The sequence below is a fragment of the Corynebacterium callunae genome (genome assembly GCF_046592015.1).
Classification (GTDB): domain Bacteria; phylum Actinomycetota; class Actinomycetes; order Mycobacteriales; family Mycobacteriaceae; genus Corynebacterium; species Corynebacterium callunae_A.
In genome coordinates this window covers 1-98,963 of the sequence record NZ_JAWVOB010000012.1, presented here as the reverse complement: position 1 = coordinate 98,963, position 98,963 = coordinate 1, and the positions used below count along the sequence as shown (strand labels likewise).

The 98,963-nt window shown below is 53.8% G+C and carries 90 protein-coding genes, 1 tRNA gene and 1 riboswitch; of the genes, 54 read left to right on the top strand and 37 right to left on the bottom strand.

Annotated elements, in window-relative coordinates:
• The first annotated feature begins 53 nt into the window (after positions 1-53).
• On the top strand, positions 54-1,217 hold the full coding sequence (locus SFC07_RS12475; RefSeq protein WP_411208635.1) for a pyridoxal phosphate-dependent aminotransferase: 1,164 nt from the start codon (positions 54-56) through the stop codon (positions 1,215-1,217).
• On the opposite strand, the gene SFC07_RS12470 is transcribed toward SFC07_RS12475, so the two are convergent.
• The 3 genes from SFC07_RS12470 to SFC07_RS12460 are packed head-to-tail and all read right to left on the bottom strand — an operon-like array spanning position 1,214 to position 5,887.
• The gene (locus SFC07_RS12470; RefSeq protein WP_411208634.1) at positions 1,214-1,855 is read right to left on the bottom strand and encodes a DUF3239 domain-containing protein; all 642 of its coding nucleotides are present in this window, start codon (positions 1,853-1,855) and stop codon (positions 1,214-1,216) included. The two genes, SFC07_RS12475 and SFC07_RS12470, sit on opposite strands and share 4 nt — an antisense overlap.
• Positions 1,856-3,634, bottom strand: coding sequence for a DNA repair helicase XPB (locus SFC07_RS12465; protein ID WP_411208633.1), 1,779 nt, complete (start codon positions 3,632-3,634; stop codon positions 1,856-1,858).
• A gap of 51 nt (positions 3,635-3,685) precedes the next feature.
• Positions 3,686-5,887, bottom strand: coding sequence for a helicase-associated domain-containing protein (locus SFC07_RS12460; RefSeq protein ID WP_411208632.1), 2,202 nt, complete (start codon positions 5,885-5,887; stop codon positions 3,686-3,688).
• Positions 5,888-5,951: 64 nt separating this feature from the next.
• Here SFC07_RS12460 and SFC07_RS12455 point away from each other — a divergent pair, with 64 nt between their 5' ends.
• Complete coding sequence (locus SFC07_RS12455) at positions 5,952-6,140, top strand: hypothetical protein (protein ID WP_411208631.1); 189 nt, start codon at positions 5,952-5,954, stop codon at positions 6,138-6,140.
• A 102-nt stretch (positions 6,141-6,242) separates the two neighbouring features.
• On the opposite strand, the gene SFC07_RS12450 is transcribed toward SFC07_RS12455, so the two are convergent.
• Positions 6,243-6,818, bottom strand: coding sequence for a resuscitation-promoting factor Rpf1 domain-containing protein (locus SFC07_RS12450; RefSeq protein WP_411208630.1), 576 nt, complete (start codon positions 6,816-6,818; stop codon positions 6,243-6,245).
• A 5-nt stretch (positions 6,819-6,823) separates the two neighbouring features.
• A riboswitch (cyclic di-AMP (ydaO/yuaA leader) is annotated at positions 6,824-6,971 on the bottom strand.
• Between the two features lie 392 nt (positions 6,972-7,363).
• Here SFC07_RS12450 and SFC07_RS12445 point away from each other — a divergent pair.
• On the top strand, positions 7,364-7,747 hold the full coding sequence (locus SFC07_RS12445; protein ID WP_411208629.1) for a cold-shock protein: 384 nt from the start codon (positions 7,364-7,366) through the stop codon (positions 7,745-7,747).
• A gap of 59 nt (positions 7,748-7,806) precedes the next feature.
• On the opposite strand, the gene SFC07_RS12440 is transcribed toward SFC07_RS12445, so the two are convergent.
• From SFC07_RS12440 to SFC07_RS12430, 3 genes are read right to left on the bottom strand one after another with little or no spacing between them, the layout of a single operon-like run.
• Positions 7,807-8,346 (bottom strand): DUF2771 domain-containing protein, encoded by a 540-nt coding sequence (locus SFC07_RS12440; RefSeq protein WP_411208628.1) that lies wholly within the window; start codon positions 8,344-8,346, stop codon positions 7,807-7,809.
• An 11-nt stretch (positions 8,347-8,357) separates the two neighbouring features.
• Positions 8,358-9,134, bottom strand: coding sequence for a glutaminyl-peptide cyclotransferase (locus SFC07_RS12435; RefSeq protein ID WP_411208627.1), 777 nt, complete (start codon positions 9,132-9,134; stop codon positions 8,358-8,360).
• 10 nt (positions 9,135-9,144) lie between these two features.
• Positions 9,145-9,846 (bottom strand): aminotransferase class IV, encoded by a 702-nt coding sequence (locus SFC07_RS12430; RefSeq protein WP_411208626.1) that lies wholly within the window; start codon positions 9,844-9,846, stop codon positions 9,145-9,147.
• Between the two features lie 317 nt (positions 9,847-10,163).
• Here SFC07_RS12430 and SFC07_RS12425 point away from each other — a divergent pair, with 317 nt between their 5' ends.
• Together SFC07_RS12425 and SFC07_RS12420 are read left to right on the top strand one after the other, a co-directional pair.
• Complete coding sequence (locus tag SFC07_RS12425; RefSeq protein ID WP_411208625.1) at positions 10,164-11,624, top strand: NCS2 family permease; 1,461 nt, start codon at positions 10,164-10,166, stop codon at positions 11,622-11,624.
• Complete coding sequence (locus SFC07_RS12420; RefSeq protein ID WP_411208624.1) at positions 11,624-12,466, top strand: TrmH family RNA methyltransferase; 843 nt, start codon at positions 11,624-11,626, stop codon at positions 12,464-12,466. Before SFC07_RS12425 ends, SFC07_RS12420 begins: the two co-directional genes overlap by 1 nt.
• On the opposite strand, the gene SFC07_RS12415 is transcribed toward SFC07_RS12420, so the two are convergent.
• From SFC07_RS12415 to serC, 3 genes are all read right to left on the bottom strand, one after another.
• Positions 12,463-13,335 (bottom strand): DUF6928 family protein, encoded by an 873-nt coding sequence (locus SFC07_RS12415; RefSeq protein ID WP_411208623.1) that lies wholly within the window; start codon positions 13,333-13,335, stop codon positions 12,463-12,465. The genes SFC07_RS12420 and SFC07_RS12415 overlap by 4 nt on opposite strands.
• Positions 13,336-13,344: 9 nt before the next feature.
• On the bottom strand, positions 13,345-14,235 hold the full coding sequence (gene sepH, locus SFC07_RS12410; RefSeq protein ID WP_411208622.1) for a septation protein SepH: 891 nt from the start codon (positions 14,233-14,235) through the stop codon (positions 13,345-13,347).
• 106 nt (positions 14,236-14,341) lie between these two features.
• Positions 14,342-15,472 (bottom strand): phosphoserine transaminase, encoded by a 1,131-nt coding sequence (serC, locus tag SFC07_RS12405; RefSeq protein ID WP_411208621.1) that lies wholly within the window; start codon positions 15,470-15,472, stop codon positions 14,342-14,344.
• A gap of 685 nt (positions 15,473-16,157) precedes the next feature.
• On the opposite strand from serC, the gene SFC07_RS12400 reads away from it, so the two are divergent.
• The 6 genes from SFC07_RS12400 to SFC07_RS12375 all read left to right on the top strand — a co-directional run bounded on the left by SFC07_RS12400 (position 16,158) and on the right by SFC07_RS12375 (position 22,212).
• The gene (locus tag SFC07_RS12400; RefSeq protein ID WP_411208620.1) at positions 16,158-17,474 is read left to right on the top strand and encodes a citrate synthase; all 1,317 of its coding nucleotides are present in this window, start codon (positions 16,158-16,160) and stop codon (positions 17,472-17,474) included.
• A gap of 134 nt (positions 17,475-17,608) precedes the next feature.
• Entirely contained in the window at positions 17,609-17,965 is a 357-nt protein-coding gene (fkpA, locus tag SFC07_RS12395) for an FKBP-type peptidyl-prolyl cis-trans isomerase FkpA (protein ID WP_015650683.1), read from the top strand.
• A gap of 91 nt (positions 17,966-18,056) precedes the next feature.
• The gene (locus SFC07_RS12390) at positions 18,057-18,932 is read left to right on the top strand and encodes an aldo/keto reductase (protein WP_411208619.1); all 876 of its coding nucleotides are present in this window, start codon (positions 18,057-18,059) and stop codon (positions 18,930-18,932) included.
• A 380-nt stretch (positions 18,933-19,312) separates the two neighbouring features.
• Positions 19,313-19,654, top strand: a complete 342-nt coding sequence (locus SFC07_RS12385) for a DUF485 domain-containing protein (protein ID WP_411208618.1) — start codon at positions 19,313-19,315, stop codon at positions 19,652-19,654.
• A gap of 6 nt (positions 19,655-19,660) precedes the next feature.
• Complete coding sequence (locus SFC07_RS12380; RefSeq protein WP_411208617.1) at positions 19,661-21,310, top strand: cation acetate symporter; 1,650 nt, start codon at positions 19,661-19,663, stop codon at positions 21,308-21,310.
• Positions 21,311-21,426: 116 nt separating this feature from the next.
• Entirely contained in the window at positions 21,427-22,212 is a 786-nt protein-coding gene (locus SFC07_RS12375) for a hypothetical protein (RefSeq protein WP_411208638.1), read from the top strand.
• Positions 22,213-22,214: 2 nt separating this feature from the next.
• Here SFC07_RS12375 and SFC07_RS12370 read toward each other — a convergent pair whose 3' ends face one another.
• Positions 22,215-23,039, bottom strand: coding sequence for a glycoside hydrolase domain-containing protein (locus SFC07_RS12370; protein WP_411208616.1), 825 nt, complete (start codon positions 23,037-23,039; stop codon positions 22,215-22,217).
• Positions 23,040-23,311: 272 nt separating this feature from the next.
• Here SFC07_RS12370 and SFC07_RS12365 point away from each other — a divergent pair, with 272 nt between their 5' ends.
• Entirely contained in the window at positions 23,312-32,209 is an 8,898-nt protein-coding gene (locus SFC07_RS12365) for a fatty acid synthase subunit beta domain-containing protein (protein ID WP_411208615.1), read from the top strand.
• Between the two features lie 86 nt (positions 32,210-32,295).
• On the opposite strand, the gene SFC07_RS12360 is transcribed toward SFC07_RS12365, so the two are convergent.
• Positions 32,296-32,368, bottom strand: a tRNA-Arg gene (locus SFC07_RS12360).
• Positions 32,369-32,490: 122 nt separating this feature from the next.
• Here SFC07_RS12360 and SFC07_RS12355 point away from each other — a divergent pair.
• The gene (locus tag SFC07_RS12355; protein WP_411208614.1) at positions 32,491-32,754 is read left to right on the top strand and encodes a hypothetical protein; all 264 of its coding nucleotides are present in this window, start codon (positions 32,491-32,493) and stop codon (positions 32,752-32,754) included.
• Here SFC07_RS12355 and SFC07_RS12350 read toward each other — a convergent pair.
• From SFC07_RS12350 to SFC07_RS12335, 4 genes are read right to left on the bottom strand one after another with little or no spacing between them, the layout of a single operon-like run.
• Positions 32,751-32,990: a mycoredoxin gene (locus SFC07_RS12350; RefSeq protein WP_411208613.1), complete on the bottom strand. Its 240-nt coding sequence runs from the start codon at positions 32,988-32,990 to the stop codon at positions 32,751-32,753. The two genes, SFC07_RS12355 and SFC07_RS12350, sit on opposite strands and share 4 nt — an antisense overlap.
• Before the next feature lie 3 nt (positions 32,991-32,993).
• Complete coding sequence (locus SFC07_RS12345; protein WP_411208612.1) at positions 32,994-33,452, bottom strand: dihydrofolate reductase; 459 nt, start codon at positions 33,450-33,452, stop codon at positions 32,994-32,996.
• Positions 33,449-34,246, bottom strand: a complete 798-nt coding sequence (locus SFC07_RS12340) for a thymidylate synthase (RefSeq protein ID WP_411208611.1) — start codon at positions 34,244-34,246, stop codon at positions 33,449-33,451. Before SFC07_RS12340 ends, SFC07_RS12345 begins: the two co-directional genes overlap by 4 nt.
• 42 nt (positions 34,247-34,288) lie before the next feature.
• Positions 34,289-35,047: a 3'(2'),5'-bisphosphate nucleotidase CysQ gene (locus tag SFC07_RS12335; protein ID WP_411208610.1), complete on the bottom strand. Its 759-nt coding sequence runs from the start codon at positions 35,045-35,047 to the stop codon at positions 34,289-34,291.
• A 34-nt stretch (positions 35,048-35,081) separates the two neighbouring features.
• On the opposite strand from SFC07_RS12335, the gene SFC07_RS12330 reads away from it, so the two are divergent.
• The 3 genes from SFC07_RS12330 to SFC07_RS12320 are packed head-to-tail and all read left to right on the top strand — an operon-like array spanning position 35,082 to position 40,783.
• A complete protein-coding gene (locus tag SFC07_RS12330; protein WP_411208609.1) occupies positions 35,082-39,623 on the top strand; it encodes an ATP-dependent helicase in 4,542 nt (1,513 codons plus the stop codon).
• A 9-nt stretch (positions 39,624-39,632) separates the two neighbouring features.
• Positions 39,633-40,406 carry a DNA-formamidopyrimidine glycosylase family protein gene (locus SFC07_RS12325; protein WP_411208608.1) on the top strand — a complete coding sequence of 258 codons (774 nt, stop codon included), beginning with the start codon at positions 39,633-39,635 and terminating at the stop codon, positions 40,404-40,406.
• Entirely contained in the window at positions 40,403-40,783 is a 381-nt protein-coding gene (locus SFC07_RS12320; protein WP_411208607.1) for a YccF domain-containing protein, read from the top strand. The genes SFC07_RS12325 and SFC07_RS12320 overlap by 4 nt, the downstream gene beginning before the upstream one ends.
• Here SFC07_RS12320 and SFC07_RS12315 read toward each other — a convergent pair.
• From SFC07_RS12315 to SFC07_RS12300, 4 genes are all read right to left on the bottom strand, one after another.
• Positions 40,761-41,378 (bottom strand): DedA family protein, encoded by a 618-nt coding sequence (locus tag SFC07_RS12315; RefSeq protein ID WP_411208606.1) that lies wholly within the window; start codon positions 41,376-41,378, stop codon positions 40,761-40,763. The genes SFC07_RS12320 and SFC07_RS12315 overlap by 23 nt on opposite strands.
• A gap of 270 nt (positions 41,379-41,648) precedes the next feature.
• On the bottom strand, positions 41,649-43,271 hold the full coding sequence (pgi, locus tag SFC07_RS12310; RefSeq protein ID WP_411208605.1) for a glucose-6-phosphate isomerase: 1,623 nt from the start codon (positions 43,269-43,271) through the stop codon (positions 41,649-41,651).
• A 133-nt stretch (positions 43,272-43,404) separates the two neighbouring features.
• A complete protein-coding gene (locus tag SFC07_RS12305; RefSeq protein WP_411208604.1) occupies positions 43,405-44,562 on the bottom strand; it encodes an HNH endonuclease signature motif containing protein in 1,158 nt (385 codons plus the stop codon).
• Between the two features lie 153 nt (positions 44,563-44,715).
• Positions 44,716-45,015 carry a chorismate mutase gene (locus SFC07_RS12300; RefSeq protein ID WP_411208603.1) on the bottom strand — a complete coding sequence of 100 codons (300 nt, stop codon included), beginning with the start codon at positions 45,013-45,015 and terminating at the stop codon, positions 44,716-44,718.
• A gap of 68 nt (positions 45,016-45,083) precedes the next feature.
• Here SFC07_RS12300 and pcrA point away from each other — a divergent pair, with 68 nt between their 5' ends.
• On the top strand, positions 45,084-47,306 hold the full coding sequence (gene pcrA, locus SFC07_RS12295) for a DNA helicase PcrA (RefSeq protein ID WP_411208602.1): 2,223 nt from the start codon (positions 45,084-45,086) through the stop codon (positions 47,304-47,306).
• 36 nt (positions 47,307-47,342) lie between these two features.
• Here the strand turns inward: pcrA and SFC07_RS12290 are convergent, their stop codons facing one another.
• Positions 47,343-48,035, bottom strand: a complete 693-nt coding sequence (locus SFC07_RS12290) for a M23 family metallopeptidase (protein WP_411208601.1) — start codon at positions 48,033-48,035, stop codon at positions 47,343-47,345.
• Positions 48,036-48,409: 374 nt separating this feature from the next.
• Here SFC07_RS12290 and SFC07_RS12285 point away from each other — a divergent pair, with 374 nt between their 5' ends.
• From SFC07_RS12285 to SFC07_RS12270, 4 genes are read left to right on the top strand one after another with little or no spacing between them, the layout of a single operon-like run.
• Complete coding sequence (locus SFC07_RS12285) at positions 48,410-49,489, top strand: DUF6350 family protein (RefSeq protein ID WP_411208600.1); 1,080 nt, start codon at positions 48,410-48,412, stop codon at positions 49,487-49,489.
• Between the two features lies 1 nt (position 49,490).
• Positions 49,491-50,084: a phosphoribosylglycinamide formyltransferase gene (gene purN / locus SFC07_RS12280; RefSeq protein ID WP_411208599.1), complete on the top strand. Its 594-nt coding sequence runs from the start codon at positions 49,491-49,493 to the stop codon at positions 50,082-50,084.
• Positions 50,081-51,643 (top strand): bifunctional phosphoribosylaminoimidazolecarboxamide formyltransferase/IMP cyclohydrolase, encoded by a 1,563-nt coding sequence (gene purH, locus SFC07_RS12275; protein WP_411208598.1) that lies wholly within the window; start codon positions 50,081-50,083, stop codon positions 51,641-51,643. The genes purN and purH overlap by 4 nt, the downstream gene beginning before the upstream one ends.
• A gap of 32 nt (positions 51,644-51,675) precedes the next feature.
• Positions 51,676-52,485 carry an HpcH/HpaI aldolase/citrate lyase family protein gene (locus SFC07_RS12270; protein WP_411208597.1) on the top strand — a complete coding sequence of 270 codons (810 nt, stop codon included), beginning with the start codon at positions 51,676-51,678 and terminating at the stop codon, positions 52,483-52,485.
• Here the strand turns inward: SFC07_RS12270 and SFC07_RS12265 are convergent.
• The 6 genes from SFC07_RS12265 to rpmB form a co-directional block, all read right to left on the bottom strand.
• Complete coding sequence (locus SFC07_RS12265; RefSeq protein WP_411208596.1) at positions 52,463-53,128, bottom strand: TetR/AcrR family transcriptional regulator; 666 nt, start codon at positions 53,126-53,128, stop codon at positions 52,463-52,465. The genes SFC07_RS12270 and SFC07_RS12265 overlap by 23 nt on opposite strands.
• Before the next feature lie 91 nt (positions 53,129-53,219).
• Positions 53,220-54,068, bottom strand: coding sequence for a hypothetical protein (locus tag SFC07_RS12260; protein ID WP_411208595.1), 849 nt, complete (start codon positions 54,066-54,068; stop codon positions 53,220-53,222).
• Positions 54,069-54,203: 135 nt separating this feature from the next.
• Complete coding sequence (rpsR, locus tag SFC07_RS12255; RefSeq protein WP_003858407.1) at positions 54,204-54,455, bottom strand: 30S ribosomal protein S18; 252 nt, start codon at positions 54,453-54,455, stop codon at positions 54,204-54,206.
• Positions 54,456-54,467: 12 nt separating this feature from the next.
• Positions 54,468-54,773 carry a 30S ribosomal protein S14 gene (gene rpsN / locus SFC07_RS12250; protein ID WP_411208594.1) on the bottom strand — a complete coding sequence of 102 codons (306 nt, stop codon included), beginning with the start codon at positions 54,771-54,773 and terminating at the stop codon, positions 54,468-54,470.
• Between the two features lie 3 nt (positions 54,774-54,776).
• Complete coding sequence (gene rpmG / locus SFC07_RS12245) at positions 54,777-54,941, bottom strand: 50S ribosomal protein L33 (RefSeq protein WP_006063179.1); 165 nt, start codon at positions 54,939-54,941, stop codon at positions 54,777-54,779.
• Positions 54,941-55,177: a 50S ribosomal protein L28 gene (gene rpmB, locus SFC07_RS12240; RefSeq protein WP_015650713.1), complete on the bottom strand. Its 237-nt coding sequence runs from the start codon at positions 55,175-55,177 to the stop codon at positions 54,941-54,943. Before rpmB ends, rpmG begins: the two co-directional genes overlap by 1 nt.
• A 373-nt stretch (positions 55,178-55,550) precedes the next feature.
• Between rpmB and SFC07_RS12235 the strand changes: the two genes are divergently transcribed.
• From SFC07_RS12235 to SFC07_RS12205, 7 genes are all read left to right on the top strand, one after another.
• Positions 55,551-55,817, top strand: a complete 267-nt coding sequence (locus SFC07_RS12235) for a type B 50S ribosomal protein L31 (RefSeq protein WP_015650714.1) — start codon at positions 55,551-55,553, stop codon at positions 55,815-55,817.
• An 11-nt stretch (positions 55,818-55,828) separates the two neighbouring features.
• Entirely contained in the window at positions 55,829-56,002 is a 174-nt protein-coding gene (gene rpmF / locus SFC07_RS12230; RefSeq protein ID WP_411208593.1) for a 50S ribosomal protein L32, read from the top strand.
• Between the two features lie 204 nt (positions 56,003-56,206).
• Positions 56,207-56,902 (top strand): response regulator transcription factor, encoded by a 696-nt coding sequence (locus SFC07_RS12225; RefSeq protein WP_411208637.1) that lies wholly within the window; start codon positions 56,207-56,209, stop codon positions 56,900-56,902.
• Positions 56,899-58,335, top strand: a complete 1,437-nt coding sequence (locus SFC07_RS12220; RefSeq protein WP_411208592.1) for an ATP-binding protein — start codon at positions 56,899-56,901, stop codon at positions 58,333-58,335. Before SFC07_RS12225 ends, SFC07_RS12220 begins: the two co-directional genes overlap by 4 nt.
• An 84-nt stretch (positions 58,336-58,419) precedes the next feature.
• On the top strand, positions 58,420-59,658 hold the full coding sequence (locus SFC07_RS12215; protein WP_411208591.1) for a S1C family serine protease: 1,239 nt from the start codon (positions 58,420-58,422) through the stop codon (positions 59,656-59,658).
• Positions 59,659-59,711: 53 nt separating this feature from the next.
• Positions 59,712-60,299 (top strand): molybdenum cofactor biosynthesis protein B, encoded by a 588-nt coding sequence (locus tag SFC07_RS12210; protein WP_411208590.1) that lies wholly within the window; start codon positions 59,712-59,714, stop codon positions 60,297-60,299.
• Between the two features lie 18 nt (positions 60,300-60,317).
• Positions 60,318-60,497, top strand: a complete 180-nt coding sequence (locus SFC07_RS12205; protein ID WP_411208589.1) for a hypothetical protein — start codon at positions 60,318-60,320, stop codon at positions 60,495-60,497.
• Between the two features lie 69 nt (positions 60,498-60,566).
• Here the strand turns inward: SFC07_RS12205 and mscL are convergent, their stop codons facing one another.
• From mscL to SFC07_RS12190, 3 genes are all read right to left on the bottom strand, one after another.
• Complete coding sequence (mscL, locus tag SFC07_RS12200) at positions 60,567-60,980, bottom strand: large conductance mechanosensitive channel protein MscL (RefSeq protein WP_411208588.1); 414 nt, start codon at positions 60,978-60,980, stop codon at positions 60,567-60,569.
• An 83-nt stretch (positions 60,981-61,063) separates the two neighbouring features.
• Positions 61,064-61,699 carry an SAF domain-containing protein gene (locus SFC07_RS12195; RefSeq protein ID WP_411208587.1) on the bottom strand — a complete coding sequence of 212 codons (636 nt, stop codon included), beginning with the start codon at positions 61,697-61,699 and terminating at the stop codon, positions 61,064-61,066.
• 15 nt (positions 61,700-61,714) lie between these two features.
• The gene (locus SFC07_RS12190; protein ID WP_411208586.1) at positions 61,715-62,290 is read right to left on the bottom strand and encodes a 5-formyltetrahydrofolate cyclo-ligase; all 576 of its coding nucleotides are present in this window, start codon (positions 62,288-62,290) and stop codon (positions 61,715-61,717) included.
• Between the two features lie 72 nt (positions 62,291-62,362).
• On the opposite strand from SFC07_RS12190, the gene SFC07_RS12185 reads away from it, so the two are divergent.
• The 7 genes from SFC07_RS12185 (at position 62,363) to SFC07_RS12155 (ending at position 68,594) form a co-directional block, all read left to right on the top strand.
• A complete protein-coding gene (locus SFC07_RS12185) occupies positions 62,363-63,298 on the top strand; it encodes a UTP--glucose-1-phosphate uridylyltransferase (RefSeq protein WP_411208585.1) in 936 nt (311 codons plus the stop codon).
• Between the two features lie 27 nt (positions 63,299-63,325).
• The gene (gene glp / locus SFC07_RS12180; protein ID WP_411208584.1) at positions 63,326-64,585 is read left to right on the top strand and encodes a gephyrin-like molybdotransferase Glp; all 1,260 of its coding nucleotides are present in this window, start codon (positions 63,326-63,328) and stop codon (positions 64,583-64,585) included.
• Between the two features lie 2 nt (positions 64,586-64,587).
• Positions 64,588-65,256, top strand: coding sequence for a GNAT family N-acetyltransferase (locus SFC07_RS12175; RefSeq protein ID WP_411208583.1), 669 nt, complete (start codon positions 64,588-64,590; stop codon positions 65,254-65,256).
• A gap of 90 nt (positions 65,257-65,346) precedes the next feature.
• A complete protein-coding gene (gene glpR, locus SFC07_RS12170) occupies positions 65,347-66,297 on the top strand; it encodes a gephyrin-like molybdotransferase receptor GlpR (RefSeq protein ID WP_411208582.1) in 951 nt (316 codons plus the stop codon).
• A 49-nt stretch (positions 66,298-66,346) separates the two neighbouring features.
• Positions 66,347-66,754 (top strand): DoxX family protein, encoded by a 408-nt coding sequence (locus tag SFC07_RS12165; RefSeq protein ID WP_411208581.1) that lies wholly within the window; start codon positions 66,347-66,349, stop codon positions 66,752-66,754.
• Positions 66,747-67,409 carry a zf-HC2 domain-containing protein gene (locus SFC07_RS12160; RefSeq protein WP_411208580.1) on the top strand — a complete coding sequence of 221 codons (663 nt, stop codon included), beginning with the start codon at positions 66,747-66,749 and terminating at the stop codon, positions 67,407-67,409. Before SFC07_RS12165 ends, SFC07_RS12160 begins: the two co-directional genes overlap by 8 nt.
• Positions 67,410-67,430: 21 nt before the next feature.
• A complete protein-coding gene (locus SFC07_RS12155) occupies positions 67,431-68,594 on the top strand; it encodes an alpha-amylase family protein (protein ID WP_411208579.1) in 1,164 nt (387 codons plus the stop codon).
• On the opposite strand, the gene SFC07_RS12150 is transcribed toward SFC07_RS12155, so the two are convergent.
• A complete protein-coding gene (locus SFC07_RS12150; RefSeq protein ID WP_411208578.1) occupies positions 68,581-70,140 on the bottom strand; it encodes a dolichyl-phosphate-mannose--protein mannosyltransferase in 1,560 nt (519 codons plus the stop codon). The two genes, SFC07_RS12155 and SFC07_RS12150, sit on opposite strands and share 14 nt — an antisense overlap.
• A gap of 47 nt (positions 70,141-70,187) precedes the next feature.
• Here SFC07_RS12150 and rsmI point away from each other — a divergent pair, with 47 nt between their 5' ends.
• The 4 genes from rsmI (at position 70,188) to SFC07_RS12130 (ending at position 77,016) form a co-directional block, all read left to right on the top strand.
• Positions 70,188-71,045 (top strand): 16S rRNA (cytidine(1402)-2'-O)-methyltransferase, encoded by an 858-nt coding sequence (gene rsmI / locus SFC07_RS12145; RefSeq protein ID WP_411208577.1) that lies wholly within the window; start codon positions 70,188-70,190, stop codon positions 71,043-71,045.
• Between the two features lie 139 nt (positions 71,046-71,184).
• Positions 71,185-72,972 carry a glycine betaine transporter BetP gene (betP, locus tag SFC07_RS12140; RefSeq protein ID WP_411208576.1) on the top strand — a complete coding sequence of 596 codons (1,788 nt, stop codon included), beginning with the start codon at positions 71,185-71,187 and terminating at the stop codon, positions 72,970-72,972.
• Positions 72,973-73,022: 50 nt separating this feature from the next.
• Positions 73,023-74,861 carry a methionine--tRNA ligase gene (metG, locus tag SFC07_RS12135; RefSeq protein ID WP_411208575.1) on the top strand — a complete coding sequence of 613 codons (1,839 nt, stop codon included), beginning with the start codon at positions 73,023-73,025 and terminating at the stop codon, positions 74,859-74,861.
• Between the two features lie 103 nt (positions 74,862-74,964).
• On the top strand, positions 74,965-77,016 hold the full coding sequence (locus SFC07_RS12130) for a RecQ family ATP-dependent DNA helicase (protein ID WP_411208574.1): 2,052 nt from the start codon (positions 74,965-74,967) through the stop codon (positions 77,014-77,016).
• Here SFC07_RS12130 and SFC07_RS12125 read toward each other — a convergent pair.
• A complete protein-coding gene (locus tag SFC07_RS12125; protein WP_411208573.1) occupies positions 77,003-77,620 on the bottom strand; it encodes a cyclase family protein in 618 nt (205 codons plus the stop codon). The two genes, SFC07_RS12130 and SFC07_RS12125, sit on opposite strands and share 14 nt — an antisense overlap.
• A gap of 21 nt (positions 77,621-77,641) precedes the next feature.
• On the opposite strand from SFC07_RS12125, the gene SFC07_RS12120 reads away from it, so the two are divergent.
• The 10 genes from SFC07_RS12120 to ppk2 all read left to right on the top strand — a co-directional run bounded on the left by SFC07_RS12120 (position 77,642) and on the right by ppk2 (position 88,301).
• Positions 77,642-78,472 carry a TatD family hydrolase gene (locus tag SFC07_RS12120; RefSeq protein WP_411208572.1) on the top strand — a complete coding sequence of 277 codons (831 nt, stop codon included), beginning with the start codon at positions 77,642-77,644 and terminating at the stop codon, positions 78,470-78,472.
• A gap of 174 nt (positions 78,473-78,646) precedes the next feature.
• Positions 78,647-79,795, top strand: a complete 1,149-nt coding sequence (locus SFC07_RS12115) for a transglycosylase family protein (RefSeq protein ID WP_411208571.1) — start codon at positions 78,647-78,649, stop codon at positions 79,793-79,795.
• Between the two features lie 36 nt (positions 79,796-79,831).
• Positions 79,832-80,701: a 16S rRNA (adenine(1518)-N(6)/adenine(1519)-N(6))-dimethyltransferase RsmA gene (rsmA, locus tag SFC07_RS12110; protein WP_411208570.1), complete on the top strand. Its 870-nt coding sequence runs from the start codon at positions 79,832-79,834 to the stop codon at positions 80,699-80,701.
• Positions 80,702-81,640, top strand: a complete 939-nt coding sequence (locus SFC07_RS12105; RefSeq protein WP_411208569.1) for a 4-(cytidine 5'-diphospho)-2-C-methyl-D-erythritol kinase — start codon at positions 80,702-80,704, stop codon at positions 81,638-81,640. It abuts the gene before it with no gap.
• A gap of 32 nt (positions 81,641-81,672) precedes the next feature.
• Positions 81,673-83,496 carry an ABC-F family ATP-binding cassette domain-containing protein gene (locus tag SFC07_RS12100; RefSeq protein WP_411208568.1) on the top strand — a complete coding sequence of 608 codons (1,824 nt, stop codon included), beginning with the start codon at positions 81,673-81,675 and terminating at the stop codon, positions 83,494-83,496.
• Positions 83,497-83,691: 195 nt separating this feature from the next.
• Positions 83,692-84,282: a YdhK family protein gene (locus SFC07_RS12095; RefSeq protein ID WP_411208567.1), complete on the top strand. Its 591-nt coding sequence runs from the start codon at positions 83,692-83,694 to the stop codon at positions 84,280-84,282.
• 48 nt (positions 84,283-84,330) lie between these two features.
• Positions 84,331-86,442, top strand: a complete 2,112-nt coding sequence (locus tag SFC07_RS12090; protein ID WP_411208636.1) for a heavy metal translocating P-type ATPase — start codon at positions 84,331-84,333, stop codon at positions 86,440-86,442.
• An 82-nt stretch (positions 86,443-86,524) separates the two neighbouring features.
• Positions 86,525-86,848 (top strand): putative quinol monooxygenase, encoded by a 324-nt coding sequence (locus tag SFC07_RS12085; protein WP_411208566.1) that lies wholly within the window; start codon positions 86,525-86,527, stop codon positions 86,846-86,848.
• A gap of 75 nt (positions 86,849-86,923) precedes the next feature.
• Positions 86,924-87,247, top strand: a complete 324-nt coding sequence (locus SFC07_RS12080) for a putative quinol monooxygenase (RefSeq protein ID WP_411208565.1) — start codon at positions 86,924-86,926, stop codon at positions 87,245-87,247.
• A 118-nt stretch (positions 87,248-87,365) separates the two neighbouring features.
• On the top strand, positions 87,366-88,301 hold the full coding sequence (gene ppk2 / locus SFC07_RS12075) for a polyphosphate kinase 2 (RefSeq protein WP_411208564.1): 936 nt from the start codon (positions 87,366-87,368) through the stop codon (positions 88,299-88,301).
• Positions 88,302-88,360: 59 nt separating this feature from the next.
• Here ppk2 and SFC07_RS12070 read toward each other — a convergent pair whose 3' ends face one another.
• Entirely contained in the window at positions 88,361-89,176 is an 816-nt protein-coding gene (locus SFC07_RS12070) for a Cof-type HAD-IIB family hydrolase (protein ID WP_411208563.1), read from the bottom strand.
• An 81-nt stretch (positions 89,177-89,257) separates the two neighbouring features.
• Here SFC07_RS12070 and SFC07_RS12065 point away from each other — a divergent pair, with 81 nt between their 5' ends.
• Both SFC07_RS12065 and SFC07_RS12060 read left to right on the top strand, forming a co-directional pair.
• Positions 89,258-90,274 carry a 3-hydroxyisobutyryl-CoA hydrolase gene (locus SFC07_RS12065; RefSeq protein ID WP_411208562.1) on the top strand — a complete coding sequence of 339 codons (1,017 nt, stop codon included), beginning with the start codon at positions 89,258-89,260 and terminating at the stop codon, positions 90,272-90,274.
• A gap of 74 nt (positions 90,275-90,348) precedes the next feature.
• Positions 90,349-91,071, top strand: coding sequence for a hypothetical protein (locus SFC07_RS12060; RefSeq protein WP_411208561.1), 723 nt, complete (start codon positions 90,349-90,351; stop codon positions 91,069-91,071).
• Here the strand turns inward: SFC07_RS12060 and SFC07_RS12055 are convergent.
• Positions 91,055-92,227 carry a DUF6882 domain-containing protein gene (locus SFC07_RS12055; protein ID WP_411208560.1) on the bottom strand — a complete coding sequence of 391 codons (1,173 nt, stop codon included), beginning with the start codon at positions 92,225-92,227 and terminating at the stop codon, positions 91,055-91,057. The genes SFC07_RS12060 and SFC07_RS12055 overlap by 17 nt on opposite strands.
• 173 nt (positions 92,228-92,400) lie before the next feature.
• On the opposite strand from SFC07_RS12055, the gene SFC07_RS12050 reads away from it, so the two are divergent.
• Positions 92,401-93,720, top strand: a complete 1,320-nt coding sequence (locus SFC07_RS12050) for an alpha/beta hydrolase (RefSeq protein WP_411208559.1) — start codon at positions 92,401-92,403, stop codon at positions 93,718-93,720.
• A gap of 74 nt (positions 93,721-93,794) precedes the next feature.
• Here SFC07_RS12050 and SFC07_RS12045 read toward each other — a convergent pair whose 3' ends face one another.
• Together SFC07_RS12045 and SFC07_RS12040 are read right to left on the bottom strand one after the other, a co-directional pair.
• The gene (locus tag SFC07_RS12045) at positions 93,795-94,388 is read right to left on the bottom strand and encodes a TetR/AcrR family transcriptional regulator (RefSeq protein ID WP_411208557.1); all 594 of its coding nucleotides are present in this window, start codon (positions 94,386-94,388) and stop codon (positions 93,795-93,797) included.
• Positions 94,372-96,750 (bottom strand): MMPL family transporter, encoded by a 2,379-nt coding sequence (locus SFC07_RS12040; RefSeq protein WP_411208555.1) that lies wholly within the window; start codon positions 96,748-96,750, stop codon positions 94,372-94,374. Before SFC07_RS12040 ends, SFC07_RS12045 begins: the two co-directional genes overlap by 17 nt.
• 229 nt (positions 96,751-96,979) lie before the next feature.
• On the opposite strand from SFC07_RS12040, the gene rraA reads away from it, so the two are divergent.
• Positions 96,980-97,480, top strand: a complete 501-nt coding sequence (gene rraA / locus SFC07_RS12035) for a ribonuclease E activity regulator RraA (RefSeq protein ID WP_411208553.1) — start codon at positions 96,980-96,982, stop codon at positions 97,478-97,480.
• 127 nt (positions 97,481-97,607) lie between these two features.
• Positions 97,608-98,255 (top strand): hypothetical protein, encoded by a 648-nt coding sequence (locus SFC07_RS12030; RefSeq protein ID WP_411208552.1) that lies wholly within the window; start codon positions 97,608-97,610, stop codon positions 98,253-98,255.
• 4 nt (positions 98,256-98,259) lie between these two features.
• On the opposite strand, the gene SFC07_RS12025 is transcribed toward SFC07_RS12030, so the two are convergent.
• Entirely contained in the window at positions 98,260-98,805 is a 546-nt protein-coding gene (locus SFC07_RS12025) for a DUF2199 domain-containing protein (RefSeq protein ID WP_411208551.1), read from the bottom strand.
• Between the last annotated feature and the right edge of the window lie 158 nt (positions 98,806-98,963).

Here is a 98,963-nt window from a genome sequence, read left to right as displayed (position 1 = left end):
TCCAAAACACCCCTGAGCACAGATCCTTTGGCTCAATGAAATATAGTGTCCCCATGAGCACAGATCACATCGTTTCCCGGCTGCGGCCCTTCGGCGAAACGATTTTCGCAACCATGACACAAAAAGCTGTTGCAGCGGGGGCGATAAACCTCGGCCAGGGCTTCCCAGATGAAGATGGACCGCAGGAAATGCTGCAGATTGCGAGCCAGCAAATCCTGGGAGGCAATAATCAATACTCGGCCGGTAGGGGAGATAAGTCGCTAAGAAAAGCGATCTCCAAAGACCATAAAATACGTTTTAAAACTGAATACAACCCTGATACCGAGGTCCTGGTCACGGTTGGTGCCACTGAAGCAATTACTGCAACCGTTCTAGGGCTCGTGGAACCGGGCGAAGAGGTTATCGTCTTTGAGCCCTACTATGACGCCTATGCTGCTGCAATCGCCTTGGCGGGAGCAAAGCGCGTGGCAGTCCCACTCAAAGAAGTAGATAACTCTTGGGATCTCGATATTGATCTGCTGCATAAGGCTGTTTCAAAGAAGACCAAGCTGATTATCGTTAATACCCCACATAATCCAACCGGCTCCATCTTCTCGCAGAAAGCTCTTAAAGATCTTGCTGGCATCGCGAGAGCTTATGACCTATTGGTGCTCTCTGATGAAGTATATGAGCACTTAGTATTTGACGGCCTGGAGCATCAAAGCGTCGCAAAGCTGCCCGGTATGTGGGATCGCACAGTAACCGTGTCTTCGGCGGCCAAGACCTTTAACGTTACTGGTTGGAAGACGGGTTGGGCGCTGGCGCCCGAGCCGCTCCTGGACGCCGTGCTGCGCGCTAAGCAGTTTATGTCTTATGTGGGGGCCACACCCTTCCAGCCGGCCGTGGCGCACGCGATTAAGAATGAACAGGCCTGGGTGGAATCTATGCGCCAGGGCTTAAGCGCAAAGCGTGATATTTTACGGGAGGCGCTGGATGCTGCGGGGCTGCACACCTATGAAAGCCACGGCACCTATTTTATTGTCGCGGACATCGGCGAGCGCGATGGCGTGGAGTTTTGTGAGCAGCTCATTAGTGAGGTCGGAGTTGCTGCAATTCCCGTTCAGGCATTTGTGGATCATCCAAAACAGTGGTCTTCGAAGGTGCGTTTTGCTTTTTGTAAAAAAGAAGAGACGCTGCGCGAAGCCGCACACCGTCTCAAGAAGATTAAAAAGCTTTAGAGAACCAGCAGGTTATTAGGGGTTTTCTTAACCTCTGCGAGCTTGCCACGGTTCTTCTCAAGCTTGGCCCATAGCTCGTGGGGGATGGTCTTTTCAGCCTCACGCACTACATCCTTATCGGTGGTGCCCCAGGTGATGGGCATTGGGCTAATTTCATCCCAATGGTCCTGGTCCTTCATCGTGCGGTGGCCAGAGACAGCCACCGAAGGAACACGCTCGCCCAGGCGACGTTCATGCACGCCCACGCGACTAATGGTGCGGATTGCCAGGCCCCACTTAGGCTTAAGGCTTAGGTCAACATTGGTGTTCACCAGCGCCAAGAGCACTACATCGCGGGGGTTGACCTCGGCAATAACAGCAGGGGCGAGCTCATAGTTGTCATAGAGGCTCTGGGCATTACCCATTTGGCGGGGGATAACCGAAATCATTATGAAGCTGATCAGCGCCATAATTGCCATCACAGAGAGCACGATCCAACCCCATACTGCGCCACTTGCCAGGAAATATCCGCCCACGCCCACGGCCAAAAGTACTAGACCAAAGCAGAAGGCAGAGATCTGCAGCCGCTTGGCATCGCGGAGGAATTCATTGTTCTTTTTTGCATAGGATTCATCTACCGCAAAGGAAAAGTCCTGCATTTAAAAATCTTTCTCGGTGGTCGGGGTGTGAGGGGTGGGAGACGTGGTCGGTGGTGCAGAAGAGGCGCTAGGAGGCAAAGGGGCCCCCTCACCATCGCCAGAGCCACCGCCACCACCTAGCGAAATATTGCTCAACAAGTCATCTGCGTCCATAATCCTATAGGCATAGCCTTGCTCTGCTAAGAATCGCTGGCGGTGCGCTGCGTACTCGGTATCGAGGGTGTCGCGGCTGACAATGGAATAGAAGTGCGCTTCGCCGCCGTCATGTTTGGGGCGCAGCAAACGTCCCAAACGCTGAGCTTCTTCCTGCCGGCTGCCAAAGGTGCCAGAAACCTGAATAGCTACGGAAGCTTCAGGCAGGTCAATGGAGAAATTAGCCACCTTGGAAACAACCAGCAGATCAAGCTCACCGGCGCGGAATTGTGCAAATAAGGCCTCGCGCTTCTTATTGGGAGTTTTGCCATCGATCACTGGGGCATTAAAACGAGCACCGAGTTCTTCCAGCTGGTCCAAATATGCACCAATAATCAAGGTGGGTTGGCCGGCATGCATTTCCAACACCTTGGCCACTACCGGCACCTTGGTATGAGCGCAGGCAGCTAGACGGTAGCGATCAGCTGATTCGGCGGTGGCATAAACCATTCGGTCGGCATCAGTCATAGTGGAGCGGATCTCCACACAATCAGCGGTGGCAATAAATCCTTGGGCTTCTAGGTCTTTCCAGGGCGCGTCATAACGCTTGGGGCCAATAAGGCTAAATACGTCACCCTCGCGGCCATCTTCACGGACCAGGGTGGCTGTTAGTCCCAAACGGCGACGTGACTGCAAATCAGAGGTCATGCGGAATACCGGGGCCGGCAAAAGGTGGACCTCATCATAAATAATCAGGCCCCAATCGCGGGAATCAAAAAGCTCCAGAGCCTTGTACTCACCCTTGGTACGCCGTGTTACTACCTGATAGGTGGCAATAGTGACGGGTCGGATTTCTTTGCGCTCGCCGGAGTATTCGCCGATTTCATCCTCGGTCAGGGTAGTGCGCCGCAGTAGCTCGTCCTTCCATTGGCGGCCGGCCACGGTATTGGTTACCAAAATCAAGGTGGTGGCCTGTGCCCTGGCCATAGAGGCTGCACCAACCATAGTTTTACCAGCACCGCAGGGCAGAACAATGACGCCGGAGCCACCATCCCAGAAGGAATCGGCAGCCATTTGCTGATAGTCACGCAGTGCCCAGTCCTCTTGCTCGGTGGAAAGGGAAATGGGGTGCGATTCACCGTCCACATAGCCAGCTAGATCCTCAGCAGGCCAGCCAATTTTGAGCAATTCCTGTTTGAGGCGTCCGCGCTCTGAAGGGTGCACAATGATGGTTTCGGGATCCACCTGTTGGCCAAGCATGGGCTTGATCTTTTTGTGGCGGGAAATCTCCACCAAAATTGCCGGCTCTGCAGATTCGAGAATCAGGCCATGGGCTGGGTGGCGGTGCAAACTTACCCTGCCATAACGAGACATCGTCTCAGCGATATCAATTAGTAAAGACTGCGGGACCGGGAAGCGGGAATAACGTTCCAGCATATCCACCACTTGTTCGGCATCGTGTCCGGCAGCACGGGCATTCCAAAGCGCGAGCGGGGTAATGCGGTAGGTGTGGATATGCTCAGGAGCGCGTTCCAGCTCGGCAAAGGGAGCGAGTTCCGCGCGGGCTGCGCTGGCCTGGGGATGATCGATCTCCAGCAGCACAGTTTTATCTGATTGAACGATTAGGGGTCCATCGCCTAAAGCCACGAATAAATTCTCCTCCAGAAGTTAAACCCCCATTATGTCACTATTTTTGCGCTAGTCCACTATCACTTCCGTAATCCGGTGCAGCATAAATCGGTGGACTGATCCGGTCGCTTCATCCACCGCGTCCACCTGGCCAGCGGTCACCGTGAGCGGCTTTACCACTCGGTGCACCGCCACGCCTTGCTTATCGACGAAACCCAGGGTCACCGTTCGTTGTCCGCGCACCGCGGCCTGGAGTACCGCGAGTGTAGGTTGATCAGAAGCAACTCCAGCGGTGGCTGCATCTTCTCTTCGAATAGCGTTGACGGCGGCCTGAATGCGGGACTCATCCAGCGGCGCTTTAGGGGCAGGCTGGGAGGCGGCGGGCACGCGCGCGGCGGCGCGGGCAATGTTGAGGCTGGCACCGGAGGAATCTTCGGCAACCGGCTGGAAACCTGCCTTGCGCAGTTCCATAATGACCTGCAGTAGGGGAGCCTGCGCAATGGCCACGGTGGGCGCAATCTGGTGCAGGCCCACCTCGGCGCCAGCGCTTACGGCTTGGTGCAGGAGCGCTGGATCTTCGCTGCGCAGATAGCTCAAAGCCGGCCCACCGCGCAGGGTGCCATGTTTGCGGGCAATATCGCTAAGCAAATAGGCCACCGATTGGGGCAGCTCGGTAGCGGCGTGGGATTTAAGGAAGTCCAAAATCTCAGCGGTGCTTAAACCAACATCGAGGGCATGCCTAATCGATTTTTCACTAAGGCGGTATACCGAGGCTAACCCGGGAGATTCCAAGGTAGCGATATTGTCCATGGATTTTTGCATCGCAGGATCCAAAGGACCTGGCACCATAATGGTGAAGTCACCCTGGACAATAAAATAGTCCACAGTTTTCGGCGCATTAATAACCTCAGCTGGATCATGGCCTTCCACAAGTGCCCGCGCACCTGCGGTCACACCACCTGCATAAGCTCCGATCCACTCGGCTTCTGAAATGAGCTCAGCGATGAGCTCGGGCTGTAAACGATGCGCCACAATGGGGTAATTAAAGGACAGATCAGCCTTAAGATCTGCCCGCGCTACCCGTGAGAGCCCGGCGATAACCTTGTGCCTGCTATCAGGCAGCGAATCCTTGGAGCTAGCAGCGCTGAGCAGATGAATGGGCTTATCTTTATCATCAGGTTCGCCCACCAGCCACGGCGCGATGGTTTGGGTCCACCAACCTTTTAACAACACCGCCAATTGCGCTGCGAGCTCCAAGTCCAACCATTCATCGGCCAGGGGAGTAGGCGCAATATAGTCGCCGCCATCGTCCTCAGGAGGCAGGGGATCAGGCACTCCTCGACGCAATAAACCGGCAGCCACACAGATACTCAACACCCGCGAAACCTCAGCCTCGCTGATATCAAGTTCCTTGGAAAGTCGCGAGAGCGTGCGCACACCCAGCCCGCCTCCCTTGAGGGTGGCGGCAGGTGACTGGCTCAGGGCGTCGAGAAGCAAACGGCTTTTACGCACCACCTCCAGGCCCGCTACCACGCCCGCATCATCATCGCCTGCGGTGGCGGTGCGGGTAACCGGCAGCAACTGCGCGGGCAGCTCGGGGCGGCCTTCCAACACGCGGCGCACAACCGCCGGCAGTTTTACCGTTTGCTCATCCACCCGCGCCAACAACCCGGCAGCAATGAGCTGCGGAATCGGGCGCGCGGGATCGGCGTCGAGGGCAGCGTCCTTGGTCAGACCAAAACCCCCAGCAGCCACCAAGGTGCCTAAAATTTTGCGGTGCGCAGCAGAGAGCTTCTCGACGAGTTCCTGCGCGCTAGCAAAATTTAGGTGCGAGCCTCGAGATTCAGGAAGCAGCTGCCAATTATTTGGCAGCGCAGCCATTGCTTCCTGCGCGATCATGAGGTTTTCTCTGCCAAAGATGAGGGCAAAGCTTTTGAGGCGGGCGATCGCTGCAGTGATCTGCTCTTGATCAGGAGGGGGTTGATCTTTAAGCGTTTGCTGCAAGTACTCAATGATCTCGGGGGCAGTCACAGGGTGGAGTTCAGCCCCGATATTTGCAGCAGCCTCCAAAACCACCAATTCGAGTGAGTTTAGGCGCAGCAGTGCGCGCAGAGCTGAGGCACGCAATTGTAAACGCGCAGCCAGCGAGCCTAAATTTGGTGGCAGCGGGAGGACAGTATCGGGACGATTGCGCAGAATTTCGGAGAGTTCTTCATTATTCAGCTGTTCTAACCACCGGTGGAGGGTGTGAACGGGGGAATCTTTTTTCATGATGTGTCCAAGTTTAAGCCTTGTTAAGGTGACTTTTCTTGATGGAGTTTGAAAGAATAGCTATATGGCAAACGTAGAGAAGAAGCACTTCGTCGATCCGGCTTGGCCGGAACATCAACCCGGTGAGCACGTGGTTACCGAAATCATCTCCCAACTAGCTGGAGCTTCCAGCCCCTGGGGCGATGAGAAGGAGTTCCCATACCCAGCTGAAGAGCTTGGATACGTTCACCCTTATACCCGCATCAATCGCTAAATGATGTAAAAAAGAGGCAGTCTCCGGACTGCCTCTTTTTCTTTTGTCCAAAAAAAGGGAACCCGAAGGTTCCCTTTAATACTATGTGCAATTGTTGCCTAATTAGCCAACATATGCGTCATAGTAAGCCTGTACCTGTGGTGGTACAGCAACGCCGTACTGAGCCAAGGTACCGGTGACAGCACCGTAGGCAGCCTTGACGGTGTTCAGGTCGGTGGAACCGATGGCAATGTTGTTGTTGGTAGGCTCAGCTGCGTACTCCGCTTCGGCGGAAACAGGAGCTGCTGCAGGTGCAGGGGAGCTGAGGTCACGCTGGGTAGCAGCGGAGTTCAGGCCAAGCTTGGCAGAGCAAGCAGGCCATGCACCCCAACCCTGTTGAGCCAAGGTGCGCTCTGCAATAGCGATCTGCTGCTCACGAGTTGCCAAGTTTGCAGTAGGAGCGAACTCAGTTCCACCGAAAGCGGCCCAGGTGCTGGCACTGAACTGCACGCCACCGTAGTAGCCATTGCCGGTGCTGATAGCCCAGTTTCCACCGGACTCACACTGTGCGAGGCGATCCCAGTCAGAATCTGGGGCTGCGGATGCAGTTGGAGCCATGATTGCGGCAGCTGCGCCGAAAGCAACAGTGGAAGCTGCAATCTTGGTCAGGGTAGAGCTCTTAGTGGAATGACGTCCCATGAAAAGTTTCCTCTCATTAGTCGCCGTCGAGGTTAGCTGTCGGGTTAGAGCGGAGGATATGCTCTGCCGGATAAACCGGCTTCACCCCAAGGAGTTACCTCCAGTGCTCTTGCGAGCGGGTGGGTTCCCCGTCCCTGTCTGCAATATTTTTTCCAAACAAGTTGTTAGAAATTATGTGGTTTAAAGTCTTTGCCCCTAGACAGTTTTTCAACCTCCGACCCCAGACAGGGTTTGGCGATGAGCCGGAAATGCTGATTGAACAACTGCGGTGCCTGGGCTAAACGCTAGCCGGAAAGTAACGATTGTGTCACGTTTTTTATCGGAGCTATACCAAACTGCGGGTTTTTCCTTAGTGGAAACCCCTGGTCACATTAATAAAAAATTAAGGTGTTAGTTATGTCACAAATTTCGGTGAGGGGCTATGTAAAGGGGTGAAGATGGTGAGTTTTAGCAAGCTTGCTTGACGTGTACAATGATTTCTTCTGGTTATTTAAGGCCTGCGGTGTGGGCCTTAAAAATGTGCGAATTGAAAGTGGTGAGGAAGAGTGCCTGTCGGAACGGTGAAGTGGTACGACGCAGAGCGTGGTTTCGGCTTTGTTTCCAATCCGGATGGGGATGACTGCTACGTAGGAAAGCAAGTCCTTCCAAAGGGGATTGGTGAACTACATAAGGGGCAGCGAATTGATTTTGACTTCGCAGCTGGACGTAAAGGTCCACAGGCGCTGCGCGTTAAGGTACTAGAAACTCCCCGCCGCAAGCCACAGCATAAATATGAACCTGATGCGCTCCACGGGATGATCTCGGATGTCATTACCCTCTTGGAGAGCAGCATCCAGCCTGGCCTAGCTAAGGGACACTATCCCGAAAACAAGGCTGGCGCCCAGGTGGCAAAGATTCTGCGCGTTGTGGCCAATGAGCTAGACGCCTAAAAACAAATAAAGGAGAGAGTCAAAAAGACTCTCTCCTTTTTCTATGTTATTTTTCTATGTCATTCGCCGGTGGCTGCTTCCATAGTGGATAGTGACCAAGTCACGGTATAAGGGGTTTCCTCACCGGCTTCATTGTGGCCGATCATGATGGCAGAAACTTCCACCACTACCAAACGTGGGCGCGCACCGCCCTCCTCGAGGGGATCGATGGAGCCGGGCAAAGTGACCTCTGTGGTCTCATTTGCAGTGTGGTAGAACTCATCATTGGCTGCAGGGTCATCATAGATGGTGAGCAAATACCAGTCATGGTCATAAATAGACTCAGGGATGCTGAGGTGAAGTTCCTCATCGGCACCTACATTCAGAGTAGGAACCTCGTTTTCGGGACATTCAACACCTGGTTCACAAATGCTGAAGGGGAAAACCTCAAGTTCACCCGCAGGGGCAGAGGCTGAGAGGGAGACTTCTGCGGGCTCTGGTTCGGGGCGGTTATTCCACCATTGTTGGAAGAGCACTGAGATCACCACGACGATAACCACCGCTAATGCGAGGCTAATAATTTGGATGATGTTCTTACGCTTGGTTTTCCGGCTTGCCATGAGTTCTGATTCTAGCCAGCTGGGATGAAACGTACCTCATAGAGGTCTGGCCAACGCTTGCCAGCGAGATAGAAATTCTCCGACTCTGGGTCAAAAGCGATGCCATTGAGCACATTGTCAATATCCTGCACGGCATTATTGGGTAGGGATGAGGCATCAATTACTGCGTTGACAACGCCAGTTTCTTGATCAATGCGCACAATGTCCGTTTCGGTAAAGATGTTGGCATAAACTTCACCGTCTACACATTCCAACTCATTAAGGGATTCCACGGGTTTTCCCTCGAGGGTGACATCAATGGTGCTGAGTTGTTCAAAGGTATCGGCATCCCGTACCTGCAGTTGAGAGCTGCCATCAGACATGATGAGCTGATCGCCACTGGTGCATAGTCCCCAGCCTTCGCCCTCATAATTAATACGCTCTAATTCCTCGAGGGTGGTGGCATCCCGTTTGAAAGCCACGCCTTCATTCCAGGTAAGTTGCCAGATAATGTCACCAGCCTTGGTGATGCCCTCACCAAAGAACCCAGCCTCTAGGGGTTGAGAGGCTAGTTCTTGGCCTTCAATAGTGCTGCGATAAATCCGGGACTCGCCATATTGGCCGGTGCTGATGATGAGCTCAGAACCATCAACCTCGAGCCCCTGGGTAAAAGAGGTCTCATTAAAAGGAAGAGTATTCACAATCTCCGGGACCAAATACTTCACCTCGACCTCGCCGGGTTCGCTGGAACTACAACCTGCGGTGAGGAGAGAGGAAATAACCAAGGGCACGAGCTTTTTGAAGGTCATGGCGCTTAGTTTAGATCGTTTCGGCGCTATCCCACAGGTAAGCATTAACCTCAGAAAAAGTAGGGATAAATCCAGCTACCGGACGGACCTCGGAAACCTGCACTGCGCTGCCATATTCCAGCCAGGCATTAACCTGCCTTATGCCATTCTGTGAATCGATCAACCATACTTCTGCTGCACGCAGCTCGTTAATATCAAAGCCTTCTGCACGAGCTTTAGTGGTTGCTCCGTGGGTGCGCAGATAGTCCATTACTGGCCCCTCAAGTACCGAAGGGAGGTGGCGGATATGGGTGGAATGAAAAACCATGGAACCCTGCAGCACAAACAGGGAAGCGTTAACTGCACCAATAACCTTCCCGGACTCGTCGACAAGCAAACCCTCGTCGGCGCCCTGGCGGCGGCTGCGGGCAATCGCCTGTGCCTGCCACGCGCTATCTACCCCTTTAACGGTGGGCTGGGTGCGCTCATCGCGGTGGCCGTGGCTATCAAGGGTGATGACTTGCTTAGAGGGACGGTTGGGGCGGGTCTCCACATTAAAGTGGTTATTTTCTACCGTGACCGCACAAAAAACCTCGCCCTTGACAGTGCGCAGCTTGGCGCGAATGGGCTCATCAAATTGGGCCGTAATAGGAGCGGCTGCGACGAGGCGCTCCATGTGGCCGGAAAAGTTGCGGACTCGTCCATCAACCATGAGGAAACTTGTGGTGACCAAGGTGAGTTGCTATGCCTTTCGGGTCTTGTGCATGGAGTACAACGTGGAGTTATAGATAGCAAGACAGTAGCACCCAAACAGTCAAACTGTTGATTTTAGGTGGTCAATATGCGGTCTAAACTAAAGATGAATAAAAATCTTATCCTTGGTCACTGAAATCCAAATTTTCAGGCTTTGTCACTGGACTTGCTCGCTCACCCTGGCAGGTGAGAAAATTCTATCGAACTAAAGGTTAAGTTCCTTTAGGTGAATTTCACATCGTTTTTCACGAGTTTTTCAGCAATCTCACAATATGAGTAGAAAACAGGTAACTGGCAATGACATCCAGAAATACCACCGACTCTAAGGGCACCTTAGATCGGTATTTCAAAATTTCGGAGCGTGGCTCCAGCATCGGCACCGAAGTACGTGCCGGCGTGGTCACCTTCTTCGCGATGGCTTATATCATCATCCTTAATCCTCTGATCCTTGGTACCACCGAGGACATCAATGGCACCACCCTCGGCATCCCACAGGTTGCTGCAGTCACCGCATTGGCTGCCGGTGTCATGACCATCGCCTTTGGCCTCATTGCGCGTTACCCCTTTGGTATCGCCACCGGCCTTGGCATCAACACCATGGTGGCCGTCACCTTGGTTTCCGGCGAAGGTTTGACCTGGCCAGAAGCTATGGGCCTGGTTGTCATTGACGGTATTGTCATCGTCATTTTGGCAATCTCCGGCTTCCGCGTTGCAGTGTTCCGCGCCATCCCATCCTCCATGAAGGCTGCTATTGGCGTGGGCATTGGTTTGTTCATTGCCATGATCGGCCTGGTTGACGCCGGATTTGTTCGCCGTATTCCAGATGCTGCCGGTACCACCGTCCCAGTGACCCTGGGTATTAATGGTTCCATCGCATCTTGGCCAACCTTTGTCTTTGTTGTTGGCGTTTTGCTCTGTGGATTCCTCGTTGTCCGTAAGGTCCGTGGCGGCCTGTTCATCGGCATCCTGGGCACCACCATCGTCGCCATCATCGTTGAAGCAATCTTCGGCGCCGGTCCATCCTTTGAAAACGGCGAAGCTAACCCAGCTGGCTGGAACCTCGCAGTTCCAGGCCTGCCAGATTCCTTCGGCGGCGTGCCAGACCTTTCCCTCGTTGGTGCTTTTGACCTCGTTGGTGCTTTCTCTCGCATCGGCGTTGTTGCTGCCACCCTGTTGGTTTTCACCCTGGTTTTGGCTAACTTCTTTGATGCCATGGGCACCATGACCGCCCTTGGTAAGCAGGGTGAACTTGCCGATGAAGAAGGCAACCTGCCTGATATTAAGAAGGCTCTGATTGTGGAAGGTGCTGGCGCAATTGTCGGCGGTGCAGTTTCTGCTTCTTCCAACACCGTTTTTGCTGACTCCTCCGCAGGTGTTGCCGATGGTGCTCGCACTGGCCTAGCCAACATTGTTACCGGTGTGCTTTTCCTGCTGGCCATGTTCCTCACCCCGCTTTATGAGATCGTGCCAATTGAAGCAGCTGCACCAGTTCTTGTAGTTGTGGGCGCCATGATGATGTCTCAGATTAATGAGATTGACTTCTCCAAGTTCTACATCGCTTTCCCAGCCTTCCTCACCATCGTCATCATGCCTTTCACCTACTCCATTGCCAATGGCATTGGCGTTGGCTTCATCATGTACGCAGTGATGGCAGCTGCTGCTGGCAAGGCCAAGGAAGTGCACTGGCTCATGTGGCTGGTTGCAGGCCTATTTGTGGTCTTCTTTGCCGTTGATCCCATCAGGGGTGCCATTAGCTAATGGCACGAATCCTCATCTCTGACCCCGCAGACCCACGTTTGGACGATTTCCGCGATCTTAACCATTCGGATAGCCGTCCAGATTTGCCCGGTGGCAAAGGCCTCGTAGTTGCTGAAGGACCACTTGTGGTGGGACGCCTGCTGGAATCTCGTTTTCCAGTGCGTGCCATCGTGGGGTTCAAAAATAAACTGGATTCCTTTTTTGCCACTTTTCAGGCTGAGAACTCAGGTGTTGATCTTTCGGGAATCCCAGTTTATGAAGTAACCCGCGAGACCTTAGCAACTGTGGCCGGCTTTGATATGCACCGGGGTTTATTGGCTACTGCGGATCGTGTAGCTGAGGATTCACTAGCTACCGTCCTCGAGGGCGCCCGCACTGTGGTGGTTCTCGAAGGCGTTGGCGACCATGAAAATATCGGATCCATGTTCCGCAATGCAGCTGGTATGGGCGTAGATGCCATTCTCTTTGGCAATGGTTGCGCCGATCCGCTGTACCGCCGCGTGGTGCGCGTGTCCATGGGACATGTTTTGCGCCTGCCCTTTGCCCATCTGGAAGGCAGCTACACCACTTGGCAGCGAAGTTTGGAAGAGCTTTCCCAAGCCGGTTTCCACCTGGTTTCCCTCACCCCAGACCCGGCAGCAGAACACCTCGAAGATGCCCTCGCGGGGCGCGAAAAGGTGGCCTTGTTGGTGGGCGCTGAAGGCCCGGGACTAACCGAACACGCCATGCGTGCTACCGACGTGCGTGCACGAATCCCCATGGCACCCGGCACAGATAGCCTTAATTTGGCTACCTCGGCAGCCATCGCATTTTATGAACGCGACCGCTCCCAAAGACACTAACGGTCAGTATGGCGGAGTTTTTCCGCCAGCATAGCGCCCCATTCGCGGCCCGCTCGAAGCGCAGATTTAGCCATATTCTGCGCCGAGTGGGCCGCTTTTTGTGCACCAGCCGTCACGCGCCGGGGCACAATGCGATCGGGGCTCTCATGTTGCTCATAATCGTCATAGTCAGTGTTTTCTTTAAAACCCAGCTTTTCGACGGCGGCCTGCGTCACCGCAGCCGAGCTGATCACCCGGGGGCGAGGAATTCGGGGCTCGGGGCGCCCATCAATGGCATAAGCAACCACATTGATATCCGGGGAGGTGGTGGCATCAAAACCCAGCCAAGCGCGCTGTGCCTCATAGACCAATTCAATGGGATTAAAGGGCAAAGATAGGGGAGTTTTCCGGGTGCCTTTTTTACCGGCCCAATAGGGGGTTTCAAATCCACCGGGCATGCCTACATCTTCAAAAACTCGTTCCTCATAGGCGATAAAGGAACGCTTCACGGCATTGTCATGAATATGGGCAAAACCACCGAGGGTGGTTTCTTTATTAATGGCAAAAACAAAAATATCAGTCGCCGGCACCGCCTTTAACAGGCGTGGGCTCAACTTAGACAGAGCCGATACATCTTCCAATACAGTTTGGATGATGGTCACTCCCGGGAAACCCGCAATATAAAACTCATTGGCGCTGGCTGGCACCGAACGATTCAAAGAAAACTGACCGATGGGAGTGATCGGCCAGGTGGGATTAAGCTGTGCCAAAAGCTTGCGCCCAAATCCACGATCAGCCCGTGGCTCCGAGCGGATGATCGATTGTGGGTCTGAAGCCGTGACAAACCAAATAGTCACGATTGCGGCGTTTTCCCCCAGTTGACTCGGCATCAGCCCGCCCTATTTCTTAGGGCGCTTGGTATTAGCGCGCACACCGAGGAGGACGTCCTCCCAATGAGGGGTGACAGCTTTGCGACGTCGATTGCGTGGTGCCTCAACATCGTGCTCTTCATCGTGCTCTGCCCCAGATTCCACCTGCTCCTCGTGGAAATCGACATCCTCATCATCAAAGGAGGTGTCTTCCGCATCGTCATTGTGACTAATAGAGGTCAGCGTACGAACCGGCTGAATAAACTCAGGATCAATAAGGTCAGCTGCCACTGGAGTGCGGGGATCTGCTGTTGGATTACTGGTGTTATGCAGGTTAAGTGTCCACTCTGCATGGTTGTCACTCAAACCAGCTTTCCAATCAACGCACACAATCCACTGATTGGTGGCGTCCTTATAGGAATCCCAAACTGCTGAGGTGAGATCGTGACCGCGGGTTGCAAAAGCCGTAGCCAAAATTTCCCACAGCGTTAGCTTTGCCGGGCCATTTTCACGGATGGGGTGGGATTGCTTAGCGAGCTCCGCAATTCGTGCACGTTCCAAAAGCACGGGGTGGGCATAAGGCTCAATACGAGCCTCAGTAACGCCATTTTCCTCCGCCAATTCAGCAATGGAGGCGCCAGCACGCACTCGCACCTGAATTTCACGTGGAGACATGGTCAAAGGCGCGCTAATACGTGGGTCGAGTTCTTTCTCCTCACGTGGAGCGGGCTTTGGTTGGACGGCCTCCAATACCACTGGGGGCTCGGGCTTTTCTTCAGGAACATCCTTGTGACCTGCAAGAACATCGCGCAGATCGTCAGTTACAGCAATGAAGAATTCCTCAGCGTCATCCTCATCGGAGGACCTGAACACCAGGGACGATTCAGTGGAATCTTCCCTGACCAGGAATATTTCACGCATGTTGACTCCTTATGGCTGGGTAAGTTATTAAACAAGCTTAACGAAAAACACCCTGTACTGGTGTATCAGTACAGGGTGTTTTTAGAACTTGTTCAGTTCGGGGGTATTACTTCTGTGCAAAACCACCGTCAAGAATGAAGTCAATTGCATCGGTGAGCTTCTCAATATCGGTGGAATCAATTGCTGGGAACATGCCGATACGCAGCTGGTTGCGGCCAAGCTTACGGTAAGGCTCGGTGTCTAGGATGCCATTAGCGCGCAGGATCTTAGCGATAACTGCAGCGTCGATGGAATCATCAAAGTCAATGGTGCCCACAACGAGGGAACGCTTTGCAGAATCTGCAACATAAGGAGTTGCTTCTGCGCGACCTTCAGCCCAGTTGTACAAAGCGGTGGAGCTAGCGGTGGTGCGAGCAACCATTCCATCCAGACCGCCATTTGCGTTCATCCATGCAACCTGGTTTTCCAGCATGAGCAGGGTGGATACAGCAGGGGTGTTGTAGGTCTGGTTCTTCAGGGAGTTATCCACTGCGGTATGCAGGTTGAGGAACTCAGGGATGAAACGATCGGAAGCGTTGATCTTCTCAATGCGCTCCAACGCAGCTGGGCTCATGGCTGCCAGCCAGATGCCACCGTCGGAAGCAAAGCACTTCTGAGGGGAGAAGTAGTAGACGTCAGCCTGGGACATATCTACAGGCAGGCCACCGGCGCCGGAGGTAGCGTCGATAGCTACCAAGGAACCCTCGGAACCTGCAGGGCGAACAACTGGAACCATGGCGCCAGTGGAGGTTTCATTGTGTGCCCACGCGATAACGTCTGCACCTTCAAAAGCCTGTGGGGCAGGAGCGTCGCCGGTCTCGGCGGTGACGATCTCTGGCTCATCCAACCAAGGAGCAAGCTTGGAAGCCTTTGCGAACTTGGAGGAGAACTCGCCGAAGGACAGGTGGCCGGACTTCTTCTCGATCAGACCAAAGGTTGCAGCATCCCAGAATGCGGTTGCGCCACCCAAGGAAAGGATGATCTCGTAGCCTGCTGGCAATGAGAACAAATCAGACAGGCCCTCGCGGATGGAGCCTACGACGTTCTTAACTGCAGGCTGGCGGTGGGAGGTACCGATGATGGAGGTGGATCCATCAACGATGGCTTGGATTTGTTCCGGGCGAACCTTGGAAGGTCCACAGCCAAAACGGCCGTCATTAGGAATGAACTCAGAGGGCAGGGAGGGGAAGTCGGTCATGTCTTCAGGCAACTTTCTGCGCTTGGAAGTAAGAGAGTCAACTCTAAGCATTAAATAGCTGACTAATTCACTATAACGGTTAGGTGTGAAAAAACAGCTGTCTAAATTCTTTCCCACACTTGTTTTGGCGAAAGCTTTCCCGAAATTCTTTTAGTTAATAGGTGACGGTTCACCAATTTGGGGGTGACCTGACAATTTCTGTAAAGAAACTTCCCAAAGTTGCAAATATCACTATGTTTCCACGAAAAGCCAAGGTGTTAACGTGGGAAAAGTCTCAAAAACCGCTAAAGGTGTAGTGTACATCACAAGATTTGCTAAACTGTGCACTGTTCCACTCGGTGCGTGCTGTTTGAAACTACTTATTGGGACTGCTTAACTACTTGAAGCTGTAACAACGGGTACTGCACCTGAAGAACTAAATAGCTGTAAAACGGCACAACCCAAGGCCACTAATATTCTTACACTTCTTCACAGAGAAGGGGTGGGGAATAGGTCTCCACAATGCACCGTTGGAGGATGTGGCTCGCATCTGGGAGATGGCTAAACTGCATTTGTCGGTATAGCGTGTTAACCGAACCGGATTGGGATTTTATGTGTGCCGAGCACTAAACCTGTATGCGATCGGCGCATCCAAGTTGGTTAATTTTAAACGGTTTTACTTCCGTAACCCGGAGTGAATCGAACAATGAAGTTTGAAAGGGATATCGTGGCTACTGATAACAACAAGGCTGTACTTCACTACCCCGGTGGCGAGTATGAGATGAACATCATCGAGGCTACCGAAGGCAACAATGGTGTTGTCTTGGGCAAGATGCTCGCTGAGACTGGTCTCGTTACCTTCGATCCAGGCTATGTCAGCACCGGCTCCACCGAGTCTAAGATCACTTATATCGATGGTGACCAGGGCATTCTGCGCTACCGCGGTTATGACATTGCTGATCTCGCTGAGAACGCAACCTTCAACGAGGTTTCTTACCTTCTCATCAATGGTGAGCTACCAACCGTCGAAGAACTACACAAGTTTAACGACGAGATTCGCCACCACACCCTTTTGGATGAGGACTTCAAGTCCCAGTTCAACGTATTCCCACGCGATGCACACCCAATGGCCACCCTGGCTTCCTCGGTGAACATTCTTTCCACCTACTACCAGGATCAGCTGAACCCACTTGATGAGGCTCAGTTGGACAAGGCTACCGTTCGCCTGATGGCAAAGGTGCCAATGCTGGCAGCTTATGCACACCGCGCACGCAAGGGTGCTCCTTACATGTACCCAGATAACTCCCTTAACGCACGCGAGAACTTCTTGCGCATGATGTTCGGTTACCCAACCGAGCCTTATGAGATTGACCCAGTCATGGTTAAGGCTCTGGACAAGCTGCTCATCCTCCACGCTGACCACGAGCAGAACTGCTCCACCTCCACCGTTCGCATGATCGGTTCCGCACAGGCCAACATGTTTGTCTCCATCGCTGGCGGCATCAACGCTCTGTCCGGTCCTTTGCATGGTGGCGCAAACCAGGCTGTTCTCGAGATGCTTGAAGACATCAAGAGCAACCACGGTGGCGACGCAACCGAGTTCATGAACAAGGTTAAGAACAAGGAAGACGGCGTCCGCCTCATGGGCTTCGGACACCGCGTCTACAAGAACTACGACCCACGTGCAGCCATCGTTAAGGAGCTTGCACACGAGGTTCTTGAGCACCTCGGTGGCGACGACCTGCTGGATCTGGCTCTGAAGCTGGAAGAGATTGCACTGGCTGATGATTACTTCATCTCCCGCAAGCTTTACCCTAACGTTGACTTCTACACCGGCCTGATCTACCGCGCTATGGGCTTCCCAACCGACTTCTTCACCGTGCTCTTTGCTATCGGTCGTCTCCCAGGCTGGATCGCTCACTACCGCGAGCAGCTCGGCGCACCAGGCGCAAAGATCAACCGCCCACGCCAGATTTACACCGGAAACACCCCACGCAAGGTTGTTCCTCGCGAGGAGCGCTAAGCACTGCGATGAGCCTTCGTGCCCATCTCGACTTCGGCCGGAGCCTATAAATCTGCCATAATGGCAGAGAATGGTTCCGGCCATTGTCATGTTCGGACCTAAACTTAGAGATTTTCAAGGAGCATGTAATTCACATGGAAAAGCCACAAATTGAGCCACAGGTTGGTCCAGCACCAGAGGACCTCGTCATCAAGGACATCATCGTCGGCGAAGGCGCAGATGCACAGCCAGGCGGCGTTGTAGAGGTTCACTACGTTGGTGTTGACTTCGAGACCGGTGAAGAATTCGACTCTTCTTGGGATCGCGGACAGACCGCACAGTTCCCACTCAATGGCCTCATCGCTGGTTGGCAAGAGGGAATTCCAGGCATGAAGGTTGGCGGCCGTCGTCAGCTCACCATCCCACCAGAGGCTGCTTATGGCCCTGAGGGATCCGGACACCCATTGTCGGGTCGCACTCTGGTCTTCATCATTGACCTCATCAGCGCTTAAATCTCAATAAGTTTTATGCCCTTCGTGGAATTTCCCACGGAGGGCATTGCTTTTGCTCTTTTCGTCGAAAAGCACCTCAAAGTGGTGTTGAATGGGCGCTATGAGCACATATGAATTTAGCACCCCAGCCCGCACCCTCATTGATGGATCTGCAATTCCGCAGTTGGGGCTGGGCACGTGGAAACTGGCCGGAGAGCATGCCTATCGAGTAGTACGCGAGGCGCTTGAAATTGGCTATCGTCATATTGATACCGCAACGCTATATGACAATGAAGAAGTGGTGGGAAAGGCGATTAATGACGCCATCAAGGCCGGTGAAGTAAGCCGTGATGATCTATTTATCACCTCCAAGGTCTGGAATGACGAGCAGGGGACTGCAGGCGTAAATAAGGCGTTTAATCGTTCCCTGGATGCGCTGGGGCTGGACTATTTGGACTTGTACCTCATCCACTGGCCTTGTGCTTCGCAGGGGTTGTATAAGGAGACCTTTGAGGCCATGGCCAAGATTCAGGGGCTTGGACACGTGCAATCCATTGGTGTGGCAAATTTTTATCCTGAAGTTTTGCGGGATTTGGTCAGTGGAACGGGCATTACGCCAGCGGTAAATCAGGTGGAATTGCATCCTGGTTTTAGTCAGCCAGAGCTTCGCGCGCTACATGATGAGATGGGAATTATCACCGAAGCCTGGGCACCTTTGGCAAAGGGGGAGCTGCTTACGCATCCCAAAATTGTGGCTATTGCGCAGGCTCATGAAGTGCCGGCATCGGTGATCATTTTGCGCTGGCTAGTGCAGTTGGGATGCGTGGCGATTCCGAAATCAGCACACCGAGATCGCCTAATTTCAAACCTTGATATTCACGGGGTGACGCTCTCGGAAGCGGAAATTTCCACCATGCTTTCAATTGATGAGGAGCCTGGAATGGGTCGGAAATATGGTGATCCATTGGTATTTGGAAATCAAAGTTAAGCAATAGTAGCCAAAAAGTGAAGAAGTTGACGGGCTGTGAAGCCCGTTAACTATTACAAGGTTACGTTAACAAGATTTGCAAAAGCTTAAGAAAGGGTAGTTTTGGGGGTAGATCGGGAACTTTTATAAATGCAGGTAATGGCTATTTTTTCGGGGATCCGGGTGTATTGGGGGGATAAGAGTTTTCTCAATCGCTATCTCATTGCAATGTGAGTTAGGTAACTTCACATTCACACGTTTAGCTGTGATCGACAACATACTTGGCGTTCGGCGGCCAGATGTGATGAAGAACTTTTGTAGCTAGAAAAGTCCAACAATATTTTCCAGCAACAGCTCACTACATCCCCGCTCGAGGGATATGAAAGCGAGATGAAATTCCAATGAGCTCCAGTCCGATCGTCCCGGGGCGTCGCCAGCCGACTCCCCAAGAATTCCGAGAGATGCAAGCCAGCGCTGAATTTGGCGAGCTTCGCAGCAAATTCCGCAGCTTTGCGTTCCCCATGAGTGTCGCCTTCTTTGTGTGGTACATCCTCTACGTGTTGGTGGCAACCTTTGCCTCTGACTGGATGGGTACCCCAGTGTTTGGCGCAATCAACATCGGAGTGCTCTTCGGTATCGCACAGTTCATCACGACCTTTGCGATTACCTACATTTACATCCTTTATGCGAACAAAAACCTCGAGCCGCTCCAAACTTCGATCCGCCAAAAGATGGAGGGCTAAGCAATTATGAATTCCACCATTGTTCTTGCACAAGAAGACACCGGAAACCCAATCCTCAACATTTCCGTGTTCGTTATCTTCATTGTCGTCACCATGACCATCGTTATGCGTGCTGGCAAGACCACCAAGGAAGCATCTGACTTCTACACCGGTGGCGCATCCTTCTCCGGTACCCAGAATGGTCTGGCAATTGCAGGTGACTACCTCTCTGCAGCATCCTTCCTCGGCATCGTCGGTGCTATCGCACTGACCGGTTATGACGGATTCCTGTACTCCATCGGCTTCTTCGTCGCATGGCTGGTTGCACTGCTGCTCGTTGCTGAACCACTGCGTAACGTGGGCCGCTTCACCATGGCAGACGTTTTGTCCTTCCGCCTGAAGCAGAAGCCAGTTCGTGTGGCAGCTGCCTTTGGTACCCTCTTCGTTTCCCTGTTCTACCTGATTGCGCAGATGGCAGGCGCCGGCTCCCTCGTGTCCGTGCTCCTCGACATTCACGAGTTCAAGTGGCAGGCACTGGTTGTGGGCATCGTCGGTATTGTCATGATCGCCTACGTTCTTCTCGGCGGCATGAAAGGCACCACCTACGTCCAGATGATTAAGGCTTGTTTGCTGGTCGGTGGCGTGTTGATCATGACCATCTGGACCTTCGTTGCAGTTAAGGGCGGCATCACCACCCTGCTCGACGAGGCAGTCGCAGCACACGCAGCATCTGAAGTTGCAGCAACCAAGGGCTACGAAGCCACCGCCATCTTGGAGCCAGGCCTCAAGTACGGCGTTGACCTTACCCACCAGCTTGACTTCATCTCCCTCGGCATCGCTCTGGTGCTCGGCACCGCAGGTCTGCCTCACGTTTTGATGCGTTTCTACACCGTGCCTACCGCACGTGAAGCACGTAAGTCTGTTACCTGGGCAATTATCCTCATCGGTTCCTTCTACCTGATGACCCTGGTCCTTGGTTATGGTGCTGCTGCACTTGTTGGACCAGACCGCATCTTGAAGGCTCCAGGTGCTGCTAACGCAGCAGCTCCACTGCTTGCACTTGAGCTCGGTGGCTCCATCTTCATGGCGCTGATCTCCGCAGTTGCCTTCGCAACCGTGCTTGCCGTGGTTGCTGGCCTTGCCATCACCGCTTCTGCAGCTGTCGGCCACGACATTTACGACGCAGTGCTTCGCGACGGTAAGTCCACCGAAGCTGAGCAGGTTCGTGTTTCCCGAATCACCATCGTGGTTATCGGCGTGCTCTCCATTGTGCTCGGCATCTTGGCAATGTCTCAGAACGTTGCGTTCTTGGTGGCACTGGCATTCGCAATCGCAGCTTCTGCAAACCTGCCTTGTATCCTGTACTCCCTGTACTGGAAGAAGTTCAACACCACCGGCGCAGTGGCCGCAATCTACACCGGCCTGATCACCGCTCTGGTCCTGATCTTCTTCTCCCCAGCAGTATCCGGTACCGCAACCTCCATGATTCCTTCTGATGGCGGCGGCTGGGATCTCTTCCCACTGACCAACCCAGGCATCATCTCCATTCCAGCTGCATTCATTGCAGGTTGGATTGGCACCCTGGTTGGTAAGCCAGACAACATGGAAGACCTCCAGGCTGAGATGGAAGTTCGTTCCCTCACCGGCGTGGGCGTCGAAGCAGCTGTTGATCACTAATTAACTCTGCACACCCATAAATAACCACCTCTACTTCTCGTGAGTAGAGGTGGTTCTTTTATGCAGTAGTATTATTCGACGTGTCAAGAACTTCCACTGTCCACCGCGGGTGGCAGATATCTACATTGGTTCTCGCTGCGGTGGTAGTAGGGGGAACAATTGTTGCTTTTAGCAGTGAAGATGATTCTTCAACCGCCGTCGCCTTCAGTGCGTCGAGCGCCACAGCAACGACTACCTCGGCAACGACTGAAACCACCCCACCCACCACGGTGGCAGTAGCGGATAGCCAATACAGCAGTTTTATTGAGAACTCCACCGGTTCCCAGGTGACTTATCTCAGCTTGGATAGTGATTTCCATACTGGCACCTCAACCGAGCGTTTTGCGCGCCCAGCTCTAAGCCTGAGCAAGCTCTATATCGCAGATTATGTGATGGAACACGGCACCGCCGCAGAGCAGTCCTTGGCAGTGGAAATGATCAGTACCTCATCAAACGCAGCGGCACAGCTGCTTTATGAAAAGTACCCAGAGTCCATTGATGGCACCGCCGATAAATATGGCTTGTTATCCACCAGGGGAGCAGAGCGCTGGGGCTATGCCATGACCTCTACTTATGACTTAACTAAGTTCCTGGCAGAGGTGATCAAAAAGGATAAAAACTCCAAGATCTTACAGGCTATGAAAAACTCCACAGAGGTAGCAGCCGATGGTTATCCCCAAGACTGGGGAACTGTGACACTACCTGGGGTAGAGGGAACCAAGTGGGGTTGGTCTGACGACCTTATGCTGCATTCATCCATTAGTTTTGGGGAAGACTTTGTGGTCGCAGCAGCAGTAACTGGATCAAAAGAAGACCTCACCGAATTGGTGCAAAACCAATTGGATGAGGTCATATCTGAGTAAAACTAGCTAGATAGAGTTCCGAGGATCTTGATCAGCTGATTGAAGGTTTCAGTGCTCGGAACCGCTGGGGTTTCTCCAGCAGGGGTTTCAACTGCAACGCCGGGGGACCATTGGCCCCAGTCGCTGGCATATACATTGTTGATGTCAATGCCCACTCCATCAAGAGTGTCCTTGTCAATGCGGACCTGGTGGATGGTGGTACGTGGGTGAATCTGACCATTGGATCCCCAGTTGTGCATCCAGAAGAATTCACCTAGGCCGTCATTAATAGCCCAGTCAATGACGTTGTAATTGCCATAAATGCCCAGCTGGTAGCCCGCTGCTGAGAGAGCTACCTTAAAAGCCTGTAGATAAGGGCGGATCAGGCTGGTGTACTGCGAATAGGTGGGGTTGTCGTCGATAGCCACGTAAATCGGGCGGTTGGTGGGGCCGCCGGCAGCTACGTGCAGGCTGATCGCCTGTGGGGCATGGGTGGCAGCACCGGCTGCACCCTGCTTCCAATCGGCGGTGTCGCCCTTGCCAAATTGGTACACGGAAGCGGTTTTGAGGCCGAGCCGAGCAAATTCCTGGGTTTGCGCCAGGGTTACCGGCTTGCCGATCATCCAGGATTCGGTGCCGGGGCGACGGTTGGATACATAGCGCACGGCGCCGAGGTGACCTGCGTTTTTGATGGAGGTTGCGCTCGGAACGCCGGCTGCGTAGTCGATGACGGTGCCAAGAATCGGGCCCAAAGCGCGTGCCTGGGGTGCAAAAAGGCTGGCCACGCCGATGGTTGCCACGCCCGCTGCGCCCTTGAGGAATGTTCTGCGGTTAAATTGTGCGTCCATGTATCTCCCAATATTCTCTTGAATCCCACCTATAACAGTGGTTAACAATAACAACAGCGCCACTAAAGGGCTAGGGGACTGACATAAACTCCCAAATGACCGTGATCAAGTTGTGATCTTCCTCACGAAAGAACTTAGTTTCCTGCGGAAACTGGAAACTGACAGAAAAACATGAGGGTTTAGTCATCTATTTCAGTTACGCTCACGTAACCTACGCATACGTAAGTGGTCATGGGACATCTGTGCCATCCAAGACTTAGGAGCTTTAATTCGTGAGTATTTCTTCACTGACGCCGTTGCACTCTTTCAAAGAGCCAGCAATTCTCTACGCCGGTCAGGCTTCCGCCTGGCAGCAGGTGATCGCTGACGCTAGCGACGATCACATCACTGCCACCCACCTGCGTGAGCTTTTGTCTCGTTCACGTGCCAAGACTGCCCCCTATGCACGTCAGATCGCATCCATTGTCCCAGGCTCCCTGGCGCGCTTGGAAGCACTGACCCACGAGAACGCTGAAATTGGCGCGGATATCGATCCACAGCCAGCAGTGTCCATTCCGGGAATCCTGCTGGGCCAGATTGCTGCTACTCGTCAGCTCCGCGATTTGGGTCTCGATGTAGCAAAGGCCACCCGCCTCGGCCACTCCCAGGGCATCTTGGGCGTTGCAGCGGTTGACAATGAAGAAGACGTTCTTGCCTTCGCTATCCTGCTCGGCACCGCAGCGTCCCAGTACGCCGGCAAGGGTGCACATATGCTCTCCGTGCGTGGCCTGAACCGCGAGCTGGTTGAAGCAGCAGTGGCAGAGGTTGATGGGGTAGAGGTTTCCCTGCGCAACGCTCGCACTCACTTTGTTGTCTCCGGCAAGCCAGAGGCGTTGAAGAAGGCAGCAGCAGCACTCCAGCACGCAGCCGATGCCTACAACGAAGACATCAATGAAAAGCGCAAGGGTGGCTCCCTTGCAGAACCTAAGTTTGATTACCTAGACGTGGCAATTCCTTTCCACCACTCCTCCATGCAGGAAGCAGCCGATAAGGCAGTGGAATGGTCCGCAGCTTGTGGCCTCAATGTTGATGCCCGCACCCTTGCAGAGGCTATCTTGGTCAAGCCAAGTGACTGGGTAGCGCAGATCGCTGATCTCAAGGCTGATTACGTTCTCTCCCTCGATGCTGGCGTAAGCCGCTTCACCGCGCCTTTGCTCGATGGCACCGGCATTACCCTGGTCCCAGCATTTTCTGCAGCAGAGCGCGATAACCTGGCCCGCCCAGGATTTGAGATCCCCACCGCTGAGGACTGGTCAGAGTTCGCTCCTAAGCTGGTCAAGCTGCCAAATGGTGACCTCAAGGTCATCACCGGCTTCTCCACCCTCACTGGTTATTCTCCAATCCTCTTGGCTGGTATGACCCCAACCACCGTTGACCCAGCCATCGTGGCCGCAGCAGCAAACGCTGGCCACTGGGCTGAAATGGCCGGTGGCGGACAGTACTCCGAAGAGGTCTTCACCGGCAACAAGGAAAAGCTTGTTTCCTTGCTCAACGTTGGACGTTCCGCACAGTTCAACTCCATGTTCTTTGACCGCTACATGTGGAACCTGCAGTTCGGTGCACAGCGCATCGTCTCCAAGGCACGTGCTACCGGTACCTCCATCAACGGTGTTGTTGTCTCCGCAGGTATTCCTGAGGTTGAGGAAGCAACCGAGCTGATCAGGGACCTCAACGCAGACGGCTTCCCATACGTTGCCTTCAAGCCAGGCACCGTGGATCAGATCCGCGCAGCACTCAAGATCGCTGATGCCAACCCTGATACCAAGATCATTGTCCAGATCGAAGATGGCCACGCAGGTGGACACCACTCCTGGGTTAACCTCGATGACCTGCTGCTGACCACCTACGCTGAGCTGCGCGCTCGCAAGAATGTGGTCGTAGTAATCGGTGGCGGTATCGGCACCCCAGCAAAGGCTGCTTATTACCTCACCGGTGAATGGTCCAAGGACCTCGGCTACCCCAAGATGCCAGTTGACGGCATCCTCGTTGGTACTGCTGCAATGGCAACCAAGGAAGCAACCACCTCTCCACAGGTTAAGCAAGCACTGGTTGATACCCCCGGTGTTGATCCTCAGGATGCCGGTGGCTGGGTTGGCCGTAGCCTCTCCCGCGGTGGCGTGACCTCTGGTCTTTCCCACCTCCATGCTGATATGTACGAGTTGGACAATGACTCCGCAGCAGCATCCCGCCTGATTTCCTCCATCGATTCTGATGACTATGCAGATCACCGCGATGAGCTGATCGCTGCCATCAACAAGACCTCCAAGCCATACTTCGGCGAGGTCGAGGAAATGACCTACGCAGAGTGGATCGAGCGCTGGGTTGAGCTTGCTTACCCAACTCAGGATCCAACCTGGGATGATCGCTTCTTTGACTTGGTCCACCGCATTGAGGCTCGCCTCAACGAGGCTGAGCACGGCGCCATCACCACCTTGTTCCCAGATCTCGAATCTGTTGCTGACGAGCAGGCAGCCGTCGAAAAGCTTCTTGCCGCCTACCCGAATGCCCGCGAGATTAAGGTCTCCGCGCGCGACGCCGCGTGGTTTATCGGTCTGTGCCGCAAGCACCACAAGCCAATGCCTTGGGTCCCTGCTATCGACGCCGACCTCGCACGTTGGTGGGGCCTGGACACCCTATGGCAGTCCCAGAACTCCCGTTATGGCGCGAGCGAAGTTCGCGTTATCCCTGGCCCAGTTTCCGTGGCCGGTATTGACCGCGTTGATGAGCCAGTTGCAGAGCTGCTTGGCCGCTTCGAAGCTGCCTGTGTGGAAGCACTCGACGAAGAGCCAGTGGAGATCTACTCCCGTCTCAACGCAGCTAAGGATGAGCGCGAATTCCTGCTGGCCACCCCACACATTGTGTGGCACGGCAACCTCATTGACAACCCAGCTCATGTGCTTAAGGAAGGCGCTTTTGAGCTCATCGAGGAAGATGGCTACTGGATCATCCGCATCCTGGCTGACTCCTACTTCGATGACCTGCCACTAGAGCAGCGTCCATACCTGGTTAAGCACGTTGACATCCCAGTTGAACTCGGCGATGCCGTAGCAACTGGTGGCTCCCCAGTAGTTTCCCGCGAGAAGCTGCCTGATTCTGTCTTCGAGCTGCTTGCTGGCGTTGCCGGCGTTGGTTCCGTCTCCGCTGCTGGCGATGAGATCAAGGCCCTGCCAGTTGCGGAAGAAGATGGATCCCCATTCGGCGTGGTCCGCGATTCCTTCACCTTCCCGGCACACCTGCTTGCAGCACACACCGCCGTCACCGGCGCTGCACTCGAGGAGCACAACGTGGGCACCCCTGACGTGCTCATGGGCGCTTGCTGGCCAGCCATCTACGCCGCGCTGGGCACCGGTAAGCTTTCCGACGGCTACCCCGTCATCGAGGGTCTGCTCAACGCAGTTCACCTTGATCACCTCCTTGACCTGCGTATCCCACTCGAGGAGCTGGCCGATGGCCGCACCATCGACGTAGAGGCTCGTACCGACTCCATCGAGGAATCCTCCTCCGGACGTATCGTGACCGTGCGCATCACCTTGACCACCAAGGGCGAAGTTGCAGCCAAGCTGGTTACCCGCTTTGCAATCCGTGGCCGCATCACCACCACCGAAATGGCCTCCCAGGCAGATGCCTATGGCGCTCGCGATGAGGTAGTGGAGCCAACTCCACGTTCCTTCATCCGCCAAGCAACTGTTTCCGCACCTGCAGATATGACCCCATTTGCCATGGTGTCCGGTGACTACAACCCAATTCACACCTCCGACAACGCAGCAAAGCTCGTTGGCCTGGATGCAGCCCTCGTCCACGGCATGTGGCTTTCTGCAACCGCACAGCACCTTGCAGGTCTGGGCTCTGAGGTTATTGGTTGGACCTACTCCATGTACGGCATGGTTCAGCTCAATGACGTTGTTGATATCACCGTCGAGCGTGTTGGCCGCGCAGGCCTGAAGCCTGCTTACGAGGTCACCTGCCGCATTGATGGCAACGTGGTTTCCCGTGGCCAGGCTCTCTTGCGCGAACCTGCAACCGCTTATGTTTACCCAGGCCAGGGTATCCAGGCCAAGGGCATGGGCCAGGGCGACCGCACCGCCAGCCCAGAGGCTCGTGCAATTTGGGAGCGTGCTGATAAGCACACCCGCGCAAACCTCGGCTTCTCCATCCAGCAGGTTATCGATGAGAACCCAACTGAGCTCAAGGTGGGCGATATCACCTTCGTGCACCCAGCTGGCGTTCTAAACCTCACCCAGTTCACCCAGGTCGCACTGGCTGTAGTTGCCTACGCACAGACTGCTCGTCTGCAGGCAGCCAACGCCATCGTTGAGGATTCCCTCTACGCAGGTCACTCCCTCGGCGAGTACACCGCACTGGCTTCCCTGGGCAATATCTTCGAACTAGAAGGTGTTATTGACGTCGTATTCTCCCGCGGTTCCGCAATGCACTCCCTGGTGCCTCGCGATGCCCAGGGTCGTTCCAACTACGGCCTGGCTGCATTCCGTCCGAATATGATCAACGTTGCTGCCACCGAGGTAGAAAACTGGGTTAACCGCATTGCGGAAGAATCCGGCGAATTCCTCCAGATCGTCAACTACAACGTTGATGGCCAGCAGTATGCAGTGGCCGGCACCCTGGCAGGACTGAAGGCGCTTAAGGCTTCTGCTTCTGCTAACCCACGTGCTTACGTCAACATCCCAGGCATCGACGTCCCATTCCACTCCAGCGTCCTGCGCCCAGGTGTTCCTGCCTTCGCCCAGAAGCTGGATGAGCTGCTCCCAGAGACCATCGATATCGATGCGCTGCGTGGCCGCTACATTCCAAACCTGGTTGCTCGCCCCTTCGAGCTCACCCAGGACTTTGTCGACGCCATCCTCGCAGTGGTTCCTTCCGAGCGCCTCAAGGGCCTCAAGGTTGCAGACACCGACGAGAACACCCTGGCTCGTCTCCTGCTGATCGAGCTGCTCTCCTGGCAGTTCGCATCCCCAGTTCGCTGGATTGAAACCCAGGCGCTGATCATCGACAACGTCGAGCAGATCATCGAGGTCGGCTTGGCAGCCTCCCCAACCCTGACCAACCTGGCACTGCGCACCATGGACGTTATTGGCGAGCACCGCCCAGTCTTTAACGTTGAGCGCGACCAGGACACCGTTATGCTTAACGACGTCCGCCAGGCCCCAGTCGCTGAGGTTGAAGAGGAAGCACCGGAAGTTCAGGAAGCACCAGCACCAGTTGCAGCAGCAGCACCAGTAGCAGCAGCCCCTGCCTCCGCACCAGTAGCTGTGGGCAATGCACCTGAACTGAAGTTCAATGCAGCCAACGCCATCATGGTTCTCTTCGCAGTACAGAACAAGATCAAAATTGATCAGATCACTGCTGCAGATACCTCTGAGACCCTGACCAATGGTGTGTCCTCCCGCCGTAACCAGATGCTCATGGATATGTCCACCGAGCTTTCCGTACCAACCATTGATGGTGCTGCGGATGCCGATGTGGCAACCCTTAAGGGCCGTGTGGTTACCGCCGCGCCGGGCTACAAGCCTTTTGGTCCAGTTCTTTCCGAGACCGTTCGTGCACGTCTGCGTACCCTCACCGGTGCAGCAGGCCTGAAGACCTCCTATGTTGGCGATCGTGTCACCGGCACCTGGGGTCTTCCAGAAAGCTGGGTTGCCTACGTTGAGGTTGAGCTGCTGCTCGGTACTCGCGAAGGTGAATCCGTCCGCGGTGGCGACCTGGGCACCCTGCCTGCAACTGCTGCAAATAAGGGTGAGGTTGATTCCCTCATCGATGCAGCTGTGCAGAATGTGGCAGCTGCCAATGGCACCAACGTCTCCATGTCTTCCGGAAGCGCTGCTGCTGGTGGGGTAGTGGACTCCGCTGCTCTGGATGCTTATGCTTCCACCGTCACCGGCGAAGATGGCGTGCTGGCAAATATCGCCCGCGGCATCCTAAACCAACTTGGCCTTGACGCCAAGGATCAGGTTGAGGGCGCAGAGATCGACACCGAGCTTTATGACGCCGTTGAGGCTGAATTGGGCACCGGTTGGTTGAAGCTGGTAACCCCAGTATTCTCCGCTGATCGCGCCATCCTCTTTGATGACCGTTGGGCATCTGCTCGTGAGGATCTGGCTCGCTTGGCTAATGGTGCAGAAATCGCTGTTGAGCGCTTTATTGGCACCGGGGCAACCGTCGAAAAGCAGGCAACTTGGTGGGCTGACCACGTAGAAGATGCCGCTTTGGCTGCCACCCTGACCGAGGTTGCCAAGCTGGCTGCACAGCCAGCGGTTGAGCCTCACGCTGATGATGTTGCGCTGGTTACCGGCGCGGCTCCTGAGTCCATTGCAGGTGCTGTAGCTGCACGTTTGCTCTCTGAGGGTGCAACCGTGATCATGACCGCCTCCAATGTGTCCCAGGCACGTAAGGAATATGCCCGCAAGCTCTACGCAAACCACGCTTCACCAAATGCGAAGCTGTGGATTGTTCCTGCGAACATGTCCTCCTACCGCGACGTTGATGCTCTGATCGACTGGATCGGCAATGAGCAGCGCGTTACCGTCGGTGGCTCAGTGACCGTGACCAAGCCTGCGTTGACCCCAACCCTGGCTTATCCTTTCGCAGCTCCTTCCGTCTCCGGCTCCTTGGCCGATGCCGGCCCACAGGCTGAAAACCAGGCACGTTTGCTGCTGTGGTCTGTTGAGCGCACCATCGCTGGTCTTGCCAACTTGGCTTCCCGCGGTGTTGACGGTCGCGTCCACGTGGTGCTGCCAGGTTCACCAAACCGCGGCATGTTCGGTGGCGACGGTGCATACGGCGAGGTCAAGGCAGCATTTGATGCCATCTTGGCCAAGTGGGGCTCCGAGACCGGCTGGCCTGAATTTGTCACCCTGGCACAGGCTCGTATTGGTTGGGTTGCAGGTACCGGCCTGATGGGACGCAATGACGTTCTTATCCCAGCAGCTGAGAAGCTGGGCATCCACGTTTACACCCCTGAAGAGATCTCCTCCGAGCTGCTGGGACTAGCATCTGCTGAATCCCGCGCCAAGGCGCTGGAAGCTCCGATCGATTATGACCTCACCGGTGGACTTTCCGGTGGCGTCTCCATCGCTGAGCTGGCTGCTTCCCTCGAAGCAGATGCTGCTTCGGAAGCTGCGGAGCAGGCAGAGACCATCAAGGCACTGCCTTCACCTAAGCACCCAGAGCAGGCAGCTGGCGTTCAGGTTGGTGAGGTCACCACTGACCTTGACGATATGGTCGTTATGGTCGGCGTGGGCGAAATCTCCTCCTGGGGCTCCGGACGTACCCGCTTTGAAGCTGAGTACGGCATCCAGCGTGATGGCTCGGTAGAGCTTACCGCCGCTGGCGTGCTGGAACTTGCTTGGATGATGGGTTTGATCTCCTGGAATGAAGATCCAAAGCCAGCTTGGTACGACGCTGACGGCACCGAAGTTCCTGAAGAAGAAATCTACGAGCGTTTCCGCGATGAGGTTGTGGCCCGTTGTGGTATCCGCGAGCTCGTCAACGATGCCTTCCTGGTAGACGGTGGCTCCATGGACGCAGCCGAGGTCTTCCTCGATCGCGACATCTCCTTCGCCGTGACCTCCGCTGAAGAAGCTCAGGCCTATGTTGATGCCGATGCTTCCGCAACTGTGGAAGAGGTTGAGGGCGAGTGGATCGTGACCAAGAAGAAGGGCTCCACCTCCTTCGTGCCACGCAAGGCCACCCTGACCCGCTCCGTTGCAGGCCAGCTGCCTACCGACTTCGACCCAGCCAAGTGGGGCATTCCAGCCTCCATGCTCGATGCACTCGACAACATCGCGGCGTGGAACCTGGTTACCGCCGTGGATGCATTCTTGTCCTCCGGCTTCAGCCCTGCTGAGTTGCTGCAGTCCGTGCACCCAGCCGATGTGTCCTCCACCCAGGGCACCGGTATTGGTGGCATGCAGTCCCTGCGTAAGCTCTTTGTGAACCGCTTCCTGGGTCAGGATCGTCCGGGCGACATCCTGCAGGAGACCCTGCCTAACGTGGTTGCTGCACACACCATGCAGTCTTACGTTGGTGGCTACGGTCAGATGATCCACCCAGTTGCTGCTTGTGCTACTGCCGCAGTTTCTGTGGAAGAGGGCGTTGACAAGATCTGCTTGGGTAAGGCTGACTTCGTGGTCGCCGGTGGTATCGATGACATTCAGGTTGAATCCCTCACCGGCTTCGGCGATATGAATGCAACTGCCGAGACTCAGGCCATGCTGGACAAGGGTATCGATCCTCGCTTCATCTCCCGCGGTAACGACCGCCGTCGCGGTGGCTTCCTCGAAGCTGCCGGTGGTGGTACCGTCCTGCTGGCTCGTGCATCTGTGGCCGCTGATATGGGACTTCCAGTCCTGGCAGTGGTGGCACACGCACAGTCCTACGCCGATGGTGCACACACCTCCATTCCTGCTCCAGGCTTGGGTGCTCTGGGTGCAGCTCGCGGTGGCGAGAACTCCCGCCTGGCTCGCGAGCTGAAGAAGATGGGTCTGACCCCAGATGACGTGCGCGTGATCTCCAAGCACGACACCTCCACCAACGCCAACGATCCAAACGAGTCCGAGCTGCACACCCTGCTGTGGAAGACCATTGGACGCGAAGCTGACAACCCAATGTTCATCATCTCCCAGAAGTCCCTCACCGGACACTCAAAGGGCGGTGCTGCACTCTTCCAGATCGGTGGCCTGATCTCTGTCCTAGAGACCGGCAAGCTGCCACAGAACGCATCCCTGGACTGCGTTGATCCAGAGATGGAAGAAAAGGGCGAGAACTTCGTCTGGCTGCGCGAACCACTGGACCTCGGTGCAGGTGCCGTTAAGGCTGCTGCACTGACCTCCCTTGGCTTCGGTCACGTTGCTGCCGTGGTTGTCTTGGCAACCAGCGGTGTCTTCGAGCAGGCACTGCGCAACGCAGGCCGCGACGTTGAGGAATGGCGCAAGCGCGCTACCCAGCGTCTGCGCGCCGGTGCTAACCGCCTGGAGGCCGGCATGGTTGGCCGTGCTCCACTGTTCGAGCAGGTTGAAGGACGCCGCCTCCCTGAAAAGGGAGCACACCAGGCCGAGATCAACATGCTTATCGACGCCGACGCTCGCCTCGGTGCTGACGGTACCTACCGGGCATAAAGGTTCGGGGGCTTCGGCCCCCGGCAATTAATAAATCCCCCTGCCTGGCAAGTAATTAAACTTGCTGGTCAGGGGGATTTTATTTGTGCCCTGGAGAGGAATCGAACCTCCGACACCCGCTTTAGGAGAGCGGTGCTCTATCCACTGAGCTACCAAGGCAATAGCACTAGATTACAACATTGGAATCTGGGAGAAAAAAGAGGGGGCAATTTTACATCCGGTCCCAAAACAAACAGCTAAGCTACAAGTTAACTATTAACTTAACTTTATTGGGAGTGGCCATGTCGAAGCCTGCTTTTCATGATGTACAACGCCGAGCCATCGCTGTTCACCAAATCACTAAGGATAATATTCCGGTCCTGGCTATTGATGAAGTAGACGATGATGGCAGCTCACGGCGCATTATGCTGCTCAACAAATACGATGCAAAGCAACTGAGTGCAGCTTGTGATCGATATTTGCAGCAGGTCTACTCCGCAAGCTTTGCCGGCGTAAACACTGATCTTTCTCCCGAGGACATGGCTGACCTTTTTGGTGATGATTAAGCCAAAGCCTCAAGCTTGGCAATAACCTCAGCAGCTGGGGGATTAGTGGCATGGGTGCCATCTGAATACAGGACAGTGGGAACCACGCGGTTGCCATTGTTTACAGATTTCACCCATTCACCGGCCTCTTCATCACGATCAACGTCGATGAGATCAAATTCCTGGCCTTTAAGTCCGCGAAGCAATGCTGCGCAGTAGGGGCACCAATCGGTGGCGTAGATGGTTACATTGCTCATTTTTTAGTCCTTAATATAACGGAGGAATTTGTAGCGGTAGTCGCCAGATTCTTGCCATTCAGATTCTTTATCCAAATGGAAATCCTCCGGGATTTCGGGGGCGAATACAGCATTAGGAAGCTCTATTTCGACGTCGATAAGCGTTATTTCAAGCACGTCAGCGGCACCTACGGTGGCGCGGTAGACCTCGCCGCCCCCAATGATCCAGCCCTCTTGGGGGATTTCGGTGATGACGCTGGCGCCCTGGGACCACTCGCCGGGCTCTCGGGTGGAAAGCACGAGGTTGTCGCGGCCGGGAAGTGGTTTGAAAGGCAGCGACTCCCAGGTGCGGCGGCCCATAATCACTGGTTGGCCGAGGGTAACGGCCTTGAAGTGTTTAAGGTCTTCGGGGATGTGCCAGGGCATGCCGAGGCCATCGCCGATGACACCATTTCGGCTTTGAGCCCAAATCGCCCCGATCATACGGCGACTTTGCCGCGGATCACTGGGTGGGGATCATAACCTGCGACGGCGATGTCCTCGAAGGTGTAGTCGAGGATGGAATCAGCCTTGCGCAGTTCCAGGGTTGGGTAAGGTCGCGCCTCGCGGGAAAGCTGTTCGGCAACCTGCTCGCGGTGGTTGTCATAAATGTGGCAATCGCCGCCGGTCCAAATAAACTCGCCAACCTCCAGGCCTGCCTGCTGGGCAAACATGTGGGTAAGCAGAGAGTAGGACGCAATATTAAAAGGCACGCCGAGGAACATGTCTGCAGAGCGCTGGTAAAGCTGGCAAGAAAGCTTGCCATCAGCTACGTAGAACTGGAAGAGCAGGTGGCAGGGGGGAAGTGCCATGTTTTCCAGCTCAGAAACATTCCACGCGGAGACAATATTGCGGCGGGAGTTTGGATTGGTCTTTAGGGTCTCAAGGGCACCTGCGATTTGGTCGATGTGACGGCCATCGGGGGTGGGCCAAGAACGCCACTGCACGCCATAAACGGGGCCGAGTTCGCCATCTTCATCGGCCCACTCATTCCAAATGCGGATGTTATTGTCCTGCAGCCACTTCACATTGGAATCGCCACGAAGGAACCACAAAAGCTCGCCGACCACCGAGTGGAAATGCACCTTCTTGGTGGTCAGGAGGGGGAAACCATCCGCTAAGTTAAAACGGATTTGCTGGCCAAAAAGCGAGGTGGTGCCGGTGCCAGTGCGGTCGTCCTTGTGGGAGCCCTCTTCAACAATCTTTTTTAGGAGATCTTCATAAGGGGTAACAGTCATGGGGCTAATGCTATACCTGAACGACTTCTGAAGCACACCCCTTTAGTAGGACCCGTTTGCCTCGTAGAAGTCCTTGCACATCTTCAAAAGGTCTTCGGCCAGCTCGGGGCGACAAATAAGGACATCGGGAAGGTAGGTGTCCTTATTGTTATAGGTCAACTCGGAGCCATCCAAACGAGAGCAGTGCAAACCTGCAGCCTTGCAGACGCCAACCGGAGCAGCAGAATCCCATTCATACTGGCCACCGGCGTGGATATAAGCGTCATAATCACCGAGCAATACGTGCATGGCCTTGGCACCTGCGGAGCCAAGCGCTTCGGTAACAAAACCAAGCTGATCAGCGCAGTGCAGGGCCACCTTTGGCGGGCGGTTGTGGGAAATCGCGATGACCTTGGAATAAGGGCCGGTCACTGCGCGGGCATCTGCTGAGTGGAAGACCACTCCGAGGTCAGGCAGGCCAACGGCGGCGTGGGTGGGGATGCCATTTTCTACTAGGGCGATGTGTACGGCCCAGTCCTGGCGTCCGGTGGCAAATTCTTTGGTGCCATCTAGTGGGTCGATAATCCAGACGCGGTCCTTGGACAGGCGGTCTAAATTATCGGCTGCTTCTTCCGAAAGGAAACCATCATCAGGGCGGTGTTGCTCCAAAACGCGAGCAATCCAGTTTTGGGCTAGATCATCGCCAGCGTCGCCGAGATTGCGACCACGCAGGAGGCCAACATTGCGGACACCTTTAAGGATTTCACCAGTGCCCTGGGCTAGACGGTGGGTGAGGATTGAATCATCAATCTGAGCAGTCATGTTATTAATCCTAGATGTTTGGTTACATTAAGGCATGGCATATAGCGTTCTTTCCCGATTCCGTCCCCAAGTAGCTGAGTGGTTCCGGGATGTCTTTGCGGCGCCAACCCCCGTTCAGGAAGGCACCTGGGAAGCGGTTTCAGAAGGAAAAAATGCGCTTGTTGTAGCCCCAACAGGTAGTGGTAAGACCCTCGCAGCCTTCCTCTGGGCGCTGAATTCGCTCACCGAACAAACAGGTCAAACGGTTCTAGATACCGGCACTCCAGTTCCGGTTAAAGGTGGGAAGGTGAAAGTACTTTATATTTCCCCGCTGAAGGCGCTCGGTGTGGACGTGGAAAATAACCTGCGTGCACCGCTCAATGGAATCGCGCGCACCGCTGCCAAAATGGGGCTTGATGTGCCGAATATCACCATGGCTGTGCGCTCGGGAGACACCCCTCCAGCTGAGCGTGCCCGCCAGGTTCGCAAAGCTCCAGACATTCTGATTACCACTCCGGAATCTGCCTACCTCATGCTCACCTCCAAGGCCGGAGCAATCCTCTCTGATGTAGACGTGGTGATTATTGATGAAATCCACGCCATGGCAGGCACCAAAAGGGGAGTGCACCTAGCGCTGACCTTGGAGCGCCTAGAAATGCTCACCAAGCGCCCGGTGCAAAGAGTCGGACTTTCCGCTACCGTGCGCCCTTTGGAAACAGTGGCCTCATTTTTGGGAGGTAACCGCCCGGTCACCATTGTGGCCCCACCTGCGGAAAAGAAGTGGGAACTTACCGTCACAGTTCCCGTGGAAGATATGTCGGATCTGCCCACCCAAGAACCTGGTTCCACCATTGGGGAATATGTCATCGACGATCCCCTGGGGCTGACAAGCGAATCTGCACTACCGACCCAGGGCTCTATCTGGCCACATATTGAACAGCAGGTTTATAACCAGGTCATGTCGGCCAAGTCCACCATTGTCTTTGTGAACTCCCGGCGTTCTGCGGAGCGTTTGACCAGCAGGTTAAATGAGATCTGGGCGCAGGAACATGATCCCGAGTCGCTTTACCCGGACCTGCGTCGGCCACCAGCACAGGTTATGGGCTCTGATACCGCGGGAGCTGCACAAGTAATTGCGCGCGCCCACCATGGGTCGGTATCCAAGGATGAGCGAGCCATTACCGAAACCATGCTTAAAGAAGGCCGTCTGCGGGCGGTTATTTCCACCTCCTCCCTGGAACTCGGCATCGACATGGGTGCAGTGGAGCTGGTCATCCAGGTGGAATCGCCGCCGTCCGTGGCAAGTGGGTTGCAGCGCGTGGGGCGCGCGGGGCACTTCGTGGGGGCGACGTCGATAGGCTCCTTTTACCCGAAGCACCGCGCCGATTTGGTGCAAACCGCGGTGACGGTACAGCGCATGAAAGAGGGGCTAATTGAGGAGCTTCACGTGCCCAAAAATGCCCTTGACGTGCTCGCACAGCAAACCGTGGCGGCCGTGTCCATAGCGGATGTTAATGTCGACCAGTGGTACGAAACCGTGCGGAAATCCTATCCCTATAGGGAGCTGGCCCGGGAGGTTTATGATTCGGTCATTGATTTAGTCAGCGGGGTTTATCCCTCCACTGACTTTGCGGAACTGCGCCCCCGCGTGGTCTTCGATCGTGTCTCTGGCATGCTCGAATCCCGCCCCGGCGCGCAGCGAGTGGCGGTGACCAGTGGTGGCACCATCCCAGACCGCGGCATGTTCGGCGTGTTCCTCATCGGCGATGGCCCGCGCCGGGTGGGCGAACTCGACGAAGAGATGGTCTACGAATCCCGGGTGGGAGACGTCTTCACCCTCGGTGCCTCCAGTTGGCGCATTGAGGAAATCACTCGTGACCAGGTGATTGTTAGCCCCGCACCGGGCCACACCGGCCGCCTGCCATTTTGGACCGGCGATGCTGCCGGGCGCCCCGCCGAGCTAGGCAAGGCCCTAGGCGCTTTTCGACGCACCACCCTCGCTGATCCAGTATCTTCCGGTCTAGAAGGCTGGGCGCATGATAATTTGCTGGCTTTTCTCCGCGAACAGGAGGAAGCAACGGGCATCCTCCCCGATGAAAAAACCCTGGTGCTGGAACGCTTCAAAGATGAAGTAGGGGACTGGCGCATTGTATTGCACACCCCTTATGGACGTGGGGTAAATGCCGCCTGGGCGCTGGCAATTGGGGCGAAAATCGCAGAAAACACTGGGATGGATGCCCAGGCAGTATCTGGCGATGACGGCATTGTGCTGCGCCTTCCGGATGGGGAGGAACCCAGCTCCGCGCTGTTTATGTTTGATGCGGATGAAATCGAGAAGATTGTCACTGAGCAGGTGGGAAACTCCGCGCTTTTTGCTAGCCGTTTCCGTGAGTGCGCAGCTAGGGCGTTGCTCCTCCCGCGGCGCAATCCAGGCAAGCGCGCCCCACTTTGGCAGCAGCGCCAACGTGCTGCCCAGCTGCTGGACGTAGCGCGTAAATACCCCAGTTTCCCAATCATTTTGGAAACTGTCCGTGAGTGCCTCCAGGATGTTTATGATCTCCCAGCACTGAAGGAGCTGATCTCTGACCTGCAATTAAGGAAGGTCCGAATCGCAGAGGTCACTACGCAGCAGCCTAGTCCCTTTGCCTCCTCCCTGCTGTTTAACTACACCGGCGCATTTATGTATGAGGGGGACAGCCCGCTGGCCGAAAAGCGCGCGGCAGCCCTGGCATTGGACCCGACGCTTTTGGCGAAGCTTCTGGGGGAAGTTGAGCTACGCCAATTACTTGATCCGGAGATTATCCAAGAAGTCCATGACCAGCTTCGCAGGACTAAAGATCGCGCGGCGAGAAATAACGAGGAACTTGCGGACTCGCTCAGGATCCTAGGCCCAATTCCCCTGGATGAGCTGGGCGAACACATTACTTTTGAAAACCCCAACCTGGGTGATCGAGCAATGACAGTGCGGATTAACGGCCGCCCGCACCTTGCCCAGGTTCTGGATGCACCCCTGTTGCGCGATGCTTTGGGAATCCCCGTCCCTCCAGGAGTCCCAGCACAGGTGGAAACCATTAGCGATGCCATGGAACAGCTGGTCAATCGCTGGGTACGTACCCGAGGCCCCTTTGTTGCAAATGACCTCGCAGATGCCTTTGGCCTGGGAATCGCCCAAGCGATCACCTTCTTGCGCTCAGCACCGGTCACCGAAGGACATTATCGACAAGGCATCGCCGAACAAGAATATTGCGCCACGGAGGTTCTGGGCATCATCCGCCGCCGCAGCCTCGCACTCGCGCGGAAACAAACCCGCCCAGTGTCGCAATCGGCTTATGCGCGCTTCTTGCTGGATTGGCAGCAGGTGGCGCCTGTCGGCAAGCATCCGACGCTGCGCGGGGTGGATGGCACCTATGCGGTGATTGAGCAGCTCGCCGGGGTGCGATTGCCGGCGAGCGCCTGGGAGGATTTGGTGTTGCCCAGCCGCGTGGATTATTCCCCGGCGCACTTGGATGAGCTCACCGCTAACGGTGAGGTGCTGATTGTTGGTGCCGGCCAAGCCGGCAGCCGTGACCCCTGGATCACCTTGTTGCCCGCTGACTACGCCGGGCAACTGGTCGGGGAGGCGTCGACAAGCTTGACGCCTTTGCAGGAAGCGGTGGTGGAGCAGCTCAAGCCCGGTGGCGGATTTTTATTTAGCGATATCCTGGCGGCGAATTTTGGCTATACCGCCGCGCAGGTGCAGGAGGCGATTTGGGGGCTGGTGGAGGCTGGGGTGGTCAGCCCCGACAGCTTCGCGCCGATTCGCGCGCGCCTTGCGTCCGGAGGTGCACATAAAGCGAAGCGTCGGCCGAGCCGCTCCCGGGTGCGTACGCGCACGTCATTTTCCACCGAAGTGCCCCCTGACATGCGCGGACGTTGGTCGCTGACGGTGCAGCCCGCCGATGCGACCAGTCGCTCCGTGGCGCACGGCGAGGCCTGGCTGGACCGCTACGGCGTGGTCACCCGCGGCAGCGTGGTTGCCGAAGACGTTGTCGGAGGCTTCGCGCTGGCCTATAAGGTGCTCTCGGGTTTTGAGGAAAGCGGCAAAGCCATGCGCGGCTACCTCATTGAAGGTCTGGGCGCGGCGCAATTTTCCACGCCCGCCATCATCGACCGCCTCCGGGGCAACGACGATTCCCCCGACGTTGAAGGGTGGCCCTCCGGTGCCACCGACCCCGACGTCTACCTCATCGCGGCGGCCGACCCCGCCAACCCCTACGGCGCCGCGCTCCCGTGGCCCGAGACCGGAAACCGCGCTGCGGGTGCGATGGTGGTGCTTTGCGACGGACTCCTGTTGGCGCATGTCTCTCGCGGCGGGCGCACTCTTAATGTTTTCCACCCAGATATCGAGAAGATTTCCCGGGCGCTGGCCACCTATGACCGTTTGACCGTGGAAAAAATCAATGGAGAAAGTGTTTTTGATTCTCCGCTGCTGGAGGAGTTCCGAAGCTTCGCGTCGATTACTCCCAAAGGCATGAAGTTTAGGGAGACAAAGCGGGCAGAAACCATTAGTTTTGATGATCAACCAAGGCCATTTCGTGGAGGCTTCGGACGGCGATAACCTAGTGATATGCCCGAAGGTGATTCAGTTTTTCAGCTCTCCCGGCGCCTGCAGTTTATGCGGGGTAGGGAAGTCCTAGAAACCTCTTTGCGAGTTCCCTCTGTGGCGCTCCACGATTTCACTGGCAGCACTGTGCACCGAGTGTGGCCCTATGGGAAAAACCTTTTTATGCAGTTTGGGGATGAGGTTCTCCACACCCACCTCAAGATGGAAGGTTCGTGGGCAGTACATCGCAAAGGTGACAGGTGGCGAAAACCAAGTCACACTGCCCGAGTAGTCCTGGTGCTCTCTGAAAACATTGAGATTGTGGGGCATTCATTGGGATTTGTGCGGGTGTTTCCCATCCAGGAATATCCCGAGCGCATTGCAGGCTTTGGCCCTGATGTGCTTGGGGACTTTGATGCGAGGCTTGCGCGGGAGAATATTTTGCAGCAGCCTCAGCGCAGTATTGGGGAAGCCTTGTTGGACCAATCCAACCTAGCAGGGGTGGGCAATGAATACCGTGCAGAAATTTGCTTCTTGCTGGGGGTACATCCTGCGACACCGGTTGCTTCAGTAGATGTAGATCAGGCTTTGCGGATTACTCGACGCCTTATGTGGGAAAACCGGAACTCCCCGTTGCGAGTGACCACGGGTGTGCGTCGCGCCGGGGAGTCTTCCTATGTTTTTGGAAGGAATAATAAGCCCTGCCGGCGCTGCGGAACGCGGATCCAAAAGGCTCAATTGGGGGAACGCATTATCTGGTGGTGTCCGCGCTGCCAGCCACTAGTATCAGGCGTGTGAAACTAATACTTAATCTTATTTGGCTGGTTTTTGGTGGCATTTGGCTAGCTTTGGGATATGTCTTTTTCGGCATCGTCGCCTGCTGCCTGATTATTACTATTCCCGCAGGCGTAGCAAGTTTTAGGATGGCTAGCTACGCGCTATGGCCATTTGGTAGAACCGTGGTGCGCACTGGAGGAAGCTTCTCCGCCTTGCACAATGTCATCTGGTTCGTCTTTGCTGGTTTCTGGCTGGCGCTTGGGCACGTGGCTACTGCAATTGCCCAAGCGATCACCATAATCGGCATCCCCCTGGCCATTGCCAACCTAAAGATGATTCCAATTACGTGTTTTCCATTTGGAAAACAGATTGTTGCTAGTCCAAACTCGACTTTTTAGCGGTGTTCCTGCGAATGAGTTTGATCAAGAAATAAAGCAGAACCAATACGATGACTACGTAAATGACCGTGGAATAGTTCTCAAACCAGAGGGAAACCGTTTCCCACTCAGCGCCGAGAGCTACGCCAGCCCAGATGAGGATGGCATTCCAGATGGTGCTTCCAACTGCGGTGAGTACGCCGAACATGATGGGGTTCATTTTATCTACACCTGCGGGAATGGAAATGAGGCTGCGGACTCCGGGCACTAGCCTGCCGAAAAATACGGAGTAGCGACCATACTTTTCAAACCAAAGCAAAGACTTATCGACGTCGGTGGCATCAACCAACCACATTTTGTCGGCAATCTCGCGCAATCGCCTCGCGCCCACGGCACGGCCTAATCCGTAGAGCAAATAGGCGCCAGTAACGGATCCAATGACGGACCAAATTAGTGCTGCCCATACATTTAGATCACCCTGGGTAGTGGTGAAGCCCGCGAGCGGAAGGACTACTTCGCTGGGGATTGGTGGGAAGACGTTTTCCAAAAATACGGCAAAACCCACACCAGGAGCCCCCAAGGCCTCCATGAGCGAGATAATCCAGTTCATGATCATTGTGGGTTCCTCCGAGAACTCTTAAAAGATGCAGCCCATGCGGGGACTACGGGATACAGAATTAACAGCTGCCAAACCCATTCGACATGAAATACCCAATGCAAAAGGGCCAGCGCCGTCAGGAAAGAGATGACGGAGACAATAGAAAATTCGTCGAAAGTTTTGGGTTTTTCGGCGCGCATGTAGCCATCCTATCTATTTCTAAGAGCTTCAGGGGTTCGTCGAAAAGCAAAAGACGCTGACTGCGGGGCAGTCAGCGTCTTGGGGAGGTTAGCGGTTGGCGCGGTACCACTTGATCAATGCGTCGGTGGAGGAGTCGCCGGAATTGACTTCTTCCTCGCCGGAAACTGCTGGAGCGAGGTCATTGGCCTGTTGTTTGCCCAGTTCAACGCCCCACTGGTCGAAGGAATTGATATCCCAAATGACGCCCTGGACCATGACGATGTGCTCGTAGAGAGCGATGAGCGCACCCAATACCGCAGGAGTAAGCTCTTCCGCGAGGATCGTGGTGGTGGGGCGATTACCTGGCATGACCTTGTGGTTTACCAAGTCAGCTGCAACACCTTCGGCTGCGATCTCTTCAGCGGTCTTACCAAATGCGAGAACCTTCGTCTGGGCGAAGAAGTTGCTCATCAGGAGGTCGTGCATGGTGCGATCGCCAGCTGGAAGATCCTTCTTGGGGCGCGCAAAGCCGATGAAATCAGCAGGCACTAGGCGCGTGCCCTGGTGAATGAGCTGGAAGAAGGCGTGCTGGCCATTGGTGCCTGGTTCGCCCCAGTAAATTTCGCCGGTGCCGGTGGAAACAGGGGTGCCATCGCGGTGCACAGACTTACCATTGGACTCCATGGTCAGCTGCTGCAGGTACGCGGCAAAGCGGCTCAGATCCTCAGAGTAGGGAAGTACGGCGTGGGTTTCGGCGCCGTAGAAGTCGGAATACCAAACGCCCAACAAGCCCATGAGAACGGGGATGTTCTCGGAAAATTCAGCAGTGCGGAAGTGCTCGTCCATAGCGTGGAAGCCTCCGAGGAAGCGCATGAAGTCACGAGGGCCGATAACTGCCATCAAAGAAAGTCCCACTGCGGAGTCGACGGAGTAACGTCCGCCTACCCAGTCCCAGAAGCCAAACATGTTGTCGGTGTCGATGCCGAACTCAGCTACCTTTTCCGCGTTGGTGGAAACGGCGACAAAGTGCTTGGAGACAGCTTCCTCACCAAGCTTTTCGACGAGCCATGCACGAGCAGCGTGCGCATTAGAAAGGGTTTCCTGGGTGGTGAAAGTCTTGGAAGCGATAACAAAAAGGGTGGATTCCGCATCCAGATCTTCCAAGGTTGCAACCAAGTCAGCTGGATCGACGTTGGACACAAATTCTGCAGTAATACCAGCGGTGGCATAAGCACGCAGTGCCTTGGTAGCCATTGCAGGTCCGAGGTCGGATCCGCCGATGCCGATGTTCACAATCTTCTTAATGGTGTGGCCGGTGTGTCCAAGCCACTTACCAGAGCGAAGTGCAGTTGCGAAGTCGCGCATGCGCCCGAGGGTTTCGTGTACATCGGCAGCGACGTCCTGGCCATCTACTTCCAAGTTTGCTTCCGCAGGCAGGCGCAATGCGGTGTGCAGAACTGCACGGTCTTCGGTGTTGTTTAGGTGCGCGCCTGCAAACATTTCGTCGATGCGTGCTCGCAAACCCGCTTCTTCAGTAAGCGCGAGGAGGCGGGTAAAGGTTTCATCATTTGCCAAGTTCTTCGAGAGATCAACGTGCAGGCCGGCTGCGGAAAAGGTGAATTTCTCCGCACGGTCACCTTCGGAAAAAAGCTCGCGCAAAGTCGTTCCTTTGAAAGACGAGTAGTGCTCAGCGAGTTGCTTCCAGGCTGCGGTTGTTGAAATATTTGGCATCAAAACTCCTTGAAAATTGTAGGTATGACTTCAGGTTAGCCCGACTGTGGGGCTCTGCGCAGAAGAACGAGCCCCTGCTACCTAATTAACCCTTTTCCCAAGGAAAATTCTTCTTTTTGTCTTTGCGATACCCCTACTTCTCGCGTTCCCAGCGCCGGTTAAATGCGGCGCGGTGCTGTGCAACCGTTTGAGCCCACCTTGCATTTTTGGGAGATAGTGGTCCGTTTGGCTCTGTTACCGACCAGGTTCCATCACCCATCAACCACACAATGATTCCGGAGTAGGGATCCAGCAGGTAGTTGATCCGGCCATCGGTTTTCATATTGTGGTGGTGCTGGCACAAGCTACCTGTGCCTTCCAGTGACGTTTCCCCACCTTCTTCAAAAGGAATTCGGTGATCAACCTGAGCCTTGTGCGCTGGCACCGAACATCCCGGGAATCTACATGTCCCATCTCTTCCGATAATGGCGGCACGAAGGGCAGGAGGCGGGTCATGCTTATCGGTGGTTATTTTTGCTGCTTCGTCCATGTTGCGGGTTTTGGTGGCTCGTGCTGACCAGAACTGGCCAGCCTTCGCATCAAGCCACCCAATTCCGCTGGCCCAAACTGGAGATTCCGCTAGATCAGAGGCGGAGTAGAGGTTGAGGTGAACGACGACGTGGATTTTGTTGCGAAGAATATCGCTAAAGGCTTCTCCGTAGGTGAGCTCATTAGCTTTCGCATGTTTGGTCACGGCTTCATTGATGATGTAGCCATCCACTGCATCAACGGTTGCTCCCACTTCCGCACTGCCATCTGGCTTAAAATCCACGCCAAAACTGACATCATCCTGAGTTCCTCGGGAACCTGTGGCTCTTGCGTCGTCAAGCATGTCTCTTATGTCTTTGATGCGGCGGCTAATAGCCGCGGCGCTGGGCAGGACCTGGTTTGGCGAGGTTGCGGTGAGGAACTCCCTGAGCAGGCGGTCAGCTTCCGGCAGGTTTGTGGGGTTGATGCCGGCCAGGGCATTGCTGATGGCAATAAGGCGAGTGCAATCCAAATGAAATAACTCCAATTGCAGAGCTTCCAGCTGGGGTAGATCTCGCAGCGTGGCAAAAGCGATAGACAAGCGCGAAATATAATCGCGGGGCACTCCCGTTACGGTTGCCAGACTAGCCATTGCGGTCGAATGGTCTTCGGTGTCTTCTGGAAGTGCGTCCTGCCAAAATAGATGTTCAAGTTCGCGAAGCTTGGTTTTCTGCACCGCGAGGGGATTGTCGGGATTATTAACTGAGTAAAAGTTTCCTATCATGTGCCCTCCTTGCCCTCAATGTATCTAGGTTGCAGATTTTCGGGAAATGTCCGTAAGTGCAGCCTGTGGATAACTACCTAGCAGGCATGAAAAAACCCTGACCTTTTAAATAAGTACAGGCCAGGGTATGTAAAAAATTTTCTAAATTGTGGATTAACCGAGCTTTCCGCGGCCCATGCGGAGGAGGATGCCGGCTAGTGCTGGGCCTTCCTCTCCGATTTCTTCACGGAATTGGTTAATAATGGCAACCTCGCGGGTATGGACCAAACGGGTTCCGCCCGAGCTCATGCGGGTTTTTCCAATAGTTTGGGAGATTGCAGTACGACGCTTGACTGCATCGATAATTTCGCGATCTAGACGGTTGATCTCCTCGCGATACTTTTGGATTTCCGCATCAGATAGCGGGTCATCTGTGCCAGAGGGCATCCTGATCTCGAAGTCTCCATTAGTCATAGAAACTATTCTGCCATGTTTGGTGTGAGAACTTGTGTGTCCACCCCACCTAGTAGGTTATTGAAGTAATGAATACTTCACCTTTTAACCCAAGTAATAGCCCTGATCTTCTAGAAGGGCTGAATGAGCAGCAAAGGGCAGCCGTTGAGCATATCGGTTCTCCTTTGCTTATTGTGGCAGGCGCCGGTTCTGGCAAGACTGCGGTGCTTACTCGTCGCATTGCATATTTGATGCAGCATAGGGGAGTGCAGCCACAGGAAATTTTGGCCATTACCTTTACCAACAAAGCTGCAGCTGAAATGCGGGAACGTGTTGCAGGTCTGGTCGGACCCGTCGCGGAGCGCATGTGGGTGGCAACTTTCCACTCCGTGTGCGTGCGAATTTTGCGCCAGCAGGCGCAACTGGTGCCAGGCCTTAATACAAACTTCACCATTTATGATTCCGATGATTCCAGGCGACTGCTCACCATGATCGCCAAGGATTTAGAACTCGATATTAAGAAGTTTTCGGCCCGCACGTTATTGTCCGCAATTTCTAATCTGAAAAATGAATTAGTTACTCCGGAAGAAGCGATGGCCGATGCTGCGCGGACTCACAACCCCTTTGAAACCGCTATAGCCAGGGCTTTTGCTGAATACCAAGGCCGTATGCGTCGCGCAAATGCGGTGGACTTTGATGACCTCATTGGGGAAACTGTGAGGATTTTTAAGGAACAACCCGCAGTGGTTGAGTATTATCGCCGTCGCTTCCGCCATGTGCTTATCGACGAGTACCAGGACACCAACCACGCCCAGTATGAGCTCATCTCAACGCTAGTGGGGCAGGAATCTGAACTCTGTGTGGTGGGCGACTCTGACCAGTCCATTTATGCATTCCGTGGCGCTACTATCCGCAATATTGAGGAATTTGAGCGGGATTATCCCAATGCTCGCACCATTTTATTGGAGCAAAATTACCGTTCCACCCAGACCATTCTGAGCGCAGCCAATGCGGTGATCGCCCAAAACGAAAATCGTCGGCCGAAGAAGTTGTGGACGGACCTCGGAGAAGGCGACAAGATTGTTGCCTACGTAGCCGACAATGAACATGATGAGGCTCGGTTTATCGCCTCTGAAATTGATGCCATCGGCGGTCGCTACAACTACTCCGACATCGCTATTATGTACCGCACTAATAATTCTTCGCGAGCCCTCGAAGATGTCTTCATGCGCAACGGCATCCCCTACAAGGTCGTCGGCGGCACCAAATTCTACGAGCGCAAAGAAATTCGCGATATCATTGCCTACCTGCGTGTTCTGGAAAACCCCGACGATACCGTCAACCTCCGCCGCATCATTAATACCCCCAAACGCGGCATCGGCGACCGCGCGCAAGCCTTCATCGCACTGCACGCGGAAAACAACCAAATCAGCTTCGGGCAGGCGCTTATCGACGCGGGCAACGGGCAGGTTGACCTGCTTGGCGCCCGGGGCAAGAACGCAGTAATTAAGTTCAATGAGCTTCTCGACGCGCTACGCAGTGAGTTCCCACTTGAGGATCGCCCCGACATCGGGCAGATTATTAATCGCATCCTAGACCTCACTGGATACAAGGCAGAGCTTGAAGCCTCCAATGATCCTCAGGATGGAGCACGCCTAGACAACCTCAATGAGTTGGTATCGGTGGCTCGTGAGTTTTCGGCTGATGCTGCAAACCGCCTGGCTTATGAAGATGACCCCGAGGCGGGCACCCTACAGGCCTTCTTGGAAAGGGTTTCTCTAGTCGCCGACGCTGATCAGATCCCCGATTCTGACAATGGCGTGGTGACCTTGATGACCCTGCACACCGCAAAGGGCTTGGAGTTCCCAGTTGTCTTTATTACCGGCTGGGAAGATGGCCAGTTCCCGCATATGCGCTCATTGGGAGATTCCAAGGAGCTCGCAGAGGAAAGGCGTTTGGCCTACGTGGGAATTACCCGTGCGCGCAAGCGCCTATATCTCACCCGTTCGATGTTGCGCAGCTCTTGGGGTAATCCAGTAACCAACCCACCTTCACGCTTCTTGGATGAGATTCCAGCCGAACTGCTTGAGTGGATCCGTGAAGAGCCCCAAAGGAATGCCTGGACTCCGAAGCCACGTAATAGGCAGTTGGAGCTGGCAGTTGGGGACCGTGTTAATCACGATAAGTACGGATTGGGCAGAGTTATTGCTGCTGATGGTTCGGGCTCTCGAGCCACTGTCACGATCGATTTTGGGTCTGCAGGTAAGGTGCGTCTCATGCTCCTAGGTGGCGTTCCTATGGAAAAGCTGTAGAAACACGAGAAGGCGACCATATGGTCGCCCTCGTAGTTAAAGAGTAATTCCGCGTTCTGCCAGCCACGGTGCTGGATCAATTGGAGCGCCGCCCTGAGGATAAACCTCGAAGTGGAGGTGGGAGCCGGTGGAAAAGCCACGGTTTCCCATACCTGCGATGCGGTCTCCAGCCTTCACGGTTTGACCAACGGTTACCTCGACAGTTTCCATGTGACCATAAACAGTGATGGTGCCGTCTGCATGCTGCAGGCGAACCCAGTTACCAAAGCCGGAAGCAGGACCTGCGTCGATAACGGTGCCGTCCATTACAGCGAGGATTGGGGTGCCGATTGCATTGGCGATATCTACGCCATTGTGATTTGCGCCCCAACGGCTACCAAAACCGGAAGTGTAAGAGCCTTCGGCTGGCTTAACAACAGAAGGACCGCGAGCATCGAGGTCAGCTTGGATGCGATCAGCGTTGTATTGGATGGTCTTGGTGATCTGCTCACCAAGGTTTACAACCGGCTTGAATTCTGCGATTGAAAGGATCTGTGGTGCGGAGCTTCCAACTGGTGCAACTTCATTAGCTGCCAGCTGGTACTCAACGTCATTGGTCTGGGCAGCAACTGCTCCACCAGCTCCGGCGGTGGAAACCGCACCGGTGGCGACCGCTACAAATGCGACACGACCCTTGGTCACCTGTGAAGTGGTTTGCTTACGGTGCTTACCTCGGGTGTGCTCCTGCAATTTCGCCTGCTTCCAATCATTGCCACAATTTTTATCACGCTAGTGAAGTTCAATTGTGACCATCTTGTTATCTACCGGAAGTAACACTAGCGGGATTGACTGCGGTGAGCAAGTGAAATAGCGATTTTCTATAACAATTCAGTCTTTTCTAGCGAAATTAAAGAGACCTTTTAAGGAAAGCCGTGACGTGCCGTCGCCAAAAGGGGAGCAATTGGTGGCACAGTTATCAGGTGATGAGCAAGAATAATTCGCAAACACGACCCGGTTCAATTCGGCGCCGCCGACCCAAACCACAGGCATCCACACCTTCCGCACCCACTAAAAAGCAGTCACGCCTGAGACGCTTTTTACCCACGGTATTAATTCCGCATGGCGTGGCGCTGTTACTGGTAGTGATCGTCGCTGTTGTTGCTCTAATGTTCACCGCAACCTCGATGGTGAACTTGCCAGCGACGATCGCACAATTATGGCTGTCATTAAATATGGGAGCCGTGTCCGGCAGTGGGCAAACCATATCTGTGCTTCCGATGCTTCCAGGTTTGCTCTTCTTTTGGGCTATCGCCTGGAGAGTCCATCAAGCGGTTAAAGATCGCGCCAGCATCGCAGATCTTTTTGTGCTCTTGGGCCTAACTGTGGCGGCACCGCTCATTTTGAGCCTTGTCGCCGGGGCAATGCTCCTTGATGCTTCTGCAGTCTTAAATGTGGGTGTGCCTCCGGTTTATTGGCTGCTGCGCATCCTCTTGCTGCATATCTGTGCCATGTTCTTGGGCATGGGGCCGCGACTGTGGCGCGCCCTGGCCCGCCGCTACGGCGTTCCAGAGTGGCTTGTCGACGCCGGAACGCAGGCAAGGCGATTTGTTTTGATTTTCGCAGCGGTTGCAACAGTGATTGTCGTTATTATTACTGCAGTAAATCACCAAGCATTTGGCGCCACCCTGGCAGGTTATGAGGGGGCATCTATAGCGGGGCTGATCTTTTTAAGCCTGTTGTATCTCCCTAATATCGTCGTCTTTTGTATGGGAGTGATCTTAGGTGCACCATTAAGCTTCGGGGAGGCGTCGATAAGCCTATTTAGCGTGCATACGGTTCCCTTGCCACCTTTGCCGATTCTCGCGGCGCTGCCGGCAAGCGCCCCGCAATGGGGCGTTGCCCTGTTGGTGATCCCGGCGGTGATTGCAGCGTGGATTTTTGTTAAAAACCCCATGCGGTTCAGCGTGAATATTGCCACGGCTGGCTTTGCTGCGATGTTTATTGTGCTGTTGGGGCTCTACGCTGGCGGTGTACTGGGCGTTTATAACTATGTGGGACTTAATCTGCTGATTGCCGGTGGCATGGTGCTGGCTTATTTGCTGATTGTGGGGCTGTTGATTTTCGGTATCGATAAGCTGCGTACCCCGGTTCCTAGTGAAGAAATCGAAGCCTCCGATGATGGTTCTGAGGAGGATTCCCATTAACATGTTTTCTGTGAATTCCGACTCGACCACCATTGTCGTTTTAGCTTCGGGGACTGGCACCCTTTTACAGTCCCTCATCGAAGCTCAAGGTTCCTACCGCATCGCAGCTGTTGTCTCTGATGTGGATTGTCCCTCACTTGAAAAGGCTAAAGCAGCCGGAATCAAGACAGCCATTGTCAAGCTGGGTGCTGACCGCGCTGCATGGAATGAGGAATTGGCAGATGTTGTCGCCGAGAGCGCGCCGGATCTGGTGGTTTCAGCGGGATTCATGAAAATCCTGGGCGAGGGTTTCCTCTCCAGGTTCCCGCGCATTATCAATACTCACCCCGCCCTATTGCCATCTTTCCCCGGCGCACATGCTGTTCGGGACGCCCTGGCATATGGTGTGAAAGTGACTGGCTCGACTGTGCACTTTGTGGACGCTGGTGTTGATACCGGCCCCATCATTGCCCAAAGAGCAGTAGAGATACTGAGTGGGGATGACGAATCCAGCCTGCATGAAAGAATCAAGCAGGTTGAGCGTAAACTTATTGTGGAAGTCCTGAATAACGTGGAATTTCTCTACAACTCTACTGGAGAGGCTAATCCTTCATGAGCGATGATCTCAAGGCTATTAAACGCGCGTTAATTAGCGTATATGACAAGACAGGTCTGGAGGATCTGGCGAAGGCGCTGCACAGCGCCAATGTAGAAATTGTTTCCACCGGATCCACCGCCGCTAAGATTGCGGAACTCGGAATCCCTGTCACCCCAGTTGATGCGCTCACCGGTTTCCCTGAGTGCCTCGAAGGCCGCGTGAAGACCCTGCACCCGAAGGTGCACGCTGGCATCTTGGCTGACACCCGCAAAGACGATCACATGCGTCAGCTGAAGGAGCTTGAGATTGCTCCTTTCCAGCTGGTTGTGGTCAACCTCTATCCTTTCGCTGAGACCGTAGCCTCTGGCGCCGATTTTGATGCCTGCGTTGAGCAGATCGATATCGGAGGCCCTTCCATGGTTCGCGCTGCTGCTAAGAACCACCCATCTGTAGCTGTCGTGGTTTCCCCGGACCGTTATGAAGACGTTGCTGAGGCACTAAAGACCGGTGGTTTCTCTCGCGCTGAGCGCACTAAGTTGGCTGCTGAGGCCTTCCGCCACACCGCCACCTACGATGTCACCGTTGCTACCTGGATGAGCGAGCAGCTTGCTGCAGACAACACCGAAACCGAGTTCCCAGGCTGGATCGGCAGCACCCACACTTTGGCTCGCAACCTGCGTTATGGCGAAAACCCACACCAGGCTGCTGCTTTGTACGTTGGCAACACCAATGGTTTGGCTCAGGCCAAGCAGTTCCACGGCAAGGAAATGAGCTACAACAACTACACCGACTCTGATGCAGCATGGCGTGCAGCCTGGGATCACGAGCGTCCTTGTGTAGCTATCATCAAGCATGCAAACCCTTGTGGCATTGCAGTGTCCGATGAATCTATCGCAGCGGCACACCGTGAGGCTCATGCCTGCGATTCCGTCTCTGCATTCGGTGGCGTTATTGCTTCCAACCGTGAGGTCTCCGTAGAGATGGCATACCAGGTTGCTGAGATCTTCACCGAGGTCATCATCGCTCCTTCTTATGAAGAGGGCGCAGTGGAGATCCTGAGCCAGAAGAAGAATATCCGTATTCTCCAGGCTGAGGCTCCAACCCGCGCAGGCTTTGAAACCCGCGAGATTTCCGGTGGCGTTTTGGTGCAGGAGCGCGATCTCATTCACGCTGAAGGCGATAACTCCGCAAACTGGACCCTGGCTGCCGGCGAGGCTGTTTCTGAAGAGGTGCTCAAGGATCTTGAGTTCGCTTGGACCGCAGTTCGCGCTGTGAAGTCCAATGCCATCTTGCTGGCTAAGGACGGCGCCACTGTGGGCGTGGGCATGGGTCAGGTTAACCGCGTTGACTCCGCTCGCTTGGCAGTGGATCGCGCAGGCGCTGAGCGCGCAGCAGGTTCCGTGGCTGCATCTGATGCTTTCTTCCCATTCGCCGATGGCTTTGAGGTCTTGGCAGAAGCTGGCGTCAAGGCTGTTGTGCAGCCTGGTGGATCCATTCGTGACAATGAGGTCATTGAGGCAGCCAACAAGGCTGGCGTCACTATGTACCTCACCGGTTCACGTCACTTCGCTCACTAAAACTTTCTGAGTCATAAGTCATAATGGATTTTATGACTCAGATAAGTGGAGCTTTGCTCTTTGCCCCAGCTGGACGCGCTGAAATCATTCCCAAAGCGGCTCGCGCCGATATGGTGATTTTGGACCTGGAAGATGGGGCAGGGGATATCAATCGGGAAACCGCCTATGAGAACATCATTGGCAGTGGCCTGGACCCGGCTCGCACCATTGTCCGCATTGTAGGACCAGAAAGCCCGCATTTTGCAGCGGATGTGGCAATGGTGCAGGCTAGTCAGTTTAATTTAGTAATGCTTCCAAAGGTACAAGGGGATTTACCGGAGGAACTAACGGGGCTCGACATTATCGCCATGATCGAAACTCCCGCGGCGGTAGTAAACATCGCCAAGATTGCAAGCGACCCCAAGGTTATTGGTCTTTTCTGGGGTGCAGAAGACCTCACCACATTTATGGGTGGTACTTATTCACGATTCCAAACCGATGAACCCAATGCGGGATATCGGGATGCTATTCGGTTAACCCGGGCGCTGACACTTATTCACGCAGCTGCCAATGGGAAGTTTGCTATCGATGCCATCCACGCAGATTTCCACGATGATGAAGGGCTCTATGTGGAAGCCCTTGATGCCGCGCGTTCAGGATTTGCGGCTACTGCGTGTATTCATCCGCGCCAGGTAGACATTGTAAGGCGCGCCTATCTTCCGGAATCAGCTCAATTGGAATGGGCTCAGCGGGTAGTTGCAGCAGCTGCGCAACATCCCGGAGCTTTCCAACTAGATGGTCAGATGATCGACGCGCCTTTGGTGGCTCAAGCGGAAAAGATTATTTCGCGTCAGCCTGCTTGAGGAGGTTGAGGGTTTTCTCAACCCTATCCTCTGGCAATGTGGCGCCCAGCACGGCGAGGGAGGCGTCGGCAAGCATAATTGCGGTGTCCGGCAGGGAATCGCCCAGGGGGTTGGGGATGGTGCCGTCGTTGCGGCGCATTTCGATCGCGGACATCGTGATGTGGAAGGGCAGTTCTACGCGGGGGTCATCGCCGACGATTTCGGTGGCGAGGTCGCGGAAGACTGCCGTGAGGGCGTCACGCTGGGCGTGGTACTCGGCGAACTCCTCGGAGGCTGCAATAGGCAGCTGGTAGAGGCGTCCTACATTCCACTTGGTGGAGAGCAGGAGGCGCACCTCAGCAGCCACAATTGCCCACAGGCGAAGCTCAGGGCCTGTGTCAAGGGAGTTGAGATCCTCCGCTAGCACCGTGGAAGGTTCCACGGTGGACTTAAGGAGGGTCAAGAAGATTTCCGTCTTCGAAGGGAAGTGGTAGTAAAGGGATGCTTGTCGGATTCCCACCGCATCAGCAATTTGGTGAGTGGACGTTGTTGCAAAGCCCTGACGGGTAAAGAGCTCAGCGGAGGCATCCAAAATCTCCTCCCGAGGGTTCTTTCCCGAACGTCGCGGAGCTGATCTCCGGGGGCGTCCCACTGCTCCTGCCATGGCTTCACTTCCTTTAGAAATTTATATTGAACAACCGTTACCGGTCTAGAAGAGTTTAGCCACTTAACAGAAGAAGTTGCTATTTGCCCCCCTAAAACTCCCTGGCCTCGATTGATCGGATGACTTCCGAGAGCAAACGAGCCGCAGCACCAAAGGTTGCACGCTGTAGTGCGGGGAGTTCCCAAGCTGTGGTTTCTTTATCGTGGATATGGTCCATCCACCGCTTTGACTGCAAGCTTAGTGCAGATTTCCAGACCTGAGTTAAAGCGTCTGTTTCATCGTTGGTCAAGACGCCACGGGCATCGATCAGGCGCTGTGCGGTGGTAGGCGCTAAAGAGCCTGCTCGGTGCGCTGCCCAGCGGGCGATCTTGACGGTAGGAATCATCAGATTCTCGCGCACATTGACCACCATGTCTAATGAAGGCAGACCCTCATAAGTCTCCACCGCAGGCGGACGGGAATCCAAGGCATCGCGCAAGAGCGCCTTCTCATCCACATTTGCAATAGAGGCAACCCAAGTGCCGGCGTCTAGGAAGGCAGCGGGCTCCTCGCCAGCGCGCGCACGTGCCTCCCATTCCTCACGGGTAGTCGCACCGATTGGCTCGGCGACAAAGCCGATTTCCGTCAATAGTGCAGCGATCATGGGATTGGGGTCTGCTTCATGCTTCTCGACGACCGCCAGCCACCGCACGGGTGAGGTAGGTAGTGCGTCTCCACGCCCCACGGGGCCGGTGAGAACTACATTGGCCGCCAGGCCAGGGGAGTGCAAGGCATCGGTGATCACCTGAGACAGCCACCCAGCCAGCTCTGCTGGATCTTCGCCGTGGTGGAGTGCATTACTAAGTAGGTCTAAGGATTCTGTGAGCACACCCCGAACGGTGGCAAGATCAGTGCATTCGGGGGCGCTCTCTGCGAGATCGATCAATGAGGGGTGGAGCACTGTGGGATCCTTCTATGAGCCAGATTGCTTGTCGTTTTAAAGTTACACTGTGCACCGAACATAGAAAGAACCGCCTATTCCTATTTGCATAGGAACAGGCGGTTCTGGAAGTCGCTGTTACGTTATTCCCAGTCTTTAGCGGCTGGTGAACGGCAGGAGAGCCATCTCGCGTGCGTTCTTCACGGCGGTTGCAACCTCGCGCTGCTGCTGCGGGGTCAGACCGGTGACACGACGTGAGCGGATCTTGTGGCGGTCGGAGATGAACTGACGAAGGGTGTTGATGTCCTTGTAGTCAACCTTCTCGATGCCCGCTGCCTTCAGCGGGTTCTTCTTGGGGCGGCGGGTCTGCTCAAGGCGGACGCGCTTAGCGTTGTTACGCTGCTTCATTGGAAAACTCCCTTACCAGCTGGACTTACGAACGCCCGGAAGCTCACCGCGGTGAGCCATCTCGCGCATACGGACACGGGAAACACCGAACTTGCGCAGGTAACCGCGTGGGCGGCCATCCTGTGCGTCGCGGTTACGAACACGAATCTGTGCAGCATCACGAGGCTGACGGTTCAGTTCGAACTGTGCATCCAGACGATCCTCGTCAGAGGTGTTTGGGTTACGGATAATAGCCTTGAGCTCAGCGCGACGCTCCGCGTAGCGGGCGACGATTTCCTTGCGCTGCTCGTTCTTGGCGATCTTTGACTTCTTAGCCATTGATTATCGCTCCTCGCGGAATTCGACGTGCTTACGGACTACCGGATCGTACTTCTTAAGAGTGATGCGATCTGGGTTGTTGCGCTTGTTCTTACGGGTGACATAGGTGTAACCAGTGCCAGCAGTAGACTTTAGCTTGATGATGGGGCGAATATCATTACGTGCCACTAGATTTTCTCCCCACGTGCGCGAATCTGAGCGATAACGGCTTCGATGCCGTCGCGGTCAATGACCTTCAGACCCTTGGTGGATACGGTCAGGGTGATGGTACGACCCTCGGAAGGGACGTAGAACTTACGACGCTGCACGTTGGGGTTCCAACGGCGGGAAGTGCGTCGGTGCGAGTGTGAGACAGACTTGCCGAAACTCGGCTTGCGTCCCGTTACCTGGCAATGTGCCGACATAACTTACTTTCTCCTAGCCGCCCACATTCAGTTAGAAGACGCGCCGCACCGGAGACACCGGGGCGCGAGCATGCCAGCTGACGGGGCGATAACGAATATTTACGACAACAGCAAGGGACAAGTCTACATATCATGGGGCGAAACACCTAATCGCCTTTGTAGGGCCGTTTAGTGGCGGGAAATATACGGTGTCTAATAGGTGCTCAAAAGAGCCAATCTATAGTGGATTTTTAGTTATCCCGCAACAGGTGTAAGGTATTGGAGGTTCATTGCCAAATTCTCGGCAGTGCATACTTACCGAACCCAACTCGGGCACGATCCGCAAAATGCTGGAACCGACCTGAAGTTTCTATCCTGAGGGAATCGAGAGTAAATGAAAAAGGATATCCACCCTGACTACCATGCGGTAGTCTTCCAGGACGCAGGTACTGGCTTCCAGTTCCTGACCAAGTCCACCGCCACCAGCGACCGCACTGTGTCCTGGGAGGACGGAAATGAGTACCCACTGATCGTCGTTGACGTCACCAGTGAGTCCCACCCGTTCTGGACCGGCGCTCAGCGTGTCATGGACACCGCTGGTCGTGTTGAGAAGTTCGAGCGTCGCTTCGGCGGCATGGCTCGCCGCAAGAAGAAGGCATAGGAGGGAAACCAATGGCAGTTCCAAAGCGCAAGATGTCACGTGCTAACACCCGTATGCGTCGTTCCCAGTGGAAGGCTGACAACGTCACCCTTCAAGAGGTCAAGATCGACGGTCAGACCGTTCGCATCCCACGCCGTCTGGTAAAGGCAGCTCAGCTTGGTCTCGTAGACGTAGAGCAGTTCTAATACAACCAAATACTTATTACTCTGTTAATAGAGCTTAAGAATTTGATAAGTAGCCAGTCGCTCCCCAAAAATTGGGGGTAGCGGCTGGCTATTTTGCTATGCGAAGGTGTTAGCATATGCGAAACTGATTAGATCGACATTAATTAAGGTGTCAGTTTTTGCATGCTTAAGTTCGGCGCATTGCCTATTGCGAGAAGAGTAAAAATGAAGATTTTGGTGGTTGATGATGAGCAGGCTGTACGCGAATCACTGCGTAGGTCACTTACCTTCAACGGATACAACGTGGTTCTCGCAGAGGATGGCATCCAGGCCCTCGAGGTTATCGAGAGGGAACAACCTGGTCTGATCATTCTGGATGTCATGATGCCTCGTATGGATGGGTTGGAGGTATGTCGTCATCTGAGAAGCGATGGCGATGACCGCCCAATTCTTGTTCTTACCGCTCGAGACAATGTTTCTGATCGCGTGGGCGGCCTCGATGCTGGTGCGGATGATTATCTATCCAAGCCATTTGCTTTGGAAGAACTGCTTGCACGAGTGCGTTCTTTGGTGCGTCGTTCTGCCGCAGAATCTAGTCAAGCTTTGGTTGATCACACAGAGCTTACTTTTGGTGATTTGCGCCTGAATCCAGAAACTCGCGATGTAACCCGCAATGGCCGTGTTATCAGCCTTACGCGTACTGAATTCTCATTGCTGGAACTACTCATGCAAAATCCTCGCCGAGTACTAACCCGCTCTGCGATCTTGGAAGAAGTTTGGGGCTATGATTTCCCAACTTCTGGTAACGCACTTGAGGTTTATATCGGCTATCTGCGTCGCAAAACTGAGAAAGAGGGCGAAAGCCGTTTGATTTACACCGTGCGAGGGGTGGGATACGTTTTGCGGGAGACCGCTCCGTGACATTACGTCGCATTGAATTAGACAACGGAGAAAAAGTCAGCAAGGAGCCTCATGAACCGGGAGGTTGGAGCCATTCAACCTCCCTGCGTTGGCGCCTTTCGCTCCTTAGCGCCACTCTCGTAGCGATCGCAGTCGGAATTATTACGATTGCTGCCTATTGGACGGTTTCCTCCTTTTTGACAGCCGCAGTTGACCGCGATCTTGAACAAAAGGCGGAGACCCTACTTAGTCGCGCCCAAGATCCTAGCTTTTATGCAGATGTGGATGAAGAACTCGGAACTCTTAAGGCTTATAACACTGGTTTAAGAGTTGCATTCGCCCCACCGCATTGGGATTTTGTTGTGGGCGATAGCATTGCCCTGCCGACGAGTATTGTGTTGGAAAATTCGCAACCGGGTACGCAACTACTAAATACGTCTAACGAGCGCATTTTGGTAAAAAAGGATGAATCTGGTGCTGCGGTAATTCTCGCTAAGGATATTGCGAGTACACACCGTCTCAACTCAACTTTGGGTATCCTCCTCCTCACCATTGGTGGTGTGGGAGTGTTGGTTTCAATTTTTATTGGATTTTTTATTACCAATGCTGGCTTGCGGCCTTTGGTTCGCCTGCAAAACGCGGTGGAAGAAATTGCCCGCACCGATGATCTCCGCGCCATTCCAGTGGTGGGAAATGATGAGCTAGCCAGATTGACTGTCAGTTTCAACGATATGTTGAAGGCACTACGTGAAAGTCGTCAACGGCAATCACAGTTTGTTGCAGACGCCGGCCATGAGCTGAAGACACCGTTGACCTCGATGCGTACCAATATCGAGCTGTTGATGATGTCTACACGTCCAGATATGCCTGCAATTTCTCCTCAAGATAGAGAAGATCTTGAGCGTGATGTTAGGGCGCAGTTGACGGAGATGTCTACGCTGATCGGCGATCTAGTTGATTTGGCTCGTGAAGAAGGCTCAGAGGCTTCTGAAAAGGTACAGCTTGAGCATGTCCTTGATACAGCTTTAGGCCGTGTCGCCAGCCGCCGCTTGGGTGTAGAAATCAAGATCACAGAATCAATGCCGTGGACGGTGAGCGGTGATGAATTTTCACTCACACGTGCCTTGGTTAATGTTCTGGATAATGCCATCAAGTGGTCTCCAGAAAACGGAGTCGTCCGGGTTGCTATTAAACCGTTATCAGAGGACTTTGCCCGTATCACGGTGGAAGATTCAGGCCCGGGAATTTCTCCCGATGAGCGTGAACTAGTGTTTGAGCGTTTTTATCGGGCAGTTCGCTCGCGCTCGATGCCGGGCTCAGGATTGGGCTTGGCAATTGTGTATTCAGTTGTTAAGCGCCATATGGGTAATTTGGAGGTCTCTGAATCTGATGATGGAGGCGCGAAAATAATTATCGATTTGCCTGGAACCCCTGGCAGAGACTTTGAAAGCTAACGCGATTAAACCACTAAAGAGCTCACAGGAAGTGCTCAGATTTCTTGTAGTAGCTCTCCAGCCAGGAAGTTCATAATCATGAGCATGACAAATTCATTCCCCGGAGAAAACCCAGAACGCTCCGAAAACTCCACCAATTCTTTTGAGCCAGTGCGTAGCCCTTATCCTCAGTGGGGAACTACTGAGAATGAAACTCAGCAAACTTGGACCAGCTGGGAAACCAAACAAGAGCAGTTGACCCCAGAACCTAAGCCAAAGAAGACCATTGGACTTGGTTCTGCTTTAGCGCTCATGCTCGTTGGATCAGTTGTTACCGGCAGCGTGGTCGGCGTCGCAAGTACTCAATTCGATTCTGATTCCACACCAGTCAGTGCACTAGATCAACCAACCGTGCAGCGCACCACCAACGCTGAACCAGGCTCTGCAGAACAGGTCGCCGCCGCAGTATTGCCTTCTGTGGTTTCAATTCAAGCAATTTCCCGTACCTCTGCTTCTGAAGGCTCCGGCTCCATTATCTCCTCTGACGGTTATGTGATGACCAATAACCATGTGGTCGCAAGCGTCGAACAAAGTGGTGTCCTGCAAGTCACCTTGAACGATGGCACCACCAAGGAAGCGGACTTCATCGCCGGTGACCCATCTACGGATATTGCAGTTATTAAGATCAGGGATGTTTCCAACCTGCCAGTAATGAGCTTTGGTGACTCTGACGCTTTGGGCGTTGGACAATCCGTAATGGCTATTGGCTCTCCTCTGGGTCTGAGCTCCACAGTCACCACGGGTATTGTTTCTGCATTGAACCGTCCGGTGCGTGCCTCCGGCGAAGGTGAGGAATCTTCCCTCATTGACGCCATTCAGACCGATGCTGCTATTAACCCCGGCAACTCTGGTGGACCTTTGGTCGACATGGAGGGCAATTTGATCGGTATGAACTCAGTGATCGCTTCTGTGTCTACTACCAGCGATACCTCCGGTTCCATTGGCTTGGGTTTTGCAATTCCATCCAACTTCGCCAAGCGTGTTGCTGATCAGCTTATTGAGACCGGTACTGCTAGCCAGCCAATGCTGGGAGTGCAGGTCAGCAATGATGAATCCGTCTCCGGTGCGTTGATTGCTACCGTGCAAGATGGTGGACCAGGTGCTGCGGCTGGATTGCAGCCAGGTGATATCGTTACCAAGCTTAATGAGCGTGTGATCGATAGCGCAGATGCATTAATTGCAGCTGTTCGTTCCCAAGACTTTGGTGAAACTGTTACCCTCACACTTACTGATCCAAACACCTCGCAGACTCGTGAGGTAGAGGTTACTCTCACCAGTGAGTAGGTTAGTTAAGTAACGCCTAAGCGTTGAACATTATCGATCGTTAGCGAGGAACAATGAGCCAGTATCCGCTGGGAATCATCACTGATGTGGTGGAAACTAGAAGCCCACTTCCAGATGTTGAACCAGATCCGGAGTATTTAAAGGCTACTGAGCAGGAATTTGTACAGTCCTCGCAGCGTCGAGCCTTGGTGGTTTTAGTCCGGGATCACGCTCCTGAGGATGATGAAACTGGTCGCCTGGTCTCAGAGCTGCTGGTCGAATCTGGTTTTAATGTTGATGCGGTGGTTCAGGTTCGTTCCAAGAAGTCGGAAATTCGCCAGGCCATTGAAACGGCAGTGGTAGGTGGCGCGGACCTAGTCTTAACCATTGGTGGGGTAGGAGTAGGCCCTCGCGACAAAACCCCTGAAGCAACCAAGGCAATCTTGGATCAACATCTGCCCGGTATTGCGCAGTCCTTGCGTTCTTCTGGAATTGCCTGCGGCGCTGTGGATGCCTGTGTATCCCGCGGAATCTCAGGAATCTCCGGATCTACGGTTGTAGTGAACCTGGCGCCTTCACGCTCTGCAATTCGCGATGGCATGGCAACGTTGACACCATTGGTGCACTTTGTCGTGGATCAATTGCGCACTTCTATTGTTTAGGCGGTGAGAGTTGTGGGAATGCAACGTCGTCGAGCTTTTCGCCCCTCAGATGCCACGGATTATGATCGGACCGCGGATAAACCTGAGGTGGTTTCAACCAATGAGGAAGAGCGTGAAGTTAACCTAGATCCTGAACAGGTCGAGCAGGTCAGTGGAGATGAGTTCTGGAAGGAACAGTTACCTCCGCACTACAACTAGACCCAAATAGAAATACAAACAGAAAAAGCGCCGTGAAAATTCACGGCGCTTTTTGCATCTCAAGGGAGATTACTGCAGACGCTTCTGCTCCTGGAGCAGGTCGCGAATCTCGGTGAGGAGCTCTGCCTCGATGGAAGCTGGTGCTTCCTCGTCCTCTTCTGCGACACCCTTGCGCTTTGCAAGAGCCTCGTTGAGCTTGTTCATTGGAGCAATCAGGATGAAGTAAACGATTGCTGCAATGATGAGGAAGTTGATGATGGCGGTGATAACTGCGCCGAAGTCAACGAAGGTAGCGGCATTGCCGGAGCGGATCTGGAAGCCCAGTCCGCCAACCTCGGTGCTGCCAACTGAAGCGATCAGTGGGTTGATGATGTTGGTGGAGAAAGCAGTAACGATTGCGGTAAAGGCAGAACCGATAACCACAGCGACGGCAAGTTCAATGACATTTCCGCGGAGAATGAAATCTCTAAAACCTTTAAGCATAGTAGTGCTCCTGTTTTTGTTGAGTACCTAAGTGACAAATGAACTGTATCGAAGATATTGCAATTTGGGCAGGTTTGTTAACATCAGCCCGCGCGCTCGCCACTTAAGACCACCGCAAGAGGAGAAGTGAGCGAAGTGGCAGCAACTTCTTCGGCAATGGATTTTGGCAAGGCGATCAAAATAGTGGATTGCTCGGCCTCGCTCACTAAAATTACCTTTCCACCTGCTGCAATAGTGCGAGCTTGGCCACTTTCAGGTACCTGTGACACAACCGAAATGGTGTCCCCGTGGTGCAATAGGGGGATAACGGAAGGGTCGGCAAGTTTTAGGGGAACCATGTTGACTTCCTCTTCTGGAAAATTTTTTGAGACATTGCCCACAAGTGAATTTGTTAATTCTGCACCAAGGAAGCGTGGACTAGTGGCTATTTCTCCAGTACTCAATGTTGAAGCAGCTACCAAGCCAATGACGGCCTCGGGATCAACCAAAGCATTGTCGGGGACAAAAGATTCGGGAACGCTAGCCAGCTCAATATCGGCAGCGGTAATTGCGGACCCTGCCGGAACTTCGCGCTGAATGATCACCACCTGAGGATCAGTGGAGAGTAAAGAATGTGCCGTCACAAGTGCGGCGGTGGCTACTAAAAGGGCAGCTATAAAACGCCGGATAAATAAGGTGCGACGCCAGCCAGGGGTACTGAGAGTATTTTTTAAGTCCATACCTTGTTGGACTGTTTAGAATGCTCCCAGGTTCCGAATGCCAGCGGGGGTAATGATGATATGCACGGGGCGATCATGCTCTTCCACTGGAATATCATCGAGAATCTCTCCGCTAAAAAGGAGAGTAAGAACTTCAGCCTTGACTCCCGTAGCAAGCGCACGATCATAAAAGCCACCGCCTTTGCCCATTCTGATGCCAGTGGGGGTAACCGCGAGTGCGGGTGCAATGATCACATCACACATCTTCAAGGCTTCTGGCCCTAACCGAGTTCCAGTGGGCTCTTGAATGCCAAAGGCTCCTGGGCTCAGACTCTCAGGGCCTTCATAGAGAGCCCAGTCTAAGCGTCGGTCTTCCAAAGAAACGGGAAGTATTAGGGCAGAGATGTGCCTGCGGATCTCGTCGATAAGCAAATTGCCACCGGGTTCGGTGGTGCCAGGCACGTACGCTGCCACCAGTTTTGGCTTTTTTGCGGCGAGATAATGAGTGAGATTGGCAAGCAGCATCTCATTTTCTTTAGCGCGGTGGGTGGGATCCATTTCGGCGCGATTTTTGAAAAGTTGGGCGCGCAGCTCCTGTTTGGCCTGGCTCATACTTCTAAGGATATCCCTTTATTTCGGAGGGGCACGCCTAAGTTAATTTCTGCTACGGGTACTGTTGTTTGCATGAGTTTGCCTATCGATGAGCACGTCAACGCTGTCAAAACCGTTGTTGTGCCTGCTGCGGGAATGGGAACCCGATTCCTGCCGGCTACCAAAACCGTGCCCAAAGAGCTGCTTCCAGTTGTTGATACCCCCGGTATTGAACTAATCGCTGAAGAGGCCGCAGAGCTCGGGGCTACCCGCCTCGCCATCATTACCGCACCCAATAAAGCGGGCGTTATGGCGCATTTTGATACTTTCCCGGAGCTGGAAGAAACCCTGGCGGAACGCGGAAAAATGGAGCAGGTGCGAAAGGTTCGCAGGGCTGCCGAGCTGATTAAGGCTGTGCCAGTAACCCAGGACAAGCCCCTTGGTTTGGGTCACGCCGTTGGCTTGGCTGAAGCTGTGCTCGATGATGATGAAGATGTGGTTGCTGTCATGCTGCCTGATGACCTGGTGCTTCCCACTGGCGTCATGGGCCGCATGGCACAGGTGCGCGCCCAGTTCGGTGGCTCTGTACTCTGTGCCGTAGAGGTCGATGAAGATGAGGTAAGCAATTACGGCATCTTTGAAATCGAGGCAGATACTGACTCCGATGATGTGAAGAAGGTTAAGGGAATGGTGGAAAAGCCTGCCGTTGCCGATGCCCCCTCACGTTTTGCGGCTACCGGCCGCTACCTGCTGGATCGCCAGATTTTTGACGCCCTCCGTCGCATTACCCCCGGGTCCGGCGGCGAGCTGCAGCTCACCGATGCTATAGATTTGCTTATCGACGAAGGACACCCCGTCCACATCGTTGTGCATAAGGGCAAGCGCCATGATTTGGGTAATCCTGGCGGATATATTCCTGCCTGCGTTGATTTTGGATTGTCTCATCCGGTTTATGGTGCGCATTTGAAGCGTGTCATTAAGCAGATTTTGGCGGAGCATGAGGCAAACGACGTTTCTGACGTAAAATAGCTGCCTGTTCCGTTAAGGAGGACCGTAGTGCGATCAGTCGAACAACAGCTTTCCATCGTTACCCAGGCAGCGGTGGCGCCTGAACCTGTGCGTATCGCCATTGCTGAGGCTTTGGGATTAATGTGCGCCGAGGAAGTTCAGGCGACCCGTGCGCTGCCAGGTTTTGCGCAAGCAGCGATTGATGGCTACGCGGTCCGTGCAGTTGATGTGGGCGGTGAAAAGTCGCTCAGCCGAGAGCTGCCTGTTGCACCTCCAGAGAAATCTCTCCCAGTGGTAGGTGAGGTAGCTGCAGGTTCCCAGCAGCCTTTGCGTCTGCAGCCAAAACAGGCTGTTCGTGTGCAAACCGGTGCGCCTTTGCCCATGTTGGCCGATGCCGTTTTGCCGATGGCTTGGTCTGATCGCGGTTCTAAGCGAGTAACCGCGCAGCGTCCGGTGCGTTCGGGTGAATTTGTGCGCAAAGAAGGCGATGATATTCAGCCTGGTGATATCGCAGTGAGCTCCGGCGCAATTTTGGGTCCTTCCCATATTGGTTTGCTGGCTGCCGTAGGTCGCTCCAAGGTGTTGGTTTATCCACGCCCGCGCATGTCCGTAATCTCGGTGGGTGCCGAACTTGTTGATATTGATCGTCGACCTGGCCTAGGTCAGGTTTATGATGTCAATTCCTATTCCCTCGCAGCCGCCGGTAGGGAAGCAGGGGCCGATGTTTATCGCTATGGCATTGCTGCCGGTGAACCCCGCCGCATCAAAGAAATTATTGAATCTCAGCTGCTGCGTGCTGAGGTGATTGTGATTTCCGGTGCCGTTGGTGGTGCTGGTTCCGAGGGCGTGCGCGAGGTTTTGCGTGAACTTGGTGAGATCGATACCGAGCGCGTGGCCATGCATCCAGGATCTGTTCAAGGTTTTGGGCTTTTGGGTGAAAATAAGATCCCGTGTTTCCTGCTGCCTTCTAACCCGCTTTCCGCCCTGGTTATTTTTGAAACTTTTGTCCGGCCACTCATCCGCATCAGCTTGGGCAAAAGCAATCCCACGCGCCGAGTGGTTCGTGCGCGTGCGCTTAATCACGTGGCTTCGGTGGCTGGGCGTAAAGGTTTTATCCGTTCCCGCCTGATGCGCGATGCCCAAACCCAGGACTACCTGGTGGAGGCTCTCGGTGGCGCAACCGGTGCACCTTCACACCTTTTGGCTGGTCTGGCCGAGGCGAATGCCATGATCCGCATTCCAGAGGAAGTAATAGAAATCCGTCCTGGTGACGTGGTTGATGTGATCTTCTTGGCACAGGGTAGATAAGAGTGGTTGGAGAGTTAACCCACAAGGCTGCTCCGCACTATAGGCATCCGGGGTGGCCAGAGGCAACGCCCACGGTCACCTTGCTGTCAGGAGCACGGTTGCGTTTGCGACCGCTAAGGTGGGGTGATTTCCGCGCCTGGTCTGATCTGCGCATGAAGGATATGGAATTCCTCAAGCCCGTAGAACCCACTGTGCCAACTAGCTGGAGTGAGGCGCATTCCCGTTTAGCCTGGTGGGACAATATTAGATATTTGTCCAAAGCAGCGCGCAAAGGTTCCATTGTGCCCCTGGCCATAGAGCTCGATGGGCGTTTTATCGGACAGCTCACCATCGGCAATATCCAACATGGAGGCATCTCCGACGCCTGGATCGGTTATTGGGTTTATAGCGGGGCGACCGGGCGGGGAGTGGCCAGCGCGGCCTGCGCGCTGGGCGTTGACCACGCTTTTCGACGAATTGGCCTGCATCGTTTAACCGCTACTTATTTACCCAGCAATCCAGCTTCGGGGCGCGTCCTGGCGCATAGTGGTTTCCGCGAAGAAGGCTTTTTAAGGCGTAATCTGCATATAGATGGCAAATGGATGGATCATCATTTTGTTGCCCTAGTAGCGGATGAATATTCCACTTCAGCGGTCGAAAGATTAATCCTTGATGGCCGTTTATTGCGTTAAACCCCGGCGTGGCAGCCCTGGGGCTTCCATGCAAAAGGTTAACCTCGTTACAGATTCCTTGCACCCGTCTCGGAAGGTTAGGTGCTTCACGTGTCCGGATTTCTCATAATCGGCCTCATCATTGTGATGTGGCTCGTTGTGCTCGTCCCTCTACTTTTGCGTAACCAAAAACCCATTTCAAAGGCCGGAGAAGCCTTTGATGATACCCGGGTGATTCTGGAGGGCGGCAGTTCTGTTCCCACCAGGCGCCGTCCTCGTCTAACGCAGGACACTGCCGCAGAAGAGGTGGAGGAACAAGACGGCGATGAAGATGACTATGAGATCGTCGATTCACCTAGCATTTTCCGCCACCGCAAGGATGAGACTGCGGAAATTCCAGTAGCAGAAGCTGTGGAAGTTGTGGAAGAGGAAGAACCAGAACCCTCCGAGGAATTGATCAGCGAAGATCACTATGACTTCGACGATGCCTACAACACGCCTCTGGATCATATGCACCCAGCTGCGCGGGCTCGTGCATTGGAAGAATTCCAGGTGGAGGAACCACAGGAAGAGATCGCAGAAGACGCAGATGTATCTGCGGAACTGACCCAGGAGGATGTCGAGTTTGCCGAGCGTCGCCGAGGACGTGGCTACTTTGACCCCCAGGCAGATCGCGAATTTGCACAGACCCAATATGCACGCCGCCAAAGGACACTGCTGGGACTGGCAGCACTTGTGGTAGTTACCGCCATTTTGGGCTTTGTCTTGGGTGGATGGGTGTGGCTGGCACCAGTTTTGGCGCTTGCAGTAACCGCCTTGTATCTGTCTGCTCTGCGGAGCCAGGTGCGCGCTGAAAATGCACTGCGTGCGCGCCGAATTCGACGCCTGCGTCGCTCACGGATGGGTGTGCGACACTCGGAGGATCTTCCTTCCCGTCTGCGTCGCCCGGGTGCTGTGGTGTTGGAACTTGATGATGAATCCCCAGACTTTGAGGATCTGCCCACCCTGATGCAGGTTGAAGAAGAGCAGCCAGCACCACGTTCTATTCGTCGCGTTAGTTAATCTGCCCTGAACTAAGTCTGTGTCCCGAAGCTGAGGTAGTCTATCACACATGGATAAACCAGTCGTGAGGGATGCAGCCCTGCTGATTTTTCGCGCTGTGCTAGGTGTGATCTTTGTGGCGCACGGGTGGGAAAAGCTTTTTATCGCCGGCATTACCAAGACCACCGGACAGTTTTCTGCATGGGGAGTACCCCAACCTAAGCTTTCAGCCTGGATTACTGCCATCGCTGAATTATTGGGTGGGGGTTTCCTCGTAGTGGGGCTACTTACTACTTTTGTCGCCGGTGCGATGGCCCTGCTTATTGCTGCAGCGATGTACTTTGTGCACCTAAACGCCGGATTTTTTGTCACCGATGGTGGCATTGAATATCCCTTGTTGTTATTGGTCTCCTTATTAATGATTGTGGTTTTTGGCTCTGGTAGAGCCAGCGTTGATGGAGTCTTAACGCGTGGTTGACTGTAGTGCTATTCAGGCAGCGCTTTCGGCTCGCCTAGATGGTGAACCTGCAGGAATCCCCGATGAGATTATCGATGCCCATCTGGCCAATTGCGCTGACTGCCGGAATTTTTATGAGCGCGCTGCGCAGCTAAATCGCATGCTGAATTTCAGCGTCACGCCCACCACGCCTCCAGATCTTTCTGAGATCATCTTGGCGGAGGTGGAGCCAGCCTGGCGGCGCCATGCAAATGCGCGGGTAGTGTGGACCATTCTTTCGCGGGCGGCAGCGGTAGCGCTGGCGGTGTTGTACCTCGCCTGGGGCATTAATATGCTCGGCGAGGCGACGTCGATAAGCATCCAAGAAGACCCGTTCAGCTCGCGCTTAATCGCCGAGGGCGCGGCGCTGCGCATCGGTTTGGCAGTGGGGCTTGGTTTTGCGGCGTGGAGGCCGCGGTTGAGTGCCGGGCTGCTGCCGGTTTTTGCCACCATGTGGACTTTTAGTATGGGTTTTGCGGCGCAGGATCTGGTGTCTGGGCGCGCTGATTTTGACACCGTATCCAGCTTGATTTTGCTCTTTATTTCCACCGCGGTGCTCTTTATCGGGTGGATAAATACGCTGGATAATGGCACTCTTTTGCGCACTTGGCGCTCGATTAACGCCACGCCAGCCTAAATAATCCCTAAGCTTGGCGCTATGAGCTTTGCAGAACACGCAATTATTTGGCAGGTTTATCCGCTCGGCGCCGTGGGTGCCCCCATTCGCCCTGAAACTCAGCCTCCGCTGGAGCATCGCCTACCCGCCTTAGAAAAATGGCTGGATTATGTGGTCGAATTGGGCTGTAATGCGCTGCTTTTAGGCCCAGTTTTTGAATCCGCCAGCCACGGTTATGACACCCTCGATTTTTATCGGATCGACCCCCGCCTCGGCGATGATGGCGATATTGATAGCCTGCTTGTCGCCGCACAGCAGCGCGGCATTGGGGTGCTTTTCGACGGCGTGTTTAACCACGTTTATTACAGCTCCAAATATGCGGAATTAACCTCAGGAAACGCTTTTGAGGGCCATGAAAGTTTGGCGGAGCTTGATCATCACAACCCAGCAGTAGTGGACCTGGTTGTGGATGTAATGAATTTTTGGCTGGATCGTGGAATCGCGGGCTGGCGTTTGGATGCGGTTTATGCCACCAGCCCGGAGTTTTGGGCGCAGGTTATTCCGCAGGTGAAAGCGCGCCATCCGCAGGCGTGGATTATGGGTGAGATGATTCACGGTGATTATGCGGAGTTTTTAAAGGCTTCCGGAATTGATTCCGTGACCCAATATGAACTGTGGAAAGCGGTTTGGAGCAGCCTTAAAGAGGGCAATTTCTTTGAATTGGAATGGACCCTAGGCCGCCACAATGACTTCCTTAATTCCTTTGTGCCCCAGACCTTTATTGGCAACCATGATGTCACCCGCATTGCCTCCCAGGTGGGGCAGGAGCGCGCTATTTTGGCAGCTGCGATCCTTTTCACCGTAGGCGGCACACCCAGCATTTATTATGGCGATGAGCAGGGTTTTGATGGGATCAAAGAGGAAAAAGAAGCAGGCGATGACGCGGTACGTCCGCCACTGCCACCAGAGTTTTCACCGCTGGGAAAGTGGATTGAAAACCAATATAAGGTTTTGATTTCCCTGCGCCGGCAGCATCCTTGGTTGCATCGCGCTAAAACTGAGATCCTGCATATTGAAAACCAAAAATTGCACTATCGCGTGGCAGGGGATGGGCAATGGCTGGAAGTTCAGCTAGATAGTGCCAACCCGGCGGTGCACATTAGTGATGAATCTGGCGCTGAGCTTTTTAGCTTTAGCGCCAGCTAGGTAGCCACATCAGGGATTCATAGAGGGAATCTGGGATCACATAGCCATAAAACAGTGGTGAGAAAATAAGGAACATGGTCACCACTAAGGCCACGTAGACCACCACAATGGTGGAGCCGGTTGTGAGCCCAGATTCAAATTTCTTGCCCCGCTGCCAGAGTTCACCCGCAGCCAACGCCAAAAGCACAATGGTAAAAGGTACAAGGGCAGTAGCGTAGAAGAAGTACATTTGGCGGTCATAGGCTGCCAGCCAAGGCAAAAATCCGGCAGCAAAAGCAACCAGGGGCACCACATATCCGCGATTCTTACGGATAAATAGTGACCACATAGCCCACAAAATAACGGGTACTGTTAGCCACCAAATTGCGGGGGTGCCAAAGAGATAAATCATGCGACGGCAGGTTCCACCGATTTCACAACTGATATCAGTGGAGGAGAAATAAAGGATGGGACGTCCCGCCACCAACCAGGACCAGGGCTTGGAATCCCAGGGGTGGCTGTGGCCGCCAGAGGTGGTCAAAGAGGCATGGAACTCTAGCACGCTATTGTGATAATAAAGCCAGCTAGCCAGGGAGTCCGGGAAAATATTGAGGAAGGAACTGCCTTCAATGGTGCCGTCTTCAGCAGCGTGGCGGTATACCGAGGTTTCAGAAGCAAACCAGGCGCGCCAGCTCCAGATATAAAGCAGCGCGGGGACTAAAACCAGGGATGCCAGGGCTGGGAAAACATCAAACCAGAAGGTGCCGGCCACGTATCGGCGAACACCATAGCGTTTGCGCAGCCACAGGTCTAAGAAGACGCTGAGTAGCCCAAAAAATGCGATGTAATAAAGGCCGGACCACTTCACAGAGAGCGTAAGTCCAAGAAGAACGCCAGTGGCAAAACGCCACCAGCGGAAGCCAAAACGAGGGCCATATTCCAGTGGTTTGCGGTTTTCCAGCACATAATTGTGCAGGCGGTGGTGCATTTGTTGGTGGTCTCGAATAAGGGTCCACGCTGCAGCGACAATAAAAAATACTTGGAAAATATCCAGCATGCCAAAACGCGAGCTAACTAAGAGCACGCCATCGGATACAGCCAAAATGCCTGCGATAAAAGTTACCACCGTGGAGCCACTCAGGCGTCGAGCAATAGCCATAATGGCCAAAATTGTTAAGGTGCCAAAAAGTGCAGCCATAACGCGCCAGCCAAGGGGCGAGTATCCAAAGATCCACTCACCAAGAGCTTCTATTTGTTTGGCTAGGGGCGGGTGTACCACCAAGCCATATCCAGGATTGGATTCAATGCCACCGGTTATCGGATTAATCCAGGAACGAACCATATCCCAGGCTTGGGGAACATAGTGCTTTTCATCAAAAACCGGGGTGCCGGAGGCAGTCGCACTACTTAAACCAATGAACCTGGTGAATATCGCAACGAGGACGATAGTTGCCCAGGTATAGCTATCTAGACGGGTCCACTTAAATTTTGGGGGTGCCGGCGGACAGGACCCGGCGAACATTCCGCGGTCCCGTCCCTGTTCACGAATAGCTAGGACTTGGCTCACCCGCTTGATTGTAGAGCCTTGGAGCAAAATTGTGCGAAGCTATATGCATGCATGTTGCTGAAATTACTTTGCCCACCGGAATTATTATTGCGGCCACCCCGCTCGGCAACATTGGAGATGCCTCCCCGCGCTTGGCTTATGCCCTTGCGCATGCAAGTGTTGTTGCCGCCGAAGACACCCGCCGCACCGCCGCCTTGGCCGCTGCCCTGGGTGTGGAAATCTCCGGCCAATTGATTTCTAATTTTGATCACAATGAGGTTGCCCGCGTTAGCCGCCTAATTGAGGCCGCCCAAACCGGAACAGTGCTGGTGGTCAGCGATGCTGGCATGCCAGTGGTTTCCGACCCCGGATTTGCGCTCATCGACGCGGCCCACGACGCCGGCATTCCAGTTACCTGTTTCCCTGGCCCCTCCGCAGTTCCCACCGCATTAGCCTTGTCCGGATTGTACGTGGGGCGTTTCGCCTTTGACGGTTTTGCCCCCAGAAAACACGGCGCCCGCGTTGAGTGGCTGGAAACCCTCAAAACCGAAAAGCGCGCAGTCTGCTTCTTTGAGTCCCCGCACCGCATTCAAGATACGCTTGCCGACGCCGCCCTCGTCCTTGGCGATCGGCGTGCGGCTGTGTGCCGCGAACTGTCTAAAACCTATGAGCAGGTTAAGCGCGGCACCCTGCCAGAACTGGCGGCCTGGGCCGCCGAGGGAGTGCGTGGAGAAATCACCGTGGTGATCGAGGGAGCAGGCCATGTAGAGGTCAATGTGGAGTCTCTTATTGGTGTTGCAGAGGAGCGGGTAGCTGCGGGAGAACGACTCAAAGAGGTGTGTGCAGACCTTGCAAAAATCCATGGAGTCAGCAAAAAAGACCTTTATGATGGCGTGATTGCAGCCCGCGAATGGGGATCGTTATAGCATTGTGACCTTTGGGTCCACTTTGTAGGCGCTTACTGGGAGTTAGCACCATAACAAAATTATCACTAATGCCTATTTAACTTCCGATTCAGTGGTTTTGAGTTTGCCATACAGGTTCTAGCCAGCAATGGTGGGTTATATGACTACATCTGACTCAAATTCGAAACCGATCGTGGAGGATGCGCACTCAGAGCAAGTCACCGCGACGGAGGAATTGGCTGGTCTGCTTCAAAATCCAGAGAACCTGGAAGAAAAACTTGCCGATTCCGAAGAAGAAATTGTCCTCGCCGGTGAAGATGACAACGCTTCTCTGGACTGGACTGTAATTATTCCAGCCCTCCTAGTTGTCTTGGCGACTGTGGTCTGGGGCATTGGTTTTAAAGACAACTTTTCCGCTGTAGCAGGTTCCGCACTGACCTTTGTGGTGAATAACCTCGGCTGGGCCTTCGTGCTTTTTGGAACTGTCTTTGTCTTTTTTGCCATTGCTCTTGCCGCGAGTAAATTCGGCCAAATCCGCCTGGGGCGTACCGACGAAGCTCCTGAGTTCAGGACAGTGTCTTGGATCTCGATGATGTTCGCCGCCGGCATGGGCATTGGCCTGATGTTCTACGGAACCTCCGAGCCATTGACCTTCTACCGCGAGGGAGTACCCGGACATAATGAACATGAAGTTGGTGCTGCCATGGCATCCACCATGTTCCACTGGACTCTTCACCCTTGGGCGATCTACGCAATTGTGGGTCTGGCCATTGCCTATTCCACCTTCCGCGTCGGCCGCAAACAGCTTTTAAGCTCCGCCTTTGTGCCACTAATTGGTGAAAAGGGTGCCGAAGGTTGGTTGGGTAAGCTCATCGACATCCTGGCCATTATTGCCACTGTTTTTGGTACCGCATGTTCACTTGGCCTGGGTGCTTTGCAGATCGGTGCTGGACTTTCCGCAGCGGGAATTATCGAAAGCCCCGGTCAGTGGACAGTGCTGGGCATTGTGGCAGTTTTGACCCTGGCCTTTATTCTTTCTGCAATTTCCGGTGTGGGTAAGGGAATCCAGTATCTTTCCAACGCCAATATGGTGCTTGCAGCGATCCTCGCTGTTTTTGTTTTTGTGGTTGGACCTACTGTGTCCATTTTGAACCTGATTCCAGGATCCTTGGGCAACTACCTATCTAGCTTCTTTGAGATGGCTGGACGCACCGCAATGAGTGCCGATGGTACTGCTGGTGGCTGGCTCAGCAGCTGGACCATCTTCTACTGGGCATGGTGGATTTCCTGGTCCCCATTTGTGGGTATGTTCTTGGCACGTATCTCACGTGGCCGTACTATTCGCGAATTTATCGTCGGTGTGATGTTGGTTCCTGCAGGTGTATCAACCGTGTGGTTCTCCATCTTTGGTGGCACCGCCATTGTGCTGGAACAAGATGGTGAATCTATTTGGGGCGATGGTGCAGCAGAAGAGCAACTCTTTGACCTCCTCCACGCCTTGCCAGGTGGCCAGGTTGCTGGAATTGTGGCCATGATTTTGTTGTCTACTTTCTTTGTTACCTCTGCAGACTCCGCATCCACCGTGATGGGCACCATGAGTCAGCGTGGCAGCCTCGACGCCAATAAGTGGGTTACTGCTTCCTGGGGTCTGGCAACTGCTGCTATTGGCTTAACCCTGCTGCTCTCTGGTGGCGACAACGCACTTAGCAACCTGCAAAATGTCACCATTGTGGCAGCAACCCCATTCCTCTTTGTCATCATCGGTTTGATGTTCGCTCTGGTCAAAGACCTCAGCAATGATGAGATTTATATTGATTATCGCGAACAGCTGAAATTCAATGCGCGCTTGGCGCGCGAGCGCCGAGTGCACAATGAGCACCTCAAACGCGAGCTCGCCGCTAAACGCCGCCGTGAACGACAGGCTCAGCGCGTCGCAAAGCGTCGCTAAGGGCTACCTCGATACCCCTTAAAGGCTGGCAATAAATTAAGGTATAAGGCATGACGAAGAACGTGCTTGTATCTGTTGCCTGGCCGTACGCAAACGGACCCCGCCACATTGGACATGTGGCGGGGTTCGGCGTCCCCTCTGACGTGTTCGCAAGATTCCAGCGAATGTCAGGAAATAACGTCCTCATGGTTTCAGGCACCGACGAGCACGGCACCCCTTTGTTGGTTCAGGCCGATAAAGAAGGTGTCAGCGTGCAGGAATTGGCTGATAAGTACAACCGTCAGATTGTTGAAGACCTCTCCGGTCTGGGCTTGTCCTATGACCTCTTCACCCGTACCACCACCTCCAATCACTACGCTGTAGTGCAGGAACTCTTCCGTGGCCTCTATGACAACGGCTACATGATCAAGGAAACCACCCTGGGTGCAATTTCCCCATCCACCGGTCGCACGCTGCCAGACCGCTACATTGAGGGCACCTGCCCAATCTGTGGTGCAGACGGCGCCCGCGGTGACCAGTGTGACAACTGTGGAAACCAGCTAGATCCTTCCGACCTGATCAACCCAGTGTCCAAAATCAACGGTGAAACCCCCAACTTTGTGGAGACCGAGCACTTTCTGCTGGATCTGCCCGCATTGGCTGAGGCATTGACCGCATGGCTTAAAGACCGTGAAGACTGGCGTCCAAATGTGTTGAAGTTCTCCCTTAACCTGCTGGAGGATATCCGTCCGCGCGCCATGAGCCGCGATATCGACTGGGGTATCCCAATTCCCGTTGAAGGCTGGCAGGACAACAACGCCAAGAAGCTTTATGTGTGGTTCGACGCTGTGGTGGGTTACCTCTCTGCCTCCATCGAATGGGCTTATCTCACCGGAGAACCAGAAGCATGGCGTACTTTCTGGAATGATCCTGAGACCAAGTCCTATTACTTCATGGGTAAAGACAACATCACCTTCCACTCCCAGATCTGGCCCGCTGAGCTGCTGGGTTATGCAGGTCTTGGTTCCCGCGGTGGCGAGGTTGGAGACTTGGGCGTGCTCAACCTACCAACCGAGGTCGTATCCTCTGAGTTCTTGACCATGTCTGGCTCCAAGTTCTCCTCCTCCAAGGGCGTTGTTATCTACGTTAAGGACTTCCTTAAGGAATTCGGACCAGACCCATTGCGCTACTTCATTGCAGTGGCAGGTCCAGAGAACAATGACACCGACTTCACCTGGGATGAATTTGTTCGCCGTGTAAACAATGAGCTGGCCAATGGCTGGGGCAACCTGGTTAACCGTACTGTTTCCATGGCACATAAGAACTTTGGTGAAGTACCAGTTCCAGGTGCTTTGGAAGCTCCAGATCAGAAGATCCTTGATCTAGCTACCGAGACTTTTGCATCCGTAGCTGCCAACCTGGAGCAGTCCAAGTTCAAGGCTGGCATTACTGAAATTATGCACGTGGTGGGCGAGGCTAATGCTTATATTGCTGACCAAGAGCCATGGAAGCTGGCTAAGGATGAGACCCAGCGCGAGCGTCTAGCAACCGTGTTGTGGACTGCCTTGCAGGTAGTTTCCGACTGCAACACCATGCTCACCCCATACCTGCCACACACTGCGCAAAAGGTTCACAAGACCTTGGGCCGCGATGGCATTTGGGCTGCCAGCCCACAGATCGTGGAGGTTAAGAATGATTCCCCACGTCTGCCAATCGGTGTGGGTCTGCCTGATCCTGAGCACACCTACCCAGTGATCATGGGCGATTATAAGACCCAGCAGGCAAAGTGGGAGCGTATCGACGTAGTACCAGGAACTCACTTGGAAAAGCCAGCTCCGCTCATTGCCAAGTTGGATCCAGAGCTCGGTGAGACTGGTCCTGAATGGGCACCAGTTCAAAAACAGGACTAAGAGTTCTCAAACTTTAAGACAGGTCACCTCGACCTGCCTTTTTGTATGCATGGGGGGTAGTAGAGGGGGTCTTGTGTCCGGGTTGTGGTGTTAGGTGGAAGGCATGAACGCAACCCGAGAAGAAGCAAATACCTTATTAGCCGGAATCGCTGGTCCCGGTGCTCGATTACGCGACGACCAATGGCTCGCCATTAACGCTTTAGTTAACCAACATCAGCGCATGCTGGTGGTCCAAAGAACCGGCTGGGGTAAATCCGCCGTGTACTTTATTGCCGCCAAATTATTGCGCGCCCGCGGAGCCGGAGCTGCAGTAATTATCTCCCCACTTCTGGCTTTGATGCGTAACCAGGTAGCAGCTGCTGAGCGCGCCGGGATCAAGGCAGCAACCTTAAATAGTGCAAATATGAAGCAGTGGGAAGACATCGAGCACGGCGTAATGGGCGGGGATGTTGATGTTCTGCTCATCTCCCCAGAAAGGCTGAATAATCCCGACTTTAGGGCTACAATTTTGCCACGTTTAGCTGGAGAGACAGGGCTCGTGGTGGTGGATGAGGCCCACTGTATTTCAGATTGGGGCCATGATTTCCGCCCAGATTACCGCCGCATTAGAGACCTCCTGGCAGGCTTGAGCCCACAGGTGCCAGTGCTTGCAACCACTGCAACTGCCAATGATCGCGTAGTGGAAGATGTGCGCTCCCAATTAGGCGAGGGGACCGGTGTTCTTCGGGGCGGGCTAGACCGAGAATCCCTGTACCTCGCGGTGGTGAATCTCAGTGATTCCACCCTGCGGGCTGCGTGGCTAGCAACCCACCTTAAAGAGCTTCAAGGTTCAGGCATTATTTATTGTCTCACCGTCTCTGCAGCTCATGACCTAGCTGATGCCTTGGGTGCACTTGGTTGGGAGGTGGCCGCCTATACCGGCAGAACAGAAGCAGGGGAGCGTGAAAGATTAGAACAAGCCCTGCTAAATAACGAGCTCAAGGCGCTAATTGCAACCTCAGCCCTGGGCATGGGTTTTGATAAACCAGATTTGGGCTTTGTTGTACACCTAGGTTCCCCGAGCTCACCGGTGTCTTATTATCAGCAGATTGGCCGTGCTGGCCGTGGCACCGAACATGCTGATGTTATTTTGCTGCCAGGTGTAGAGGATAAGAGCATTTGGGAGTACTTTTCATCGGTATCTTTTCCTCCAGAAGGAACTGTCCGCCAGTTGCTCAGTGTGTTAACCACTGAAGCGCAGTCCACCGTCAAGCTTGAATCCCAGGTTGATCTTTCTCGTTCGAGGCTGGAGCAGGTGCTTAAGGTCTTGGACGTTGATGGGGCAGTGGATAGAGTGCGCGGAGGATGGGTCTCCACGGGACAAGAGTGGACCTATGATGCTCAGCGCTACGCCGGTTTGCAGGAAGCCCGCCACGCTGAAGAAGAAGCAATGTTGGAATATCAACGCACTGATCAGTGCCGAATGCTGTTTTTACGAGAGCAGCTGGATGATATTTATGCCGAAGGACTTTGCGGACGCTGCGATAATTGCGCAGGCAACAAGTGGAGCGAGGATATTGATTCTGGAATCAATCTGCAGGTAGAGACCCAGCTTAAGGCCCCCGGAGTTAAAATTGCGGCGCGCAAAATGTGGCCGAGTGGGATTGGAGTTAAGGGGAAAATAGCCGGTGTACAGGAAGGCCGTGCGCTTGGCCGGCTTAATGATATTGGGCGCGGACCAGCCCTAAAACAATTATTTGACAGCGGACACTTTATGGAAGATCCCTGGATGGGGCGCATTATTGAGGTGCTGAAGAACTGGGATTGGCAGCAGCGCCCTGCAAATGTGGTGGCTTTAGGAAAACCCGATGTTCAAGCCACTGCTTTAACCGTTGAGGTAGCGCAAGCTATTGCACGGATTGGACGCATGAATTTTGCGGGAGTGCTCAATGTAGTACCCGGCGCAGTGGAAGTTACTGCTCAAAACTCTGCTTATCGGGTGGAAGCGCTGCTCAACCAATGGGACTGGTCTGAAGGCTTGCAATTGGTGGACGGTCCTGTGCTTTTGGTCAGTGATCTCATTGATACCGGATGGTCCGTGACAGTTGCCGGCGTGGGAATTGCACAACGTACCTCCCAACAAGTGCTGCCTTTTGCCCTAGCTAGTCGGGGATAAGGGCAAAAGGGCGGACTGGAAAGCTGACGCCACCTGTGGGCACCGGCCAGGGGCAAGCTATATGGGCGCCCCGTGGCGGGACTTTGTCCAAGTTGTGCAGGTTCTCTATTTGCCAATGGTCATGATGCAGCCACCAACTTTGGGCTTCCAAGGTGGGGTCAGTATCGGGAAGATCATGGCCGATAGCGGTTACTCCTTTGTGGTGAAGATATTCCAGCGCAGCAATAGACCATCCTGGGGCTGTGTCTTCTTTTCCCCAGGGCCAACCAGTATGAAGGGCGACAAAGGATTGCGCTTGGATCTGCTCGTGCATGGCTTCAAATTCTTGAAGTTCATCCGGGGTAATAAGGCCTGGTTTGCTAAAGGAGACTCTATATATAGGTAAGAAAGTTTCTTCTACTGAAATGTTGTCCAAGGTGCGACCTTGTGGATCAAAGTGTGCAGGAGCATCAACATGCGTTCCCCATGGTCCCACCAGGTGATAACGGTGCATTAAGAAACCATGCTCGGCAATTGTGGAGACCACCTCAACTACTTCGTCGGGGTCACCTGGATAATGGGGCTGACCTGGTTCAAAGCCGTGGGCGAGGTCGATGATCTGCATGCGTCTAGAATAAAGGCCAATATGTCTAAGAAGAAGCCACGCCCAGTACCTGTCCCTGCCCAATTTATTCCCAACCTCATTGATGCCCACACGCACCTGGCATCCTGTGGCGGAGACACCGCCGAATTGCTGAAACGCGCCAAATATGCCGGCGTCGAAAAGCTCTGCACTGTTGGTGATGGCCTCGCAGAGGCCGAGCTCGCCCTAAAAGCAGCGCAGGACTTTAGCAATGTTTTTGCTGCTTGTGCGATCCACCCCACAAAGGCGGATCAATTGGATGCACAAGCCCGTCAGCGTTTGACTGAGATGGCGCAGGATCCGGCATGCGTAGCCATTGGCGAAACCGGTTTGGATACCTATTGGATTACTCATGACCCCGAAAGTACGGCGGCTTTGGAGGTACAAGAGGAAGCGCTGCGCTGGCACATTGAGCTGGCAGTGCAGTCACAAAAGGCGTTGATGATCCATAATCGTGAAGCTGATGCTGATCTCATGCGGGTTTTGGCACATGCGCCACGTCCTGAAAATACGATCTTGCACTGCTTTTCTTCACCGCTGGACATTGCCAAGGAAGCTCTAGACCGTGGTTATATCCTCAGTTTTGCAGGAAATATTACTTTTAAGCGCAATGAAGAGCTGCGGGAAGCTGCCAAAATTGCGCCATTGGAGCAGATTTTTATCGAAACCGATGCGCCTTTTATGACCCCAGAACCTTTCCGCGGATCGCGAAATGAGCCCTCTTTGATTGGTCACACCGCACTGTGCATCGCGGAGTCGCGGGGCATGGCTGTGGAGGAGTTGACGGAGGCACTTTCTGACAACTTTGATCGCGTTTATCATCCCCACGGCTAAAAATGTGACACAAACCATGATCCCCGAGTTGACCGTGGTCAGTTGTAGGGCAAGTGGCGGATGTTACTGAAGTTTGCTCAGGGGACGGCATTGGCGTTTTGCTTCTAGACGGGGGCATTTTGTTACCGTATTGTGATTAATTGTTCATATCCCGAGAGTGAAGAAGTTTAATTAATGGCGACCCATCAAAAGTCACGGATCAACCAGATCAACAGCACACGCTCTGTGCCGCTGCGTCTGGCCACCGGTGGCATGCTCGCCACTCTGCTCATCGGCGGAGTGACAGCTGCAACAACCAAAAAAGACATCACTGTTGATGTCAACGGCGAACAGCTGGCACTTGTGACCATGTCTGGAACTGTCGAAGGCGCACTAACCCAAGCGGGAATTGAGCTCGGCGACCAAGATATCGTCTCACCTTCCCTGGATTCTGCGCTCACTGACAACACCACGGTGACTGTACGCACTGCAAAGCAGGTTGCAGTTGTGGTGGAGGGTGAGACCAAACAGGTCACCACCACCGCAGCATCGGTGGAAGATCTGCTTAATGAAATTGGCGGAGTTACTCCAGCCGACGCTGTTGACGCTGATCTTGATGCCACTATCCCAGATGATGGCTTGGAGCTTAACGTCACCAAGTCCAAGATCATCTCCATCAATGACGGTGGCAAGGTAACCTACTTGTCCATCGCTGCCAAGGATGTTGCCGAGGCTCTGGAAGAGCGCGGAATTTCCCTCGACGATGATGATCGCCTTAACCTCGATCCAGCAACTGCGTTGAAGAACAACACCCAGGTTGTTATTGATCGAGTATCTAGCAACCAGGTCACCGACACTGTTCCAGTGGAAGCGACAACGGTCTACGTTGATAATCCAGATGCTCCAGAAGGCGAAGAAACCGTATTGGAGCCAGGTACTCCAGGCGCCAAGGAAGTGACTCGCCAGATCACCACCGTTAATGGTGTGGAGACTGAATCTGCAATTGTTAATGAAGTTGAGGTCACCCCAGCAACTCCAGCCAAGGTTAGCCGAGGCACCAAGGCTGCTTCCACCGCTTCAGCAGCTGCGGTAGCGAGCGGTTCGGTATGGGATCAGCTGGCACAGTGCGAATCTGGCGGCAACTGGGCCATTAACACTGGCAATGGTTACTCAGGTGGCCTGCAGTTTAATGCGCAGACCTGGTTGGCATATGGCGGTGGCGCCTACGCAAGTGATGCTGCAGCAGCGTCCCGCGAACAGCAGATCGCTATTGCTGAAAAGGTACAAGCTGCCCAAGGTTGGGGCGCATGGCCTGCTTGCACCGCAAGCATGGGCATCCGATAGTAGAAATATCGCATCCTGCAGGTAGATTGGGATGCTATGGAAGAACCCTCAGGCGCACAGCTGCTTGGCCCGGTGGAGATCCGCGCCCTCGCAGAAAAACTCGATGTCACACCCACGAAAAAACTGGGACAGAACTTTGTTCATGATCCCAATACCGTGCGTCGAATTGTTGGCGCCGCGGGCTTAACTGCCGAAGACCATGTGGTAGAGGTGGGACCAGGACTTGGTTCCCTCACTCTCGCCTTGGTGGACGTGGCTCAAACTGTTACCGCGGTGGAAATTGATCCCCGCCTGGCAGCAGAATTACCCGCTACTTTCCAATGGCGAGCTCCTGAATTGGCGCATAAATTGAGCATTGTGCTCAAAGATGCGCTGCAGGTAAAACAGGCAGATATGGCAGTCCAGCCCACCGCGTTGGTGGCCAACCTGCCGTATAACGTCTCAGTCCCAGTATTGCTGCACATGATGGAAGAATTTCCTACCATCACCAAGGTGCTCGTGATGGTCCAAGCTGAGGTGGCTGACCGCCTCGCAGCAGATCCTGGGTCCAAAATTTATGGCGTCCCAAGTGTGAAGGCTTCATTCTATGGACCAGTCACCCGCGCCGGGGCAATTGGCAAAAATGTCTTTTGGCCAGCACCGAAGATTGAGTCTGGTCTGGTGAAAATCACCAGGGTAGATACTCCTTGGAAACAAGATGACGCTACCCGCAAGAAGGTATGGCCAATTATTGATGCCGCTTTCTTGCAGCGTCGCAAAACCCTGCGAGCAGCACTTTCAGGACATTTTGGTTCGGCTCAAGCTGCTGAAGATGCGCTTAGAGCAGTCAATATTGATCCGGGCTTGCGCGGTGAGAAGCTGGATGTGGCAGATTATGTTCGTTTGGCTGGAGTGTTGGAGGCTTAGGTGAAAATTACGGCAAAGGCCTGGGCTAAAACCAATTTGCATCTTGGTGTCGGGCCCCTGCGTGGAGATGGATTCCACGATTTGCTCACCGTTTTTCAAACCATTGATCTTTTTGACACCGTCACCTTAGAAACCATTGAGGGTGAAATGGTGGAGGAGGGATCCGTCGTAAAGCGCCTTTCTGTAACCGGACCCCGTGGGGTCCCGGAAGACGCCACCAACCTGGCGTGGCGCGCAGTTGACGCGTTGGTGGCGCGTCGCGCCGAGCAAACCCCGCTACCTGCGGTTACGCTGCATATTGAGAAGGGCATTCCGGTTGCTGGCGGTATGGCTGGTGGCTCTGCTGATGCGGCCGCCGCCTTGCGCGCAGTGGATGCCTGGATTGGGCCTTTTGGTAGGGAAACCTTATTAGAGGTGGCTGCAGAACTTGGTTCTGACGTTCCTTTTTGCCTGCTAGGTGGCACTATGCGGGGAACTGGTCGCGGTGAACTATTGGTAGACATGCTTAATCGCGGAAAATATCACTGGGTTGTCGCCGTTTTTGCTAAGGGACTTTCCACGCCAACGGTGTTTAGGAAGCATGATCAGCTGGATTGGCCGCCGAATTTTGAAATTGAAGAGCTCAGCGAGGCTTTGCTGGAGGGCGACTATATTAGCGTTGGCGCTGCCCTGCACAATGACCTGCAGATTTCTGCTTTGAGCTTGCGTCCAGAACTGCGCACTGTGTTAACTGACGGTGTGCGCGCTGGCGCCTTTACCGGCATCGTGTCCGGCTCTGGGCCTACGCTGGTATTTATTTGCGAAAACGCAACTGAGGCCCGCGATGTGGCAGATGCCCTCATCGATGGCGGGCAGGTTTTGGCAGCTCATGTGGCTTCCGGCCCAGCATCTCGCTCCGCGCGAACCCGCGGAGCACATATTTTGTCTATCGAAGACTAAAGCTAGTGAACTTGGAGTAAAAGAAAAACACAATGGCCAATCTGATCAATCTGGAAAACGTCTCAAAGACGTGGGGATTAAAGACGCTTCTCGACGGGGTGTCGCTGGGGGTGCAAACCGGCGACCGTATCGGTGTGGTCGGCCTCAACGGCGGTGGCAAGACCACCTTGCTTGAAGTGCTTACTGGAATCGAGCCTCCAGATGCTGGCCGTGTGTCCCATAACTCTGATCTGCGCATGGCTGTGGTGACCCAGCGCGCTGAGCTTAATGATGAAGACACCGTGGCTGACGTGGTTCTTGGCCCATTAGGGTTGCAGGTTTTTGAGTGGGCTTCCAATGCCACTGTGCGCGATGTGCTGGGTGGCTTGGGTATTGTCAACCTTGGTCTGGATACCAAGGTGGGCAATCTTTCCGGTGGTGAACGCCGCCGCACCAACCTGGCTGCCGCTTTGGTGCAGGATCTTGATCTGATTGTGCTGGACGAGCCCACTAACCACCTCGATGTTGAGGGTGTGCAGTGGCTGGCGTCTTATTTGCTCTCCCGCAAGATTGCCATTGTGGTGGTCACCCACGATCGTTGGTTCCTGGATACCATTGCCACCACCACCTGGGAAGTCCACGATGGCGTGGTTGATTCTTATGAAGGTGGCTACAACGACTGGACCTTCGCGCGTGCTGAGCGTGCCCGCCAATCCGATATTATTGAGCAACGTCGCCAGAACTTGGCACGTAAAGAACTTGCCTGGTTGCGCCGTGGTGCACCGGCTCGTACCTCCAAGCCGCGCTATCGCATTGAAGCGGCGGAGGCTTTGATCGCCGATGTTCCAGCACCGCGCGACAGCGTCGAGTTAATGGCCTTTTCCAAATCACGTCAGGGACGTGTGGTTATTGAACTGGAAGATGCCACCATTGCGACCCCAGATGATCGCATTTTGGTGGAAGACCTCACCTGGCGCCTAGCTCCTGGCGAGCGCATTGGTCTGGTGGGTGTGAACGGTTCTGGTAAAACGACGCTGCTGCGCACCTTGGCTGGCGAACATCCGCTGCGGGCAGGCAAGCGTATTGAAGGCCAAACGGTCAAGCTGGGCTGGTTGCGCCAGGAACTTGATGATCTTGATCTTTCCCGCCGTCTCATTGACTGCGTGGAAGATGTTGCCTCCTATGTGATGATGGGCGATAAGCAGATTTCCGCTTCACAGCTGGCTGAGCGCCTGGGATTTTCTGCCAAGCGCCAGCGCACCCCGGTGGGCGACCTTTCCGGTGGTGAGCGCAGGCGTTTGCAGCTGACCCGCGTGTTGATGGCTGAGCCCAATGTTTTGCTTCTCGACGAGCCCACCAACGACCTCGACATCGATACCCTGCAGGAACTGGAGTCCTTGCTTGACGGATGGCCCGGTACCTTGGTTGTGATTTCCCACGACCGTTACCTCATTGAGCGTGTTACCGACTCCACCTGGGCGCTGTTTGGCGACGGCAAACTAACCAATCTTCCAGGCGGAATTGAAGAATATTTGGCCCGCCGTGTGAAGCTTTTGGAAGCTGCGGATACCGGTGTGCTGAATCTTGGTTCTGCCAATGCTGTACCTGATGTTTTTGCGTCGGCGGCTGAGGCTGGGGCCTCGAAGATGTCCGCGCAGGAGCGGCACCGCATCACCAAGGAAATGAACGCCTTGGAGCGCAAAATGGGCAAGCTTGACCAACAAATGGACAAGCTCAACCAGCAGATGGCTGATGCAGCTGAAAAGATGGACACCGCAAAGCTGACGGAGATTGATGAAAAACTTCGTGCCGTGCGTGATGAACATAGCGAGTTAGAAATGCAGTGGATGGAACTCGGAGAAGAAATCGAGGGCTAAAACCCACCTAGCTTCAGAAATTTGTGAAAGGCCGTTCCCTCGGGAGCGGCCTTTTGTTTTGTGAATGGACTTGGGGTTGTGATCTAGTAGGCATTGCCATATACCCCCATGGGGTATAAGTTGGTGTTTAGGTCACCACAGGTTGTGGAAGGTGACGAGCGCCCCAAAGCGTAGGCACTATTTGAGGATTTAATCATGAAAAACCACGCAAAATTGCTGCTTATTTCTCTGCTGGCTGTTGGCACAGTGACACTGAGCGCCTGTTCTCCGGCGGATACGAGTTCTACTGCCACTCCTGAAAGCACTGCAACATCGTCATCTGCAGTTGCCGGCCATGGGGATCATTCGAGCATGGCGCACTCTATGAGTGGTTCAGAAGTTCCTGCGGCGATGGTTGATGCGACAGATCCCACCTATCCAGTTGGCACTGAAGTGACACTTACTGCCGACCACATGCCAGGTATGAACGGTGCAACTGCAACTGTGGCAGGCGCCTACACGACCTACACCTACTCCGTGGACTATGTGCCAACTGGTGGGGGAGACACAGTGAAGGATCACCGCTGGGTGGTGCAAGAAGAAATTAAGGATGCAGGCACCGAGCGCCTAGCAAATGGCACCAAAGTTACTCTCACCGCTGATCACATGGCCGGAATGAACGGCGCCGAAGCCACCATTGTGGCCTCCACCGATGAAACTGTATATGCCGTTGACTATGAAATGAATGGCATGACCATGGAAAACCACATGTGGGTTGTTGAAAGCGAAATGCAATCTCTGAGCTAAATGCCCTGATGGAATAAAGAATCTGAAAGGTAGAGGTTTCTCATGACTATGGGAGATTCACACATAACTCACTCTGGTCATGAGGGCCATACTGGGCACGGAGATCATGTGGAGCACGCTGAGCATATGGCCCATGAAGAGCACGCAGGTCACGGTGGGCATGTGGGTCACGGTGGGCATGTGGGTCACGTGGAAAAATTCCGCAAACTATTTTGGGTGATGCTCTTTCTTGCCATACCTGTGGTGGTTTTTAATGACATGTTCGCCGGCATGATCGGCTACTCGCTGCCAAATTTGTGGTGGGTGCCTTGGGTCTCGCCGGTCATAGGTACCGTGATTTATTTCTGGGGTGGCTGGCCATTCCTTGCTGGAGCTGGTGCCGAAATTCGGAGCCGCAAACCAGGCATGATGCTTCTGATCGCACTTGCGCTGACTGTGGCTTTCCTCGCCTCTTGGGGAGCCAGCTTGGAAATGCTTAGCCATGAGCTCAATTTCTGGTGGGAATTGGCGCTCTTGGTAGTAATCATGCTGCTAGGGCACTGGATCGAAATGCGTTCCTTGGCTCAGACAACTTCAGCACTTGATTCTTTGGCGGCGCTGTTACCAGATGAAGCAGAAAAAGTAGTCGGTGAAGAACTATATAAGGTCGCGCCGGGTGAGCTGCAGGTTGGCGATGTAGTTATTGTGCGCCCGGGTGGTGCAGTTCCGGCTGATGGCCTCATTATTGAAGGTGCTGCTTCGATGGATGAAGCCATGGTTACTGGTGAATCTCAAACAATCTGGCGTGAAACTGGCGATCAGGTGATTGCGGGAACTATCGCAACGGATTCTGGACTGAAGGTTAAGGTAACCGCTGCCGGAGATGAGACAACGCTGGCTGGGATTCAAAAACTAGTTGCCGAGGCTCAGGCTTCATCATCCCGTGCCCAGCGCATTGCGGATACTGCAGCCAATTGGCTCTTCTGGTTCGCACTTGGAGCAGCGCTGATTACTGCTCTTGTATGGTCGTTGTTTGGACTTCCCGATGAAGCTGTCATTCGCACTATCTCTGTCTTGGTTATTGCTTGTCCGCATGCTTTGGGCTTGGCAATTCCACTTGTTGTTTCAATCGCCACCGAACGGGCTGCCCGCGGGGGAGTGCTGATTAAAGACCGCCTCGCGCTAGAGTCCATGCGAAAGATTGACACCGTTCTTTTTGATAAGACTGGCACTTTGACCAAGGGAAAGCCTCGTCTCGCTGAAATTGCGGCCATCGATGGAATCGAAGAGAGGGATGTTTTGGCGCTAGCCGCCGCAGCCGAAGCGAATAGTGAACACCCACTGGCACGAGCAATTCTGCGTGCTGCAAAAGATAAAGGCATTGCGATTCAGCCAGCTAAAGACTTCACCTCCGCACCTGCCGTTGGGGTAAAAGCGACGGTTAATGGCCAGGTTGTCGAGGTAGGTGGACCATTCTTATTGCAAGAGCATTCAACGGAAGCACTGCCGATTGCTCAGACATGGAATGAAACTGGTGGCACGATTCTTCATGTACTGGTGGACTCTCGCGTCGTGGGGGCGGTGTCTTTGGTTGATGAGGTTCGCCCCGAATCCTATGCAGCCATAAAGTCCCTGCATGATCTTGGAATTCAAGTTGTGATGATTACCGGCGACGCCCAAGCGGTAGCAAATACGGTGGCTAAAGATCTAGGGATCGATCGAGTTTTCGCGGGAGTGAGGCCAGAGGATAAAGCCTCTAAGGTTGCAGAACTCCAAGAAGAGGGACGTCTCGTAGCAATGGTGGGAGATGGTGTTAATGATGCCCCAGCATTGGCCCGAGCTGATGTAGGCATCGCCATCGGTGCAGGTACTGACGTGGCGATTAATTCGGCCGGAGTAATTTTGGCTTCCTCTGATCCACGCTCAGTGCTTTCCATGATTCGACTTTCGCGCGCTGCATATAAGAAAATGCAGCAAAATCTGTGGTGGGCAGCTGGCTATAACCTCATCTCAGTTCCACTGGCTGCAGGAATTCTTGCCCCCTTGGGCTTTGTCTTGCCAATGAGTGTTGGCGCAATTTTGATGTCGATTTCTACGATTGTGGTAGCTCTCAACGCGCAGTTGCTAAGAAAGCTTGATCTTTCACTGGAAGCGACCAAAGTTAAAGCTGCCAAGGCTTAAGTGTCTAGAGGCGAGGCGGCATCTGGCTACGTGCGCCGTAGTTGACGACAGACCGCTGAAGAATATGACTAGTATTAATTAGGTGATTCTCATTAACGTAAAATTCAAGCCATTGCCAGAGTATGTTGCAAACTTCCGCGAATTGGTAGCGGAGTTCACCGAGAAGACTCGCGCAGAAGAGGGAAATATCTTCTTCGACTGGTCTATCAACACTGATAACCCCAATGAGTTTGTGCTCATTGAAGCCTTCCAGGATGATGCCGCAGAAGCTCATGTCAACAGCGATCATTTCAAGGCTGCTTGTGAGCTTTTCCCAACCATCTTGGTTGAGACCCCAGAAATCATCAACACTCTTATTGAAGGCAAGACTGAGTGGGATCGTATGGCGGAGTTCGCAGTTAAGTAAAAACTATTGCTCCAATTTGTAAATTCTTTAATGTGAGCTAGTTCATATTGTCTTAAAAAGCAGTATGCTTGAAGCATGCATATCATAAACATTCGCTTTAAGCCTAAGGCTAAGTACGTGGAGACATTCCGCTACACAGTAGACAAATTCACAGAAGAAACTAGGGCAGGGGAAGGCTGCCTCTATTTCGACTGGTTCCGTAATACTGACTATCCCGGTGAGTATCTGGTTGTTGGAGTATGGACTGATGAAGGCGCCAAAGCGCACCTTCAAAGCGAGCCCTACCTCAGAGCACAAGAAACTCTGCCACCTTTACTGCAACAAACTCCGCTCATTGTGCAGAGCGAGTTTCCACACAAAAAGGGTTGGGAACGTTTCAGTGATTTTGCAGTTAACTAGTCGGACGCAGTTCAAATCCCCCATCTCGAAGGTATCTTTATCAAACCTTTGTAGCTAATGGGGGATTTTTCATACCCAGGATGCAAAATCCTAGCCAAATTACTTGTAGGCTCAAATCATGGGAAATAAAAAAGAATCTGAAAACCAGCCGGACTTCCACAAGAATCCGCCAAAGCTGGATAAAAAAGCTTATGAAAAAGAACTCAAGCGCCTCCAAGCTGAGTTGGTAGACCTGCAGCAGTGGGTCGTGGAAACTGGCGCCCGCGTGGTCATTGTTATGGAAGGCCGCGATGCCGCAGGCAAGGGCTCTGCCATCAAGCGCATCACTCAGTATCTCAACCCTCGCACTGCCAGGATTGAAGCACTTCCTACCCCTAGCTCCCGTGAAAAAGGTCAGTGGTATTTCCAGCGTTATATTGAAAAGTTGCCTTCAGCGGGTGAGATCGTCATCTTTGATAGGTCTTGGTACAACCGTGCTGGCGTTGAACGCGTCATGGGCTTTTGTACCTCCCAGGAGTACCGTCGCTTCTTGCACCAGGCCCCAATTTTTGAGCGTCTGCTGGTAGAAGATGGCATTCACCTGCGCAAGTACTGGTTCTCAGTGTCTGATGAAGAGCAAATTGAGCGTTTCCAAGATCGCCTGAGCGATCCCCTTAGGCGGTGGAAGCTTTCACCAATGGATCTTCAGTCCATTACTAAATGGGAGGATTATTCTCGCGCCAAGGATGAGATGTTTATTCACACCGATATTCCTTCGGCACCGTGGTACACCGTGGAATCTGAGGATAAGAAGCGTTCCCGCATCAACGTGATCTCGCATCTGCTCTCCACGATTCCTTATGAGAAGATTGATCGCCCACTGCCAGAAATCCCGGAGCGACCAAATCCTGATACTGATTATGTGCGTCCGCCGCGCGATGAGTTCCGCTATGTTCCTGATGTTGCAGCGCATCTAGAGGAAGATCGCATCGAAGCAGAAAAACAGCAGGAAAAGCAGGAGAAAAAGGACAAGAAGGCTAGGAAAGACAAAAAGGGCAAGAAGAAGGCTAAATAACTAGCCAACCCTGCCCTTCCTTAGACCCAACACCCCAACGCCCCAAAAGCTAAAAGCGCCTAAATGGTCGGAGTTTTGAGTTCTTCATTAAGTAGATTTTGGAGAACTACTACAACTCCGGCTTCTGCATTTGAAGGGGCGATTTCATCAGCCAAAGCCAAGATATCGGGGTGTGCATTGGCCATGGCATAGGAGGTGCCAGCAGCTTTCATGAGCTCGGTGTCATTGAGGTAGTCGCCAAAAACCAAGGTTTCAGATTCGGCAATTCCCAGGGCTTCGCGCAGGGTTGCAAGTGCGTGGCCCTTATTGGCGGATTCATCCATTACGTCGACCCAGTGCTTGCCGGAAACCACTACATTGGCATCGGGTGCAGCAGCGCGAATCACTGGAGCGCAATCTGTTTCGGCATCGGCGAAGGTGAAAATCGCAACCTTAATAACCTCGTCATTAACCACCTCGTGCAGGTCATCAACCTCATCAAGAGCAAGGTAATATTGGGTGCCTTCGGCGCGGAAAGCTTCGTCGAAACGCTCCACAAAGGCGCGCTCCGGGCGGCACACCACAGCACCCATGTCCACGGAGGATTCGCGGACTGCGTCGATAATCGCATGGACTGTGTCGGCATCGATAGTGGTCAAAGAAATAATCTCACCATTGTGCACAACCACGGTACCATTTTCTGCAATATAGGAAAGTGGTTCGCCTGCCCTTTCAAATTGGGTCTGCAAGGTGGCTAGTTGGCGGCCACTGGCAGGGGCAAAGGCAATATCTTTTTCCCGCAGCTGCTCCAGAACCTTCCAAAATCCTTCTGGAATTCTTCTTTGTTCATTAAGTAGGGTGCCATCCATGTCGGTTGCAACAAGGCGAAAATCCATGGGGGTGAGATTCCTTTCCAAAATCGTTCTAATTGCCTATTGTGTCACACTCCATGCTGCAAGCTATGCCACACTAGATTCATGAACATTATGGAAGCTCCTGTAATTATTGAAGTACGGCATAATACCGGCGTTGTTGCCCTAAATCGTGCGAAGGCTCTCAACTCCATAAATTTGGAAATGGTGAATATTATCCAGGATGCGCTCAATGCCTGGGAGACTGATGAGTCGATAAAGCAGGTGCTCATTTATTCAACGTCCGAACGGGCATTTTGTGCAGGCGGAGATATTAGAGATTTGCGCGAGGCGGTAGTTGCTGGAAATCCTGAGTTTGGAGATCACTATTTCCAAGCGGAATTTGATCTGGTGAACCACCTTGGAACCTATCCCAAGCCCGTGATTGCCCTGATTAATGGCATTGTGATGGGTGGGGGAATGGGCGTAAGTATGCATGGCTCACATCGCATCATTACTGAAAAAGCGCTTGCCGCCATGCCAGAGACCGCAATTGGTTATGTGCCCGATGTGGGATTTACTTATTTTTCCCAACAGGTAACCACACCTGCAATCGCTAAATTCCTCGGCATTACTGGCCGCCGCCTGAGTCCAGCTGACATGTTATGGACTGGCATCGCCTCGCATTTTATTCGCTCGGCGGATGTTGAAGCCTTCACCACCACATTGCTCCAAGACTCTCTCGAAGCCGCACTCGGTGAATTTTCCACCCAACCAGCAGAGGCGAGCACGCTGGCTGCGCAGGCGGAAAGCATTGAGGCAACCTTCGGCCAAAAAACTTGGGCGCTTATCGACGCTGCCCTCGCCGCGCATCCCGACGTGGCCTTCAGGGACGAGGTTTATCAGTTGTTGCGCCAGGCTGCGCCTAGTGCAATCGTGGCTACCTCGGCGTTGATGAATGCCAATCGCGAAGCACAGGATCTGCGCGAAGGTCTAGATAATGAGCTCATTATGGCGTTGCATATGATTCGCCAGCCAGATTTTGCTGAGGGTGTGCGTGCTGCGGTGGTAGATAAGGACCGAAATCCGCAATTCGGTAGCGTCCGTGCAGAGGAAGAATACGCAGCGTTAATTAAGAAATAGCAACCTCCTTTTGATAGCTTAGTTATAGAACTTTCGTTTGAGAGTTCTATTTTATGCGTGAGGGAAGGTGTGCAGTGAAAGCGCTGAGTAAAATACCTATTCCCTGGACCTGGTACCTGGGAATCATTGCTTTGATCGTGATGAGCATTGTGGCAGCACTAACGATGCTTAATCTTTACCCCGCGCAAATGCCTACCCAAGTAAATAGTGGTCTTTTTGCGCTGGGCGGTTCATATGCACCACCAATGACTTCTGAAACCCTCATCGCCCGCGTTGTGGCCGGCGCGGTGCTGGTCTTAGTGATTTCAGTGGGGATTTCGCTGCTAATTTCTTATCGATCCGAAAATCTGGCGCAGGATCATCCCCATGCTTCCGCCGTGCAATTGGTCCGCCGTTGGTCATTTTTAAATAATGTGCAAAGTTGCCTCGGTTGGTTCAGCTTTTTCCTGGCAGCAGTGCTCACAATTTCCGCTCTCCGCGTTAACGGCCCTGGACCGGTGAGCACCTTTGAAATGGCCGCCTATGTGATCTCAATTGCGGTGTTAGCCTGGGTGTTTGTTATTTCCCTACGGCGCGGCCAATTAGAAATCGACCGCGTCATCCCCACCCGCGAAGATGATTCCACACCAAAATGGGGCATCATTTATCACAATCCCGCCGACCCACGCGTTTTTATTGAGCTTGACGACGGCCAAACCACCGTAATTAACATGGCCCGCCCGGCGAGCTGGGCTTTGCTGGCCTTAATGATCCTGCCTGCGACAGTGATCGTCGGCATTATTATCTACGGAAGTTAATATCGATTTGGCGATTGTCCACCATGATTGTGTGACCATCAAAAACGACACCACGCAGCTGTGCATAGGCAGCAATTGCACGCTGGAAATCAATATCTTGAGCTATAGGTTCATGCAAGGTGGCATCCACAGCTGCAAAAGATGCTGGTGGTAGATGTAAACGTGGATGATCCAGCAACAGTATTAGTTGTCGGTTCCCTTCATTTAGTACTGCATGGGTCCAGCGCTTCAAAATGGGTTTTGCTACATTAATGAGCTCAAATTCCTGCGCTGCAGCAAGTGGTACCTCAGGAGTGGTGAGCAGCAAGATTCCATTATCAAAACCGAATCGCGCCAGCCCTTCAGTTTCCGAGCCCTGAAATTCTGGTTGCGCCCACGCCCATTTCCACGTGTTTCCCTCAATGGTGGCTAGTGGAAAAGCTTGTACCTCCAGCATATTTTCCACCAATGCGGTGCGAGTGTTGGGGTTGAACTGTAGCTGATGGCGCGGCGAGATGGCGTCGAAAAGCAATAGGTGCTCAGCCGACATCAAGGCCGCATCCGCGCGCACCTCGCGCAAGCCCATCCCGCCTGCGATTTCAATGGGTAGCCCGTTGCGTAGCAACAGGGAGGTGCCATCGCTGAAGGCGATGCGGTTGGTTTCAATGTGGATGCCCAAGCCACGGAAGGCGGCGTAGGAACTGAGCGCGCGTGCGAGGTCCGTGCCAGCTGGTAGGCCGGGGAGACCGTCGATGAGGTCGCGGCGGGCGTCGAAAAGCTGTGGCAAGTGATTAATGATCACCAGCGCTTGGCCACGGGAACCAAAAGGCGCGATGAACGCTGGTGCATTGCCATAAAGGGTGCGGCCCGCGGCGATGAGGGCGTCGCTCAAAGGCTGGGTGGCCCGGAGCTCTGGGATGTTGAGGTCCGCGCCACGGGTGGTTTCCCAGGTGAGAGCGTTATTGTTGATCCAGGCGATGACTTCACCGGTGGTATCAAAGGGGGTACCAGGGGTGCGATTAATTCTGATCTCGGCCTTGGTAGAACCCTCGGCGATATTAAACTCAACGCCTTGAATGCTTCCTAATTCAGCAGCAAAGGCCTGGTCAACGCTAGATTGTCCTAAAATTCCGTCTGTTAAAACGTCAGAGAGTGAGATGGGAAGAGGGATTTCCATTACCTTAGGATATTCCTTCTTGCTGGCTTTGGTGGGATTGTGCCAGGTTGTTTGCGGACCGATAATCTGTGAAAATAGTCGGAACATCTTAAAGAACCGGCGATTTCGAAAAGTGAGCACTTCAATTGAAGACTAGAAGAACCCGAATCCTCTCCTTAATCCTTGGCGCTTCAATGGGATTTACTTCAGTTTTCTGTGGTGCGGGAATTGCTGCAGCCTATGACTACGGCATGGATCCAAGTCAAAATTACAATCCAAATGATGATATTAAGGAGCGTCCAGAAGGAATTCGGGAGGTTCCTTTTGTTGGAACTCAATTGACCACTTTAGGATCCACCGACTCCACTGCCTTCTCCGGGTTTTTTACCTCGAATGAGCCACAATTTACGGACCCGCGTTATCCAAACGGCAAAGAGGGATTGCCTAAGGCAACCATTGATATGAACCCAGAGGTTTTGGCGCGTCTGCGGAATTTTATTGGGGTTGATGGAGACCGAATTCACCAGATTAATGCCTACTCACCATCAATGGAGCGCACCATTCCTTTGGTGTGGATTGTCCCGGAGGATACCTCTGTTCCACGCCCGACTGTCTATGCCCTTGGCGGTGGCGATGCCGGGCAAGGTCCAGATAACTGGGTTACCAAGACTGATCTTGATGAGTTGATGAGTGCGAGCAATGTCAACGTCATCTTGCCGATGCTGGGAGCTTATAGCTATTTTGCGGACTGGGTAGAGGAAAGCCCTGACTTAGGTGGAAAGCAGCAGTGGGAGACATTTCTTACCCATGAGCTGCCTGAGCCTTTGGAAGCCGCTATTGGAGCTGATGGGCAACGAAGCCTCATCGGTATGTCCATGTCCGGAGGTTCAGTGTTGAACTATGCCTCCCACAATCCCAATTTTTATTCCTCGGTGGGGTCCTTCTCTGGTTGTGCAGAAACGAATTCCTGGATGGGACGACGCGGAATCGCAGCTACCGTTATTAACGGCAATGCAGTTCCAAGCCAGATTTTTGGCGAAGTTGATAGTGATTACTCGCGCTACAATGATCCTCTGATTAATGCTTCCAAGCTGGGAGAACAGGACAACCTGTATATCTACGCAGCCTCCGGATTGGCTTCAGAGCTGGACTACTACGGCCCAAATGCACCCACCGATGAAGCAGGAATTGAAGATCGCCTGAAGGTGGGATTCCAAATTGAGGCGATGTCTAATGCCTGTACCCATAATCTCAAGGCAGTTACAGACCAAATGGGTATCGACACAATTAATTATGACTTTGGCGTGGTTGGCACCCATGCCTGGGATTATTGGAATGAAGCGCTGCACCGTTTCTACCCCTTGATGATGCAAGGTTTCGGCTTAGATGGTGGGGAAATCCCGGTTTATAACCCGAATGGCGTGAGCTCTTCGGAGACTTCCTCGGAATTGTCTTCCGAGGTCAGCCTTGGTGGAGCTATCGGCAGCGTTGTTGGAAGTTCTGGATCTAGCTAGACCGAAATTTTTTAAAGGCACCGCGACTTCCTTTGGGAGAAGTTGCGGTGCCTTTTGGTTTTGTAGCTGGGGTTTTAGGGCTCGGGCTCGGGCTTGAGTAGGGCGCAGGCGCGCTGGACCAGGGCCATTGCATCCTTCGGATCGCGGGGCTCTGGTGCCCGGTAGTACCACTTCAACGCGGAAGCAATTGCTGCCGCCTGGAGATGAATTGATACATCAATTTCGAAATCTTGCAGCCCTGGTTGCTTGTTGCGGAAGAAATCTCGAAGGGAATCGAGCATAATATTGGCATCAAGAGCGCAGGGTGGGGGACCGAGCGTTTCCAGAATTTCGCCAATATGATAAAGCGCGCTAAAAGAATCGAGCTCCGAATCTCCCTTGAGTAGGTGCGAAATTACCAGGTGCTCGAGTGCATCTTGGGCACCTAATTCTGGCGGAAGCTCATTAAGCTGCCCGATCAAATGGTTAATTCTCGAACGCATGAACTCCACAAGCGCTTCTTCCCGCGAGGCGAAGTAGTTGTGAAAGGTTCTCGTCGATACGCCTGCTGAGGCCGCAATTGTGGCAACCGTAAGGGCTTCGGGGCCGTCGGTTAGGGCAAGGTGCGCCGCGGCGCGTGCAAGCGCGTCGCGGGTGGCAGCCTTTTTAGCTTCACGCAGCCCCGACACCGGAGGTTTCCTTTAGCTTTTCAGTCTGAGCGTGGTTCAACTCGGTTAGTCCTTCACCTTCAACGTCAACGTTGGGAAGAATCTTATCCAACCACTTTGGCAGCCACCAAGCTTTGTCATCCAGCAGGAACATCGTTGCTGGGATGATCATCATGCGGACGATGAAGGCGTCGAAGAAGACTGCCGCGGCTAGGGCGAAGCCCATGGTCTTAATGAAGGCCATGTCTTGAGCCATGAAAGCAGCGAAGACGGAAACCATGATGATGGCGGCTGCGGTAACCACGCGGGCACCGTGCTTGAAGCCATTTGAGGTGGCGTTGCCAGCGGTTTTGCCCTTGGTAAAGCCTTCTCGCATGCGGGTGACCAGGAAGATTTGATAATCCATGGCCAGACCGAAGACCAGGCCGATGAGCATGATTGGCAGGAAGGAGAGGAGCGGCTGTGGATCGTTGATGATTCCGAAGGCACCTTCTTGGAAAATAGCCACGGTGGCGCCGAAGGTGGCGGCGACGGAGAGACCGAAGCCGAGAGCTGCAATTAGTGGCACCCAGATGGAACGGAATACCAGCAAAAGCACGAAGAATGCGAGTACCAAAACGATGAGGATATAAGGCACCAGGACGCTGGAAAGGCGCTCGGAGATGTCATCATAAATTGGGGTGACACCGGTGATGCCGTAGGTAGCTCCAGTTTCGGATTCGAAGGTGCTGATGTTGCTGCGTAGTGCCTGGAGAGTGTCCGAGGTGCGCTCATCGATCGCGTCATATTCAGGGGTGATGAGAATTTGCGCAGTGTCCATGTTCTCAGTGGTCTGAGTGATTTGCGCGTTCTTTACGCCGTCGATGGTGAGGAAGTCCTGCACTGCGGTGGCGAAAGCCTGTGGACGATCCTGTTCAGCCATATTGGTGGCATCTACCAGTGCGATCATTGGCGCATTTTTGCCGGGGCCAAAGGCCTCAGCGGTCATGTCATAGGCAGTTCGCGGTGCGGTGCCAAGCGCAGAGGTGCCATCGGTAGGCATAGCAAGACGCATATTTGTTGCAGGGATAGCGATTGCGCCGAGCAAGATAACGCCGACTGCGAGGTAGGCAAGTGGCATCTTGCGGATTAGACGGACCCACTTGAGGCCCATAGTGGGCTTTTCATCCTCGGGGTCTGGAACCTTAGGGCCAGGGACGCGAGCTGCGAAGATGCGGGTACCAAGTAGACCCAACAGGGCAGGGAGGAAGGTAAGTGCTACTAGGACGGCCACGGCCACGGTGATGGCGGCCGCGATGGCCATCACGGTGAGGAATGGAATGTTGATGATGGAAAGCGCAATTAGTGCGATGAGCACGGTGGTGCCTGCAAAAACGACGGCAGAACCAGCGGTTCCTACTGCCATACCCATTGCGTGCGCGCGGGTTTCAAGCGACATATTGCGCAGCTTCTGGACAAGATCCTTCGGCTCAAGGTCATTGGAACCGGTTTGCACAATAAGTTCATTGCGGAAACGGGACACGATGAAGAGCGCATAGTCAATGCCAACAGCCAGGCCGATCATGGAAGCCAGGGTTGGGGTCATATCACTGACAGAATCCGAGAATGCGGTTGCTAGCTGGATGCCCATAATGCCGATGCCGACACCGATAATTGCGGAAATCAGTGGCATGCCGGCGGCAATAAAGGAACCGAAAGTCACGATAAGTACGACGGCAGCGACGAGGAGACCAATGAGCTCAGAGGTCATATTCAGGCTGGTTGCGGCCGCGCCGAAGACATTGCCGTTATAAACAACGGTGAGATCGCCGTCATCGTAGGAGTCGAGGATATCGGTGACCGCGGTGCGGTCCTCCGCGGATACATCCGCCGCCGCCGCCGCGTCAAAAGTCATTGAAACAATGCCGGTGGTCTCATCCGGGCTTAGGGGGCTTATCGACGCGATGTCGATGGCGATTTTATCTGCTGGAACGCCCTGAGCTTCTAGAGCTGGAGTCATTTGAGCTGCTACGCCCTGAGCTGCCATTACGGGATCCACTACAGATTCTGGATCCTTCAGGACACCAGTTGCTCGGACTTCTTCGAGCATTTTATTAACTTCTGCAGAGACTGCTGGATCAGTGAGAGTGCTGCCTGCTGGAGCCTGGATTACTACTGAACCAGTTGGTGCAGAAGTAGCGTCCTCTGAACCGGGGAAGCGTTCCTGCATTTTCTCCATGGTGGTGACGGATTCAAGTCCGGGAATGGAGAAACTGCTGGTGGTTGGCTTGGAATAGAGGCTGGCAAGGGTAGAGATGCCAATGAGGAGGATGAGCCAAAAAGCTAGGAATGGCCATTTTTTACGATAGGCAAGGGAGCCAATTTTATAGAGAAACTTCGCCATGATGATCCTTCTGAAAAGAGAGGTTTTGGAGCTGGCTGTGAGTGCGGGAAATTTGCATCAATTGTGCAAACTTGCACGATCACTGCAAGTTTAGTTTGGCGGACGGGGTGAAGGTTAATGCCTAGGCCGTTTTGTGATGCAAGTGCAAGACCTTTGGAAATGTGTGATAAATCTCTATATTTTTGCTGGAGACAGAACGAACGTACTGATTCTGGGTTATTGTGCTGCTATGACTACGAATAACGCGAAATTTATCCCAACTGCAGACCTCGTTGATATTATCGGTGAAGACGTCCGGTCCTGTGACCTTCAATTCCGAAACCTTGGCGGCAAACTGGAATTTCATGGCCCGATTACTACGGTCAAATGCTTTCAAGATAACGCACTTTTAAAGTCAATTCTTGGCGAAGATAGTGAGGGTGGCGTCCTAGTTATTGACGGTGATGCCTCACTTCACACTGCTCTGGTAGGCGATATTATTGCTGCTCTTGGTAAGGATCATGGTTGGTCTGGAGTGGTAGTTAATGGCGCGATTCGAGATTCTGCGGTGATCGGCGACATGGAATTCGGCTGCAAAGCACTAGGAACCAATCCACGTAAGTCCACCAAGACTGGTGCTGGCGAGCGAGATATCGCCGTTAGTTTTGGCGGTGTGGATTTTATCCCTGGCCATTATCTTTATGCAGATTCTGACGGCATTGTTGTGACCGAGGAGCCAGTAGTTCAGTAACTGCTAGAGGTTGATGGGCTGATGGACTGATGGGCGACACTAAAAATTGGGGCTCCTTCCCTTTATGTGGGTAGGCTCTTAGTAACTATTTGTCGACTATCGAAGGTGTAACCAATTGTTTCATGCCGTGAGTTTTGCTCTTTTGGACTCTGTAAACGTCCTCCTCATTGGCATTGTTGTAGCAATTGCTGCACTGCTTCCTCGCGGCAGTAAATATGGGCCAATCGCCACCTTGCTCTTGGTTGGCGATTGGTTTGGCGTTTTCCTGCTAAGCATCGTTGTAATGCTTGTTTTTGATGGACTCGGGGGATTGGTTGAGGTATTCCTAGATTCCCCGTGGTTCGGGATAATTTTGATTGCAACTGGCGTTATTTCACTAATTGCAACTGTGCTTTCCAAGGGGGATAACTCCAAAATGCTGGATGGCTTCCTAACGCCTGTGAAGACCCCAAGTTGGAAAACTGTTAGTGCTGGCCTGATTTTGGGTGTAATCCAATCTGCCACATCCTTGCCCTTTTATGCAGGACTTGGGTTTTTGAGCATCGGCGATTTCAGCCCTGTGATCCGCTATGGAGGTCTGGTTGTTTATGCAACTTTGGCGTTAAGTTTGCCCATCATCGTTGCCGTGTTGGTTGGTTGGGTGCGTCGATATCCTGAGAGTCCGATTGGCACAGTGTTTGAAAAAGTTGGCGAAAATAAGTCCACTGTTGCCAAGTGGTCTGGGTATCTTGTATCGCTTATTCTTTGTTTGATGGGCGCAAATTCCCTCATCTAGGTCTTTAATTTTTGGGACTTTTTGGATGGTGATGCGCGCCGGGGACGATGTTCACGATCCGCATCCAATTTTCTACTCTTAAATCAGCTTCTTGGTGAGAAATTCCGCGACTGTAATCAGTGTAGAGCGAATGGATCGCAGGCAGTGGTCGAAACTTCGACTGGAGAGATTTCCCTTTGGAATGAATGAGAACCGGTGCGCCATAAGAATCTTCGAGCCCAGGTATTTTATTCGCCAGGTGGCCATGGAATTCAAGCGGTTTTCGACTCTGATTGGCGTTAAGAAATTTTCGGAGATCTTCTCGACTCAGTTCAATCCAACACCCGTACTCTAGCTTCTTGATTCCTGCCCCGACAGGGATTCCGATATTAGATCGAACAAAATGTCGTTTTGGTTTTGGGTAAAGGATTTGACAGACGTCAGGGCTGGAACTGATTCGGGCGCCTTGCATACTTGCATCTATTACGGGATCGGGGAGGTGCAGGCTAAGTGCTGGCACTCCGAAAGCGACGCCATTGCAAGCCGGGCAAAAGAATTCTGTTGTTTTCATAACCGCTCTTCCTGCGTATTTAAGAGTTTCCAGGTCAGTTTATGCTGCGGTTTAAAATTGTGACTCCGGGCGAGGGGCGTGGCTGTGGATAACTAGATTTGGCCATTGGTGATTGTGGATAACTTTAGGGTGAAGTTGCTGTTAGCTTGGCTTTTGTG

Bases quoted from the DNA above. Each gene is read 5' to 3' on its own strand.
- SFC07_RS12475 (WP_411208635.1), top strand. From the start codon at position 54: ATGAGCACAGATCACATCGTTTCCCGGCTGCGGCCCTTCGGCGAAACG.
- SFC07_RS12470 (WP_411208634.1), bottom strand. From the start codon at position 1,855: ATGCAGGACTTTTCCTTTGCGGTAGATGAATCCTATGCAAAAAAGAAC.
- SFC07_RS12460 (WP_411208632.1), bottom strand. From the start codon at position 5,887: ATGAAAAAAGATTCCCCCGTTCACACCCTCCACCGGTGGTTAGAACAG.
- SFC07_RS12455 (WP_411208631.1), top strand. From the start codon at position 5,952: ATGGCAAACGTAGAGAAGAAGCACTTCGTCGATCCGGCTTGGCCGGAA.
- SFC07_RS12450 (WP_411208630.1), bottom strand. From the start codon at position 6,818: ATGGGACGTCATTCCACTAAGAGCTCTACCCTGACCAAGATTGCAGCT.
- SFC07_RS12440 (WP_411208628.1), bottom strand. From the start codon at position 8,346: ATGGCAAGCCGGAAAACCAAGCGTAAGAACATCATCCAAATTATTAGC.
- SFC07_RS12435 (WP_411208627.1), bottom strand. From the start codon at position 9,134: ATGACCTTCAAAAAGCTCGTGCCCTTGGTTATTTCCTCTCTCCTCACC.
- SFC07_RS12425 (WP_411208625.1), top strand. From the start codon at position 10,164: ATGACATCCAGAAATACCACCGACTCTAAGGGCACCTTAGATCGGTAT.
- SFC07_RS12420 (WP_411208624.1), top strand. From the start codon at position 11,624: ATGGCACGAATCCTCATCTCTGACCCCGCAGACCCACGTTTGGACGAT.
- SFC07_RS12415 (WP_411208623.1), bottom strand. From the start codon at position 13,335: ATGCCGAGTCAACTGGGGGAAAACGCCGCAATCGTGACTATTTGGTTT.
- sepH (WP_411208622.1), bottom strand. From the start codon at position 14,235: ATGCGTGAAATATTCCTGGTCAGGGAAGATTCCACTGAATCGTCCCTG.
- serC (WP_411208621.1), bottom strand. From the start codon at position 15,472: ATGACCGACTTCCCCTCCCTGCCCTCTGAGTTCATTCCTAATGACGGC.
- SFC07_RS12400 (WP_411208620.1), top strand. From the start codon at position 16,158: ATGAAGTTTGAAAGGGATATCGTGGCTACTGATAACAACAAGGCTGTA.
- fkpA (WP_015650683.1), top strand. From the start codon at position 17,609: ATGGAAAAGCCACAAATTGAGCCACAGGTTGGTCCAGCACCAGAGGAC.
- SFC07_RS12390 (WP_411208619.1), top strand. From the start codon at position 18,057: ATGGGCGCTATGAGCACATATGAATTTAGCACCCCAGCCCGCACCCTC.
- SFC07_RS12385 (WP_411208618.1), top strand. From the start codon at position 19,313: ATGAGCTCCAGTCCGATCGTCCCGGGGCGTCGCCAGCCGACTCCCCAA.
- SFC07_RS12380 (WP_411208617.1), top strand. From the start codon at position 19,661: ATGAATTCCACCATTGTTCTTGCACAAGAAGACACCGGAAACCCAATC.
- SFC07_RS12370 (WP_411208616.1), bottom strand. From the start codon at position 23,039: ATGGACGCACAATTTAACCGCAGAACATTCCTCAAGGGCGCAGCGGGC.
- SFC07_RS12355 (WP_411208614.1), top strand. From the start codon at position 32,491: ATGTCGAAGCCTGCTTTTCATGATGTACAACGCCGAGCCATCGCTGTT.
- SFC07_RS12350 (WP_411208613.1), bottom strand. From the start codon at position 32,990: ATGAGCAATGTAACCATCTACGCCACCGATTGGTGCCCCTACTGCGCA.
- SFC07_RS12345 (WP_411208612.1), bottom strand. From the start codon at position 33,452: ATGATCGGGGCGATTTGGGCTCAAAGCCGAAATGGTGTCATCGGCGAT.
- SFC07_RS12340 (WP_411208611.1), bottom strand. From the start codon at position 34,246: ATGACTGTTACCCCTTATGAAGATCTCCTAAAAAAGATTGTTGAAGAG.
- SFC07_RS12335 (WP_411208610.1), bottom strand. From the start codon at position 35,047: ATGACTGCTCAGATTGATGATTCAATCCTCACCCACCGTCTAGCCCAG.
- SFC07_RS12330 (WP_411208609.1), top strand. From the start codon at position 35,082: ATGGCATATAGCGTTCTTTCCCGATTCCGTCCCCAAGTAGCTGAGTGG.
- SFC07_RS12325 (WP_411208608.1), top strand. From the start codon at position 39,633: ATGCCCGAAGGTGATTCAGTTTTTCAGCTCTCCCGGCGCCTGCAGTTT.
- SFC07_RS12315 (WP_411208606.1), bottom strand. From the start codon at position 41,378: ATGATCATGAACTGGATTATCTCGCTCATGGAGGCCTTGGGGGCTCCT.
- pgi (WP_411208605.1), bottom strand. From the start codon at position 43,271: ATGCCAAATATTTCAACAACCGCAGCCTGGAAGCAACTCGCTGAGCAC.
- SFC07_RS12305 (WP_411208604.1), bottom strand. From the start codon at position 44,562: ATGATAGGAAACTTTTACTCAGTTAATAATCCCGACAATCCCCTCGCG.
- SFC07_RS12300 (WP_411208603.1), bottom strand. From the start codon at position 45,015: ATGACTAATGGAGACTTCGAGATCAGGATGCCCTCTGGCACAGATGAC.
- pcrA (WP_411208602.1), top strand. From the start codon at position 45,084: ATGAATACTTCACCTTTTAACCCAAGTAATAGCCCTGATCTTCTAGAA.
- purN (WP_411208599.1), top strand. From the start codon at position 49,491: ATGTTTTCTGTGAATTCCGACTCGACCACCATTGTCGTTTTAGCTTCG.
- purH (WP_411208598.1), top strand. From the start codon at position 50,081: ATGAGCGATGATCTCAAGGCTATTAAACGCGCGTTAATTAGCGTATAT.
- SFC07_RS12270 (WP_411208597.1), top strand. From the start codon at position 51,676: ATGACTCAGATAAGTGGAGCTTTGCTCTTTGCCCCAGCTGGACGCGCT.
- SFC07_RS12265 (WP_411208596.1), bottom strand. From the start codon at position 53,128: ATGGCAGGAGCAGTGGGACGCCCCCGGAGATCAGCTCCGCGACGTTCG.
- rpsR (WP_003858407.1), bottom strand. From the start codon at position 54,455: ATGAAGCAGCGTAACAACGCTAAGCGCGTCCGCCTTGAGCAGACCCGC.
- rpsN (WP_411208594.1), bottom strand. From the start codon at position 54,773: ATGGCTAAGAAGTCAAAGATCGCCAAGAACGAGCAGCGCAAGGAAATC.
- rpmB (WP_015650713.1), bottom strand. From the start codon at position 55,177: ATGTCGGCACATTGCCAGGTAACGGGACGCAAGCCGAGTTTCGGCAAG.
- SFC07_RS12235 (WP_015650714.1), top strand. From the start codon at position 55,551: ATGAAAAAGGATATCCACCCTGACTACCATGCGGTAGTCTTCCAGGAC.
- rpmF (WP_411208593.1), top strand. From the start codon at position 55,829: ATGGCAGTTCCAAAGCGCAAGATGTCACGTGCTAACACCCGTATGCGT.
- SFC07_RS12225 (WP_411208637.1), top strand. From the start codon at position 56,207: ATGAAGATTTTGGTGGTTGATGATGAGCAGGCTGTACGCGAATCACTG.
- SFC07_RS12215 (WP_411208591.1), top strand. From the start codon at position 58,420: ATGACAAATTCATTCCCCGGAGAAAACCCAGAACGCTCCGAAAACTCC.
- SFC07_RS12210 (WP_411208590.1), top strand. From the start codon at position 59,712: ATGAGCCAGTATCCGCTGGGAATCATCACTGATGTGGTGGAAACTAGA.
- SFC07_RS12205 (WP_411208589.1), top strand. From the start codon at position 60,318: ATGCAACGTCGTCGAGCTTTTCGCCCCTCAGATGCCACGGATTATGAT.
- mscL (WP_411208588.1), bottom strand. From the start codon at position 60,980: ATGCTTAAAGGTTTTAGAGATTTCATTCTCCGCGGAAATGTCATTGAA.
- SFC07_RS12195 (WP_411208587.1), bottom strand. From the start codon at position 61,699: ATGGACTTAAAAAATACTCTCAGTACCCCTGGCTGGCGTCGCACCTTA.
- SFC07_RS12190 (WP_411208586.1), bottom strand. From the start codon at position 62,290: ATGAGCCAGGCCAAACAGGAGCTGCGCGCCCAACTTTTCAAAAATCGC.
- SFC07_RS12185 (WP_411208585.1), top strand. From the start codon at position 62,363: ATGAGTTTGCCTATCGATGAGCACGTCAACGCTGTCAAAACCGTTGTT.
- SFC07_RS12165 (WP_411208581.1), top strand. From the start codon at position 66,347: ATGGATAAACCAGTCGTGAGGGATGCAGCCCTGCTGATTTTTCGCGCT.
- SFC07_RS12155 (WP_411208579.1), top strand. From the start codon at position 67,431: ATGAGCTTTGCAGAACACGCAATTATTTGGCAGGTTTATCCGCTCGGC.
- rsmI (WP_411208577.1), top strand. From the start codon at position 70,188: ATGCATGTTGCTGAAATTACTTTGCCCACCGGAATTATTATTGCGGCC.
- betP (WP_411208576.1), top strand. From the start codon at position 71,185: ATGACTACATCTGACTCAAATTCGAAACCGATCGTGGAGGATGCGCAC.
- metG (WP_411208575.1), top strand. From the start codon at position 73,023: ATGACGAAGAACGTGCTTGTATCTGTTGCCTGGCCGTACGCAAACGGA.
- SFC07_RS12130 (WP_411208574.1), top strand. From the start codon at position 74,965: ATGAACGCAACCCGAGAAGAAGCAAATACCTTATTAGCCGGAATCGCT.
- SFC07_RS12125 (WP_411208573.1), bottom strand. From the start codon at position 77,620: ATGCAGATCATCGACCTCGCCCACGGCTTTGAACCAGGTCAGCCCCAT.
- SFC07_RS12120 (WP_411208572.1), top strand. From the start codon at position 77,642: ATGTCTAAGAAGAAGCCACGCCCAGTACCTGTCCCTGCCCAATTTATT.
- SFC07_RS12115 (WP_411208571.1), top strand. From the start codon at position 78,647: ATGGCGACCCATCAAAAGTCACGGATCAACCAGATCAACAGCACACGC.
- rsmA (WP_411208570.1), top strand. From the start codon at position 79,832: ATGGAAGAACCCTCAGGCGCACAGCTGCTTGGCCCGGTGGAGATCCGC.
- SFC07_RS12100 (WP_411208568.1), top strand. From the start codon at position 81,673: ATGGCCAATCTGATCAATCTGGAAAACGTCTCAAAGACGTGGGGATTA.
- SFC07_RS12095 (WP_411208567.1), top strand. From the start codon at position 83,692: ATGAAAAACCACGCAAAATTGCTGCTTATTTCTCTGCTGGCTGTTGGC.
- SFC07_RS12090 (WP_411208636.1), top strand. From the start codon at position 84,331: ATGGGAGATTCACACATAACTCACTCTGGTCATGAGGGCCATACTGGG.
- SFC07_RS12080 (WP_411208565.1), top strand. From the start codon at position 86,924: ATGCATATCATAAACATTCGCTTTAAGCCTAAGGCTAAGTACGTGGAG.
- ppk2 (WP_411208564.1), top strand. From the start codon at position 87,366: ATGGGAAATAAAAAAGAATCTGAAAACCAGCCGGACTTCCACAAGAAT.
- SFC07_RS12070 (WP_411208563.1), bottom strand. From the start codon at position 89,176: ATGGATTTTCGCCTTGTTGCAACCGACATGGATGGCACCCTACTTAAT.
- SFC07_RS12065 (WP_411208562.1), top strand. From the start codon at position 89,258: ATGAACATTATGGAAGCTCCTGTAATTATTGAAGTACGGCATAATACC.
- SFC07_RS12055 (WP_411208560.1), bottom strand. From the start codon at position 92,227: ATGGAAATCCCTCTTCCCATCTCACTCTCTGACGTTTTAACAGACGGA.
- SFC07_RS12050 (WP_411208559.1), top strand. From the start codon at position 92,401: ATGGGATTTACTTCAGTTTTCTGTGGTGCGGGAATTGCTGCAGCCTAT.
- SFC07_RS12040 (WP_411208555.1), bottom strand. From the start codon at position 96,750: ATGGCGAAGTTTCTCTATAAAATTGGCTCCCTTGCCTATCGTAAAAAA.
- rraA (WP_411208553.1), top strand. From the start codon at position 96,980: ATGACTACGAATAACGCGAAATTTATCCCAACTGCAGACCTCGTTGAT.
- SFC07_RS12025 (WP_411208551.1), bottom strand. From the start codon at position 98,805: ATGAAAACAACAGAATTCTTTTGCCCGGCTTGCAATGGCGTCGCTTTC.